At 58.7% G+C, this 115,343-nt stretch carries 99 protein-coding genes and 1 tRNA gene (2 of these 100 running past the window's edge); 65 read left to right on the top strand and 35 right to left on the bottom strand.

Translation table 11 applies throughout. The features are described from left to right. Together RVM27_RS05025 and RVM27_RS05020 are read left to right on the top strand one after the other, a co-directional pair. On the top strand, positions 1–1,317 hold the 3' portion of the coding sequence (locus RVM27_RS05025) for a TonB-dependent receptor (RefSeq protein ID WP_498957516.1). Its footprint begins 1,029 nt before the window's first position; the window shows 1,317 of its 2,346 coding nt (coding positions 1,030–2,346); its start codon lies off the left edge, out of view; the stop codon is at positions 1,315–1,317. 11 nt (positions 1,318–1,328) lie between these two features. After that, the gene (locus RVM27_RS05020; RefSeq protein WP_498957515.1) at positions 1,329–2,009 is read left to right on the top strand and encodes a PKHD-type hydroxylase; all 681 of its coding nucleotides are present in this window, start codon (positions 1,329–1,331) and stop codon (positions 2,007–2,009) included. 108 nt (positions 2,010–2,117) lie between these two features. On the opposite strand, the gene RVM27_RS05015 is transcribed toward RVM27_RS05020, so the two are convergent. Next, a complete protein-coding gene (locus tag RVM27_RS05015) occupies positions 2,118–2,771 on the bottom strand; it encodes a DUF1826 domain-containing protein (protein ID WP_016916278.1) in 654 nt (217 codons plus the stop codon). A 123-nt stretch (positions 2,772–2,894) separates the two neighbouring features. Between RVM27_RS05015 and RVM27_RS05010 the strand changes: the two genes are divergently transcribed. Beyond that, positions 2,895–3,992, top strand: a complete 1,098-nt coding sequence (locus RVM27_RS05010; RefSeq protein WP_498957514.1) for a CobW family GTP-binding protein — start codon at positions 2,895–2,897, stop codon at positions 3,990–3,992. Between the two features lie 77 nt (positions 3,993–4,069). Further along, entirely contained in the window at positions 4,070–4,720 is a 651-nt protein-coding gene (locus tag RVM27_RS05005; RefSeq protein WP_081136178.1) for a peroxiredoxin, read from the top strand. Positions 4,721–4,907: 187 nt separating this feature from the next. Here RVM27_RS05005 and RVM27_RS05000 read toward each other — a convergent pair whose 3' ends face one another. Further along, positions 4,908–5,921, bottom strand: a complete 1,014-nt coding sequence (locus RVM27_RS05000; protein WP_498940356.1) for an isocitrate dehydrogenase — start codon at positions 5,919–5,921, stop codon at positions 4,908–4,910. A 495-nt stretch (positions 5,922–6,416) separates the two neighbouring features. Between RVM27_RS05000 and RVM27_RS04995 the strand changes: the two genes are divergently transcribed. Beyond that, the gene (locus tag RVM27_RS04995) at positions 6,417–7,907 is read left to right on the top strand and encodes a SulP family inorganic anion transporter (RefSeq protein WP_498957513.1); all 1,491 of its coding nucleotides are present in this window, start codon (positions 6,417–6,419) and stop codon (positions 7,905–7,907) included. 19 nt (positions 7,908–7,926) lie between these two features. After that, positions 7,927–8,784 (top strand): universal stress protein, encoded by an 858-nt coding sequence (locus tag RVM27_RS04990; RefSeq protein ID WP_498957512.1) that lies wholly within the window; start codon positions 7,927–7,929, stop codon positions 8,782–8,784. Positions 8,785–9,126: 342 nt separating this feature from the next. Here RVM27_RS04990 and RVM27_RS04985 read toward each other — a convergent pair whose 3' ends face one another. Continuing rightward, positions 9,127–10,071 (bottom strand): acetamidase/formamidase family protein, encoded by a 945-nt coding sequence (locus RVM27_RS04985; RefSeq protein WP_498957511.1) that lies wholly within the window; start codon positions 10,069–10,071, stop codon positions 9,127–9,129. 385 nt (positions 10,072–10,456) lie between these two features. Then, positions 10,457–11,905, bottom strand: coding sequence for an IS66 family transposase (gene tnpC / locus RVM27_RS04980; protein ID WP_154487592.1), 1,449 nt, complete (start codon positions 11,903–11,905; stop codon positions 10,457–10,459). A gap of 400 nt (positions 11,906–12,305) precedes the next feature. On the opposite strand from tnpC, the gene RVM27_RS04975 reads away from it, so the two are divergent. The 9 genes from RVM27_RS04975 (at position 12,306) to cfa (ending at position 23,719) form a co-directional block, all read left to right on the top strand. Then, a complete protein-coding gene (locus RVM27_RS04975; protein ID WP_498957510.1) occupies positions 12,306–13,814 on the top strand; it encodes an ABC transporter substrate-binding protein in 1,509 nt (502 codons plus the stop codon). Positions 13,815–14,073: 259 nt separating this feature from the next. After that, positions 14,074–15,096 (top strand): ABC transporter ATP-binding protein, encoded by a 1,023-nt coding sequence (locus tag RVM27_RS04970; protein WP_498957509.1) that lies wholly within the window; start codon positions 14,074–14,076, stop codon positions 15,094–15,096. Continuing rightward, positions 15,093–16,232: an ABC transporter ATP-binding protein gene (locus RVM27_RS04965; protein ID WP_498957508.1), complete on the top strand. Its 1,140-nt coding sequence runs from the start codon at positions 15,093–15,095 to the stop codon at positions 16,230–16,232. The genes RVM27_RS04970 and RVM27_RS04965 overlap by 4 nt, the downstream gene beginning before the upstream one ends. A 59-nt stretch (positions 16,233–16,291) precedes the next feature. Beyond that, the gene (locus tag RVM27_RS04960; RefSeq protein WP_498957507.1) at positions 16,292–17,806 is read left to right on the top strand and encodes an ABC transporter substrate-binding protein; all 1,515 of its coding nucleotides are present in this window, start codon (positions 16,292–16,294) and stop codon (positions 17,804–17,806) included. 57 nt (positions 17,807–17,863) lie between these two features. Continuing rightward, a complete protein-coding gene (locus tag RVM27_RS04955) occupies positions 17,864–18,808 on the top strand; it encodes an ABC transporter permease (RefSeq protein WP_491383625.1) in 945 nt (314 codons plus the stop codon). Further along, positions 18,808–19,707: an ABC transporter permease gene (locus RVM27_RS04950; RefSeq protein ID WP_498957506.1), complete on the top strand. Its 900-nt coding sequence runs from the start codon at positions 18,808–18,810 to the stop codon at positions 19,705–19,707. The genes RVM27_RS04955 and RVM27_RS04950 overlap by 1 nt, the downstream gene beginning before the upstream one ends. A 13-nt stretch (positions 19,708–19,720) precedes the next feature. Beyond that, complete coding sequence (locus RVM27_RS04945; protein ID WP_498957505.1) at positions 19,721–21,508, top strand: gamma-glutamyltransferase family protein; 1,788 nt, start codon at positions 19,721–19,723, stop codon at positions 21,506–21,508. A gap of 1 nt (position 21,509) precedes the next feature. Then, entirely contained in the window at positions 21,510–22,262 is a 753-nt protein-coding gene (locus RVM27_RS04940) for a DUF1028 domain-containing protein (RefSeq protein WP_498957504.1), read from the top strand. Positions 22,263–22,558: 296 nt separating this feature from the next. After that, positions 22,559–23,719, top strand: a complete 1,161-nt coding sequence (gene cfa, locus RVM27_RS04935; protein ID WP_498957503.1) for a cyclopropane fatty acyl phospholipid synthase — start codon at positions 22,559–22,561, stop codon at positions 23,717–23,719. Here the strand turns inward: cfa and RVM27_RS04930 are convergent. The 3 genes from RVM27_RS04930 to crcB (RVM27_RS04920) are packed head-to-tail and all read right to left on the bottom strand — an operon-like array spanning position 23,712 to position 25,471. Further along, positions 23,712–24,677 (bottom strand): arsenic resistance protein, encoded by a 966-nt coding sequence (locus RVM27_RS04930; protein ID WP_498957752.1) that lies wholly within the window; start codon positions 24,675–24,677, stop codon positions 23,712–23,714. The genes cfa and RVM27_RS04930 overlap by 8 nt on opposite strands. 7 nt (positions 24,678–24,684) lie before the next feature. Next, complete coding sequence (gene crcB / locus RVM27_RS04925) at positions 24,685–25,080, bottom strand: fluoride efflux transporter FluC (protein WP_498957502.1); 396 nt, start codon at positions 25,078–25,080, stop codon at positions 24,685–24,687. A 13-nt stretch (positions 25,081–25,093) separates the two neighbouring features. Continuing rightward, the gene (gene crcB, locus RVM27_RS04920; RefSeq protein ID WP_498957501.1) at positions 25,094–25,471 is read right to left on the bottom strand and encodes a fluoride efflux transporter FluC; all 378 of its coding nucleotides are present in this window, start codon (positions 25,469–25,471) and stop codon (positions 25,094–25,096) included. A gap of 176 nt (positions 25,472–25,647) precedes the next feature. On the opposite strand from crcB (RVM27_RS04920), the gene RVM27_RS04915 reads away from it, so the two are divergent. Beyond that, positions 25,648–26,502, top strand: coding sequence for a universal stress protein (locus tag RVM27_RS04915; protein WP_498957500.1), 855 nt, complete (start codon positions 25,648–25,650; stop codon positions 26,500–26,502). Between the two features lie 49 nt (positions 26,503–26,551). Here RVM27_RS04915 and RVM27_RS04910 read toward each other — a convergent pair whose 3' ends face one another. Beyond that, positions 26,552–28,237, bottom strand: coding sequence for a 2-isopropylmalate synthase (locus RVM27_RS04910; RefSeq protein WP_498957499.1), 1,686 nt, complete (start codon positions 28,235–28,237; stop codon positions 26,552–26,554). Between the two features lie 219 nt (positions 28,238–28,456). On the opposite strand from RVM27_RS04910, the gene RVM27_RS04905 reads away from it, so the two are divergent. Together RVM27_RS04905 and RVM27_RS04900 are read left to right on the top strand one after the other, a co-directional pair. Beyond that, positions 28,457–28,933 carry an Lrp/AsnC family transcriptional regulator gene (locus RVM27_RS04905; protein ID WP_039175572.1) on the top strand — a complete coding sequence of 159 codons (477 nt, stop codon included), beginning with the start codon at positions 28,457–28,459 and terminating at the stop codon, positions 28,931–28,933. A 99-nt stretch (positions 28,934–29,032) separates the two neighbouring features. Continuing rightward, entirely contained in the window at positions 29,033–29,392 is a 360-nt protein-coding gene (locus RVM27_RS04900; RefSeq protein ID WP_039175573.1) for a RidA family protein, read from the top strand. Between the two features lie 8 nt (positions 29,393–29,400). Here RVM27_RS04900 and RVM27_RS04895 read toward each other — a convergent pair whose 3' ends face one another. The 4 genes from RVM27_RS04895 to RVM27_RS04880 form a co-directional block, all read right to left on the bottom strand. Continuing rightward, complete coding sequence (locus RVM27_RS04895; protein ID WP_039175574.1) at positions 29,401–30,264, bottom strand: MurR/RpiR family transcriptional regulator; 864 nt, start codon at positions 30,262–30,264, stop codon at positions 29,401–29,403. Further along, entirely contained in the window at positions 30,254–32,023 is a 1,770-nt protein-coding gene (locus RVM27_RS04890; RefSeq protein WP_498957498.1) for an EAL domain-containing response regulator, read from the bottom strand. The genes RVM27_RS04895 and RVM27_RS04890 overlap by 11 nt, the downstream gene beginning before the upstream one ends. Continuing rightward, the gene (locus tag RVM27_RS04885) at positions 32,020–34,641 is read right to left on the bottom strand and encodes a GAF domain-containing protein (RefSeq protein WP_498957497.1); all 2,622 of its coding nucleotides are present in this window, start codon (positions 34,639–34,641) and stop codon (positions 32,020–32,022) included. Before RVM27_RS04885 ends, RVM27_RS04890 begins: the two co-directional genes overlap by 4 nt. Before the next feature lie 72 nt (positions 34,642–34,713). Then, a complete protein-coding gene (locus RVM27_RS04880) occupies positions 34,714–36,069 on the bottom strand; it encodes an aldehyde dehydrogenase family protein (RefSeq protein ID WP_498957496.1) in 1,356 nt (451 codons plus the stop codon). A 144-nt stretch (positions 36,070–36,213) separates the two neighbouring features. On the opposite strand from RVM27_RS04880, the gene RVM27_RS04875 reads away from it, so the two are divergent. The 12 genes from RVM27_RS04875 (at position 36,214) to lpxL (ending at position 46,867) form a co-directional block, all read left to right on the top strand. Further along, positions 36,214–37,386: a GNAT family N-acetyltransferase gene (locus tag RVM27_RS04875; protein WP_498957495.1), complete on the top strand. Its 1,173-nt coding sequence runs from the start codon at positions 36,214–36,216 to the stop codon at positions 37,384–37,386. Between the two features lie 44 nt (positions 37,387–37,430). Next, positions 37,431–37,796: an FtsB/FtsL family cell division protein gene (gene ftsB / locus RVM27_RS04870; RefSeq protein WP_498957494.1), complete on the top strand. Its 366-nt coding sequence runs from the start codon at positions 37,431–37,433 to the stop codon at positions 37,794–37,796. Continuing rightward, positions 37,793–38,518: an IspD/TarI family cytidylyltransferase gene (ispD, locus tag RVM27_RS04865; RefSeq protein WP_498957493.1), complete on the top strand. Its 726-nt coding sequence runs from the start codon at positions 37,793–37,795 to the stop codon at positions 38,516–38,518. Before ftsB ends, ispD begins: the two co-directional genes overlap by 4 nt. Then, complete coding sequence (ispF, locus tag RVM27_RS04860) at positions 38,518–39,006, top strand: 2-C-methyl-D-erythritol 2,4-cyclodiphosphate synthase (RefSeq protein WP_016916295.1); 489 nt, start codon at positions 38,518–38,520, stop codon at positions 39,004–39,006. The genes ispD and ispF overlap by 1 nt, the downstream gene beginning before the upstream one ends. After that, entirely contained in the window at positions 38,999–40,039 is a 1,041-nt protein-coding gene (gene truD, locus RVM27_RS04855) for a tRNA pseudouridine(13) synthase TruD (RefSeq protein WP_498957492.1), read from the top strand. The genes ispF and truD overlap by 8 nt, the downstream gene beginning before the upstream one ends. Positions 40,040–40,060: 21 nt before the next feature. After that, positions 40,061–40,807, top strand: coding sequence for a 5'/3'-nucleotidase SurE (gene surE, locus RVM27_RS04850; RefSeq protein ID WP_498957491.1), 747 nt, complete (start codon positions 40,061–40,063; stop codon positions 40,805–40,807). After that, the gene (locus tag RVM27_RS04845; RefSeq protein ID WP_287805609.1) at positions 40,794–41,468 is read left to right on the top strand and encodes a protein-L-isoaspartate(D-aspartate) O-methyltransferase; all 675 of its coding nucleotides are present in this window, start codon (positions 40,794–40,796) and stop codon (positions 41,466–41,468) included. The genes surE and RVM27_RS04845 overlap by 14 nt, the downstream gene beginning before the upstream one ends. A gap of 38 nt (positions 41,469–41,506) precedes the next feature. Next, positions 41,507–42,418: a DUF368 domain-containing protein gene (locus tag RVM27_RS04840; RefSeq protein WP_422822508.1), complete on the top strand. Its 912-nt coding sequence runs from the start codon at positions 41,507–41,509 to the stop codon at positions 42,416–42,418. A 56-nt stretch (positions 42,419–42,474) separates the two neighbouring features. Next, the gene (locus tag RVM27_RS04835) at positions 42,475–43,515 is read left to right on the top strand and encodes a M23 peptidase family protein (protein ID WP_498957490.1); all 1,041 of its coding nucleotides are present in this window, start codon (positions 42,475–42,477) and stop codon (positions 43,513–43,515) included. Positions 43,516–43,667: 152 nt separating this feature from the next. Next, entirely contained in the window at positions 43,668–44,642 is a 975-nt protein-coding gene (gene rpoS, locus RVM27_RS04830) for an RNA polymerase sigma factor RpoS (RefSeq protein WP_287805615.1), read from the top strand. 200 nt (positions 44,643–44,842) lie between these two features. Beyond that, positions 44,843–45,943, top strand: coding sequence for an alanine racemase (gene alr / locus RVM27_RS04825; RefSeq protein ID WP_498957489.1), 1,101 nt, complete (start codon positions 44,843–44,845; stop codon positions 45,941–45,943). Positions 45,944–45,955: 12 nt separating this feature from the next. Continuing rightward, positions 45,956–46,867, top strand: a complete 912-nt coding sequence (lpxL, locus tag RVM27_RS04820; protein ID WP_498957488.1) for a lysophospholipid acyltransferase family protein — start codon at positions 45,956–45,958, stop codon at positions 46,865–46,867. Positions 46,868–46,975: 108 nt separating this feature from the next. Here the strand turns inward: lpxL and speD are convergent, their stop codons facing one another. The 4 genes from speD to RVM27_RS04800 form a co-directional block, all read right to left on the bottom strand. Continuing rightward, positions 46,976–47,770 carry an adenosylmethionine decarboxylase gene (gene speD, locus RVM27_RS04815; RefSeq protein ID WP_016916304.1) on the bottom strand — a complete coding sequence of 265 codons (795 nt, stop codon included), beginning with the start codon at positions 47,768–47,770 and terminating at the stop codon, positions 46,976–46,978. Between the two features lie 228 nt (positions 47,771–47,998). Then, positions 47,999–48,418, bottom strand: a complete 420-nt coding sequence (locus RVM27_RS04810; protein ID WP_039175595.1) for an OsmC family protein — start codon at positions 48,416–48,418, stop codon at positions 47,999–48,001. 110 nt (positions 48,419–48,528) lie between these two features. Beyond that, positions 48,529–49,185 (bottom strand): nucleotidyltransferase family protein, encoded by a 657-nt coding sequence (gene murU / locus RVM27_RS04805; protein WP_498957487.1) that lies wholly within the window; start codon positions 49,183–49,185, stop codon positions 48,529–48,531. Beyond that, on the bottom strand, positions 49,182–50,192 hold the full coding sequence (locus RVM27_RS04800) for an aminoglycoside phosphotransferase family protein (RefSeq protein WP_498957486.1): 1,011 nt from the start codon (positions 50,190–50,192) through the stop codon (positions 49,182–49,184). Before RVM27_RS04800 ends, murU begins: the two co-directional genes overlap by 4 nt. 70 nt (positions 50,193–50,262) lie before the next feature. On the opposite strand from RVM27_RS04800, the gene RVM27_RS04795 reads away from it, so the two are divergent. From RVM27_RS04795 to RVM27_RS04765, 7 genes are all read left to right on the top strand, one after another. Next, complete coding sequence (locus RVM27_RS04795; RefSeq protein ID WP_498957485.1) at positions 50,263–52,710, top strand: LPS-assembly protein LptD; 2,448 nt, start codon at positions 50,263–50,265, stop codon at positions 52,708–52,710. A gap of 35 nt (positions 52,711–52,745) precedes the next feature. Beyond that, positions 52,746–53,783, top strand: a complete 1,038-nt coding sequence (locus RVM27_RS04790; protein ID WP_498957484.1) for a peptidylprolyl isomerase family protein — start codon at positions 52,746–52,748, stop codon at positions 53,781–53,783. Next, the gene (gene pdxA / locus RVM27_RS04785; RefSeq protein ID WP_498957483.1) at positions 53,783–54,826 is read left to right on the top strand and encodes a PdxA family dehydrogenase; all 1,044 of its coding nucleotides are present in this window, start codon (positions 53,783–53,785) and stop codon (positions 54,824–54,826) included. Before RVM27_RS04790 ends, pdxA begins: the two co-directional genes overlap by 1 nt. 26 nt (positions 54,827–54,852) lie before the next feature. Further along, the gene (rsmA, locus tag RVM27_RS04780; RefSeq protein WP_498957482.1) at positions 54,853–55,680 is read left to right on the top strand and encodes a ribosomal RNA small subunit methyltransferase A; all 828 of its coding nucleotides are present in this window, start codon (positions 54,853–54,855) and stop codon (positions 55,678–55,680) included. Then, positions 55,677–56,054, top strand: coding sequence for a Co2+/Mg2+ efflux facilitator ApaG/CorD (gene apaG, locus RVM27_RS04775; protein WP_144979781.1), 378 nt, complete (start codon positions 55,677–55,679; stop codon positions 56,052–56,054). Before rsmA ends, apaG begins: the two co-directional genes overlap by 4 nt. Positions 56,055–56,140: 86 nt before the next feature. Beyond that, positions 56,141–56,956, top strand: coding sequence for a diadenosine tetraphosphatase (locus RVM27_RS04770; RefSeq protein WP_498957481.1), 816 nt, complete (start codon positions 56,141–56,143; stop codon positions 56,954–56,956). After that, a complete protein-coding gene (locus RVM27_RS04765) occupies positions 56,956–58,074 on the top strand; it encodes a tRNA nucleotidyltransferase/poly(A) polymerase-related protein (RefSeq protein ID WP_498957480.1) in 1,119 nt (372 codons plus the stop codon). Before RVM27_RS04770 ends, RVM27_RS04765 begins: the two co-directional genes overlap by 1 nt. Here the strand turns inward: RVM27_RS04765 and folK are convergent. Next, positions 58,071–58,616, bottom strand: coding sequence for a 2-amino-4-hydroxy-6-hydroxymethyldihydropteridine diphosphokinase (gene folK / locus RVM27_RS04760; RefSeq protein WP_498957479.1), 546 nt, complete (start codon positions 58,614–58,616; stop codon positions 58,071–58,073). The genes RVM27_RS04765 and folK overlap by 4 nt on opposite strands. Next, entirely contained in the window at positions 58,613–58,993 is a 381-nt protein-coding gene (folB, locus tag RVM27_RS04755; protein WP_498957478.1) for a dihydroneopterin aldolase, read from the bottom strand. The genes folK and folB overlap by 4 nt, the downstream gene beginning before the upstream one ends. Before the next feature lie 104 nt (positions 58,994–59,097). Here folB and RVM27_RS04750 point away from each other — a divergent pair, with 104 nt between their 5' ends. Next, a complete protein-coding gene (locus tag RVM27_RS04750; protein WP_498957477.1) occupies positions 59,098–59,667 on the top strand; it encodes a glycerol-3-phosphate acyltransferase in 570 nt (189 codons plus the stop codon). Positions 59,668–59,676: 9 nt separating this feature from the next. On the opposite strand, the gene tsaD is transcribed toward RVM27_RS04750, so the two are convergent. Beyond that, a complete protein-coding gene (gene tsaD / locus RVM27_RS04745; RefSeq protein ID WP_498957476.1) occupies positions 59,677–60,732 on the bottom strand; it encodes a tRNA (adenosine(37)-N6)-threonylcarbamoyltransferase complex transferase subunit TsaD in 1,056 nt (351 codons plus the stop codon). Positions 60,733–60,932: 200 nt separating this feature from the next. Between tsaD and rpsU the strand changes: the two genes are divergently transcribed. From rpsU to rpoD, 3 genes are all read left to right on the top strand, one after another. Beyond that, on the top strand, positions 60,933–61,148 hold the full coding sequence (gene rpsU / locus RVM27_RS04740; protein ID WP_081192464.1) for a 30S ribosomal protein S21: 216 nt from the start codon (positions 60,933–60,935) through the stop codon (positions 61,146–61,148). A gap of 188 nt (positions 61,149–61,336) precedes the next feature. Further along, entirely contained in the window at positions 61,337–63,184 is a 1,848-nt protein-coding gene (gene dnaG, locus RVM27_RS04735) for a DNA primase (protein WP_498957475.1), read from the top strand. 230 nt (positions 63,185–63,414) lie between these two features. Then, positions 63,415–65,265 (top strand): RNA polymerase sigma factor RpoD, encoded by a 1,851-nt coding sequence (gene rpoD, locus RVM27_RS04730; protein ID WP_498957474.1) that lies wholly within the window; start codon positions 63,415–63,417, stop codon positions 65,263–65,265. A 104-nt stretch (positions 65,266–65,369) separates the two neighbouring features. On the opposite strand, the gene RVM27_RS04725 is transcribed toward rpoD, so the two are convergent. Then, entirely contained in the window at positions 65,370–66,941 is a 1,572-nt protein-coding gene (locus RVM27_RS04725; protein ID WP_498957473.1) for an AbgT family transporter, read from the bottom strand. A 344-nt stretch (positions 66,942–67,285) separates the two neighbouring features. Here RVM27_RS04725 and RVM27_RS04720 point away from each other — a divergent pair, with 344 nt between their 5' ends. Further along, positions 67,286–68,653 (top strand): serine dehydratase alpha family protein, encoded by a 1,368-nt coding sequence (locus tag RVM27_RS04720; RefSeq protein WP_498957472.1) that lies wholly within the window; start codon positions 67,286–67,288, stop codon positions 68,651–68,653. Between the two features lie 14 nt (positions 68,654–68,667). Here RVM27_RS04720 and RVM27_RS04715 read toward each other — a convergent pair whose 3' ends face one another. Further along, on the bottom strand, positions 68,668–69,555 hold the full coding sequence (locus tag RVM27_RS04715; RefSeq protein ID WP_498957471.1) for a LysR family transcriptional regulator: 888 nt from the start codon (positions 69,553–69,555) through the stop codon (positions 68,668–68,670). A gap of 177 nt (positions 69,556–69,732) precedes the next feature. On the opposite strand from RVM27_RS04715, the gene RVM27_RS04710 reads away from it, so the two are divergent. The 3 genes from RVM27_RS04710 to mtgA all read left to right on the top strand — a co-directional run bounded on the left by RVM27_RS04710 (position 69,733) and on the right by mtgA (position 72,506). Then, positions 69,733–70,842 (top strand): S-(hydroxymethyl)glutathione dehydrogenase/class III alcohol dehydrogenase, encoded by a 1,110-nt coding sequence (locus RVM27_RS04710; RefSeq protein ID WP_058577505.1) that lies wholly within the window; start codon positions 69,733–69,735, stop codon positions 70,840–70,842. An 80-nt stretch (positions 70,843–70,922) separates the two neighbouring features. Then, positions 70,923–71,777 carry an alpha/beta hydrolase family protein gene (gene fghA, locus RVM27_RS04705; RefSeq protein WP_498957470.1) on the top strand — a complete coding sequence of 285 codons (855 nt, stop codon included), beginning with the start codon at positions 70,923–70,925 and terminating at the stop codon, positions 71,775–71,777. A 12-nt stretch (positions 71,778–71,789) separates the two neighbouring features. Continuing rightward, the gene (mtgA, locus tag RVM27_RS04700; RefSeq protein ID WP_016916327.1) at positions 71,790–72,506 is read left to right on the top strand and encodes a monofunctional biosynthetic peptidoglycan transglycosylase; all 717 of its coding nucleotides are present in this window, start codon (positions 71,790–71,792) and stop codon (positions 72,504–72,506) included. A gap of 7 nt (positions 72,507–72,513) precedes the next feature. On the opposite strand, the gene RVM27_RS04695 is transcribed toward mtgA, so the two are convergent. Continuing rightward, the gene (locus tag RVM27_RS04695; RefSeq protein WP_498957469.1) at positions 72,514–73,281 is read right to left on the bottom strand and encodes an EAL domain-containing protein; all 768 of its coding nucleotides are present in this window, start codon (positions 73,279–73,281) and stop codon (positions 72,514–72,516) included. A gap of 36 nt (positions 73,282–73,317) precedes the next feature. Next, positions 73,318–74,241, bottom strand: a complete 924-nt coding sequence (locus tag RVM27_RS04690; RefSeq protein ID WP_498957468.1) for a DMT family transporter — start codon at positions 74,239–74,241, stop codon at positions 73,318–73,320. A 143-nt stretch (positions 74,242–74,384) separates the two neighbouring features. Here RVM27_RS04690 and RVM27_RS04685 point away from each other — a divergent pair, with 143 nt between their 5' ends. From RVM27_RS04685 to RVM27_RS04675, 3 genes are all read left to right on the top strand, one after another. Then, complete coding sequence (locus RVM27_RS04685) at positions 74,385–74,774, top strand: DUF4168 domain-containing protein (protein WP_039175645.1); 390 nt, start codon at positions 74,385–74,387, stop codon at positions 74,772–74,774. A 228-nt stretch (positions 74,775–75,002) separates the two neighbouring features. Next, a complete protein-coding gene (locus tag RVM27_RS04680; protein ID WP_287805660.1) occupies positions 75,003–76,913 on the top strand; it encodes a DUF294 nucleotidyltransferase-like domain-containing protein in 1,911 nt (636 codons plus the stop codon). A gap of 1 nt (position 76,914) precedes the next feature. Next, positions 76,915–77,640: a 3'-5' exonuclease gene (locus RVM27_RS04675; protein WP_498940429.1), complete on the top strand. Its 726-nt coding sequence runs from the start codon at positions 76,915–76,917 to the stop codon at positions 77,638–77,640. A 96-nt stretch (positions 77,641–77,736) separates the two neighbouring features. Here RVM27_RS04675 and RVM27_RS04670 read toward each other — a convergent pair whose 3' ends face one another. The 4 genes from RVM27_RS04670 to RVM27_RS04655 form a co-directional block, all read right to left on the bottom strand. Then, positions 77,737–79,377 (bottom strand): BCCT family transporter, encoded by a 1,641-nt coding sequence (locus RVM27_RS04670; protein ID WP_498957467.1) that lies wholly within the window; start codon positions 79,375–79,377, stop codon positions 77,737–77,739. A 231-nt stretch (positions 79,378–79,608) separates the two neighbouring features. Then, positions 79,609–80,481, bottom strand: a complete 873-nt coding sequence (locus tag RVM27_RS04665) for a glycine betaine ABC transporter substrate-binding protein (protein ID WP_287805666.1) — start codon at positions 80,479–80,481, stop codon at positions 79,609–79,611. Between the two features lie 150 nt (positions 80,482–80,631). Beyond that, a complete protein-coding gene (locus tag RVM27_RS04660; RefSeq protein WP_287805667.1) occupies positions 80,632–81,465 on the bottom strand; it encodes an ABC transporter permease in 834 nt (277 codons plus the stop codon). Continuing rightward, positions 81,465–82,667, bottom strand: a complete 1,203-nt coding sequence (locus RVM27_RS04655; RefSeq protein WP_287805669.1) for a quaternary amine ABC transporter ATP-binding protein — start codon at positions 82,665–82,667, stop codon at positions 81,465–81,467. The genes RVM27_RS04660 and RVM27_RS04655 overlap by 1 nt, the downstream gene beginning before the upstream one ends. A 404-nt stretch (positions 82,668–83,071) precedes the next feature. On the opposite strand from RVM27_RS04655, the gene RVM27_RS04650 reads away from it, so the two are divergent. Next, on the top strand, positions 83,072–83,500 hold the full coding sequence (locus tag RVM27_RS04650) for a hypothetical protein (RefSeq protein WP_498940435.1): 429 nt from the start codon (positions 83,072–83,074) through the stop codon (positions 83,498–83,500). A 244-nt stretch (positions 83,501–83,744) separates the two neighbouring features. After that, positions 83,745–83,939: a hypothetical protein gene (locus RVM27_RS04645; protein WP_039175655.1), complete on the top strand. Its 195-nt coding sequence runs from the start codon at positions 83,745–83,747 to the stop codon at positions 83,937–83,939. Between the two features lie 49 nt (positions 83,940–83,988). Here RVM27_RS04645 and RVM27_RS04640 read toward each other — a convergent pair whose 3' ends face one another. The 5 genes from RVM27_RS04640 to RVM27_RS04620 form a co-directional block, all read right to left on the bottom strand. After that, entirely contained in the window at positions 83,989–85,389 is a 1,401-nt protein-coding gene (locus RVM27_RS04640) for a sigma-54-dependent transcriptional regulator (RefSeq protein ID WP_498940438.1), read from the bottom strand. Between the two features lie 11 nt (positions 85,390–85,400). After that, a complete protein-coding gene (locus RVM27_RS04635) occupies positions 85,401–86,846 on the bottom strand; it encodes a sensor histidine kinase (RefSeq protein ID WP_498957466.1) in 1,446 nt (481 codons plus the stop codon). Positions 86,847–86,882: 36 nt separating this feature from the next. Then, positions 86,883–88,043, bottom strand: coding sequence for a PQQ-dependent sugar dehydrogenase (locus tag RVM27_RS04630; protein ID WP_284453652.1), 1,161 nt, complete (start codon positions 88,041–88,043; stop codon positions 86,883–86,885). Positions 88,044–88,147: 104 nt separating this feature from the next. Continuing rightward, positions 88,148–89,023 (bottom strand): AEC family transporter, encoded by an 876-nt coding sequence (locus RVM27_RS04625; protein ID WP_284453647.1) that lies wholly within the window; start codon positions 89,021–89,023, stop codon positions 88,148–88,150. A gap of 68 nt (positions 89,024–89,091) precedes the next feature. Then, positions 89,092–90,015 carry a LysR family transcriptional regulator gene (locus tag RVM27_RS04620; protein ID WP_498957751.1) on the bottom strand — a complete coding sequence of 308 codons (924 nt, stop codon included), beginning with the start codon at positions 90,013–90,015 and terminating at the stop codon, positions 89,092–89,094. Between the two features lie 191 nt (positions 90,016–90,206). Here RVM27_RS04620 and RVM27_RS04615 point away from each other — a divergent pair, with 191 nt between their 5' ends. Next, entirely contained in the window at positions 90,207–92,165 is a 1,959-nt protein-coding gene (locus tag RVM27_RS04615) for a ligand-gated channel protein (RefSeq protein WP_284453648.1), read from the top strand. On the opposite strand, the gene RVM27_RS04610 is transcribed toward RVM27_RS04615, so the two are convergent. Beyond that, positions 92,162–92,449, bottom strand: coding sequence for a hypothetical protein (locus tag RVM27_RS04610; protein ID WP_284453649.1), 288 nt, complete (start codon positions 92,447–92,449; stop codon positions 92,162–92,164). The genes RVM27_RS04615 and RVM27_RS04610 overlap by 4 nt on opposite strands. Positions 92,450–92,635: 186 nt before the next feature. Between RVM27_RS04610 and RVM27_RS04605 the strand changes: the two genes are divergently transcribed. Then, positions 92,636–93,997 carry an IS1380 family transposase gene (locus RVM27_RS04605; protein ID WP_498957465.1) on the top strand — a complete coding sequence of 454 codons (1,362 nt, stop codon included), beginning with the start codon at positions 92,636–92,638 and terminating at the stop codon, positions 93,995–93,997. A gap of 371 nt (positions 93,998–94,368) precedes the next feature. Here RVM27_RS04605 and RVM27_RS04600 read toward each other — a convergent pair whose 3' ends face one another. Continuing rightward, positions 94,369–96,501, bottom strand: coding sequence for a TonB-dependent receptor domain-containing protein (locus RVM27_RS04600; RefSeq protein WP_498957464.1), 2,133 nt, complete (start codon positions 96,499–96,501; stop codon positions 94,369–94,371). Positions 96,502–96,803: 302 nt separating this feature from the next. Here RVM27_RS04600 and RVM27_RS04595 point away from each other — a divergent pair, with 302 nt between their 5' ends. The 5 genes from RVM27_RS04595 to RVM27_RS04575 all read left to right on the top strand — a co-directional run bounded on the left by RVM27_RS04595 (position 96,804) and on the right by RVM27_RS04575 (position 102,610). Continuing rightward, positions 96,804–97,739, top strand: coding sequence for an ABC transporter substrate-binding protein (locus RVM27_RS04595; protein WP_498940446.1), 936 nt, complete (start codon positions 96,804–96,806; stop codon positions 97,737–97,739). Between the two features lie 56 nt (positions 97,740–97,795). Further along, positions 97,796–98,764, top strand: a complete 969-nt coding sequence (locus RVM27_RS04590; RefSeq protein WP_498940448.1) for a FecCD family ABC transporter permease — start codon at positions 97,796–97,798, stop codon at positions 98,762–98,764. A 65-nt stretch (positions 98,765–98,829) separates the two neighbouring features. Continuing rightward, positions 98,830–99,921, top strand: a complete 1,092-nt coding sequence (locus tag RVM27_RS04585) for a FecCD family ABC transporter permease (protein WP_287808751.1) — start codon at positions 98,830–98,832, stop codon at positions 99,919–99,921. Beyond that, on the top strand, positions 99,918–100,727 hold the full coding sequence (locus RVM27_RS04580) for an ABC transporter ATP-binding protein (protein WP_498957463.1): 810 nt from the start codon (positions 99,918–99,920) through the stop codon (positions 100,725–100,727). Before RVM27_RS04585 ends, RVM27_RS04580 begins: the two co-directional genes overlap by 4 nt. Positions 100,728–100,834: 107 nt before the next feature. Next, positions 100,835–102,610, top strand: a complete 1,776-nt coding sequence (locus tag RVM27_RS04575) for an ABC transporter ATP-binding protein (protein ID WP_498957750.1) — start codon at positions 100,835–100,837, stop codon at positions 102,608–102,610. Between the two features lie 50 nt (positions 102,611–102,660). Here the strand turns inward: RVM27_RS04575 and RVM27_RS04570 are convergent, their stop codons facing one another. Continuing rightward, entirely contained in the window at positions 102,661–103,236 is a 576-nt protein-coding gene (locus tag RVM27_RS04570; RefSeq protein ID WP_039175667.1) for a hypothetical protein, read from the bottom strand. 184 nt (positions 103,237–103,420) lie between these two features. On the opposite strand from RVM27_RS04570, the gene RVM27_RS04565 reads away from it, so the two are divergent. The 8 genes from RVM27_RS04565 to RVM27_RS04530 all read left to right on the top strand — a co-directional run. Then, positions 103,421–103,497, top strand: a tRNA-Ile gene (locus RVM27_RS04565). A 198-nt stretch (positions 103,498–103,695) separates the two neighbouring features. Further along, a complete protein-coding gene (locus RVM27_RS04560) occupies positions 103,696–106,962 on the top strand; it encodes a helicase-related protein (protein WP_498957462.1) in 3,267 nt (1,088 codons plus the stop codon). After that, positions 106,959–107,624 carry a DUF4391 domain-containing protein gene (locus tag RVM27_RS04555; protein WP_172416413.1) on the top strand — a complete coding sequence of 222 codons (666 nt, stop codon included), beginning with the start codon at positions 106,959–106,961 and terminating at the stop codon, positions 107,622–107,624. Before RVM27_RS04560 ends, RVM27_RS04555 begins: the two co-directional genes overlap by 4 nt. 46 nt (positions 107,625–107,670) lie before the next feature. Further along, on the top strand, positions 107,671–108,666 hold the full coding sequence (locus RVM27_RS04550; protein WP_044629534.1) for an AAA family ATPase: 996 nt from the start codon (positions 107,671–107,673) through the stop codon (positions 108,664–108,666). 6 nt (positions 108,667–108,672) lie between these two features. Further along, complete coding sequence (locus RVM27_RS04545) at positions 108,673–111,024, top strand: S8 family peptidase (RefSeq protein WP_052509940.1); 2,352 nt, start codon at positions 108,673–108,675, stop codon at positions 111,022–111,024. A 42-nt stretch (positions 111,025–111,066) separates the two neighbouring features. Then, on the top strand, positions 111,067–113,004 hold the full coding sequence (locus RVM27_RS04540) for a site-specific DNA-methyltransferase (protein ID WP_498940454.1): 1,938 nt from the start codon (positions 111,067–111,069) through the stop codon (positions 113,002–113,004). After that, positions 113,001–114,053, top strand: coding sequence for a virulence RhuM family protein (locus RVM27_RS04535; protein WP_498940456.1), 1,053 nt, complete (start codon positions 113,001–113,003; stop codon positions 114,051–114,053). Before RVM27_RS04540 ends, RVM27_RS04535 begins: the two co-directional genes overlap by 4 nt. A 72-nt stretch (positions 114,054–114,125) precedes the next feature. Further along, positions 114,126–115,343: the start of a type III restriction-modification system endonuclease gene (locus tag RVM27_RS04530; protein ID WP_498957461.1), read on the top strand. It continues 1,878 nt past the right edge of the window; 1,218 of the gene's 3,096 nt are visible here — the first part of the coding sequence; its start codon is at positions 114,126–114,128; its stop codon lies off the right edge, out of view.

Here is a 115,343-nt window from a genome sequence, read left to right as displayed (position 1 = left end):
GTCAGCGACCGTTTGAGTCTGCGTAACCAGTTTCGTGCCAGTCGAGTCGAAAACGACTCCATTACCTCGTCGCCACGTATCAAGGTGCCAGCCACTGCCTGGGGAAGCGGCGATTTTTCACAGGCCCAGGTGCAGGGTGACCTGAAGCCGCGCGATCAGACGGATACGTCGTTTTTCAATCAAACCGATGTACTACTCTCGTTTGATACGGGCCAGATAGGCCACGATCTTGTGTTGGGAGCAGAGGTTGGCTACGTCGATATCAAGAATGACCGCCGTCCTGATCAAAGTGGCCCGCGTACATCGCTCTTCGATCCAGAACCTCGTGTCCGCCCCGTGGCTTACTATGATGGCACTCGGCATCGGCTGGAGTCGGAGCAGGTAGGGCTCTATGCGCTGAATGTGGCGGCCTTGTCGCCCCAGTGGGACCTGCACACGGGGATTCGCTGGGATCATGTCAAATCGACGGCCACGGACACGGGGTACGATGACCCCATTGGCCCCGTTTCACGCTCGGATAGTGAGTGGAGCGGTAATTTGGGGCTGGTGTTCAAACCCACTGAAAATGGTACCGTTTACGCCTCGGTGGGCACGTCGTTCGACGTGACGGGCACTTTCGACCGTGGCCTGGTACAGCTGGCCGGTGGCGGAGATGCCACCCAGGGCGGCCGCGAAGACATCATCGATGCGTCTGCTTTCGATACGGATCCCGAGCGTACGATTGCCTACGAACTGGGCACCAAGTGGACTGTCGCCGATAACCTGTTACTCAGTGCTGCACTGTTTCGCACTGACAAGACCAGCGCCCGCACACCGGCTCAAGGAGGGGGCGACCTGTTGCAGGTACTGGATGGTGAACAGCGCGTGGATGGCTTCGAGATAGGGGCCATGGGCAGCCTGACGCCTGACTGGGATTTGTATACCAGCTACACCTACATGGACTCTGAAGTACGTCGCTCCAATAACCCCTGGGAAGTGGGCTCCAGCCTGGGCGGCACCCCGCGTCACTCTTTCAATGTCTGGTCCGACTATGACGTCACCTCGCGTTGGAGCATTGGTGGAGGGATGGAGCACGTGGCTAGCCAGACCAGCAGCGTGGCGTCGGAACCCGGCGCACGTCGGCGTCAGGTCGAGATCGATGGCTACACCCTGTTCCATGCGTCGACGGCCTACCGCTTTACCGAGGAGCTGCAGCTGCGCATCAATGCGTTTAACTTGGCCGACAAGGCGTATATTTCCCAGCTGGCCGAGGGAGGCGCGCAAGGTATTCCGGGACCAGGCCGACATGCCATTGCGACCCTACGCTACGATTTTTAAGAGCGAGCATCATGATTGTCAGTTTCCACGATATTCTGACACCTGATGAGCTGGCGGCAGTGCGCCGCCAGCTACAGCTGGCAGAGTGGGCCCGCGGCATCAGTGCAGGCCCCCAGGCCAAACAGGTGAAGAAGAATATGCAAATCCCGGAAGGATCCGAGGTCTTGCGAGACCTGCGTGTCCTCATCATGCGCGCGCTCAATCGGACGCCAGAGCTCATGAGCGCGGTCATGCCTTTCAAGATCATTCCGCCCAACTTCAATCGCTATACGGTCGACGATAGCCACTATGGAAAGCATGTCGACAGTACGTTGCGCTCGCTGCCCGACGGTAGCTACCTGCGTACGGACGTGTCAGCGACCTTGTTCTTGTCCGACCCTGACGAGTACGAAGGCGGGGAGCTCAGGATCATCGACACTTTTGGCGAACAGTCCATAAAGCTGCCTGCGGGGAGTTTGGTCACTTACCCCTCGGGGTCGCTGCATGAGGTCACCCCGGTGACCCGGGGTGAGCGGTTGGGGTGCTACATGTTCATGCAAAGCCTGATTCGGGACACGGAGCAACGCCGCCTGCTCTATGAAATGGACAACGCACTGCGCGTCATGCGGGCAGAACAGGGCGAGCAGCACGCGCAGCTGGTAGCCCTGACGGGAACCTACAACAACCTGGTCAGAATGTGGTCCGAATGTTGACGCCCGGGCCCGAGACCATCTCCTGAGTGACAAGCCGTGCAGAGGGGCTCGCGACTGTTTCGATGAATTGCCGACCTGTCAGGGTCGGCTTTTTTAGTTGGGCCTCTATCAGGCAGGGTCGATGGTCAGCAGTAACCGTTTTTGACCCTCTTGGAGGGCGGGGCTTCGATGCACCAGGCCATGCTGTTCTGAACCTTCCCAGGCGCTGCCCTTGATCAAGGCAATATCGCCGGGTTCCAGCCGCTGTATGGCGTTCTCATCCAGCACGATCTCGGGGCGGTCGGGGTGCGGGGCGCCCAGTCCTTGTCGGTTGACCGCGTCATTGGGCAGCCACTCGCTGCCCGGTCCTGAGTAGGTGCACACCAGTCGTACCCCCAGGTTATCGCAGTGAAAGCGGGGGCACATGGCCGCCGTGAGCAGGCGCAGGCGAATACCGACGCTGTCGGTATCGAACAGGTAGGCAATGGCCTGGGCAATGGTCGCCACATCTTCCACCAGCGCATCGCCTGCCTCAGGGGAGGGCAGCTTGCGTTTTAGGTCGGCCATGAAGGCTTCTTCCGGCGCTCCCAGCCAGGCATAGTGCCAATCGCGGGTGGTCTGAGACTGTGCATTGGCGCTTACTGCCAGCTCGGCGGGTAGCTTGCGCTGAAAAATGGCAATATTGATAGGTGCTTCAAAAATCTGTGGCAGGACGCTGATGTCATGCCCTTGGGCGGCATGAGAGGGTAGAGGCTGGGTCGGCGTTGAGAGCAACGGCGTCATGATGGGCTCCTCGGTAAAATCTGTTTGTGCTCATGTTGATATGTTATAACATATTTCTAATGAGTGGCCACAGAGGGCAAGGGGCTTCCCTTCGGTGCCCGCCAAGACACGCAAGAGGTTGCCATGCATGATACGACGCTGATCCCCGTCAACGTCCTGACGGGCTTTTTGGGCAGTGGCAAGACCACGCTGCTCAATCGCTGGGTTCGTCAGGCCTCCATGCGCAATACGCTGGTGGTGATCAATGAGTTTGGAGAAATAGGGCTCGACCACCAGTTGCTGACCCATAGTGATGAGCAGGCGGTCGTCGAGATGAGCAGCGGCTGCCTGTGCTGTACGCTGCGGGGCGACTTGAGCCGAACCTTGCAACAGGCCCTCGACGCTCAGGCCGCGAAAGGCAAGCCTGCCCCTGAGCGTGTCGTGATCGAAACCACTGGGCTTGCGGATCCTGCCCCGTTATTGCAGCTCATGATGACGGACCATTGGCTGGCGCACCGCTTTCAGCTCGATAGCGTGATCTGCTGTATCGATGCCGCCAACGGTGATGCCACGCTGCGCACCCATCGCGAATCCCAGCGCCAGGTGGCCGTGGCTGATCGGCTATTGATCACCAAAACCGATCTGGTCGATGAACATCATCTCTCGGCACTGGCCAATCAATTGGCCACGCTGAATCCGGCGGCTGAGCAGTGGCAGGTGCTATCCGGCAACCTGAACCCTGAACTGCTGGTAGGCGCCGGGCTTTATCAAGCGGGTACAGGTCGATATCGCGTGGAAAGCTGGCTCAAGTCGGCGAGCTATCACACCACCTTGCTGGCCAGTGGGCAGCCGGAGGATTCTGGTAAGCAGCAGAGCCTCGCTCCCCTGGCGCCGCCCGCTGCGTCGGCGCATCACGACGATCAAATCAAGGCCTTCTGCTTCAGCGTAGAGGAGCGCATCAGCCCGGAAGCATTGGAGAGCTGGCTGGATCTGCTGATGGCCATGATGGGCGACAGAATGCTGCGCATGAAAGCCATCGTGCATCTGCAAGATCGAGACACACCGCTGGCGCTGCATGGCGTGCAGCATATCTTCCACCCACCGGCGTCGTTACCTGCCCACAGCGTCAGCGATCAGGTCTCCCGGTTCGTGTTCATTACCCATAACGTTTCCCCGGACACGGTGCGTCAGCTATATATGTTTTTCAACGCGAAAGCGGACAGTGTGGCTGTATTGTCTTAGCTCAAAAAGTTCTATAGTGAAGGGCGATAAAGTCATATAAGGTATGAAAACCGGATACCCTTACTTGAGGAGCCACCATGTCACTACGTATCAATGCCGTTGTACCTGACTTCGAAGCGGAAACCAGCCAGGGACCGATTCGCTTTCATGAATGGATAGGCGATAGCTGGGCGATTCTGTTTTCCCACCCCAAGGATTTCACTCCTGTCTGCACCACTGAGTTTGGCGCGGTGGCTACCCTGAGCGCTGAATGGGAAAAGCGTGGCACCAAGGTGATCGGGGTGTCTGTGGACGGTGTCGAGGATCACAAGCGCTGGGCGGGCGATATCGAGACCGTCAGCGGCAGTGCTGTGAGCTTCCCTATCATCGCCGATGAAGGGCTCAAGGTCTCCAAGCTGTTCGACATGCTGCCGGAAGACGCCTACTTGCCCGATGGCCGCACGCCTGCCGATAGCGCGACGGTGCGCTCGGTTTTCATCATTGGCCCGGACAAGCAGCTGAAGCTCTCGATGACCTACCCGATGACCGTCGGACGCAATTTTGCCGAGATCCTGCGCGCGCTGGATGCTCTTCAAACCACCGCCAAGCACGGCGTGGCCACGCCTGCGGATTGGAGTGTAGGGCAGGATGTCATCATTCCTCCCAGCGTTTCCAATGAAGATGCTCAGCAGAAATTTGGTGAATTCGACGCGGTACTGCCGTACCTGCGTAAAACCAAACTGCGCTAAACCGTAGCACGCCCCGCCAGCCTGAGCTGGCGGGGTAGCTCAGCTCGCTTCGAGCGCGAGTCGCTCGATCGAGTGAGATACGCTTTGCGCTCCCTGCAATATCTCGTTAACGATCGCCTCGATCTCCTTCACGCTGTTCTGGCTATTCTGGCCCTGTTCCACCACCTGCTGCATATTTTAATAATTATCAATGATTGATCTGCTCCACCAGGGCTTGAGCAAAGGTCGACGTCGTGCCAGTGCCGCCCATGTCGGGGGTGATCATGTCTCGGCGGGTTTCGAGTACCGCACGGATGCCGTTGCGAATGGCGTCTCCTTTTTGCTGCATGCCCAGGTGGTCCAGCATTTGTGCTGCTGCCAGTAGCAGCGCACAGGGGTTGGCCATGTTCTTGCCCGCAATGTCGGGCGCAGAGCCGTGTACGGCTTCGAAGATAGCGGCTTTTTCACCGATGTTGGCGCCTGGGGCGAGCCCAAGCCCACCCACGAGCCCGGCGCACAGGTCCGAGAGAATGTCGCCAAACAGGTTGGTGGTTACCACTACATCGAACTGGTGCGGGTTCATGACCAGTTGCATGCAGGCGTTATCCACGATCATTTCCTGAAACTCGATCTCGGGATACTCACTGGCGACTTCCCGGGCTACGTCCAGAAACAGGCCGGAGCTGGTCTTGATGATGTTGGCCTTGTGGACAGCCGTCACCTTTTTACGCCCGTTCTGTTTCGCTAGCTCAAAGGCGTAACGCACGATTCGTTCGGAGCCCTGGCGGGTCACCTTGATCACGGAAAGCCCGGTATTGCCGTCGTCCACCATTTCCTGGCCATCGGAGAGGTAGGCACCTTCGGTATTTTCCCGCACGGTGATCATGTCGATGCCATCGTAGCGTGAGCGCGTGCCGGGAAAACTGATGGCCGGGCGAACGTTGGCATAAAGGTCAAAATGACGGCGCAACTGAACGTTGATGGAGGAGAAGCCCTTGCCAATCGGCGTTGTCAGCGGCCCTTTCAGGGCGATACCGTGTTTCTCGATGGCATCCAGCGATGTTTGAGGCACCAGCGTGCCGTGCTTCTCGAGCGCGACCAGTCCCGCATCGATAAATTCATAGGTCAGCCCGCACTCCAGGGCCTCCAGCACCTTCAGGGTGGCGTCCATGATTTCGGGGCCGATGCCGTCGCCTTTGATCACTGCTACTGTCTGGCTCATGTGCGGATCCTCTCGTGAAGTGGTTGAAAAAGGATGAAGAACAGGCGGCAGGCCTGCCGATTGAGTGCCATGGTAAGCGATACTTAGGGAACGGGTCATCGTCTAAACGTCTAGGGTGGGTGGGTGCGAAAGCCCCTGTTTGCTGATAAAATGCTGCGCTCAAAGCGAGCCGGGCCCTCGGCGGTCTCTGCCTCGTCTGAAGCGACAAAAGGCCAACAAGGTTTATCTTGCAATGAACGACACCATGGCAGCCATCCTTCTGCCGATATCAGGGCTGATGACTCCGCCCTAGGGTTCCCCTCCTTATCAGCGCCATAACGCTCTGCGCGTTATATCAGCGCTATGGCACCCCGTTCCGCTATTTGGCTATCGGCGCGTTAGCGCCTTCGGTTGGTAGCATTCATCCGACAATCTATGACTTATGTGTGTTTATTTGCTGCCCCTGGGCGGCCGTGGCGCGCAATGTATTTAAACCTCTAACCATGGACTCCCTGAATGGCACTTTTCAGCAAGCATGAGTGGTTCTCTAACATCAAGGGCGACACGCTCTCAGGTATTGTCGTCGCGCTGGCGCTAATTCCTGAAGCGATCGCCTTTTCAATTATCGCGGGCGTGGATCCAAAAGTGGGGCTTTACGCCTCGTTCTGTATCGCGGTGATTATCGCCTTTACCGGTGGCCGCCCAGGTATGATCTCTGGGGCCACAGGGGCGATGGCGCTGCTGATGGTAACGCTAGTGCGTGAGCATGGTTTGGAGTATCTGCTGGCCGCCACGCTATTGACGGGCGTATTGCAAATCATCGCGGGCTACCTGAAGCTGGCGGAACTGATGCGCTTTGTTTCTCGCTCGGTGGTCACCGGGTTTGTGAATGCGCTGGCGATCCTGATTTTCATGGCGCAACTGCCGGAGCTCACCAATGTGACGTGGCACGTGTATGCCATGACGCTGGCCGGCCTGGGGATTATCTACTTGTTCCCTTATTTGCCGGTGATTGGCAAGTCGATTCCTTCCCCCCTGGTGTGCATCGTGGTGCTGACCGCCGTGTATATGATCAGCGGCATGGATATTCGCAGCGTCGGCGATATGGGAGAGCTGCCGGATACGCTGCCTGTTTTCTTATGGCCGAGTGTGCCGTTAAATCTTGAAACGCTGATGATTATCTTCCCTACCGCCATCATGCTTACCGTTGTAGGTCTGCTTGAGTCGATGATGACTGCCACCATTGTGGATGACCTCACCGACACGCCCAGCGATAAAAATCGCGAGTGTAAAGGTCAGGGTATTGCCAATATTGGCGCTGGTTTAATGGGCGGTATGGCTGGTTGCGCGATGATCGGGCAATCGGTGATCAACATCAAATCAGGCGGCCGGACGCGCTTATCATCCCTGATTGCGGGTGTGGTGCTGCTGCTGATGGTGGTATTCCTAGCAGACTGGGTGTCGCAAATTCCCATGGCGGCGCTGGTAGCAGTGATGATCATGGTCTCGATTGGCACCTTTAGCTGGGAGTCCATTCGCGACCTGAAGAAGCACCCGTTGAGCACCAATATTGTCATGCTGGCGACCGTGGCGGTCACGGTAGGCACCCATAACCTAGCCATCGGTGTTTTTGTGGGCGTGCTATTGGCGGCGTTGTTCTTCGCCAACAAGGTCGGCAACATCATGTACGTGGGCTCTCAAGAAGTAGAGTCCGGTAAAGAGCGCGAATACCAAGTGGTTGGGCAGGTGTTTTTTGCCTCGTCTGAGCGCTTTATGGCCGCGTTTGATTTCAAAGAGAGCATCGATAAGGTGACCATTAACCTATCGAAAGCGCACTTCTGGGATGTGACCGCCGTTCAAGCGCTTGACCGCGTGGTGATTAAATTCCGCCGCGAAGGCACCGAGGTTGAACTGGTAGGCCTAAACGAAGCAAGCGCCACCGTGGTGGACCGCTACGCCGTTCATAACGACCCGGAAGCCGTTGAAAAACTGATGGGCGGCCACTAAACCAGGCAAGGAGAGCAGCATGACTGAACACGTACTCGCCGCCATTGACGGCTCCCAATTTGCCGAAGGTGTTTGCGACTATGCCGCCTGGGCAAGCCTGGCTCTTGATGCACCTTTGAGCTTTGTGCACGTAGTGGATAACCACTCCGGGGCACCCGAAGAGCAAAATTTATCCGGCAGCCTGCGCTTTGGCGCTCGCGAAAAGCTGATGGAAGAACTCTCAGCGCTTGATGAGCAGCGTGCCAGGGTAAATCGTGAGCAAGGCAAGCTGATGCTCGAAGCGGCCAAGGCCAGGGCGGTGGAAGATGGGGTAAGTAGCCCCACGACCCGTCAGTTAAACGGCACGCTAGTGGAAACACTGGTAGAGCTGGAAAAAGACGTGCGCCTGCTAGTGGTAGGCAAGCGCGGCGAAACCGCCCACCAGGCAAGTGGGCACTTGGGCGCTAACCTAGAGCGGGTGGTGCGCGAAATGCACCGCCCGATTTTGATGGTGCCGAAAGCCTTTCAGCGGCCGGAAAAGGTGCTGATTGCCTTTGATGGCAGCCAAACCGCCCGCAAAGGGGTGGAGATGCTGGCCCGCTCGCCGCTATTTGCGGGAGCAACCTGCCATGTGCTGATTGTAGGAGCAGAGACAGCCGAGCACCGCAGTGAGCTGGCGTGGGCGCTAAACACCCTGCGTGAAGCAGGGCATCACGCGGAAGGCGCCATTCGTGCGGGTGAAGTGGATGATGCGTTGCAAGCCTATGAGCAAGAAAACGGCATTGATCTACTGGTGATGGGGGCCTACGGGCACTCGCGCATTCGTCATTTGCTAGTAGGCAGTACCACCACGGCCATGCTGCGAAGCAGCCGGATACCTGTGCTCATTTTGCGCTAAGAAGTACTAAATGGTGGCTCATAACTGCTTAGTCCGTATTGCATAGCTTACTCGTAGTCGGCCACTCACTTCTTGAGTGAGCCGACTTTTTATCTCTAAAGAAAGGCTAATTACGAATTTTTTGTTCAGTAATTCGGACAGTTGGAATAAGTTTGAAGAGTTAATGAAGTCTTTATGAAAAGCTATTGCTGGATCATATGGTTTTTCCTTTTAAGTTGTTTTTCCTGGTTTGATAAGTGGGTCCGGCACTATGACGTGATTAAATAGGTTTAGAAATGAACCTGGATAATAGTACGATTAATAATGGAGTTTTATATTTAGTTTTCTTTTAGCTATCTTTTGCTAATTATTATTGGGATCGATATGTGTCTTTTCAAGCATCATGTGGACCCCCTTGCAACCGTTGACAGTCTGTGTGACGCGTAAGTCGCCAGCAATGCTGCAGAGCATGTAGGCATCGGCACGGCTCAACCCCGCGATTTGCTCAATAAGATCTAACATCCCATGCAACGCTATTTCCACGCATCGATCCAAGTCCGGATCCATGCCCATGGTAATATAATGTGAGGGAGTCTCTGCGCGTGGATAGTCTAGATTCATATCTTTTCGTGCGATTAATCTGAAAGTCCCGCAAAGAGCTGTTTCGATAGCAGTGACACAAACTTCGCCATCACCCTGTGCCGCATGACCGTCGCCGCAGGAGAATAAACCTCCTTCATTGAATACTGGTAGATAAAGAGTTGTGCCAGCAACTAGTTCCTTATTGTCGATGTTGCCTGCATGCATACGAGGCTGGATTGATGAGATTCTTCCCCAATGTCGAGGCGGTGCTACACCCATGACCCCAAAAAAGGGGGCAAGAGAAATGTCTCGTCCCCAAGGCAGCTGGGCAGTCATTGTAGTGTGGTTGAGTGGCAACGTAACAATCCGGGCCTGCTCAATCTCGTAAGGTAACGCTCCGGCAAGCGGTCGCATTGCATTGTAGCCCCAGTCCTGACGCAGAGTGACCTCTTCTATCTGCACTTCAAGAACTGATCCTGGCATTAAGCCTTCTACAGCTACAGGACCTGTTAGGATATGTCCTGGCATAGGACGTTCACTACGGGCATGGATGTCAAGAAGTTCAGAGGGAACATTGAAACCATTGCCTGGGAGGGCCTCGGGGCCACCAGAAACAGTGTCAATAGTTACCGTATCGCCGCTTTTAATCGTTAGAACAGGTGCCCGTTCGGCGTCAAAAAAGCCCCAAGCGCAGTTCTCGACCGAGGCTGAGATGTGATGGTGCATCATTTTCCCTTTCTGTATTAGATTGGTTTGTCCAAATTCTCAGAGCGCATGATTTTCATTGATACACATTTTTAACTAGTCCTGTGTCAGTTGGTTTTTTGTCATAGCAACCTCATTTTATATGGGTTTTTAGCCAGTTGTTAACTTAATCTTATTGAAAATTATATTTTTAATAAGATTAATAAAGGGCTGCTTTGATATTTTTAGTGAAATCTTTATAAGAAAAATGCTTTTTTCCTATAAAAAATTCTCTATCACTAATTTAAAGTAAGTAGTTTTAATGTGGCAGTGAATAAAAGAATTTTCTATAAAAAATTTATTTTTTGGTCAGTCCAATGGCTGTCTCGTCTTTGTTTGTCAGTTTAATAATAAATAGTCGATGTAACTATTCAGCACCGGTTGGCTGAGTCGGGGCTTCTTGCTGCATGAAGGCTGGCACCTCCCCCGCAAACAGTTGCTCCAGTGCGGTATGCGCCGCTACCCCTTGCTTGACGGCGGTCGAGAGAAAGCTACGCATGCGGCAGAAGATCTCAGCACCCTCCCAGGAGCGGAAACAGCCCGAGATTTTCTGCTGGACCTTGGTCATTCGCAGATCGCGCTCCCCCTGGTTGTTGGTGAAGGGAGCGGCAGGGTCGTCGAGGAAGCGCAACACGTCGTCCTCGTACGCCTGGAGGCGTTCCAGGAGGTTGCGCGGCTTGGTGCGCTTGGCCCGGCCTCGCGTTCCAGGTGGCGGTTTCACCGGCGGGGGGCACTCGGCGTCCCCTTTCGCCAGGCAATCTCGATAGCGCTGCCGCCAGGCTCGGGTCTCATCGGCCGAGAGGCAGCCGTCGGCCACCTCCACGGCGCGATGCATCTCCAACAACAGGTCATGCAAGGCCTTGGCCCATGCCTGGCCATCGTTCTCCCAGGCCGCTGTCAGCTCCCGAAGGTGGTGCGCATTACAGAGCGCGTGCCGGCAATCCGGATAGCGGTAGTAGGGCTTCCAGTGATCATGCACCAGCACGCCACGCACGAAGGGCAATACGCCGATGGCGTCCATCGCTTCCTGGCCGCGCTTGGGGTGCGGGGCCAACCAGGTCAGGGCCTCGTTGGAGGCGCTGTGTAGCCAGTAGCGTTTGCCACCGACCTGCATTCCGGTTTCATCGGCATGGACGGTGGCTGCTTCACGTAGCGCCGGGATCACCCACTCGGCGAACGCCTCGGCCCGCTGGTAGGCCTCCTGGTTGAAGGCGAACAGGGTGCCGGTGCTCAGCGACAGGCCGCACTGCGAGGTGAGCAACTCGCGGATACGCGCATAGGGCAACAGCTGATACTGGGAGAGATAGACGACATGCGCCTTGAGGCGAGGGCCATACTGGATGGGGCGAGTCACGCCCTCGGGGAATGGCGCCACGTAGCGTTGCCCCTGATCATCTTCGAGGACCTCAGCCTGATATTCGGTGACCACGGCCTGGATTACGATGTCCTGCACTTGGCGCGTTTCGACGCCGACCGGGCGGTAAGAACGCCCCTTGGGGAGTTGCCGACGATCGACACGGAGCTTGACCACCTCGTCGGGGTCCGTCACCGGCGCCAACGTCTTACCCTCATGCCCTGGCTGTCCGCCGGGGCGCCGCTCGCCTTTGGCGCGCGAGCGGCGCTGGCGATTGGGATCCTGGGACGGTGGCTTGCTGCTGTTGCGGCTACTGGTGGCCAGGCGATCGGCCATGAGCTTGACCAGCAACATCAGCACATCGATGGCCGCACGCAGCGACGGAGAGACCGTCTGGTCTTCCTTGAGCTGCTGTCGGACCCGCTCCAGAGCCTCGTCGACGTTGATATCGCTGATGGTCATGTCACCGCATAGATATGCCGAAGGATTAGGCACACTATGCCAGAAAAATCAGCTGGTTGGCGATATCCCATCCGCAGCCACCTGAATAGTTACTAGTCGATAAGCAAATATTATGCAACCCTCTTGCTGTGCATGAATGATCATGAGTGTGATTTTAAATGCTGCTTTATGGTGCATGAGAGAGAGGCTAAGCATCATTTTGAATAAAAATACTTAAATTTCTGTAGGGGAATCAATGTTTCAATTTTTTATTTTTATTTAAGCTTTTGTTATTTATGATTTTTTTATAAATGGCACGATTTTTCCTTATGATTTGTTACAAAGCTAATCAAGCACGCTTAATAACTTGGTTAGATTCAAGCGACATAGGCAACGAAGCCTAAGATGGAGATGCCAGTATATGCTTTTTCTTCGATTTGTCGCCGTCTCTGTGCTAGCCACTGCAATAGCTAGTGGCGCTACGGCTCAGGAGCTGCGTATTGGATTACAATCGGATAGTGATGTGCTCGACCCTGATCAGTCACGAACATTCGTCGGCGAAATCGTTTTTACTGCTCTATGCGACAAGCTTGTAGATATCACGCCGGATCTTGAACTAACTCCTCAACTGGCTACAGGTTGGAAGTGGTCGGAAGATGGCACATCGCTGACCTTTAATCTGCGCGATGACGTAACCTTTCATGATGGAACGCCATTTGACGCGGAAGCAGTTGCCTACAATATTAATCGCTCGTTGACGTTGGAGGAGAGCAGGCGCAAATCGGATTTGGCTTCTGTTACAGGAACTGAGGTGCTAGGACCCTATGAAATTCGCATAAACATGGATCATCCTGACGCGGCACTGTTAGCCGAGATGGCTAACCGACCAGGAATGATGGTGTCGCCTAAAGCTGCTCGTGCGACCGGAGCAGATTTCGGCAACAATCCGATATGTTCTGGGCCTTTCCGTTTTGTTGACCGGGTCGCGCAGGATCGTATTGTACTCGAGCGGTTCGAAGATTATTGGAATGCCGACGAGATTCATCTGGATCGAGTGGTGTACCTGCCAATCCCTGATACCACCGTGCGGTTAGCTAACCTGCAATCGGGTGATCTAGATCTAATCGAGAGACTGGCGACGTCTGATCTAGAGCAGACGCAGGAAGATGAAGGGATTGAGGTTGAGAGTGTCACGTCGCTGGGATATCAGGGGCTGACCTTCAACATAAACAACGGCTCCCGGGGTGATACTCCATGGGGCAATGAGCCGCTACTGCGGCAGGCGCTAAGTTATGCAATCGATCGCGAAGTGCTTAATCAAGTAGTGTTCGAGGGAGCTTTCACCCCGGCTAATCAGCCCTATTCGCCAGAGTCACCTTGGTTTGACATGGAGCACCCCATCCCACCACGCGATTTGGAGCGCGCTCGCGCGCTTTTAGCTGAGGCAGGATATCCCGACGGGCTGTCATTAGACATACAGGTGCCCAATACCAGTGAGCCAATGCAGTTGATGCAGGTCGTACAGGCGATGGCCTCGGAGGTCGGTATTGATATAAAGATCACCACGAAGGAATTCGCGACCATGTTGTCTGACCAAACTGCAGGCAATTTTACCGCAAGCCAAGTCGGCTGGTCAGGCTATGTTGATCCCAGCGCTAACCTACACCAGTTTGTCACTACAGGTGGCGGGATAAATGACGCCCACTATTCCAACGCAGATGTCGACAGGCTTCTAAATGCGGCCCGCGAGACAACTGATACGGACGAGCGTAAAGAGTATTACGATCAGGCGCGTGACATTCTCGTTCAGGACGCACCCCTGGTATATCTCTACCATCCTACCTGGCTTTGGGCGATGCGCAATGAGGTAACGGGATTTAAGCCTTGGCCTGACGGACGCATCCGCCTTGAGGGCGTTAAGCTCCAATAATTAGACTCCCCCTGTCATAGCATTGTTGGGCCTTTCTCTGCACCGATCTTGGCGATTCAGGCCAAGATCGTGTTGATCGCTAGCCCAAGCGCGGAGTTTGGTCGACGCGACACGATGCCCGGCAGCACGACTTATGGTCGAATGGCGCGATATCAAATTCTACATCGTTCATTCAGCCCAAACTTTGTTCACCTTGTCGGGACTCTCGGTATTGTTTAGTCCGGCTTCAAATTAAGGAACAGTTGAATTGGTTGCTTTCATGACTGATCAAGAAAATTCCGCAAAAGCTCAGGCGTCCGAGGTGCCCTTGCTTGAGGTGCGATCTCTCAGTATGCGTTTTCGTGGCGAGCAAAGTGATCTGTTGAAATCGATCCATTATACGGTGCGCGCTGGTGAGACGCTCTGTATCGTCGGTGAATCTGGTTGTGGCAAGAGCGTTAGTTCTCTGGCGTTAATGGGACTTTTGCCATCGAATATCGCGGAAATGAGTGATGTGGATGTTCGCTTTTGCGGAGCACCGCTGGATCTTTCGAACCGCGAGGCCCTTCGACAGCTGCGGGGCCGGTCGATGGCAATGATCTTTCAAGAACCGATGACGTCGCTGAATCCTGCTTTTCGTATCGGCTACCAGATCGTCGAGGCGGTGCTTGCCCATAATGAAGTATCTAAGGACCAAGCGCGGGATCGGGCGATAGAGATGCTTCGCAAGGTAGGCATCCCCGCCCCCGAAGCGCGGCTTGATGAGTATCCGCATCAGTTGTCGGGTGGCATGCGTCAGCGAGTAATGATCGCCATGGCTCTAGCTAACGATCCGGCGCTGTTGATCGCCGACGAGCCGACTACGGCGCTTGATGTGACTATCCAAGCGCAGATTCTCGATCTGATCCTCGAATTGCAGCGCGACGCAAATATGGGCACGATCATGATCACTCACGATCTTGGCGTTGTCGCTCAGATCGCGACGAACGTAGCTGTTATGTATGCTGGCACTGTCGTCGAATCTGGACCGGCAGAACGGATTTTCAACGATCCGCAGCATCCCTACACTATTGGACTTATGTCCTCTATTCCAAGGCTAACGGGCCCACGGTCACGGCTAACCACAGTGCCCGGATCGGTGCCGACAGCTGCGACGATGCCCGAGGGTTGCCGGTTCTCTACCCGCTGTCCTTTCGCTCAGCCAATCTGTGCGGAACCTCCCCCTGAGCGCAACTTCGGAGCGGGACACTTCGCTGCCTGCCATTTCGCGCCTCTGGAACGGATGTTGGAGAGATCGGCATGACGCAACCAATTCTCGAAGCGCATCATCTGGTCTGCCATTTCGATGTCGGGGGTTCGCTATTTCGACGACCCGATAAAGTGTATGCGGTAGATGACGTCTCGTTAGCTGTAGCGCCGGGTGAAACTTATGCAATTGTCGGTGAATCGGGCTGTGGGAAATCCACCTTAGCGAGGATGTTGACACGGTTGATCGAGCCGACAAAGGGCGAAATGCTTTTCGACGGGCGGCAGATCGACAAGCTGACCGGCACGGAGCTGAGGACACTGCACCGTGATATGCAGTTCATCTTTCAAGACCCATTCTCTTCGCTAAACCCGCGCATGACAGTGGGTAAGCTTGTGGCTGAGCCGATCGAAACACATTTCCCGACCGTGTCGGCGAAAGACCGCCGTACACGGGTATCAGATTTGCTGTGCCAGGTTGGTCTGCGACCCGAGCATGCCGATCGGTACCCACATGAATTTTCCGGTGGTCAACGCCAGCGAATCGGTATAGCGCGCGCGCTCGCGTCTGGCCCGAAGCTGATCGTCGGTGACGAACCCGTTTCGGCACTTGATGTCAGTGTGCAGGCGCAAATTATCAACCTACTTTCGGATCTGCGTGACGCGTTGGGTTTAACGCTGGTGGTAATTGCCCACGACCTCGCAGTGATCCGGCACATGAGTGATCGCGTGGCGGTTATGTATCTGGGGCGAATCGTTGAAGAGGGCCCTTGTGACCGTATTTTTGAGGCGCCGCGTCATCCTTACACGATGGCTCTGCTATCGGCGATACCGGTGGCTGAGTATGGGCGTACCCGTCACCAGATCCCCTTGACCGGCGATATTCCAAGTCCGATCGATCCGCCAGCCGGTTGCCGGTTCCACACTCGCTGCCCCTTCGTCCGCGACACCTGCCGCCAAGAGGTGCCGGAGCTACGGCAGGTTGACACCTCAACGGGCCAGCGTGCCGCCTGCCACTTCTTTGAAGAAATTGCTGCATCGACCAATGATGTCCAGTTAATTCCTGAGGCGCCGCGCTCGTCAGCGGCCGAAATGCGTTTTGCTTTTTATGCGCAGGCAAGTGGTGGGGAAAAGTTCGTCCCAATTGCCTCCACCTCTGATGATGCTATGACGGGCCGGGCTGACGGTGTGTGACAAGGCGAAAGACGAATAAACATGATTAATCAGCTACTGCCACAACAAGGAAATGACCTATGAAGTTTCGATATATGACACTTGCCACCGCATTGCTAGGAGCGACGGCTTTCGGGGCTCAAGCTCAGGATCTCAGGATTGGTTTGCAGGAAGATCCCGATGTGCTTGATCCCGATCAGTCTCGCACTTTTGTGGGCCGTATCGTCTATACATCGCTCTGCGACAAATTAGTAGACATCACGCCTGAGCTAGACATCATCCCTCAGCTTGCCACCGAATGGACATGGAGCGAGGATGGTACCGAGCTGACCATGAGCCTGCGTGATGATGTGATCTTCCACGATGGTACTGCTTTCGATGCTGAAGCCGTGGTGGCTAATGTCAAGCGTTCTCAGACCCTTGATGAATCTCGCCGTAAATCTGAACTGGCTTCGATAGAAAAGGCAGAAGCGATTGGAGATTATACCGTGCGCTTCACGCTCTCTCAGCCGGATGCTACGGTTCTGGCGCAGTTCGCTGATCGCTCGGGAATGATGATGTCACCCACCGCCTTTGAAAAGGCAGGGGCCGGTTTTGGGGCTAATCCTGTCTGTTCGGGGCCATTCGCCTTTGAAGAACGGGTGCAGCAGGATCGAATCGTGCTGAACAAGTTCGACGAGTACTGGAATGCCGACGAGATCAATTTTGAGAGTGTGATTTATTTACCGATCCCAGACACCACCGTGCGTTTGGCGAACCTGCAATCAGGCGATCTCGACATGATCGAACGTTTGGCGGCGCCTGACCTGACGGCCGTAGAGGAAGACTCTGACATTGAGGTGGCACGGGCAACGGGTATTGGCTATCAGGCTGTTACCATCAATGTGAATAATGGTGCGCAAGCCGACAATCCACTGGGTGAAAGCGCGCTGGTGCGGCAGGCTTTCAGCCTAGCCATTGACCGACAGGCGTTGAACCAGGTGGTCTTTAACGGCGCATTCGAACCCGGCAATCAGCCGTTCCCCCCGGAGAGTCCCTGGTATGACAAAGAACATCCGGTGCCGGAGCGGGACGTCGAACAGGCTCGCGCACTTCTTGAAGAGGCAGGCTATGGTGATGGCATCACCGTTGATATGCAGGTAGCCAACAATCCCGTCGGGTTGCAGGTAGGGCAGGTTATGCAATCCATGGTCAGTGATGTTGGCATAACACTCAACCTTGAGTCTAAAGAATTCGCTACGCTTCTATCAGACCAGACGGCGGGTGACTATCAAGCAAGCCTTATCGGCTGGTCTGGACGAGTCGACCCTGACGGCAATTTGCATCAGTTCGTCACCACCGGCGGGGGCATCAACGATTCCGGCTATTCAAACGACGATGTGGATCGATTACTGAATGGAGCCCGCCGCTCAATCGATGTAGAAACACGTAAAGAAAGTTATCACGCAGCGGGAGATATCCTAAATGAGGATCTGCCATTGGTATATCTTTACCACGAGGTTTGGCTGTGGGCTTATGATTCCTCAATCGAGGGTTTCACTCCCTACCCTGACGGGATGATTCGCCTTGAAGGCGTATCCATGTCTGAGGACTAATCTAGAAACCTCTGCCGCACCCCGATAGGGGCGTGCGGCCTCATATCTGGAGCCGAGATGCTGTCCTTCATCCTGCGTCGTGTTCTTATCGCGATTCCGACAATCATCCTAATATCAATCTTCGTATTCACCCTTCAGCATCTTTTGCCAGGCGACCCAGTGCTGGCCATGGCGGGTGAGGATAGAGATCCTGAGACGCTAAACTTTCTGCGCGAAAAATATGGCTTCAACGATCCCGTTCCAGTGCAATACCTAAAATGGTTAGGCAATGCTATGACCGGCGATCTGGGCATATCGCTGCGCACGAATCAGCCGGTTACCACACTGATAGGCGAAAAGCTTCCGGTGACTATCCAACTTGCCACAATGGCGATGATTTTTGCTCTTGTCATCGGCATACCGGCCGGTATCGTCTCTGCCATTTACAAGGGCACATTTACTGATTACTTGGCTAACTTTGTGGCTCTTTCCGGGCTGTCGATACCAAATTTTTGGCTGGGAATCATGCTGATCTTGCTAGTCTCAGTGAAATGGGGGCTACTGCCGGCAAGCGGGTATGTACCGTTTAGCGAGGACCCTGTGCGATCATTGCAAGTGATGGTCATGCCGGCTTTTGTGCTTGGTACCGCCCTAGCAGCGGCGCTGATGCGTCATACACGCTCGGCTATGCTGACTGTATTGACCTCCGACTATGTGCGCACCGCCCGTGCGAAAGGATTGAAAGAGCGCAGGGTAATTCTGCTACACGCCTTCCGCAACGCTCTAACGCCGATCGTGACACTGACCGCGCTGCTGTTCGGAGAACTGATCGCAGGAGCCGTACTGACAGAACAAATATTTACTATTCCAGGTTTCGGTAAGCTGGTCGTCGATGCCGTGTTCTCACGCGATTACGCCGTAGTGCAAGGTATTATTCTGGTGACTGCCGTTGGCTTTATTTTTATGAACCTCTTGGCCGATGTCGCTTATGTCCTGCTGAACCCGCGTCTGAGGAAACAGTGATGTCTCAAGTTATAACACCGACTACTCTCGACCCTAACAGCGCAAATGACCCAGTTCTCGATCGCAAACCCGAAAACCGGGTCTGGAAGAAGTTCCGAACTCATCGTAGTGCCATGCTTGGAGGTATCATAGTAGTTTTTTTCATCGTCATCGCGTTGCTAGCACCGATTTTGCCTGTGGCTGATCCCACTGCAACTGATTGGGGAGCGGTACGAGAGGCGCCCTCCGCCGCGCATCTCATGGGCACTGATGAGATCGGACGGGATGTTTTGTCGAGGATGATTTGGGGGGCACGTGCTTCATTTCTGGCAGGTGTTGTCTCGGTTCTGATTGCCGTGGCGCTCGGCGTGCCTTTAGGTATTGCCGCAGGCTATTTTCGTGGTTGGACAGATGCAGCGGTTTCGCGTTGCACTGAAGCGCTGTTTGCCGCGCCATTTCTAATTCTAGCCATCGCCTTGGCGGCCTTTCTTGGACCCTCGTTGACTAATGCGATGATTGCGATCGGAATAGCTGCAACTCCCCTGTTCATTCGCCTGACGCGGGGTCAGGTGTTGATGGTCGTGTCTGAGGATTACGTTGACAGTGCTCGCGCCATTGGTCTTCCAGCCTCCAAAATACTGAGACGCTACATCTTGCCGAACGTACTGCCGCCGATCTTGGTACAGGCAACATTGACCATAGCCACTGCGATTATCGCTGAGGCTTCGCTGTCATTCCTCGGCCTCGGCCAGCAGCCACCTGCGCCTTCCTGGGGGGCAATGCTCAACACCGCCAAGAATTTCCTTAGTCAAGCACCTTGGATGGCGCTCTGGCCCGGCATTGCGATCTTCCTTGTTGTACTCGGATTCAACCTGCTGGGAGACGGGCTGCGCGATGCCCTTGATCCACGTGAGCAGTAAGAAGGGAGACTTAATGAGCAATTTCACGACTCGTCCCGAAATTCGTGGCACCTTTGGTGTTGTCACTTCGACACACTGGATTGCTTCAACCGTTGGAATGGGGGTTCTCGAAAAGGGCGGCAACGCTTTTGATGCTGCTGTAGCGACTGGCCTGACGCTTCAGGTCGTTGAGCCGCACCTCAACGGACCAGCAGGCGATCTGCCTGCAATATTTCACGATATCAAGAGCGGGAACGGCGTTCTTTGTGCGCAAGGAATAGCACCCGAGGGTGCAACAATCAGGCATTATCGTAGTGAAGGGTTGGAGCTGATTCCTGGCTCTGGTTTGCTCTCCACTGTAGTGCCTGGTGCTTTCGATGGCTGGATGCTGCTGCTGCGTGATCACGGCACGATGTCGCTACATGAAGTAATGGCGCCCGCCATTGGTTATGCTAGAAATGGGCACCCAATACTGCCGCGCGTCGCGGCCACGATTGAGAATCTTTCATGCTATTTTGCCCAAAATTGGCCCAGCTCTGCTTCTGTCTGGACACCTGGAGGCAAAGTACCTCAGGCCCACAGACTTTTTCGCAACCCAGACTTGGCTGCGACCTACCAACGCCTCGTTGAAACCGGAGAGGCAGCAAGTGATGAGCGTGTGGCTCAAATTGAAGCTGCACGCGAGGCCTGGGCCGAGGGTTTTGTTGCTGAAGCAATCTTCGATTATCTCAAGGACGCAAAAGTGCATGACGTGTCCGGCACCGAACATGCCGCCGTGTTAGCTCCCAAGGACATGGCCGGTTGGCGTGCAAGCTTTGAGGTGCCGCTTAGCTATTCCTATCAAGGCTGGACGGTGTACAAAACCGCACCTTGGAGCCAGGGGCCGGTTCTTCTGCAGACGCTCGCGATACTCAAGCATTTCGATCTTGCAGCGATGGACCCGATGGGTGAGGAGTTCATACATACGGTCATCGAAGCGATCAAGCTGTCCTATGCTGATCGCGAAGCCTATTACGGCGACCCAGCGCATAGCGACGTACCAATGGCGTACTTGCTATCCGATGCCTACAACTCAGAGCGCGCAAAGCTGATTGCGCAGCAGGCTTCGATGGAGCAACGGCCGGGCCGGGTACCTGGTTTCGAACATCTCGCTGACGCCTATATTGCCCGTGCCGCAAGAGGTTTCGGGGTAGCCGAGATCGATGCGCAAGAGCCAACGATGGCACATCTGACCGAAAAGCGTGGCGACACGGTTCACCTTGACGTGATTGACAGGTGGGGTAATTGCGTGGCGGCGACGCCGTCGGGTGGCTGGTTACAGTCGAACCCAATCATTCCCGGGCTTGGTTTTGCGCTCAATAGCCGCGCGCAAATGTTCTGGCTCGAAGAAGGACTGCCAACGTCGCTCGCGCCTGGCCGCCGACCGCGCACTACGTTGACCCCCTCGCTGGCTGAGAAGGGCGGGGCGCGTCTTGTCTTTGGCTCGCCTGGTGGAGATCAGCAGGATCAGTGGCAACTGATCTGGTTCCTGCGCTTCGTACATCATGGCTTTAGCCTACAAGAGGGAATGGACGCGCCGCTTTTCCACTCGATGCATTTTCAGGGCTCATTCTTCCCTCGTGCTGCTTATGTCGGAGAGATCATGATAGAACCTAATGTAAGCAACGGAGCTATAAAGCGCCTTCGTGCGAAGGGCCACAAGGTCACTGTCGCGGAACCTTGGAGCATCGGCCGACTGACAGCGGCTTTGCGTGAACCGGACGGCACTCTGCGAGCGGCGGCGACACCACGCCTGATGCAGGCCTATGCGGTGGGCCGCTAAGATGACTTATTCGCTCATAGCAAAAGACGTAGTAACCGGAGAAATCGGCATCATCGTCGCCTCGCGCTTTTTCGCTTGTGGTGCGGCGGTACCTTATATTGGTCGTGTGAGTGCGGTGGCCACCCAGGCCTTCGTCAATCCGCTCTGGGGCACCGAGGGGCTGCGCCGTCTGGAAGAAGGAGCCCTGGCCGCAGAGGTAATGGAGGATTTCATCGCCCGAGATAGAGGCTCGGCAATTCGCCAATGCCACATGATCGACAGTACAGGCGACTTTGCCACCCATACCGGTGTTGATTGTATTGAATGGGCTGGTCATCGGGTCGGCGCCAGCCACTCGGTCGCGGGGAATATGCTGGCTGGTTCTGAGGTGGTCGATGCTACCTTCGAAACCTATGCCTCCAGGACAGACTTGCCTATGGCCGAGCGTCTGCTAATGGCGATGCGCGCCGGTGAAGAGGCTGGGGGCGACAAACGGGGTCGACAGGCTGCGGGACTGCTCATCCATCGCGGCGAGTCGCATTCCTATCTTAACCTTCGCGTAGACGATCATGCCGATCCGCTTAGTGAGCTTGAGCGGCTTCTGGATGTGGCAAAAGAGCGCTATCTGCATGTCGCTGATGTGATGCCGACGGAAGCTAATTTTTCTGGGACTGTGGACCGCGGTCCCATTGATAGAGCGATAGCTGCCGAAGAGGAGCGTCGCAATAGAGAGAGTCGGCTGAGCCGGTCACATGCTACGGATCATTTCCACTGATGACGGCATTGTCTCTATAGATGCTTAAGTAGGTCCTAGACGAAATGTCTTGGCCGGTTTACTAAATATTGATGATGAGAACCGGTGTTTTAGTCTCTATTTTGTAAACCGGAATAGAGACCTATTAGCAGGCTATAGCCTTCATGAAGCTGATCCTCAATTGTTAATCGGGTCGGCTTTTTAAAGTATACAGCGTGCAAATTGTCTCTATCTAACAATGCTAATGTTGCAATGCAGTTCTATGCTGTTAGGCAGGTTGTTACCTATCCACTCTCTGGAATAGCGAGGAGCCTGCCGTGAACATGCCAACGTTGGAAAAATCGCCTATTGGCTTTGATGCAACCTCACCCTCTCACCGTTTTATTGCCGAGCTATTGCGCGAGGCTGACATCCAACTGGATGGGAGCCGCCCTTGGGATATACAGCTGTACGCACCCGGCGTTATCGATAGTGCTCTTTCGCGAGGTAATCTGGGACTTGGCGAAAGCTACATGCGAGGGGAGTGGGATGCCATACGGCTAGATGAGCTGTTTTACCGCATCATGCGTGCCCAGCTTGGCCAACGCATTAAGCCCACCCAGCTGATTTACCACTCGCTACGTTCACGCCTGCTCAACCGCCAAACAGCGAAGCGGGCGTGGGAAGTAGGGGAGAAGCACTACAATCTCGGCAACGACTTTTATGCCGCGATGCTCGACCAGCGGATGACCTACACCTGTGGCTACTGGAAACATGCCCAAACGCTGGATGAAGCCCAGGAAGCCAAGCTTGACCTTATTTGTCGTAAGCTCCAGCTAAAACCAGGGATGCGTGTTCTGGATATCGGCTGCGGCTGGGGCAGTTTTATGGGCTACGCTGCCGAGCATTATGGGGTGGAGTGTGTGGGCCTGACCATTTCTAAGGAGCAGGCTGAATTTGGGCAGCGGCTGCTAAGAAAAGGCTTACCGGTAGAGTTTCGCCTGCAGGATTACCGTGAAGAGAGCGAGACGTTTGACCGCGTGGTGAGCATTGGCATGTTTGAACACGTAGGTCATAAAAACTATCGCGAGTATATGAGCGTTGTTCACCGCTGCTTAAAAGATAATGGGCTGTTTTTGCTGCATACCATCGGTAAAAACTTAAGCAATACCGTGACCGACCCCTGGATTGATAAGTATATTTTTCCCAACGGCGAACTGCCTACCCTGGGGCAGGTTGCAGATGCTGCCGAGGCGCTGTTCGTTATTGAAGATATACATAACTTCGGGGCTGATTATGACCGCACATTAATGGCTTGGCACCATAACTTCGAAACCCACTGGCCGCGATTTAAAGAGCAGTATGGCGAGCGCTTTTACCGCATGTGGCGCTATTACCTGCTGGTGTGTGCAGGGGCTTTTCGCGCCCGGCAAATTCAGCTCTGGCAGCTAGTGATGAGCAAGCAAGGGATACTTGGTGGATACTCCCGTGTTAGCTAACCACTCGCTCCGGCAGCAGTTTGCCTGGCACCCAGCGGATAAAGGCCACCATGCCAAATAGCTCGACTAGCGATTGGCAAACAATCACGACTACGGCAGCCTGCCACCCGCTGGGCAGCGTTAGGGCAATGGGCAGCATGACAAAGGAGTTACGCGTACCAAAGCTAAATGCCAGCGTCCGGGCACTAGCGGGCGGTAATTTAAACAGCCCGCCGAGCACCCTGCCCAACAGCCCTGCGACGATGAGAAAGCCCACAAAAATGAGCACTGCCTGCCATAGCAGCTGGCGTAGCGCTAGCACCTGCGTGACCTGAGTCGCCGCGATAATCAACACGACGACAGCCAGTAGCGGTACCGGCATCAGGCTAAGTGCGTGGGTGGTACGTTCCACCGCCACATACCTGTGTGCCGCATGTTCTGTGAGCCAAGCGAGTAGCAGAGGCAGGGCGATAATCCCCAAAAAGGCGCTCAATAGCGCGGGCGATAGCGTTAAGTGAAGCCACTCGCTGCCTAAAAACAGCCACAGGTAGACCGGTAATGCGATCATCTGCACCAACAGCAAAAGTGGCGTGGCGGCAATGGCACGGGCCGCATCGCCTTTGCCTAAGTGGGTAAAGGTAATAAACCAATCGGTGCAGGGCACCAGCAGCACCAGTAATACGCCCGCCAGCACTGGTGGCGGCAGGGGTAGCCACACTACCAACAATCCCAGCAGCGCAGGAATAACAATAAAGTTACCCATTAATAACGCCGCCATAAAGCGTATATCTTGGAGACTTTGCTTTATCTGCAGTAGCGGGATTTGGGTGAAAGTGGCGTAGAGCAGTAAACCGAGCAGCGGCCATAGCGCCTGCTCAAGCGCTGCCACTTGTTCCGGGGCCAGTAGGCCCAGGCAAAGCCCGAGCACGATAAAAGCCAGATAAATCCAGGACTGCTGCTGTTCAAGCTGTTCGCGTATCAAGAGATTAGGCCGCTGGTTGGTTGAAAAGGGCCAAATGCTCGCCCATCCAGGCGGCGAATACACAGAGGGGCAGGCTGCCTATACCGTACAGCAGCGCCAGCCCCATACTGCCCTGCTGTGCCAAGTGCAGCGTTTCCAGGCTGAAGAGCGAAAAGGTAGTGAAGCCGCCGCAAAACCCGGCCACTAACAGCGGCTGCTGGCGCGCCAGTTTGCCATGTGACGCGCGTGAAGCTGTCGCGGCTAACCAGCCGATGAGGCAGGAGCCCAGCACGTTTACCAATAGCGTTCCCCAGGGGAAGTGGCTACCCAGCACGGCCATAGAAGACAGCGAAACGCTATAGCGAAGAACGCTTCCTATAGCGCTGCCAAGGCCGACGGCTAGATAGGCGTTGATACTCATCAAGGACTCCTTGCTAACCCTGGGCCAACCACCAGCCTAGCGCTGCCATGGCGATGCCTAATAGTAACGTAGCGACCATATTGAGCGCGGCGCGATTTGCCTGGCCGCGCTGCCACAGCTCAAGGGTCTGCAAGCTAAACGACGACACCGTGGTATAGCCGCCTAACAGGCCCGCTACCGCAAATAGCCAAAGCGACTGTGTATTAGCCACGCCGTAAACGCCTAGTAGCCAACCTGCTAATAGCGCTCCGCTAGCGTTGACGCAGAGTGTTCCCCAGGGGAAGGCTTTACCCAGCGCATGAGCCATCGCGTTGGAAATGGCAAAGCGCCCGATACCCCCCAGTGCGCCGCCCAGCGCCACGAGCAATACGCTGGTGATGCCATGTCCCATGCTGCTCCTCGCCCTATGATGAATCTATTGATAGGCGGCTAATTGTAGCATCTGTATCCATCAAGGTCGGAGCGCCTAAAAACGTGCCGCTGACGGTGTTGCTGTCCAACGTCTTCGTGTACAACAGAGTCAGAATAACGACAACGTTTGGTGCACCCTCTCAAGGAGAAGCCAGTATGTCTGATTACGTGTTAGCAGCCATTGATGGGTCCCACTATTCAGAAAGTGTGTGTGACTATGCGGTTTGGGCAGCCACGGCGCTTTCGGCACCGCTGCGTTTTCTTCACACCGTTGATAACCACACGCAGGTGGCGGAGCCTGACTTAACCGGCCATCTAGGCCTGGGCACGCGGGAACATCTTCTGAAACAGCTCTCGGATATTGAAGAGCAGCGCGGCAAGCTTGCTCGCCAGCAGGGGCGCTTGATGTTGGATGCCGCAAAAGCGCGGGTAGAAGCGGCTGGGTTTGCAGAGCCGCCCTGTATGCAGCGCAATGGCACCCTGGTGGATACCTTGGCCGAGCATGAAAAAGAGATCCGCTTGCTGGTGCTAGGAAAGCGAGGGGAAACGGCCCACCAAGCCAGCGGCCACTTGGGCTCTAACCTTGAGCGCGTGGTACGTGAGCTTCACCGTCCCATCTTGATGGTGCCGAAGGCGTTTACGCTGCCCAAACGCGTGCTGATGGCCTTCGATGGCAGCAAAACAGCGCGAAAAGGCGTTGAAATGCTGGCGAAAAGCCCCTTGTTTGATGACGCATCATGCCATGTGGTGATTGTAGGCGCAGAGACTGCAGAGAATCACTCGCAGCTGCAGTGGGCTATGGAGACCCTCCGGGCCGCAGGCCACCAAACCGAAGGCGTTATTCGCGCCGGTGAGGTGGAAGAGACGCTGCGCGCTTATAAGCAAGAAAAGGACATTGACCTGCTCGTTATGGGGGCTTACGGCCACTCGCGCATTCGTCATCTGCTGGTGGGCAGCACCACCACGGCAATGCTGCGTAATGCGCATTTACCGGTGTTGATACTGCGCTGAATAGCTAAACCCTGGCCGCCGCTATACCCCTTAGTGGCGGCCAGGCGGCTTACGCGAGGCTGGTGGCGGCCTCTGGCTGAGTGGTGCGGGTTGGTTGCGCTGCGTTAATCCCCGATAGCACCGCTTTAAGCGAGGCGCTGACCGTGTCGCTATCTTCCGCCACGGCACAGATGCGCTGCCCATCAATATTCAGCTGCACGAAGGCAATGGCATTGGCCTCGCTGCTGCCCCCCAGTGAGTGCTCGCTGTAGTCCAGAATGGCCACGTGGCTGCCGGTATGCTGTTTCCAGGCGTCGGTGAACGATGACATGGCCCCGTTACCCGTGCCGGACAGGCGTAGTGTTTCAGTGCCATGCCACAGGGTAATGTCGATGCCTTCCTGGTGGCCTTTGGAAAGCCGATAATCCGCCAGGGAGAGCGGGGCATCCAGGGCAAACTGATCGAACATCACTTGGCGGACCATGGCGCTGGAGAGCTCGCTGTTGCGCCGCTCGCTCTCTTTCTGCACGTGGGGGGCCAGTGCCAGCATCATCCAGCGGGGCAGGTGAATGCCGTAGTCGCGCTCCAGCAAAAAGGCCATGCCGCCTTTGCCTGACTGGCTGTTGACCCGGATCACTGCCTGGTAGTCGCGGCCGATGTCATGGGGGTCGATGGGCAGATAGGCCACTTGCCACGGCTCATCGGGCTTCTGATGCTTGAGCGATTTACGAATGGCATCCTGGTGGCTGCCGGAAAACGCGGTGTAGACCATCTCGCCCACCCAGGGGTGGCGGGGGTGAATGGCAATGCCGGTGCACTCATGCACGACCTGGATGATCTCGTCGGGGTTGGAGAGATCCAGCGCCGGGTCGATGCCCTGGCTGTACAGGTTCATGGCCAGCGTCACGATATCCATGTTGCCGGTACGCTCGCCGTTGCCCAGCAGCGTGCCCTCGACGCGATCGGCACCCGCCAGCAGGGCCAGCTCGGCAGAAGCCACTGCGCCGCCCCGGTCGTTATGGGTGTGTACCGAAATGATCACGCTATCCCGACGGCTGATATGCTGGCAAAAGTACTCGATCTGGTCGGCGTGGTGGTGTGGGCCGGCCACTTCCACGGTGGTGGGCAGGTTGAGAATGCACGGGTTGTCTGGCGTGGGCTGCCACACATCCATGACCGCTTCGCAGATGGCCAGTGAAAAATCGATCTCCGTGCTGGAGAAGCTTTCAGGGGAGTACTGGAAGCGCCAATCGACGTCGGGGTACTGCGCGGCATGGGTCTTGACCCAGGTGGCGCCCTGAACGGCGATGTCGGTAATGCCCTCGCGGTCCATCTCGAAGACCCGTTCGCGCTGAATGGTCGACGTGGAGTTGTACAGGTGGATGATGGCGCGCTTGACGCCCACCAGCGAGGCAAACGTTTTCTCGATCAAATGCTCTCGGCACTGCACCAGCACCGCAATGGTGACGTCATCGGGAATCTGGTCCTCTTCGATCAACCAGCGCACGAAGTCGTAATCCGGCTGGCTGGCAGAGGGAAAGCCGACCATCACTTCCTTGATACCGACCTTGATGATCTGGTGCCAAAAGCGCTGCTTCTGCTCGACGGTCATTGGCTCCAGTAGCGCCTGGTTGCCATCGCGCAGGTCCTCGCTCACCCAGATGGGAGCGTGGGTCAGTTCCCGGTCGGGCCACTGGCGATTGAACGCGGGTACCCGCGGGGCAGGGCGATACTTGCGATGATCGAAGGCAGACATGGTGAGTTTCCTGAAAGCATGAGGTTGTTTGAGGCGGCCGCTTGTGGCGTGAGCCGCGTGCCAGGCCTCCGGGTAAGAGGCCCTGGGAGCAGCTGCTTTTGGCAGCCATGCTAGTGTAACCAGAATGCCGCGAAAGGTTATTGCGAAAATAGGCCAGTGGGCAGAAAAAGTGGCAGAATATGGCGGGTTTATGGATTTCATTAGTAGAGGCTGTCGAGCATGTCGGTGACTCCCCTGACGCTGGATCGTTATGACCGTCGTATCCTGGATATCCTTCAGCAGGAAGGGCGCATCAGTAACCAGGAACTGGCCGAACGCATAGGCCTCTCGCCATCCCCCTGCCTGCGCCGGGTTCGGGCGCTGGAAACCCATGGGCTGATTACTCAGTACCGGGCCGTGGTGGACGCTCGGCCGCTGGGCTATCAGCTGATGGCGCTGCTGCATATTTCCATGGATCAACACACCCCCGAGCGCTTCGATAACTTCGAGCGCCACGTGCGTGACATCCCCAACGTGGTGGAGTGCTTGATCATCACGGGTCAAGCCGCCGACTTTCAGCTCAAGATTCTGGTCAAGGACATGGATGACTATCAGCATCTGCTGCTGCATGTCATCAATCGGATCGAAGGGGTCACGGGGGCGCATACCAGCTTTGTGTTGCGCCGCGTCTTCGAGCACCGCCCGGTACCTACCTGAGACGGGCTGTTCGATATGACCGGTCAGTTCGATATGACATAGGCAGTGGCTTGCTGGCGGTTTACACTGCTTTTTTTAATCGATACAGGAGATTGAACCATGAGTATTCAGCGTCATGATACAAAAGCCCGCATGAGCCGTGCCGTGATTCATGGCGGCGTGGCGTATCTGTGTGGCCAGGTGGCGGGGCCAGAGGCGCGCCATGGCGATATCAAGGAGCAGACCGAGAGCATGCTGGCGCGGGTGGATGCGCTATTGAAGGAGATCGGCTCCAGCCGCGAGCAGTTGCTCAGTGCGACGATCTACCTCAAGGAGGGCAGCGATTTTGCGGCCATGAACGAGGTTTGGGATGCCTGGGTACCGGAAGGCCATGCACCGGCACGCACCTGCGTGTGTGCACCGATGCCTGCCGATGAGTTGAAAGTCGAGATTACCGTGACCACGGCGGTAGATGCGTAGTCGCCACGTTACTTGATGGGCTTTTCGGCCGGAAAGCGGGTATCGCGCAGGCTGTCCTTGATCTTCTTCAGGTGCGGCAAGAAATCTTCGCCGCGCCTGAGGGTGACCCCCGTGGCCAGCGCATCGATCAAGGTGAGCTGAATCATGCGCGAGGTCATGGGCATGTAGTGGTCGGTATCTTCGGGGGTGGCGACTTCCAGGGTCGCGGTGCACTCCCGTGAGAGCGGAGAGTCGGGGGCGGTAATCCCCAGCACCACGGCGCCTGCTTCGCGGGCTACCTTGGCGATATCGACCAGTTCCCGCGTGCGGCCCGTGTAGGAAATGATCACCACCACATCGCCCGTATGGCAGGCGGCAGCCACCATGCGTTGCATCAGCACATCCACATATGCCATGACCGGCAAGTTGAAGCGGAAGAACTTGTGCTGCGCATCCTGGGCCACGGCGCCGGAGGCACCCAACCCGAAAAAGTGAATCTGCTTGGCCTGGGTCAGGTAATCCACCATGCGCTCGACGGCGGCCATGTCCACCTCGCGCTGGGCTTCGTCCAGGGCGGCAATGGTGGCTCCGAAAATCTTGTGCGTGTACTGAGTGGCCGTATCGCCGGGCTCGACGGCACGGGTCACGTAAGGCGTTCCGCCGGCCAGGCTCTGCGCCAGCTTGATCTTGAAATCGGGATAACCCTTGGCGCCGAAGTTGCGGCAAAACCGGTTCACGGTAGGCTCGCTGACGCTGGCCGCCTGAGCGAGGCTGGCAATGCTCAGGCTGGTGGCGGCTGCCGGGTCGTCGAGGATCACGTTCGCCACCTTGCGCTCCGAACGATTCAGCTCTTCGAGACGTTCCCTTAGGCGGTCTAGCAGGTCATGCGCCATTGACTGACTCCGTGGCAGGCGTTGAGGGTAAACGAGGCGTCCACTGGCTGCACCAGTGATAAAACTCATCTGCAGGCAGTGGACGAGCATAGTAATACCCTTGCGCCGCTTCGCAACCTATCGAACGCAAATAGTCGGCCTGGGCAGCCGTTTCGATGCCCTCGGCGACGACGTCACAGCCCACCGCATGGGCCAGTTGGGTGATGGTCAAGGCCAGGTGACGATCCACGGCGTCCTTTTCCAGATCCATGACGAAGGCCCGGTCGATTTTCAGCGTCGAGAAAGGCAGGGTCTTCACATAAGCGAGGGATGAGTGGCCGGTGCCAAAATCATCGATGGCCACGGCAATATTCACATCCGCCAACTGGGCCAACTGGATACGTGCATTATCCAGGTCGCTGAGCAGGCCAGACTCGGTCACTTCGAGCGCAAAAAAGCGCGCCGGAATCCCGTGCCGGGCGAGTCGCGCCAGCAGCGCTTCGGCAAAGTCCTTGCGTGCCAATTGGCGCGCAGCCACGTTGACGGCGATATGGAAGTCATCGTCCAGCAGGCTCTGCTGCCGCCACTGGGCAATATGGCGCATGGCCTCTTCCAGCACCCACTCGCCAATCGACAGAATATCGCCACTGGCCTCGGCCAAGGGGATGAAATCCCCAGGCGAGACATGCCCCAGCTCGGGATGGTGCCAGCGCAGCAGCGCTTCGGCGCCCAGCACCCGCTGAGTGGCCAGCGACAGCTTGGGTTGAAAAGCCAACGACATCTCGCCACGCTGGGTCGCCCCACGAATGGCCTGCTGCAGGTGCAGGCGGTGGCGCTGCTGGGTTTCCAGCGTTTCGTTGTAGCTTTGAATGCGCAGCGAGCCTGACTGGGGTAGTGCCAGAGCAGCCTTGTGCACCAGCCGTTCGCTGTCGAACGGGCCCTGTGCCCAACTGATGCCAATGCGTGCATTGAGCGGCAACAGCAGGTCGCCCACTGCCTGATCCTGATCGAAACAGCTCAGTAGCTTGGATGCCAGCTGGCGCAGGGCCTTGAGGTCGTTGCTATCGGCAATGACCAGCAGTTCGCTGCCGCCCCATACGCCCAGGGTGCAGCGTTCACATAGCTGGGCGTGGAGCCGATGGCTGATATGCACCATGAGCTGATCGGCAACGCCGTAGCCGTGCAGGCGTACCACATCGTCGAGATGATCCAGGGCGATGAACAGCAGGCCCGTGTCGTCACCTGCCTGGGCGGCCTCTTGCAGCGTTTGGGTCAGCGCCCGTCGATTGGGTAGCTGGGTGATGTGGTCGGTGCGCGACTGGCGGTCCAGCTCTTCGGTGCGTTTGGCCACTATCTGTTCGAGGGTCTCGGCCTGTTTGTCGCGTACCTGATAACGGTGTTCCACATCCAGCGTGTTGCGAATGCGCTGGAGTACCTCGTCATGCTTGAAAGGCTTGGTGAGAAAATCACGTACCCCCATGCTCAGCGCTTTATGGCGTGTTTCGTCATCGATCTGGGCGGTCAGTACGATGACTGGCGGCATCTGAGCCCCGAAGTGCGCCTGCAGCTGTGACATGACCCCATAGCCATCCAGGTAGGGCATCCGGATATCCAGCAGGATCAGGTCGGGCAACTGTTGTTGGCACAGGCCCAGCACCTGGCGAGGGTCGCTGATTCCCTGCACGTGGTCGAAACCGTGATCGTCCAGCAGGTCCAGCAGCAGCTCGACGTTGATGCTGTTGTCGTCGACGATGAGTAAGCGCTTGCTCATCAGGGTCATGTGGCCATCCTTGGAGAGTGAGCGGGGGCGACAGCCAGATAGTGGCTCAGGGTCGCGGAGAGCTTGTCGAGGTCGATAGGCTTGGTCAGGTAGTCGGCAAAGCCAGCCTCGAGGCCTCGGGCAATGTCCCGTTCCATGGCGTTGGCCGACAGGGCAATGACGGGAAGGTGCTTGAGCTGCTCATCGTGGCGAATGATCTCCAGCGCTCGATAACCGCTCATACCCGGCAGGTTGATGTCGAGCAACACCAGGTCGGGCGGTGAGTAACGCATGATTTCAAGCCCCAGCTCGGCGCTGGACACGGTTTGCAGCTGGACGTGTGGGTAGTCGTCCGCGATATCTTCCATGAGCTTCTGGTTGGTGGGGTTATCCTCGATATAGAGCAGGCGGTAGCTGCTCTGTGAGGCAGTGTCTCCCAACGTTGCCGACACCGCCGAGGAAGGCTCGGCGGTGTTTTTTTCTGCCATGGGCAAGGTAAACCAGAAGGTGGAGCCACGTTCGGGTTGGCTGTCCACGCCAATGGCCCCCCCCATTCGCTCCACCAGCTCACGGGTAATGGCCAGGCCGATGCCCGTCCCTTCGATGACGCCGTGCTCCTCATCCAGCCGATTGAAGGGTTCGAACAACTCTTCCAAACGTTCGGCAGGGATGCCTTTGCCAGTATCGGTCACGCTGACGCGCAGCATCGGTGCCTGGGGCACCACCTCCAGGGTGATACTGCCCTGAGGGCGATTGTATTTGATGGCATTGGAGAGCAGGTTCAGCAGGACCTGTTTGGTGCGGGTGTAATCTGCCTGCACGACCCAGCTCGAGTCGAGGGTCGGGCGCTGAAAGTGAATGCCTGCGGCTTCGATGCTGGCTTCCAGTGTACTGGCAGCATCTTCCAGCAAGCGATCGAGGGCAATGGTCTCGATGGACAGGCTCATGTGCCCAGATTCGATCTTGGCCAGGTCCAGCACCTCATTGATCAGGCTCAGCAGGTGCTGGCCACTCTTCTCGATTTGGCCTACCTGCCGCTGCTGCTTTTCGCTCAGCGGGTCTCGTCGACCTTTGGCCAGCAACTGGGCAAAGCCGATGATGGCATTCAGTGGCGTGCGCAGCTCATGGCTCATCGAAGAGAGGAAGTCGCTCTTGGCTCGGTTGGCTTTTTCAGCCTGGTCACGGGCCGTGGCCAGATCCAGAGCGACCTGTTCGCGTTCGGCCATTTGCCGATAAAGATTGATCAGCAGGGCACAGGTATCCGTGAAGGGCTGCAGCCAGTTGAGTAGCGACTGGTCCAGCGGTTGTCTGCTGTTGGCGATGGCGAACATGCCAATCAACTGGTCGCCACTGAAAATGGGCGCACCCAGGTAGTTGTCCAGCCGCGGGTGACCGGGAGGGAAGCCGCCCCGCTTGCTGTGCCCATAGACGTCATCGGTGATGACCGTTTCGCCATGGGCGTACACCCGCCCAAGCAGCGAGTCCGGATTGGTCAGGGTCATGTCGCCACTGCGCAGCATTTCCATCAGGTGGCGCGACTCGTCGTTCCAGGACAGATCGGTGATGGCGTGGATCTTCAAGGCACTGGTGGTGTCCGTGGGGAGCACTTCGCCGATCAGGGCGTAGTCACTGTCGGTCAGCTCGCGCAGTGCCTCCATCAGGAACGTCCACAGCTGCTCGCCGGACATCAGCGCCTGATAGTCGGTGATACCCTGATGCAACACCTTGAGCAGGCTCTGCTCCTTGTGCATGCGCTTGGTGGCGGCATGCACATCCGTCAAGTTGGTCAGGATGCCCAGGAACTCGACGATTTCCCCCTTTTCATCGGCAATGGCATTGACCGCGAGATGCACCGGTACGGTGTGGCCCTGCTGGTGCAGTGCGTCGACTTCCCGGCCACGGCCAATCACCCTGGGGTCGCCTCCGGCCAGAAAGTGGGCCAGGAAACCGTCATGTTGGTCACGGATGGACGCGGGTGTCAGCATGGAAACGTTGCGCCCTACCACTTCATGATGGGCATAGCCCAGCATGCTGAGCGCATAGGGGTTGATGCTCAGCACCTTGCCTGTGCGGTCGATTCGGACGATGCCCGTGGCGCTACCATTGAACAGTGTCTGGTAGCGCAGATTCGTCTGGGAGAGGTGGTAGCGCATCTGATGCTGACGCAGCAGCTCATCGACCTGGCCTGCCAGCTGTTCGAGTAGCCGGCGGTCACGGTCGGAAAATGGGCGTGGCTCGGGGCCGATCAGGCACAGCGTGCCCACGACCATCCCTTGAGCAGGCCGGAGAGGGTGGCCCGCATAAAAGCGTATGTGGGGAGCCCCGGTGACCAGCGGATTATCGAAAAAGCGTTCGTCCTCGTGAGTATCTTCCACCACCAACGGTGCATCTGCCGCCACGGCGTGGGCGCAGAACGACACTTCACGGTTGGTTTCACAGGCATCGAGCCCTTGACGCGCCTTGAACCACTGCCGGTCACGGTCCACCAGCGACACCAGCGACGTGGGTACGTCGAACAGCTCGCAGGCCAGCTGCGTCAGGCGTGCAAAGCCTTCGTCGTCTGCAGTGTCGAGAACGTGTAACCCATGCAGGGCAGCCAGGCGCTGAGATTCATTGTCTGGTAAGTCGGCCGCGTGCATGGCATTTCCTGAGTGTGTGAGCGTATGCAATCAAAGCATATTAGATAAATATCGGGCGTTGGCCTGTAATCTTTAACCGAGCCTGAGCAATTTCAGCAGCCAGCGGCGATAAGGCGGTCGCAGCCAGCGGCTGTTGGCGCGTTTGGCTTGATAAAACACTCCCCGCATATGGCTGAAACGCTCGAAGCCGTGGCGGCCATGATAAGCCCCCATGCCGCTTTCACCTACCCCCCCGAAGGGAAGCGAAGGCACGGCGTGGTGCAGCAATGTTTCGTTGAACACCAGCGCGCCCGAGCGAGTGCCCTCACGCAGTAGCTGCTGCAATCCTTTGTCATGGGTAAAAGCATAGAGCACCAGCGGCGCTGGGCGAGCGTTGATGAAGCGCAGCGCGTCCTTCTGGTGCTGTACGCTGATGATAGGCAAGGCACGGCCAAAGATCTCCTCTTGCATCAGAGGAAGCCCCTGATGGGGGTCGATCACCAGCGCGGGAGCATGCGAGCCGTGATCGATCACGCGGCAGCCTTGATCACGCGCTTGCTCGATCAGGCGCTCACTGCGTGTGGCGAAGTGTTCACTGACATGGCCGGTGGCTTCCCTGGCATTGGGGCGCTGCTGGCGTATGGCCTGCTCCAGTGCCTTGATCAGCGCTTCCAGGCGGCTGGCTTCTACAAGAACATAATCGGGAGCCAGGCAGGTTTGGCCGTTGTTGAATCCTTTGCCGAACACGATGGCTTCGGCGGCGCTCCCCATCTCCGCATCGCTGGCAACCAGCGCAGGCGACTTGCCGCCCAGCTCCAGCGTCACCGGGGTCAAGTTGGTCGCAGCGGCGGCTGCGACCAGACGGCCCACGCGGCTCGAGCCGGTAAAGACCAGGTGATCGAACGGCAGTGCGCTGAAGGCGGCGGCAACGTCCTCGCCTCCCTCGATCACCACGAACTCGTCATCGGAAAAGTATTGCGGCACCAGCTGGGCCAGCAGCGCGCTGGTATGCGGCGCCTGCTCGCTGGGCTTGAGGAACACGGTATTACCCGCGGCCAGCGCGTCCACGATGGGCATCAGCGCCAGGCACCAGGGGTAGTTCCAGGTGGCCATGACACCCACCACGCCCAGCGGCTGGGGCGAGATGCGTGCACGGGCTGGCCACAGCCGCCAAGGCATGGTGGCGGCTTGCGGGCGCATCCAGTGCCACAAGTGCAGGCGGGCGTGGCGAATGGCGTGCAGCACCGAGCTGATCTCGGCCAGGCGAATTTCCACTTCACTGCGCTGACCAAAATCCGCTTGAATCGCTTGGATGATCGCCCGTTGATGGCGCCGTGTCATGAGTGCCAAGCGTGCCAGACGCTCACGCCGAATGGCGAGGGTCGGGTAGGGCGCAGTGGCGGCGGTTTCCCGCTGCGCAGTCAGTAGGGTCTTGAGATCACGCTTCATGGCCACTCCTTGGAATCGTTCGACATTGACCATACTGGCAGGTTATAGAGGGGAAAACCCTCGGCGCCAGACATTGACAATTGTTCACATCGTTAATGGTAAAGTAAGCCATCCACGGCGTCTGCCCGTGCCCTGGGAGTTGTCATGCCTTCTCTGTCGTTGACCATTCTACCTGCCATCGAGGCCGTTTCGGCAAGCCAGTGGGATGCATTGGCGGCACCGGGCCAGCCGTTTCTGCGTCATGCGTTTCTCCAGGCGCTGGAGCAAAGTGGCTCGGTCAGTGCTGCCACGGGATGGCAGCCAAGTCATCTGTGCGTCTGGCAAGGGCAGCAGCTCGTCGGGGCGCTGCCGCTGTATCGCAAATACCACTCCTACGGTGAGTACGTGTTCGACTGGGGCTGGGCCGACGCGCTGGAACGGGCAGGAGGGCAGTATTACCCCAAGGCGCTGAGTGCGGTGCCGTTTACCCCCGTGCCTGGGCCACGCACTCTGATCGCCGTGGAGGCACCTGCTGCTGAGGTATACGCCTGTCTGGCCCAGGGCATCGAGCAGCTGTGTGAAGCCCGGGAGCTCTCCAGCTGGCATCTGCTGTTTGCCCATGAGCAGGAGGTGGGTGCCTGGCAACGCCAGTGGCCGCAACTTATCACTCGTGAAGGCGTACAGTTTCAGTGGCGTGACCAGGGGTTTGGGGATTTCGAAGGCTTTCTGGCCTCGCTGGCCTCCAAGCGCCGCAAGACGATCAAACGTGAGCGCCGATTGGTGGCCGAGCAGGGGATTACCCTGACGCGTTTGGTGGGCAGTGAGATCAGTGACGCAGACATGGCACACTTCTACCGCTGCTACACCATTACCTACCATGAGCGTGGTCGCCCACCGTATTTGAATCACGCCTTTTTCGAGCGCCTGCGTCATACCATGAGCGAGTCGCTGGTGCTGATCCAGGCCCAGTTGGAAGACCGCCCGGTGGCAGCGGCGCTCTGTTTTCAGGATGCCACGACCCTCTATGGCCGTTACTGGGGAAGCGAAGTGGTCGCCGACTGCCTGCACTTCGAAGCTTGCTACTATCAAGGTATCGAGTACTGCCTGGAAGCCGGGTTGACGCTGTTCGACCCCGGCACTCAGGGAGAGCACAAACTGGTGCGCGGCTTTGCCCCGCAGCGCGTGCGTTCGCTGCACTACATCGTTCACCCCGGGTTGGCTGCCGGAGTAGGGCAGTTTTGCCAGCAGGAAGCCGAGCATGTTCAGGCGTATCGGCAGGCGGCCAGCCAGTCTTTACCCTATAAGTCGCCTCTGGCGTCGCAGGACCCTGCGGCTTGATGGCATAATGCGCGCCGCTCTGGCTTTTATACAGGAACACTCTCATGCACAGATGGCTCTTGGTGATACTGCTGGCAGTGCTTGGCCTGATGCAGTACCAGTTGTGGCTGGGCAACGGCGGCTGGCGCGACCTTCAGCGGGTCGAAGAGCGTGTGGCTGAACAGGAAGCGGCTAATCAGCCCCTGCGCGAGCGTAACGCCCGACTGGCGGCCGAGGTCACGGATTTGAAAACCGGGCTGGCCGCCATCGAAGAGCGTGCACGCAGCGATATGGGCATGGTGCGTTCCGACGAGCAATTTTTCTGGGTGCCTGGTGTCGCCATCGAAAACGAGCTGCTGGGGATTCATGCGGGGTTGATCGTCCAGCCTGGGGTTATTCCACCGCGTGAGCGCGAAGGCGGTGAGCCATGAGTGAAACGCTCTGGTTGGTGGTGCCCGCCGCAGGGCAGGGCAAGCGCATGGAGGCTGATCGGCCCAAGCAGTATTTGTCGCTTGATGGGCAGCCGATCCTGGCCCATACCCTGGCCAGGCTAGCCCAGGCTTTTCCCGAGGCCCATCTGGTACTCTGCCTGGATCGCGACGACGGCTGGTTCGACCCGCATAGCGTACCGTTCAAGCGCTGGCAGCGGGTCGATGGCGGCCAGGAGCGCATGCATAGTGTGCTCAACGCGCTGCGTGCCATTCCCGCGCGTGCGGATGACATCGTCATGGTGCATGACGTGGCGCGCCCCTGTATCACCCAGCAGGATTTGCTGGCGCTGCATGCGGCCATCCAGCGCCACTCGGCCGGTGCGCTGTTGGCCATGCCGGTGGCCGACACCATGAAGCGTGACCGAGGTGATCAGTGCAGCCTGTGCACCGAACCCCGCGACGGGCTGTGGCATGCGCTGACTCCGCAAGGCTTTCGTTACGCGCTGCTGCTGCGCGCCCTGGAGCAGGCTGTAGAGCACGGTACGCTGGTCACCGACGAAGCCTCTGCCGTCGAAGCATTGGGAGAAGCGCCGCGGCTGGTCAGCGGTCGTCGCGACAACCTGAAAGTGACCCATCCCGGCGATCTGGCGCTGGCGGGTGCCATCTTACACACTCAACAAGCCGCCGCGTCGATGGCGGATAACGGCAACAGGAGCGCCTAATGCGAATTGGCCATGGATTTGACGTGCATCGCTTTGGTCCCGGCGACCATCTCATGATTGGAGGCGTCGTGCTGCCCTTCGAGCAGGGGTTTGTGGCGCACTCCGATGGGGATGTGCTGCTGCATGCCATCAGCGATGCGCTGCTGGGTGCCTGTGCGCTGGGCGATATCGGCCATCATTTCCCGGATACCGACCCCGCCTGGAAAGGCGCCGATAGCCGTGGACTGCTGCGTCACGTCATGTCGCTGGTGCGCCATGCCGGCTATGAGGTGGGCAATCTCGATGCCACATTAATGGCGCAGGCCCCTAAAATGGCGCCTCATATCCAGGCCATGCGAACCGTCATTGCCCAGGATCTGGAGATCGCCCTGGGTCAGGTGAATGTCAAGGCCACCACCACCGAACGGCTGGGCTTTACCGGGCGGGGTGAAGGTATCGCTGCCGAGGCCGTGGTGCTGTTGACTCCGCGAGCGTCAGCGGATGCTTGAACTTCCTGATTGGCAGCGCAGCCTGACGGCCGATTTCGGCCCGCCCGCCCCAGGCCACTACCGCACCGCGCCGGAAGATTTTCGGGTCGACGAGCAGCTCGACTTCATCCCCGAAGGGCAGGGCGAGCACCTTTGGCTGCGGGTGGAGAAGCGCAACCTGACCACGCTGGATGTGGTCAGGCAGCTCAGCCGACTATGCAGCGTGGGGCAACGCGACATCGGCTACTCAGGAATGAAAGACCGGGTCGCCGTCACGCGGCAGTGGCTCAGCGTGCATCTGCCGGGGCGCCAAGCGCCTGAAGGGCTGGCAGGTGCCCTGGCCGAGCAGGGCATTCAGGTGCTGGAGCAGGCGCGCCACCCGCGCAAGCTGAAGCGCGGCGTGCACCGCACCAACCATTTTCAACTGCGGCTCAGTGGCGACGCCGTGCAGCGGGAAGACTTTACTGCGCGTTGGGAAGCACTGTGCCGTCACGGCGTACCCAACTATTTTGGCCATCAGCGCTTTGGCGCGGGTGCCCGCAACTTGCAGCGAGCCCAGGCGGTGCTGGCCAAGGGCTGGCGCAAACGCGATGACCGCCAGGGCATGATGCTCTCCACCGCCCGCAGCTTTCTGTTCAACGAACTGCTCAGCGTGCGCTTGCAGGAGGGCAGTTGGTGCTGCCCGTTGGCAGGCGACACGCTGATGCTGGAAGGCACCCAGAGCGTGTTTGCCGTCGATTCAGTGGATGAGGCGCTGATCGAGCGGGCCGCCGCGATGGACCTTCACCCCACCGGGGTGTTGTGGGGCGTTGGTGAATTGGCGCAGGGGGCGGCGGCGAAGTATGAAACTCTGCTTCGACAGCGGCATCCAGCGCTGTGTGAAGGGCTTGAAAAAAGTGGCGTCAAGCGAGCCCAGCGGGCCCTGCGCGCCTGCCTGATATCACCCTGCATCACCCATGAAGACAACGCTGTGCTACTCTCGTTTGCCCTGCCGCGAGGCAGCTTTGCCACGGCGGTGATCGGCGAGTTGATCGACCACCCCGACACCGCCTGATGCACGTGTAAGGAGACCGACATGCGGCGACTGCTGCTTTCCAATGACGATGGCGTTCACGCCCCCGGCCTGAAGGCGCTGCATGATGCGCTCACGGCCCATGCGCACCTGCGCGTGGTTGCCCCTGACCGCGATCATAGCGGGGCCAGCAATTCGCTGACACTGTCTCGGCCGCTGTCGCTGACCGCACTGGACAGCGGTTTCTATAGCGTCGATGGCACCCCGGCCGACTGCGTCTATCTGGGCGTGAACGGGCTGTGGGACGAACGGCCAGACCTGGTCATCTCCGGCATCAATCATGGCAGCAACCTGGGCGATGACGTGCTCTACTCCGGGACGGTAGCCGCCGCCATGGAGGGCCGTAACCTGGGCATGACGGCCATCGCCATGTCGCTGTGCGGCACCCAGCACTTCGCTACGGCCGCGCACGTGGCGGCCAGCCTGGTGGGGGCCGCCGACCGCCTTTCGTTGCCGCCGCGTACGCTGCTCAACGTCAACGTACCTGATCTGCCCTGGGAAGCCATCAAAGGCTTCAAGGTGACCCGCTTGGGGTATCGTGGTCCTGCCGAGAAGCCCGTTCCGGTACAAGACCCCCGTGGTCGCACGCGCTACTGGATTGCCCCCGTGGCGGCCAACGCCGATGATGGCGAGGATACCGATTTTGCGGCGGTCGAGGCGGGCTATGTCTCGATCACCCCGTTGCAAACTGACCTGACGCGCCATCCGGCGCGCCGCGATGTACAGGACTGGTTGGATGCCTTTGCCTGATCTATCCCCCGGCGAGTTGAGAGGTCGTGGCATGACCTCTCAGCGCACCCGAGATCGCATGATCGAACGCCTGCAGCAGGGTGTGCATGATGCGCGGGTGCTGGAGGTGATGGCCCGTGAGCCACGTCATTTGTTCGTGGACGAAGCGCTGGCACACCGCGCCTATGAAGACACCGCACTGCCGATTGGTTTTGGGCAGACCCTGTCGCAACCCTTGACCGTGGCGCGCATGACCGAGCTGGTCTTGAAGGCATCGCCTCGGCGTGTTCTGGAAGTCGGGACGGGCTCCGGCTATCAAACGTTGATTCTGTCTCGCCTGGTCGACACCCTTTACTCCGTCGAGCGCATCCACGCGCTGCACGAGCGTGCCGCCGAACGACTATGGCGGCTGGATGCCCCGGCGACGCTGGCCGTGGCCGATGGGGGCGAAGGGTGGCCGGAAGCCGCCCCATTCGATGTGATTTTGCTCACTGCCTGTGCGCAAACGCTGCCTCAGGTACTGCTCGAGCAGTTGACGCCAGACGGCGTATTGATTGCGCCGCTGGAAGAGTCCGACGGCAGCCAGTGGCTGACTCAGGTCAAGCGCATTGGCTGTGCATTTGAAAAGCGCCGGCTCGAACCCGTGCGCTTTGTTCCCCTGTTGCAAGGAGTCGTGGATTGAAGCGTCGAACGATAGGACTGTTTTTCAAAGGCGCTGGCATGGGAGCCGCCGATGCCGTTCCCGGGGTGTCCGGTGGCACCATTGCGTTCATTACCGGTATTTATGAAGAACTGATCAACACCATCAAGCAATTTGGCCCCAGCGCCCTGGGGGCCTGGCGGCACGGCGGGCTGCGTGGGCTTTATGTCCATCTCAACCTGGCCTTCCTGATGCCTTTGCTGGCCGGTGTCGCCATCAGCCTGTTCAGTGTCGCACACTTGGCGCTGTGGCTCATGGAGGCCCATCCACTGCTGCTGCAAGGCTTCTTTTTCGGGCTGGTGGCGGCCTCGGGGCTGGTCGTCGGGCAGGCGGGGGAGCGCTGGAAAATAGCCTACCTGCTGCCGCTCACCCTGGGGTTGCTGCTGGCTCAACTGCTGCCGGGCATGATGCCCCTGGTGTTGATGATCGGTAATGAAGCGATGGTCGTGGTGGTCGCAGGCGCCATCGCCATCAGCGCCATGCTGCTGCCGGGCGTGTCGGGGAGTTTTCTATTGCTCACCATGGGCCTCTACGGCACCATCATGGGCGCGATTCGCAGTTTCGATCTGGGTATCATCATCCTGTTCGGCATGGGTTGCCTGCTGGGACTCGCCCTGTCCTCACGGCTACTGTCATGGCTATTGAAACGCTATCATGGGGCAACCTTGCAGCTGTTGCTGGGGTTCATCGTCGGTTCGTTGCCGGTTCTTTGGCCCTGGCGCGAGCTGTTACGCTACCAGCTGGGCTCGGATGGACAAATGATACCGCTGGCCTATCGCTATCTGTTACCCAGCGACTACGCCGTGCTGACCGGCGAGTCCGCGCAGGTCGCTGGTGTCGTATCGTTGATGGTCTTTGGAGCACTGCTGGTCGTATTATTGAATCGTCGCGCAGTGACGCACTCCTCACGCTCAACAACCCCGAGCCATTGAGCGGGAATCGAATCATCGAGTGTGAGCGCACGGCATTGAAAAGGAGTAGGGATTGCATGCGTAAGGTTTTTATCGTGTCGGTGTTGGCGCTGGCGATCAGCGGCTGTGCCAACCAACAGCAGGGTGCGCCACAGGTACGCGATTTGAGTGAAGCCCGTCGCGTGGTTGAAAATACCCCTCAGTACACCGTCAAGGCAGGCGATACCCTGTACGGTATTGCTTGGCAGCACAACCTGGATTACCGCCAGTTGGCGGCCTTGAACAACATCAGCCCGCCTTATCAGATTCACCCGGGGCAGACCATCGCCCTGCGCGAAGGCGCGGGTGCCAGCACGGCACCCAGCCAGGTGCCTGCCACGGCTTCCCGTGGCGTAGTGGCCACCGGGCTGCAGCCCCAGGCCACGGCCGTTGCCAGTAATGAGCAGGAGCTGGACTGGCTGCTGCCCGATGAGAGCGCCATCGAGCGTAACCAGCGCTTGACGGCCGAACCCCGCGCCGTGGAAGCCGCGCAGCAGGTGGCTGCCAATACGCCCCCGCCTGCCTCGCCAGAGCCGCCCGAGTCGGTCGCTGCTGAGCCGCCCTCGGCACCTGCCGTCGAGCCCGAGCCCGAGCCCGAACCGGCTCCAGAGCCTGCGCCCGCAGCGACGCCAGAGCCAACGCCTGCGGCACAACCCGCCCAGGCCGCTCGCCAGGATCGTTCGTCGCGCACCTTCACGCCTGTCGATAACGTCGACTGGCGCTGGCCCACCGATGGTCGAGTGATCGGCGAGTTTGGCCAAGGCGGCAGTATCACCGCCGGGATTGATATCGCGGGGCAAAAGGGGCAACCTGTGCGAGCAGCAGGACCTGGCATCGTGGTGTACGCGGGCAGCGGTGTGCGCGGCTACGGTAACCTGATATTGTTGAAGCACAACGATCAATATCTCAGCGCCTATGCACACAACGACAGTTTGAGTGTCAAAGAGAATGATGTCGTCGAGGCGGGTGAGGTCATTGCCACCATGGGCGATAGCGACGCAGATAGCGTCAAGCTGCATTTTGAGGTGCGCCGCGATGGCCAGCCACAGAATCCGCTCGACTATTTGCCAGCTCGCTAGGCATCACGCTTCAGAGGTAATGTAATAGCTCTGTCAAGATAACCCGGACAGCTGACTAAAGCGTCATATAACAATAAGGTGCACGCGCACAGGAAGTGCGACCATCCTGACTTTTTCGAATGGCGGATAGGCGAGACAACGGGGGTATGACCATGAGTATACTGGAGAAGGACCTACAGGAGATCGACCTCGACGAGGTTGAGGAGGCGCTGGACGAGGCTGATGGCGATGCCACGGCTGAGGAGGAAGAGTTCGAGAAAGCGCTTGGTCGAGACGATCGCCAATCCACTCAGAGTCTGGATGCTACCCAGATCTACCTCAATGAAATCGGCTTTTCGCCGCTATTGACGCCGGAAGAAGAGGTCTATTACGGACGTCTGGCGCGCAAGGGCGATGCCCTTGGGCGCTCGCGGATGATCGAGTCCAACCTGCGGTTGGTGGTCAAGATTGCCCGACGCTATTTGAATCGAGGTTTGACGCTGCTGGATTTGATAGAAGAGGGCAACCTCGGGCTGATCCGCGCGGTGGAAAAGTTCGACCCCGAGCGGGGTTTTCGCTTCTCCACTTATGCCACCTGGTGGATTCGGCAAACCATCGAACGCGCTTTGATGAATCAGACGCGCACCATTCGTCTGCCGATTCATGTGGTCAAGGAGCTGAACATCTATCTGCGTGCCGCCCGTGAGTTGACCCAGAAGCTCGACCACGAAGCCACCGCAGAAGAGATTGCCGAGCATCTCGACAAGCCGGTCGAGACCGTCAAGAAGATGCTGGGGCTCAACGAACGTGTTTCCTCGGTGGATTACCCAATGGGCGGCGAGAGCGACAAGCCACTCATCGATACCCTGACCGATGATGATGTGCTGGGTCCGGAAGCATGTCTGGTGGATGGAGACGTGCGCGAGCATGTCGACCACTGGTTGGACGAGCTCAGCGAGAAACAGCGCGAGGTGGTGGTGCGTCGCTTTGGCCTGCGTGGGCATGAAGCCGCCACGCTGGAGGAAGTGGGTGCCGAAATCGGTCTGACCCGCGAGCGTGTTCGTCAGATCCAGGTAGAAGCGTTAAAGAAGTTGCGACGCTCACTGGAAAAACAGGGGCTTTCTCTGGATTCGATTTTCGAGGCGTAGCCTCGTCGAAGCCACTTGGCCCGGCCAGCACGTTCGACATGCTAGTCTACAGCGCACCGAGCATTTCACTCGGTGCGCTGTTTTTGATAGCCAGTTTGTCTGGCAACCGGGTAACACCCGCTAAACCCATATTCGTTCGCTAGCCGTGCGGATTATCAGCACCGCGCTGTCGTACGAGCGCTCTGATAAGTGAGATAGCCATGCGCCCGTTAGTGGCCCATATTGACCTGGACGCGCTGCGTCACAATTACCAGCTGGCCTGCCGCTGCGCGCCTCAGAGCCGCTCGGTCGCCGTCATCAAGGCCGATGCCTATGGCCACGGTGCGCTGGCCTGTGCCAACGCCCTGGAAGCCGAGGTGCCTGCGTTTGCGGTGGCCTGTATCGAAGAAGCACTGAGCCTGCGTGAAGGCGGCATCAAGGCCCCCATCATCCTGTTGGAAGGTATCTTTACCGCTGACGAGCTGGCGCTGGTCGACCATCATGGCCTGTGGATCAGCGTGCACAGCCATTGGCAGGTAGAGGCGCTTTTGGCCTATGCCCCGCAGCGGCCGATTCCCGTCTGGTTGAAGGTCGATTCCGGCATGCACCGGCTGGGATTCTCTCCTCAGGAGGCGCCTGCGGTATGGCAGCGTCTGCACAGTGCCCCACAGGTCACGGCGCTGCACCTGATGAGCCACTTCGCCAACGCCGATGCCCAGGATGCCAGCTACTTCGAACACCAGATGGGCGTCTTGCAGGCCCTGGCGGCAACGCTGAAAGCACCGCTTTGCCTGGCCAATTCACCTGCCACTCTGGCTCGGCCAGTCGCCCATGGCGACTGGAATCGGCCGGGTATCATGCTGTATGGCAGTGACCCCCTGGAAGTGGCCAGCGAGCTGACCCGCCAGCTGCGCCCGGTGATGACGCTGCGCTCGGAAATCATCGCCCTGCGTGAGCTGGCCGTCGGCGAACCAGTGGGCTACAGCGGACGTTGGAAGGCCCCACGCCCCTCGAAAATTGCCGTCGTCGCCGCAGGCTATGGGGATGGCTATGATCGCCATGCCGTGGATGGCACGCCGGTACTGGTCAACGGCCAGCGCTGTCCCATCGCCGGTAAAGTCTCCATGGACATGCTCACGGTGGATGTCACCGAGGTGCCCGACGCCGCCATCGGTAGCGAAGTCGTGCTGTGGGGGCGCGCTTCCCAGGGCAGCGTGCTGTCGGTGGACGAAGTGGCCCGCCACTGCGATACCATCAGCTATACCTTGCTGACCGGCGTGCTGCCCAGAGCGCCTCGGCAGTACCATGGTGCCAACGTCTAAACGGTTATTCGTATGTCGAAATCTTATCCGCGCTCCTTTGCGCACCCCCGCTACTGGCCTACCTGGCTGGCCATTGGTGCCATGTACGTGGCGGCCTGGTTACCCTGGCGGGTCAAGCTTTGGGTAGGCAAGATGATAGGCCTGCTGGCGTGGCGGCTTGCCAAGCGTCGGCGGCACATCACGGCCACCAATCTGGCGCTCTGCTTTCCCGAGAAAAGCGCCGAGCAGCAGCGCCAGCTGGTCAAGGAAACCTTCATTGCCAACGGTATCGGGCTGGTGGAAACCGCTACCGGCTGGTGTCGCGATGCCGAAGGCCTGCGTCATCGCGTGGCCTATCATGGCCAGGAGCATCTGGCCCATGCCAAAGCTCAGGGCAAGGGCGTGCTGGTGGTCGGTATTCACTTCTCGACGCTGGATCTGGGTGGCGCGCTGCACTCGCTGTTTTTCCCGGCGGACGTGGTCTATCGCCCCCATAACAACCCGCTGTTCGAACGCTTCATGACCCGGGCACGCTCGCGCATTTTTGGCCAGGCTATCGACCGTCACGACCTGCGTGGCGTGGTGCGGCGGATCAAGGCGGGGCATATCGTATGGTACTCCCCGGACCAGGATTTCGGTCGCGATGTCAGCGTCTTCGCTCCGCTGTTTGGTCAGCAGGCAGCCACCATTCGCCTGACGGCCAAGATCGCCCGCATGACCGGAGCGCCGGTGGTGCCGCTGATGTTTCACCGCAACCCGGACAACCGTACCTACACCATCGAATGCCTGCCCGCCTTCGAAGGCTTCCCCAGCGGCGATGAAGTGGTCGATGCCACCCGAGTGAACGAATTCATCGAGCGGGCCATTCGCAAGCACCCCGAGCAGTACCTGTGGTTGCACCGGCGATTCAAGACGCGTCCTGAAGGCGACGCCGGGTTTTATTAGCGCGACCTGGGTGTCGAGCACTGATGTCGAGCACTGAACACGAGCATGAAAAGCCGCCCGGAAGAGGACGGCTTTGCGTTGTTCTGAAGGAATCTTTTGCCCGCAACCTCAGTCGAGGTTGCGCGAGTAGAAGATTTCCAGCATCTCTTTGCGCAGACGGCCTTCGATATCGCGGGCTTCTTCGAAGGTGATGTCGCGGCGCGACGTGCCGAACAGGTAGTTGTCCAGCTCGAAGTCCTTGAGCAGCATCTTGGTGTGGAACATGTTTTCCTGATACACGTTCACATCGATCATCTGGTAGGCCTGCTTGGTATCTTCTGCCAGATAGTCCTGAATCGAGGTGATGTCGTGATCGATGAACAGCTTCTTGCCATCGACGTCACGGGTGAAACCGCGCACGCGATAGTCCATGGTGACGATGTCGGAGTCGAAGCTGTGGATCAGGTAGTTCAATGCTTTCAATGGGCTGATATGCCCACAGGTGGATACATCGATATCCAGCCGGAAGGTGCTGATGCCGTTGTCGGGGTGCGACTCGGGGTAGCTGTGTACCGTCACATGGCTTTTGTCCAGGTGGGCCACGACCGTTTCCGGCAGCGGGCCAGGTCCTGGCTCGGTTTGCCCTGGCGTCGGGTCATCCAGCTCGTGCTCGGCAATCAGAATGGTCACACTCGCGCCATGGGGCTCATAATCCTGACGCGAGATGTTCAGTACATGAGCGCCAATGATGTTGGTGACGTCTTTCAGGATCTGCGTCAAACGTTCGGCGTTGTAAAGCTCATCGATATAGTCGATATAAGCCGCACGCTGCTCTTCGGTTTTGGCGTAACAGATGTCGTAAATATTGAAGCTCAAAGAGCTGGTCAGGTTGTTGAACCCGTGGAGTCGGAGATTATCTGACACTTCCGAACCTCCCTATGGCAGATGAGGACACCCCGACGAGCCAGCGCCGGAACCGATAAACACTTGTCACCGTGCTAACGCAGCCGCTGTGAAGACGACCCCGCACTACGCAGTAAAGGGAAAAACAAGCGGGCGTATTATGCCCGCCCAGGGCGTGGCTTGCATCCAGCCACGCCATTTTTTTTGATGCTGCAGCGTCACCCGCGTGGCCAGCCGACCCATGACGGCTCAAGCTTCGCGGATCTCATAGGAGTGAGTGATGTCGACACCGCCTTTGACCAGCATGATCGACGCGCTGCAATACTTCTCGGCGGACAGCTCCACGGCACGCTGGACCTGCTTCTCTTTCAGGCCGCGACCGGTGACCACGAAGTGGACGTGGATCTTGGTGAAGACGGCGGGGACTTCATCGGCGCGCTCGGCATCCAGCTCGGCCACGCAGTCGGTGACCTCTGCCCGTGCCTTGTCGAGAATGTTGAGAATATCAAAAGCGGTACAGCTGCCCATGCCCATCAGCAGCATTTCCATTGGTCGAGGCCCCGTATTACGGCCACCGTGGTCAGGCGGGCCGTCGATCACAACGCTGTGCCCGCTGCCAGATTCCGCCACGAACTGGCGTCCATCGGTCCATGTTACCCGTGCTTTCACGTTGCTCTCCTCATGCTGGCGACGAAAGGTAGGTCGCGCAGCATAACATTTCCAGGCGCAGACGCACGGCTTCTCTCCATGTCGCCTGCATGTCCTCTATCGCAAACCCGTCAGGCAAGGTGTCGTTCCAGCGCCGCCAGACGCTCTGGCGTACCCACGTCTACCCAGTGGCCAGCGAAATGCTCGCCCGAGACACGCCCTTCGGCCATGGCCTGACGCAGCAGCGGCGCCAGGGCAAACGCCCCTGGCGGCTCGCTGGCCACCAGAGCGGGGCGCAGCAGGCTGATGCCCGCAAAGGTCAGGCGTGGCGCTCCAGCGCTTGCCACCCGGCCCTGATGCAGCGCGAAGTCGCCGTCAGGGTGTTGCACCGGGTTGTCCACCAGCACCAGATGCGCCAGATCCTCGGCGGCCAGCGCGGCAGCATCCGGCAGGTAGTCGCACCACACATCCCCATTGATCAACAGAAAAGGGGATTCTCCCAACAGCGGCAGCGCCTGGCGAATACCGCCGCCGGTTTCCAGCGGAGATGGCTCGTGGCTCCACTGGATGGATACCTGATGGGCGCTGCCGTCGCCCAGGGCGGCCATGATCTGCTCGGCACGATAGCTGACATTGATGACCAACTCATGAATGCCTGCCTGCCGCAGGCGCTCGATGTGATGCACGATCAGCGGCTTGCCCGCGACGGGCAGCAGCGGCTTGGGGCAGTGGTCGGTAAGCGGGCGCATGCGCTTGCCAAGGCCTGCAGCCAGGATCATGGCCTTCATGTGCTCTGCTCCGCCAGGCGCTGCATGATGGCGGGGCGCAGCTCGCTGCTGACCCACTCGGCAAACCCCTGATGGGCAGGCAGGGCTGCCAGGCTGTCTTCCAGGTGAGCGAGGAAGTGGGGCAGGCGGGCCAGGTAGCCCTGCTTGGCGTCGCGTAGCGTCAATCGGCAGAAGATGCCCAGTACCTTGAGCGAACGCTGGGCCGCCATGGCATGGCACTGGGCCAGAAAGTCCGCTTCCGAGGTGGTGCGGAGCAGTCGTCCCTCCTGGCGAGCCTGCTGGTAGAATAGCGATACCAGCTCGGCAAACTGGCTGGCGCTGAAGCGGCAGTAACGCCCCCGCAGCAGCGAGATCAGGTCGTAGCTGAGCGGACCAGCCACGGCATCCTGAAAGTCGATCATCGTCAGCTGCTGAGCCTGGCACATGAGGTTCATGGCATCGAAGTCCCGATGCACGCTGACCACGGGCTGTGCCAGCGCGCTATGGATCAACGCCTGACGCAGCGCGGGCCACAATTCGGGAGCGGCCAGCCCTAGCCAGCGTTCCAGGCACCATTCGGGGAACAGGTCGAGTTCACGCCCCAGCAGCGCCTCATCGTAGGCGGGAAGGGCTGTAGGGTCGGCACGATTCTGCAGCTGAGCGATCAACGCCATCGCTTCCAGGTGGCGTTGATAGGTGCTGTCAGGGTCCGTGAAGGTGTCCTGAAGCGGGGTGTCGCCCAGATCCTCCAGCAGCAGGAAGCCCGCGTCCAGGTCGCTGGCATAGATGCAGGGGACCGCTAGCCCGGCGGCATGCCAGCGTTTGCCGATGGCCACGAACGGCGCCGAGTCCTCCTGGGCGGGCGGCGCGTCCATGACGATGCGTGTGCTGCCATCGGGGAGCGTGAGGCGAAAATAGCGCCGAAAACTGGCGTCGCCGCCCGCCGGTGCCAATTGAATATGCGCGGGCGCGAGGCCATGATGCTGCGCTGCCCACTGGGTGAGGGCGTCGATCCTGGAAGAGGACATGCAAGCTCCTTGCTGGTCGGGCATGATGCGGGCTGTATAATACCGATTCTGGATGCCAAGGATAACGAACATGGGCAAGCGAATCTCGCGCACCACTCCGGTTGCGCAAACGCTGTTGGGCAGTGTGCTCGCCGGTGCCTCGCTGTCAGCGGTGGCTCAGGGCCAGCCGCTGCCTGCTGACGCGCTGGACTGGCAGCCCTGGGGGCAGGACGAAGCACGCCAACAGCTGTGCCGTGGGCGCTATGTGATGCCCGACTATCGTTTGTCCGCGCAAGAGAACCTGGAAACGCTCTCGGTGGAAACCGATGAAGCGGATTATGCCGCGGATGGCGAAGCGTTGCTGCGCGGCGATGTGGTCTTGCGTCGCGGCAATACCGAACTGCAGGCCGATCAGGTATTTCTCCCGGCGGACCGCCAACGCGTCGATGCCGAAGGTGATCTGGTCATCCGCGACGGTCAGGCCATGGTGCGTGGTGAACAGGCCACGCTGATGCTCAACGAAGATCGCGCCTCGCTGCGCAATAGCCATTACGTGCTCTATGACCAGCACCTGCGCGGTCAGGCCAGTCAACTGGAGCAAACCGGAGAAGAGCAGTATCGCCTGCGCGATGCCACCTTCACTACCTGTGATCCGGGTGCCAACAGCTGGCAACTGGTGGGTAGCGATATCCAATTGAACCAGGCCACCGGATTCGGCACGGCACGCCACGCGCGCCTGCAGGTCAAGGACGTGCCGATTTTCTACTGGCCCTGGCTGCGTTTTCCCATCGATGACCGCCGCCACACGGGGCTGCTGTCGCCCACGCTGAGCTTCTCCAGTGACGGCTTTGACTATGCTCAGCCGTTCTACTGGAACATTGCGCCTAACCATGACGCCACCATAACACCGCGCTGGATGTCGGACCGTGGGCTGCTGCTCAATGGCGAGTATCGCTACCTGTTCGAGCAAAGCCAGGGGATCGTGGAGGGTGGTTTCCTGGGCAGCGATGGTGGCAGCAGCACCGGGGACAATCGCTTCGAAGGCGAAGAACGCTGGTACATCGATGCGCAGCACGCCGGGGCCTTGGCCCCACGCAGTAACTATCAACTGCGCTACGGAGCGGCCAGCGATGGGCGCTATTTCGACGACTTTGGTGGTGAGTTCGGCAGCGGCGACCGGGTCAGCATGGAGCGCCTGGCGCAGGTGGACTACCGCGGCGAGCGCTGGCAGCTGGACGCCAGGGCCCAAGGGTTTCAGCGCCTGGAAGACCCGCTCAGCGATACCGATCGCCCTTTCTACCGCCTGCCCAGCCTGACCGCCAACTCGGACTGGCAGCTGGGCAGCGGGTTTTATACCCAGTGGCGCTCCAACGCGACCTATTTCTGGCGTGACGTGGACGAACGGCGGGTCCCCGAGCGGGAAGCCGCCATTGGTACCCGCCTGCACCTGACCCCCAGCGTGGGCTGGCGCTATGAGCAGCCCTGGGGCTATATCGAACCGCGCAGCGAGCTGTGGCATACCGCCTACGAACTGGATTACGGCGACCGTATCACGGACCGCGATACGTCGCCCTCGCGTAGCGTCGCCATCACCTCCATCGACGGTGGGCTGGTCTTCGAGCGTGAGCTTGAGCTGGGCGGGCGTGACTATCGCCAGACTCTCGAGCCCCGTATCAACTACGCCTACGTGCCGCGTACCAACCAGACCCAGCTGCCGGACTTCGATAGCCGTGAACGGGCGTTCTCCTGGGATCAGCTCTGGTCCCCGCACCGCTTCTCGGGGACTGACCGGGTCGGTGATCTGAATCGCGTCTCGTTGGGCGTGCAGTCCCGGTTGATCGAAGACAGCGCCGGACGTGATCGTTTGACGCTGGGCGTTGGCCAGAGCCTCTATTTTGCCGAGCGGCGTATCGACAGTGACGGTGACCCGAGCACGCTGCCGCCGCGTCCGGAGGATGCTCCCAATGCCAATCCGCTGAGCCGCTATCAGGCCACGCGAGACCGCTCGCCGCTGGTGACCCGTCTGGACTGGCAGGTCAACGACCGCTGGAGCACGGGCTATGAATGGCTCTACGACGACGAGCGTGAGCAGACCGAACGCTCCAGTGTCGATGTACGTTATCGCCATCCGGACGGCCACGTAGTGAACCTTGGCTACCGCTGGGAGATCGAAGGGTTCGATCCTTCCGTGGTGCCCGGCGACGACGGCTTCCGCGACTACAGTCGTGAAGAGTGGGACCTGTCGCTGGCCTGGAAAGCCAGCCCAAGGATTGATTTGATTGGCCGCTACCTGCACGATCAAACCAACGATCGTCCTCTGGAGCAGTTGGCGGGCTTGCAGTGGAACGACTGCTGCTACGGCGTACAGCTTGTCTGGCGGGAGTGGATAGACGACAACGATACCGCCAGAGTGGAAGACGACTTTAGTGACCGTGGGCTGTTCTTGCGCTTTGTCTTCCGTGGTCTTGGCGGTGTTGGTCAACAGGCCGACAGCTACTTTGAGCAGGCGATCCCTGGCTACCGCCCCACACCCCTTTAACGATCACCTTGAATGGCGACTGAAAGAGACTTTTTATGACGATCAGAAAGATCCTGCGGACCCGCAAGCTCTCCCAGCGGGCAAGACTGCTTTCGGCGGGCACCATGATGACCCTGTGCCTGGGTGCCGGTGCTGCCCTGGTACCGTTGAGCGTTCAGGCCCAGAGCTTCGAATCCGCGCAGCGTCAGCCGCTGGATAGCGTCGTGGCCGTTGTCAACGATGGTGTCATCATGCGCAGCGAGCTGAACGACCGCATCGCGCAAATCGAACAGCAGGCGGCCGCTCAAGGCGGGCAACTGCCGCCCCGCAGCCAGTTGGCCCAGCAGGTGCTGGAGCGCATGGTGATGGACGAAATTCAGCTGCAGATGGCCAGCCGCGCCAACCTGAGCGTGGACGACACCGAGCTTAACCGTCAGCTGCGTACCATTGCCGAGTCCAATGGCATGAGCCTGGATCAGTTTGCCGATGCCGTGGAAGCCGATGGCATGAGTCTGGCCAGCGTGCGTGAGGAAATACGGCGCGAAATGCTGATGCGCCAGGTGCAGCAGCGTCAGATCAGCCAGCGGGTTTCCGTGTCGGACCGGGAAGTGGAGCGCTTTCTCGAGCAGCAGCCCTCTCAGCAGGGCCAGTCGTTCATCGAAGAGACCCGCGCGCGCCACGTGCTGGTCGAGCTGACGCCCACCCGAGACGAAGCGCAAGCGCGTAGCCGTGCAGAGCAGGCTCGCCAGCGCCTGCAGCAGGGCGAAGACTTTGCCACCGTTGCCCGTGAACTCAGTGATGACCGGGGAAGCGGCATGAACGGCGGCGACCTGGGCTGGGTGCGCCCCGGCCAGACGGTGCCTGCCTTCGAAGAGGCCATGAACTCGCTCGGCCCCAACCAGCTGTCCGAGCCGGTGCGCTCGCAGTTTGGCTACCACGTGATCGAAGTGCTGGAGCGTCGCCGTCAGGACGTGACCGAAGAGAGCCGTCGCGAGCAGGTGCGCCAGGCCATCTTCCAGCGTCGTGCCAATGAAGAGCTGGAAGTATGGCAGCGTGAAATTCGCGAACAGGCCTTCGTGGACATTCGCCTGTAATGTCGCTGCCGCTGCTGATCACCACCGGGGAGCCCGCCGGTATCGGCCCCGAGCTGACGCTGATGCTGGCGGCACAGGGGCGTCTGAACAACACCGTGGCGGTAGGTGACCCGACGCTGCTCGCCCAGCGGGCGGCGTTGCTCGCGCTCACGGTGGAGATCGTGGTCGCCGAGCCGGGCAGCCAGCAGGTCTCCTCGCCAGGGCGCCTGGTGGTGTGGCCTGTCGCCTTGCGCGCACCGGCCACGCCCGGCGTGCTGGACCCTGCCAATGCAGGCTATGTGCTGGACACCCTGCAGACGGCAGTGAATGCCTGCCTGGCCGGACACGCGGCGGCCATGGTGACTGCCCCGCTGCACAAGGGCGTGATCATCGAAGGTGGCTACCCGCACTTCACGGGCCACACCGAGTGGCTGCGGGACGCCTGCGGCGTGGATGAGGTGGTCATGCTGTTGGCCACGGACGCTGCGCTGCACGCCACGTCGCCACAGTGGCAGGGCGAAAGCGACCTGCGAGTTGCACTGGTGACCACCCATCTGCCGCTGCGCGATGTGGCGGATGCCATCACCGGCGAGCGCATTGCGCGCATCAGCCGTCTGCTGGTGGCGGACCTGCAGCGTCAATTTGGTATCGCCCAGCCCAGGGTGGCGGTGTGTGGGCTCAACCCCCATGCGGGTGAAGATGGTCACCTGGGCCGCGAAGAGCTGGAAATCATCACGCCCACCCTGCAGGCGCTGCGTGCCGAGGGCCTGAACGTGGAAGGCCCGTTTCCGGCCGATACCCTGTTTACCCCACGCCATCTGGCGGGGGTCGATGCGGTACTGGCGATGTATCACGACCAGGGCCTGGCAGTGCTAAAATACGCAGGCTTTGGTCAGGCTGCCAACATCACCCTGGGGCTGCCGCTGGTACGCACCTCGGTGGACCATGGCACGGCGCTGGACCTGGCAGGCCGCGGTATTGCCAACCCCTCCAGCCTGGGCGTGGCGGTGGCACTCGCCCAGCGGCTGGCCACCCAGCGTGCCTCCTCTCAGGCCGCCCCATGAATCAACCCTCCAAGGAACACTGTTAGATGTCTCAAGTGCCCCAGCAGCACCGTGCTCGTAAACGCTTCGGTCAAAACTTTCTTCGTGATCTCGGAATCATTTCACGGATTGTCCGTGCCATCGGGCCGCGTGAAGGCGATCGGCTGGTCGAAATCGGTCCCGGCCAGGGCGCGCTCACTGCTCCCTTGCTGGAAGCGACCGGCAAGCTGGAAGTCATCGAGCTGGATAGAGATCTGATTCCGGGGTTGCGGGTGCAGTTTTTCAACTACCCCGAATTCGTGATTCACGAAGGCGACGCACTGAAGTTCGATTTTGCCGCCCTCAAGGGCGACGGCCAGCCGCTGCGCGTGGTGGGGAATCTGCCTTACAACATTTCGACGCCGCTGATCGTGCACCTGCTGACCATGGGGTCAGCCATCGCCGATATGCACTTCATGCTGCAAAAAGAGGTGGTGGAGCGCCTGGCGGCCGAGCCCGGCAGTACCGATTGGGGGCGGCTCTCGGTGATGGCGCAGTATTACTGTCAGGTGGACCAGCTGTTCATCGTGCCACCGGAAGCCTTCGTGCCCCGCCCCAAGGTCGATTCCGCCATCGTGCGGCTGACGCCCCATGCATCGCTACCCCAGGTGGCCGATGATCCGGCCCTGCTTTTCGAGCTGGTCAAGCTGGCCTTTGGGCAGCGCCGCAAGACGCTGCGCAACAACCTGAAGGGGCGGGTCAGTGCAGAGGCCCTGGAAGCGTTGGGCATCGACCCTGCCCGGCGCCCGCAAACCCTGACCGTGGCGGAATACGTGACCATCGCCAATCATGTGGCCGCCCATGAGGACGTGGAACAGCGGAGTGGTGACGCGTGAGCGGGCTGGAGATCGAGGTCAGCGTCACGCCAGAGTTTCAGGACGCCGAGTCGAGTGCCAGCGAGGCCCGCTACGTGTTCAGCTACACCGTGACGGTGCACAACCAAAGCCCCCATAGCGTGCAGCTGATGGCACGCTACTGGAAAATCACCCAGGGCAATGGCGAGAGCCAGGAAGTGCGCGGCAAGGGCGTGGTGGGTCAGCAGCCGCTGATTGGCCCGGGGCAACGGTTCCGCTATACCAGCCGAGCGATACTGCAAACCCCGGTAGGTGTCATGGAGGGTGCTTACACCTTGTTGAACACCTACACCCAGCGGGCGTTCGATGTGCCCGTCTCGCCCTTTCGGTTAGCGGTGCCCCGCCAGCTGCATTGAGGCGGGAGCCTTCGTCGGCGGTTTTCCATGCGCGACAAGCCGCCCACGCCAGCCAACTCCGTCAATGCGTTAACAGGCCTTTACCCATGAGCACTTATGTCATTGGCGACCTGCATGGATGTCATGCCGAGTTTGTCGCCTTACTGGATAAAATCAGCTTTGATCCCGCCCGCGATACGCTCTGGCTGGTGGGCGATTTGATCAACCGGGGGCCTGGCTCCCTGGCCTGCCTGCAGGAAGTGAAAGCGCTGGGCAGCGCCGCACGCAGCGTGCTGGGGAACCACGACTTCCACCTGCTGGTGGTGGCACGGGGGGGCGGCAAGCTCAAGCGCCACGACACGCTGGACGACATTCTGTCTTCGCCGCACCGTGACGGTTTGCTGGACTGGCTGCAAAGCCTTCCCCTGGCGGTACAGGCCGATAACACGCTGATGACCCACGCCGGGCTGCTGCCCAGTTGGAGTGCCGAACAGGCGCTGGCACTGAGCGGAGAAGTACAAGCAGCGCTGGGCAGCGAGCAGGCGGGAGCTTTTCTGAGCCAACTGTTCGGCAATCAGCCTGACCGCTTCCACGACCAGCTCGAAGGCATGGACAGGCTGCGCTGCATCGTCAATGTGTTCACTCGGATGCGCTTCATCGATGCCCAGGAGCGGCTCGATTTTGCTGCCAAGGAGGGGGTGGAGAGTGCGCCTGCGGGCTTTGCGCCCTGGTTCCAGTTTCCCCGTGCCGACGATCTGCGCCTGCTGTTTGGCCACTGGGCGGCGCTGGAGGGGCGCACCCCCGGCGCGAAGGTGGATGTGCACGGGATCGATACCGGGTGCGTGTGGGGTGGCTCGCTGAGCGCGCTGGTGCTGGAGAGCGGCCAGCGTGTCAGTGTGCCCAGCCAGCAGGGAGGTCGCTGATGTTTCAGCTGGATGCATACACCCAAGGGCTGGAGGTCTACCGCGTAGGTGGGGCCGTGCGGGACGAGCTGTTGGGATGGCCCGTGGTGGATCACGACTGGGTGGTGGTGGGGGCAACCCCCGAAATGATGCAACAGCGTGGATTCAAACCCGTCGGGCGCGATTTTCCGGTATTCCTGCACCCGGCTACCCAGGAGGAGTATGCGCTGGCGCGTACCGAGCGCAAGTCGGGCCACGGGTATGGCGGGTTCGAGGTGCACGCCAGCCCCGACGTGACGCTGGAAGAGGATCTCTCCCGTCGGGATCTGACTATCAATGCCATCGCCCAGGCGGCGGATGGGCATTTGATCGACCCTTATCACGGCCAGCGGGACATCGAGCAGCGCTGGCTTCGCCATGTCTCCCCTGCCTTCAGTGAAGACCCCTTGCGCGTACTGCGTACTGCGCGTTTTTTAGCCCGCTATGCCGCCATGGGGTTTGCCGTGGCGCCGGATACTCTGGACTTGATGCGCGCGGTCAGCCGCAGCGGAGAGCTGGCGCATCTGGCAGCCGAGCGCGTGTGGGTCGAGACCGAGAAGGCGCTGGCCGAACCCAGCCCCGAGTGCTATTTCACGACCCTGGCCGCGTGTGATGCGTTGGCGGCGTGGTGGCCTGAGCTGGCAGCGAAAGCGTGTCTGGCTCAGGCCCTGAAGGCCATGCAGGCAGCTCCCGAACAGCGCGAGCCGCCGCTGGCGCACTGGCGCTATGCGCTGCTGGTGTCGGTGCTGAGCGAGTCACAGCGCGAGGCCCTGACCGTGCGTTTGAAGCTGCCCAATAGCGTTGCGCAGCTGGCACGCCATGCCGCCTCGACCAAGGCGCTGCTGGCAGCCCCGCTGGAAGCCGAGAAAGTGCTGTGCTGGCTGGAGCGCCTGGATGGCTGGCGCAAGCCTGCCCAGGTCAGCGCGCAACTGCAGTTGCTGGAGCAGCTTGCGCCTGGCTTGCGCCCCGTGCTGGAGGCGGCCTGGCAAGCTGCCTGCGCGGTCAGTCCTCAGGTATTGATGGGCGAAGGTTACCGAGGGGCCGCCTTGGGGGAGGCGCTGCGTCAACGGCGGCGCGGGGCCGTGGCGGCAGCGCTTTAGCGCGCTTGGACCTGGCGCGGCAAGGGGTCGGCCTGGGAAACGAAGCGCCCCTGCCACTGAAAGTCGATGGCCCACAGCCGCTGACGACCCAAGGTGAAACGCTGCCACAGCGTGGCATAAGGCGTATGACAGCGGGGGTGCCGTTCGTCGGGCAGCAGCTCGGCCAAGGGTTGCAGTACGAAAGCGCTCTGGGTGATTTCAGCCCGCGGCAGGGCCACATCATCTATCACGCCGCAGGCGTCCCCCACGGTCAGCAGGTCGATATCCAGGGCGCGCGGGCTACACTTGACCATGTCGGGCGTCCGCCCATGGGCCATTTCCAATGCCTTGGCCCAAGCCTGCAGTCTGGCCACGGACCAGTCGCTATGGAACGCCACCACCAGATTGTAGAAATTGCGGCTATCCTTGAAGCCGACCGGCTCGCTCTCGAAAATGCGCGATATCTGCAGTTCGCCAAACGTCTCTGCCAGGGCGTCCAGGCACAGGCGGATGTGTTTTTCCGGGTCGATATTGCTGCCCAGGCTAAGCGTGACCAGGTTCATGGGTCGCTATCCTTGCTAGCCTTTGGCAGGCTGCCGCGGGTGATTTCCAGGCCGACACTGGCCGCCTGGGGCACCGCGCCGGGCTTGCGCACACGCAGGTGCAGCCAGCTGATCGGGAACTCGTGCTGCAAACTGACGGCCAGCCGCTCGGCAAAGGTTTCGACCAGTGCAAACTGATGCTCGTCGGCGAACTGCTGGATTCGCTGGCAGATCGCGGCATAATCGAGAGTCAGGCGCAAATCATCGGTGGCGGCGGCAGGCCGGATGTCCGTGGCCAGGGAGAGATCCAGGCTCAGCGATTGCGTGATAGTGCGCTCCCAATCGTATACGCCAATCACGGTTTCTACGGTGAGTGCTTCAATCAATATGCGGTCCACAGGTCATTCCCCAGCGTCGACAAGCGGGCGATTGTACTTGAGGACGACCATAAACGACAGTTCAGGCGGCGGCGCTGGCTGATGAGGGGCAGGGTAAGCAGGGGATGCTGTGGATCGTCTTGGGGTACTTGAGCGGCAGCTGGCTGGCGGCGGTGAGCGTATGCCGTTGGGCAGGCGTGGCCGACCCGCGCTTTTGCGGTTCCTGTAACCCCGGGTTTTCCAACGTGTTACGGCTGTATGGCCCCCGGCTGGCGGCGGCCACCCTGGCGTTGGATGCCTTGAAGGCGGTGCCGGTGGTCTTGGCGGCCAAGTGGCTGGCCTTGCCGATTATGTGGCAAGGGCTGGTAGGGCTGGCGGTACTGCTGGGCCACAGTTTCCCGCTCTGGTATGGGTTTCGAGGTGGCAAGGCCGTCGCCAGCGCCTTCGGGGTGTTGCTGGTGCTGGTGCCCAGCGTTGCGCTGCTCGGCGCCCTTGCCTGGGCGCTGATGGCGTGGCGGTTGGGTACCGCCGCGCTGGCGTCGGTTGCGAGCGCGCTGTTGGTGCCCCTGCTGTGCGCCTGGCTGGCGCCTGACTATATGATCGTGGTGGGCGGGTTCAGCCTGCTGGTACTGACCCGTCATGTGCTCAATATTCGTCGTTGGCGGCAGGGGGAAGAGCCCCCGCTGCGCAAATAGGCCAACGGGTTATCGGGTGGTGCTGAGGGGCGCTGTCAGCGTGTCCAGTGGCCAGCGTGGTGTAGCCTGCATGATACCGCTGTCGTCGCGTTCTCCTGCCGCCAGACGCTGGGCGCCCACATAGGCAATCATGGCGCCATTGTCGGTGCAGAAGCGCCCACGGGGGTAATAGGCACGGGCCTGGCGCTTTTGGGTCTCCAGGGCCAGGCGCTCGCGCAGCCGCGTATTGGCACTCACACCACCTGCCATCACGATGCGTTTCAGGCCGGTCTCGTCCAGGGCTCGGCGGCATTTGATGACCAGCGTATCCACGACGGCCTCTTCGAAGGCGCGTGCCACGTCGGCTTTGGCCTGTTCGTCCAGCTCGCCTGCGGCTTCCAGCTGGCGAATCGTCGTCAAGGTGTGGGTCTTCAGGCCTGAAAAGCTGAAGTCGAGCCCGGGGCGGTCGGTCATGGGGCGCGGGAAGCGAAAGCGCTTAGGGTCGCCCTGTTCGGCCAGTTTGGCCACCAGCGGGCCGCCTGGGTACGCCAGGCCCAGCATCTTGGCGGCCTTGTCGAAGGCCTCACCGGCCGCATCGTCTACCGATTCGCCCAGGAGTCGATAGCAACCCAGCCCCTGTACTTCCACCAGCTGGGTGTGGCCGCCGGAGACCAGCAGGGCCACGAAGGGAAAGGCAGGAGCCTGCTCCTCCAGCATGGGCGCCAGCAGGTGGCCTTCCATGTGATGCACCCCCAGTACGGGAATGTTCAGCGCCCTGGCCATACCATGGGCGGTGCTGGCACCGACCATCAGCGCACCCACCAATCCCGGGCCCGCCGTATAGGCGATGCCATCCAGGTCGTGGCGGGAAAGATGGGCCTCTTTCAATACCTGTTCGATGAGCGGCAGCAGCTTGCGTGTGTGATCCCGAGAGGCCAGTTCGGGCACCACGCCGCCATATTCGGCGTGCATGGCGATCTGGCTGTACAGGGCATCGGCCAGCAGACCCTGGCCGCCGGTGTAGGCCGTGTCGTAAATGGCGACGCCGGTTTCGTCGCAGGATGTCTCGATGCCCAGTACACGCATGGCAAAAGCACTCATCTGATTGAAAAGGCAGGTACTCGAAATCGGCTAGTCTAGCATTGTCGTGCCCGCTGGGCGTAAGCATTTGCAAAGATGGCCAACCACGACTAGACTACTGTGCGCTGTAAAACTGGGTCGTACACCGTCTTGTTCGGTGTGCGTACTATCCGAACTCAAGACTCCTTAAGGTAGGTGAGTGCTTAATGCCTTCTGTAAAAGTACGTGATAACGAGCCGTTTGACGTCGCCCTGCGTCGCTTCAAGCGTTCTTGCGAAAAAGCTGGCGTTCTGTCTGAAGTACGTCGTCGCGAGTACTACGAGAAGCCGACTGCTGAGCGCAAGCGCAAAGCGGCAGCTGCCGTAAAACGTCACGCCAAGAAGTTGCAGCGTGAGCGTAAGCGTTTCGAACGGCTCTATTGATCCGTACCTGGAGAGAGCCAGAGCAGTTGGCTGGTTGTCTCAAGAGGGATGCCAAGCGGCCGCCACCAGGTGGCCGTTTGTTTTTCGTTTTCGTGTTGTCTGTTTTACGCGGTTTAAGGTGATCAGGCGCGTGGCCTGATGACGTTAGACCCGCCCACAAGCGTGTTGCGCGAGGATGCCCTCAGCCCATGGCAGGTCAAATTCCACAGCGATTTATTGACGATCTGCTTGGCCGCGTCGACGTGGTCGAAGTGGTGGGGGAGCGCGTACAGCTCAAGAAAGCGGGCCGTAATTTTTCCGGCCTGTGTCCTTTCCATCAGGAAAAAACACCTTCGTTTACCGTCAGTGCCGACAAGCAGTTCTATCACTGCTTTGGCTGTGGTGCCCACGGTAATGCGCTACGCTTTTTGATGGAATACGACAAGCTGCCCTTTCCCGAGGCGGTCGAGCAACTGGCCGGGCGGCTGGGGCTGGACGTGCCCAGGGAAGGGACGGACGACCCGCGTGCCCAGCAGCGGGAGAAAAAACGCAAGGAAGGTGTCAATCTTCTCGAGGTGGCGGCCAGCTTCTATCGCGAACGATTGAAAATGCAGGAGGGGTGGGCGGCCCAGCGCTACTTGCAGGGGCGTGGCCTTTCGCCAGACGTAATGACCACCTACGGGATTGGCTATGCCCCCGGCGGTTGGGAGGCGCTGAAGCAGCATCTGAGCGCCAAGGGCATCGGTGAGTCGGTGCAGATCGAGTACGGTCTGCTGATTCACCGTGAGGACACTGGGCGCACTTATGATCGCTTCCGCGACCGGGTGATGTTTCCGATACGCGATTTGCGCGGTCGGACCATCGCCTTTGGCGGTCGGGTCATGGGGGATGAGCAGCCCAAATACCTCAACTCGCCGGAGACGCCCGTCTTCCACAAGGGGCGCGAGCTGTACGGCTTGTACGAGGCGCGTCAGGCGACCAGCAAGCTGGAACAGCTGGTGATGGTCGAAGGTTACATGGACGTGGTGGCGCTGGCGCAGTACGGCATTCATAACGCCGTGGCCACGCTGGGCACCGCCACCACCGAAGACCACCTGACGCGCCTGTTCCGCCTGGTCAGTCGCGTGGTGTTCTGTTTCGACGGTGACCGCGCCGGGCGTCAGGCAGCCAGCCGTGCGCTGGAAACCGCGCTGCCGCAGATGATCGATGGCCGCGAGGCACGGTTTCTGTTCTTGCCGGAAGGGGATGACCCGGATTCGCTGGTGCGCCGCGAGGGTCGCGAGGCCTTCGAAGACCGCGTGACCTGTGCCATGCCGCTGTCGGAGTTTCTGTTCGAGCAGGCTGCCCAAGGGCGCGACTTGCAGACCGTGGAAGGGCGCGAGCGCTTCGCCAGTCACGTGCTGGAGGCGCTGCAGAAGGTCCCGGAAGGCATGCTGAAGTCGCTGCTGCTGGAGACGCTCGCCAAGCGCAGTGGGTTGTCCCGGGCGCAGTTGCAGGGGTTGCTGGACAAACGCGTGGCAGCAGCCTCCAGGGTGTCGCCGCAGTGGGAGCCGGTCGATGCGCAGGCGCCGCCGGAAGAGCAGGTTCGCCCGCGCGGTGGTCGGTCGTCGCGTCAGGCGAACACCTCGCGGGCGCTCTCCACCGTAGGGCGTATCGTGCAGCTGTTGCTGCATGAGCCGACGCTGGTGGCCGTTCTGCCGGAAACGCAGGATTGGCTGCCTGGCCAGGATCCTCAGGCATCGCTGTGCCGTGACCTGATTGCCCTGCTGCGCGCCGGACGCTACCGCAGCCCGCAAGTGGTGCTGGCGCACTTTCAGGGCAGTGATGAGGGGCGTGTGCTGGCAGAGTTGGCCGCGCGTGAGCTGCTGATTCCCAGGGCGACCCGTGAGGACGAGCTGACCGGGTTGGTCGAACACCTGATCGAGAAGCAGCGCAAGCGTTCGCCGCAGGAAGAGTACGATGCCTTGCTGGCGCTGGAGCGCTCAGGGCAAAAGCTGGATAAGGAGCAGCGGCAGCGGTTGGCCGGGTTGGTGATGGAGTTGACCCAGGGCCGCTAATGCACAAGGTGGTTGCAAGAGGTGAGGGGTTGAAATCTCGCACTTCAGGGCCACATAGAGGTTATGCCGCCAAGTATTGGCTAACCGAACAACCTAACACACCTGAATGATCGCGGAAATACGTTTCGCTGGAAAAAATCCAGCTATTTACGCTATACTGCTCGGCTTGTTGAGTTTAATCGATTCAGCGGCCCAGGTGTTTCATTCTTCTTCGTCGAGATAGGGTTTCTATGGCTGGAAATGCGCAGCAGCAGTCACGTCTGAAGGAGTTGATCGCGCGCGGCAAGGAACAGGGCTACCTGACCTATGCCGAGGTCAACGACCATCTACCCGAGGATATCGCCGACCCGGATCAAGTGGAAGACATCATTGGCATGATCAACGACATGGGTATCAGTGTCGTTGAAGAAGCGCCAGATGAAGACACTTTGATGATGTCGGATCACTCCGCGGACGAATCCGCTGCGGAAGAGGCCGTTGCGGCACTCGCCGCCGTGGAAAGCGACGTCGGTCGCACCACTGACCCTGTCCGCATGTACATGCGTGAGATGGGCACGGTGGAGCTGCTGACCCGTGAAGGCGAAATCGAAATCGCCAAGCGGATCGAAGAGGGCACGCGGGAAGTCATGTCGGCGCTTGCGTACCTGCCCGGTGCCGTTGCCTCCATCCTCGAAGCCTACGACGCGACCCAGGACGAGGAGGCGCCGGGGCGCCTTTCCGACCTGTTCTCCGGTTTCATCGACCCCGATGAAGGCATTCCCGGGGTGGCCGAAGCGGAAGCCCCCGAGCCGGAAGTCGATGCCGAGCTGAGCGATGACGAGGATATCGACAGCGACGATGATGACGAGGACACCACCGCCAGCGAAGGTGGCCCGGACCCGGAAGAAGCCAAGGCGCGTTTCGAGCAGATCCGTGAGCAAAATGCTGCCGTCGAAGCGGCGCTGGCCAAGTTTGGCCGTGGCAGTAGCGAGCTGAAGGCCGAGCAGGCGCGTCTGGCCGAGCTGTTCTCGCCCATCAAACTGGTGCCCAAGCACTTCGAGCGTCTGGTGGGGCAGATCCGCATCAGCGTGGAGCAGGTGCGTGCCCAGGAAAAGGCGGTCATGCAGCTGTGCGTCAAGAAAGCCAAGGTGCCGCGCAAGATCTTCATCAAGTCCTTCCCGGGGCATGAGTCGGATTCGTCGTGGCTGGACGCTTTCCAGGAAGCGCAGCCCAAGTATGCCGACCGTCTTGAGCCACTGCGTGCCGACATCGCACGTTCTCAGCGCAAGATTGCGTTCGAGGAAGACATGGTGCAGCTGACGGTGGCGGACCTGAAGGAAGTCAACCGCAAGCTCTCCATCGGTGAAGCGAAGGCGCGCCGGGCCAAGAAAGAGATGGTCGAGGCCAACCTGCGCCTGGTGATCTCGATCGCCAAGAAGTACACCAACCGTGGCCTGCAGTTCCTGGATCTGATTCAGGAAGGCAATATCGGTCTGATGAAGGCGGTGGACAAGTTCGAGTATCGCCGTGGCTACAAGTTCTCCACCTACGCGACATGGTGGATTCGTCAGGCCATTACGCGCTCCATCGCGGATCAGGCGCGGACCATTCGTATTCCGGTCCACATGATCGAGACCATCAACAAGCTCAATCGTGTCTCTCGTCAGATGCTGCAGGAAATGGGCCGTGAGCCGACGCCTGAAGAGCTGGGCGAGCGTCTTGAAATGCCGGAAGACAAGGTGCGCAAGGTGCTCAAGATCGCCAAGGAGCCGATCTCCATGGAGACGCCGATTGGTGATGACGACGACTCTCATCTGGGCGACTTCATCGAGGACAGCACCATGCTGCTGCCCATCGATATGGCGACCGGCGAAGGCCTGATCGAAGCGACCCGTAACGTCCTCGGTGGTTTGACCGCTCGCGAAGCGAAGGTGCTGCGCATGCGTTTCGGTATCGACATGAATACCGATCACACCCTGGAAGAAGTCGGCAAGCAGTTCGACGTGACCCGAGAGCGGATCCGCCAGATCGAAGCCAAGGCGCTTCGCAAGCTGCGTCATCCCAGCCGTTCCGAGCCGCTGCGTTCCTTCCTGGACGAGTAAAGCCGCGAGTAGTGAAGAGTGAGTGGTGAAATAGAGTAGCCACGAAGACCAAAAAGCCCGCCGTTCAGAGAACGGCGGGCTTTTTATGTTATGCCGTTTAAAGCTTAGAGCGTGTAGTAAGTGGCAGAGCCTGGACCAACCGGCAAGCCAAGAATAAACACCCAGATAAAGAACAGCGCGCTCCAACCGATCAGCATGAACAGCGTGTAAGGCAGCATGAGAGCGACCAGCGTGCCGATGCCCATGTCGTTACGATAACGGGTCGCCACCGCGAGAATCAGCCCGAAATAGCTCATCATCGGGGTGATCAGGTTGGTGACCGAGTCGCCGATCCGGTAGGCGGCCTGAATCACTTCCGGGGCGTAGCCCATCAGCATCAGCATGGGTACGAAGATGGGGGCCGTCACGGCCCACTGCGCCGATGCGCTGCCCAGCGACAGGTTGATGAAGGCGCACATGATGATGAACAGCGCAAATAGTCCAGGCCCGCGCAGCCCCAGGGACTCCAGCAGGTCGGCCCCGGCAATGGCGGTCACCGTGCCAAAGTTGCTCCAGTTGAACAGCGCCACGAACTGAGCGGCAAAAAAGACCAGCACGATATAGAGGCCCAGGCTGCTCATGCTCTTGGCCATGGCGTCCACCACATCGCGGTCATTGTGCATGGTGCCTGCCAAGCGACCATAGATGAAGCCCAGCACGCTGAACGAAACGGCCACGATCACCACGATGCCGCGCAGGAAGGGGGAGCCGCTGATCAGCCCGGTCTCGGGGTCGCGCAGAATGCCGCCTTCAGGCACCACCATGATGGCCACCAGGGTGATGAGTGCCAGAGTGGCCAGGCCGGTGCCCTTCAGCGCCCGCTTTTCGGTGTCGGACAGGCCCTCCATGCGCTGCTGATCGATACCGCTGTCGGCATAGGCCGTATCGAACTTGCCCAGCTTCGGCTCGACGATGCGTTCCGTGACCAGGCCGCCAATCAGGGTGACGAAAAAGGTGCTGGCAAACATGAAGAACCAGTTGGCTTCGGCCCCGACGATATACGCCGGGTCCAGCAGACGAGCGGCTTCCTGAGTGATGCCCGAGAGCAGCGGGTCGACGGTACCGATCAAGAGGTTGGCGCTGTAGCCGCCGGAGACGCCACAAAACGCGGCTGCCAAACCGGCCAGCGGATGTCTGCCCAGCGAATGAAAGATCATCGCCGCCAGCGGAATCAGCACCACATAGCCAAGCTCGGCTGCCATGTTCGACATGATGCCCGCAAATACCACGGCATAGGTGACGATGGGCGGTGAGCGGTTGAGTACCAGCGCGCGCATGCTGGCCGACAGCAGGCCCGAGTGCTCGGCCACACCCACCCCCAGCATGGCCACCAGCACGGTACCCAAGGGCGCAAAACTGGTGAAGTTGGTCACCATTTCGGTGACCAGGCGGCGCAGGCCCTCGGCGTTGAGCAATGAATTGACGGCAATCCACTCGCCTTCATTGGCTGGGCGTGGGTCGGCTACCGATACCCCTAGCGCCCCCGCAATGCCGCTGCCGACCACCACCAGCACACACAGGATGGCGAACAGTGTCACCGGGTGAGGCAGCAAGTTGCCCAGCCATTCGACGCTATCCAGGAAGCGAGTGAACGCCCCGCGTTTTAGCGTATTTTCACGATTGTTTGGTGTATTCATAACGTTTGTGTCGTCAGTTGGTTGTTTTTTAGCAAAATTGCCCAAAGCAGTGTGGGGGACGACACTACGTGGATGGTCAAGGGGGCGCAAATGGCTTTACGTATAGCGGGATGTAAAAAATGAAATGCCGCTGGATAGCGGGGCGGGTGATGGCGCAAAACCACTGGGACAGCAGGCGGTTAATTCGCCCGCCGCTGAGTGGCCCCGTCGTGTACTGTCTCAACAGAAAGAGCTTTTGACAGAGCGCCGGGCGGAATATGCTGTGAATGTCTCGACGAATGGCGAGCAACACTGCAAAGTAACCACATGCAAGCAATAACGACCGTTGAGGGGCGGGTGTCACCATGGCAATTAGCGTCTTTGATCTGTTTCGGATAGGCATTGGCCCGTCCAGCTCGCATACCGTGGGGCCCATGCGCGCGGCGCGGGATTTCGTGATGGCGTTGCCGGAAGCGCCAGTGTCACGGCTGGTGGTGCGGCTGCACGGGTCGTTGGCCGCGACTGGGGTAGGCCACGGCACCGACAATGCGGTGGTGATGGGCCTGATGGGTGAAATGCCCGAGTCCATCGAGCCCGACAGCATTGCCGGACGCCTGGCGGCGCTGGACGACGGGACGCCACTGACGCTGCCCAATGGGCATTCGCTGCCCTTCGACCGTGCGCGAGACATCGAGTGGGACGAGACCTGTCTGGCCTTTCATCCCAATGCCATGGTGATCACGGCCTACCAGCAAGAGCGGGTCATCGCGACCAACACTTACTACTCGCTAGGCGGCGGCTTCTATGTGGACCAGGCCTGTGCCGATCAGGGCGGGCTGGATGAGGACAAGACGGCGCTGCCTTATCCGTTCGAATCGGGTAACGAGCTATTGGCACTGTGCCAGGCGAATGATTTGCGTATCAGCCAGCTGATGCTGGAAAACGAGAAAGCCTGGCGCAGCGAAGACACCATCCGTACCGAACTGCTGAAGATCTGGCACGCCATGCGTGACAGTATCGAGAACGGATTGAAAGCCACCGGTCGGTTGCCCGGCGGGCTGAACGTGCGCCGTCGCGCCAACGCCCTGCATCAGCAACTGCTTTCGCCGCCCGCCCAGCAGCGCCTGATCGTCAGCAGTTTCAGCGTGATGGATTGGGTCAACCTGTTTGCGCTGGCCGTCAATGAAGAGAACGCGGCCGGCAAGCGGATGGTCACGGCGCCCACCAATGGGGCTGCCGGTATCGTTCCGGCGGTGCTGGCCTATTACCTGAAGTTCGAACCCGACGCCTGCGATGCCGACGTGGTCGATTTTCTGTTGGCGGCGGGCGCCATGGGCATACTGTGCAAGAAGAATGCCTCGATCTCCGGGGCGGAGGTGGGCTGCCAGGGGGAGGTCGGCTCGGCGTGCGCCATGGCGGCGGCCGGGCTGGCCGAAGTGCTGGGCGGTACGCCGCGGCAGATAGAAAACGCTGCGGAAATTGGCCTGGAGCATAACCTGGGGCTGACCTGTGACCCGGTGGCGGGGCTGGTGCAGGTCCCCTGTATCGAGCGCAATGCCATTGCGTCGGTCAAGGCCATCAATGCCGCCCGTATGGCGCTGCATGGTGATGGCGACCACTTCGTCTCGCTGGATAAAGTGATCAAGACCATGCGCGATACCGGACGCGACATGCAGGACAAATACAAGGAGACCTCCAAGGGAGGGCTCGCGGTCAACGCCATCGAGTGTTAGTCCGGCTGCGCGTGTCAGGCCTGGGGCAGGGTGCGGCCGATATTGGCCACCAGATAGTCCACCAGTTGACGAATCTTGGGTGACAAGTGGCGGTGGCGCGGGTAGACCGCCCACACCGCCGTACGGTGGTGCTGGAAGGGTTCCAGCACCGAGATCAGTTCACCACTGGCCAGATGCGGAGCGACGTAGTAATCCGGCAACTGAGCCAGGCCCAGCCCTTTCAGGGCTGCATCCAGCAGGGCAGGCCCCGAGTTGCTGCTCCAGCACCCCTCTACCTTGACCTCTCGCCGCTGACCGTGCACTTCGAACAGCCAGTTGGGGCGCGACCCCAGCAGGCAGCGGTGTTGGCTCAGCTCGCCCAGCGTGTGGGGACGGGGCGCCTGACGAAAATAGGCGCTTGAGCCCACTACGTACTCCCGCCGCTCACACAACCGTCGGGCAATCAGGCTAGAGTCTTTTAGCACGCCCATTCGGATGGCAATGTCGTACCCCTCTTCGATCAGCTCGACCGGGCGATTGGTAAAGTGCATGTGTACTTCCAACTGGGGGTGCAGACGCTGGAAGTCGTTGACCAGCGGCGCGATATAGCGCTCGCCAAAGGTGGTGGCCGAGGTGAGCTTCAACAGCCCTTGCGGGCTGGCTTGAAGTTCGCTGATGGCCTGCTCGGCGTTGCGCAGTCCCTCGAAGAGATAACGGCAGTGCTCCACGTAAAGCGCCCCCGCATCGGTCAGCCGAATCTGCCGCGTGGTGCGGTAGAGTAGCTGCACGCCTAGCTGGTTCTCTAGCTGACTGACCAAACGGCTGATATGCGAGGTAGAGACTTTGAGGTGTCGAGCGGCGGCGGAAAAGGTGCCCAGCCTGACTACCTCGACGAAGGCTTCGATACGATCCCAGCGCTGCATGGCGAACCCTTAATTAAAGAGATTGTTGCTCAGGAGCAATAATCTTGTGAGTGTATCCCGCTTTATCTTTCTCGCCTAGCTGACCTACACTTCAACCACGTTTATCCATCCACTTTATTGAGCGCTGTTGCGCCCAGGCAGTGGAACGTCGCTGCGCAACACCTCGGGGAGATTTGCATGAAATCACGTGCTGCGGTTGCATTAGAAGCGGGTAAGCCGCTTGAGCTGGTTGAGATTGATGTTGAAGGCCCGAAGGCGGGAGAAGTGCTGGTGAAAATGGCCGCCACCAGCGTGTGTCACACAGACGCCTTTACGCTGTCCGGTGCCGACCCTGAGGGCAACTTCCCAGCCGTACTGGGCCACGAGGGCGCGGGCGTTGTTCAAGAAGTGGGCGAAGGTGTTACCAGCGTGAAACCTGGCGACCACGTTATTCCGCTCTACACCGCCGAGTGCGGCAAGTGTAAATTCTGCCTCTCAGGTAAAACCAACCTCTGTGGTAGCGTACGTGCGACCCAAGGTAAAGGTGTCATGCCAGACGGCACATCACGCTTCTCGCTAGACGGCAAAATGCTGCACCACTACATGGGCACCTCCACGTTTAGTGAGTACACCGTGTTGCCGGAAGTATCGCTGGCGGTGGTCTCCAAAGAAGCGCCGATGGATAAAATCTGCCTGCTGGGCTGTGGTGTTACCACGGGTATTGGTGCCGTTATGAATACCGCGAAAGTAGAGCCCGGCTCTACCGTTGCCGTGTTCGGCTTGGGTGCCATTGGCTTGGCGGTGATTCAGGGGGCGGTGATGGCGAAAGCTTCTAAAATCATCGCGATTGATGTCAATCCAGACAAATTTGTGCTGGCCAAGCAGTTCGGCGCGACTGATTTCGTCAACCCCAAAGATTACAGTGACCCGATCCAACAGGTCATCGTTGATATGACCGATGGCGGCGTCGACTACTCGTTTGAGTGTATCGGCAACGTCAACGTGATGCGTTCAGCGCTTGAGTGCTGCCACAAAGGCTGGGGTGAATCGATCATTGTCGGCGTGGCAGGCGCAGGCGAAGAGATCTCAACCCGTCCCTTCCAGCTGGTGACAGGCCGCGTTTGGAAAGGCTCGGCATTCGGTGGTGTGAAAGGCCGTAGCGAGCTGCCGGGCTACGTGGATCGCTATATGAATGGCGAGCTTAACATCGACGACTTTATCACCCACGATATGCCGTTTGAGAAGATCAACGAAGCTTTCGATCTGCTCCATGAAGGCAAGAGCATTCGTACCGTCCTGCATTACTGAGTATCACCTAGCGAAAGAAACCGGATAAACGAACGCGGTAGGGGCAACCCGCCGCGTTTCACTGTTTAAGGAGCCTGCCTATGAGCATGAGTGAAACGTTGGAGCTGGTGTCGGCAAACCGCAGTTTTGGCGGTTGGCACAAGCGCTACCGCCACTACTCCCGAGCCCTGGACTGCGACATGGTCTTTGCGGTGTACCTGCCGCCACAAGCCGAAAACGAGCGGGTGCCCCTGCTGTGGTGGCTGTCGGGGTTGACCTGCAATGACGAAAACTTCATGCAGAAAGCCGGCGCGCACCGCATTGCGGCAGAGCTGGGCGTGGCGATCGTATGTCCGGATACCAGCCCGCGCGGCACGGAGTTGCCCGGCGAGCATGAAAGCTACGATCTGGGGTCTGGCGCAGGTTTCTACGTGAACGCCACCCAGGCGCCCTGGAAGCCTCACTACCGCATGTACGATTACGTGGTCGAAGAGCTGCCGTCCGTGGTGCGTCAGCATTTGCCGGTCAATGGCCGCGAGTCGATCAGTGGGCACTCCATGGGAGGGCACGGTGCATTGATCCTGGCGCTGCGTCATCCGGGGCGCTTCCGTTCGGTATCGGCCTTTGCGCCGATCGTGAACCCGATGAACTGCCCTTGGGGGCAAAAAGCCTTCACCAGCTACCTTGGGGAAGATCAGACCCGCTGGCGCCAGTACGATGCCTGCGAGCTGGTAGCCAATGGCGCTTCCCGGCAGCGGTTGTTCATCGATCAAGGGGAAGCCGATCAGTTCCTGGAAGAGCAGCTGATGCCCGAGCGTCTGGAAGCGGTATGCGCCGAGCATGATCACCCGCTAACGCTGCGCCGTCAGCCAGGCTACGATCATAGTTACTTCTTCATCGCCTCGTTCATCGAGGACCATTTGCGCTATCATGCGGAGCACCTCATGAAACGTTAAGGGTACCGAGACATGGTCAATCGCGCGCTGCGCCGAGTTCTTCGTCTGCTTTGGCGTCTTGTTTGGCGTGGCGCGCTGGCCTTTGTGCTGCTCTCGGTGGCGCTGGTGTGGCTGTTTCGCTTCGTGCCGCCGCCGGGTTCCATGGTGATGGTGGAACGCAAGGTACAAAGCTGGGTCCATCGCGAACCCATCACCATCCAGCACCAGTGGCGTAGTTGGGACAATCTCTCGAATAACGCCAAGCTGGCGGTGATTGCCGCCGAGGACCAACGCTTCCCGATTCATCGTGGTTTCGATGTGGTGGAGCTGCGTCGTGCCTGGGAGGCCAGCCGCGATGGCTCGAGGCTGCGGGGGGCCAGTACGCTCAGCCAGCAAACGGCCAAGAACGTTTTCCTATGGAGTGGGCGCAGCTGGCTGCGCAAAGGGCTGGAAGCGTGGTTCACCCTGCTGATCGAAACCTTCTGGAGCAAGCAGCGGATTCTGGAGGTGTACCTGAACGTGGCCGAGTGGGATACCGGGGTGTTTGGGCTGGAAGCTGCCGCCGACCACTACTTTGGTGCTTCCGGAAGTGCCTTGACCGAGCGCCAGGCCAGTTTGCTGGCGGCCATCCTGCCTAGCCCGCGCACTCGCAGCGCATCGCGACCCGACGCCCAGGTCGAGCGCCGCGGCCAGTGGATCCGCCAACAGATGCGTAATCTGGGCGGCACGGCTTACCTCGAACGGCTTTGAACCTTCTTCAATCGTATTGCTCGTCAGCCACGCTGGCCAGCACACCTACCTGTGGCCTGGCGAAATAGTACCCCTGCTGTACCGAAATGCCCAAGTCCAGCAGGCAGCGTGACTCTGCCCGTGTCTCGACCCCTTCGGCCACCAGTTGGGTGCCCAGCGTGCGCGCCAGGGCGACCAGGCTTTTGAGAATGGCCTGCCGCCGTGGATTGCCGTCGCAGCCCATGACCAGCTCTCGGTCTACCTTCAGCGTATCCGGTCGCAAATCGGTCAACAGGTTCAGGTTGGCATAGCCGTTGCCAAAATCATCCAACGACGTGGTGAACCCCATGCGGCGATAGCTATCGATGATGTTGCGCAGGTGTGTTCGGTCGACCACCCGTTCGGTTTCGGTGATTTCGAAGTTCAGCCGTTCGGTGGGCCAGCCCACCCGGCGTGATGTTTCCAGGGTAGATTGAATACAGGCTTCGGGTTCGTAGACGGCATTGGGAAGAAAGTTGATCGAGAGACGCGCCTCCATCCCCAGCGCACTGGCCAACTCGATGGCTTTGACCCGACATGCCTGGTCAAAGCGATACAGCAGGTCGTCGGTCACCTGCTCAAGAATGGAAAAAGCGGACTCACCGTTGACGCCTCGTACCAACGCCTCGTAATAGATCACTTTACGACGTGCTACGTCCACGATGGGCTGAAAGGCCATGGTAAACGCGAACGGTACCGGTGTGTCGCAGCAGTTGCAGATGCCGTTTACCCTGGCGCAATGAGGTTGTGCTGTCATGTTCTTCCAAGCCCTGGAACGATCAAAATTATTAGGTTATTTGCTGGCGGATTTGACGACCATCACCACCCCGGCGATGGCAATGAGCATGCCGATGAGCCCCATCAGCGGCAGCCGCTCATCAAATAGCCACCACGCCTGTAGCGCGGTCACGGGAGGCACTAGATAAAAGAGGCTTGCCACGCGGGAAGCCTCCCCCTTCTTTATCAAGGCCATCAGTAACAGGATAGCGGCAATTGACAGAATCAGCACGAGCCAGCCCAGGGTCAGCAGGAAGGTTGTGCTCCACATTATGGAGCGGGTCTCGAACAACAGCGCCCCCAGGCCCAGCAGGGTGCCTGCTGCCAGGTACTGAATCACTGCACCCGACAGCAGCGGCATGCTGGTGCAGTAGCGTTTCTGGTACAGCGTGCCCAATGAAATACCCAGCAATGCGGCCAGTACACTGACCAGTGCCCCCATGCCAAAGCCGCTGAACAGCGAACTGCCAAACTCCAGTTTGCTACCCAGTACCAGGCAGATGCCTACCAGCCCCAGCGCCAGGCCTAGCCACTGCCGCGTGCCCAGGCGTTCGCCCAGCAGTGGGCCTGCACAGGCGGCGGTCAACAGCGGCTGCAAGCCCACCAGCAAGGCCGTCAAGCCTGCTGGCATTCCCAGGTAAATGCCATAGAATACGCCGCCAAGATAGGTGGCATGCACGAGCAGGCCCGAGACCCCGATATGCATCCATAGCCTTGGTGAACTCGGCCATGGAATGCGCATCAGCAAGGTCAGCGGTACGAGCAGCAGCAGCGTCAACACGAAGCGGATAAACAAAAACGTGAAGGGTTCGGCGTAGGGCAGGCCAAACTTGGCACCAATGAACCCCGTGCTCCATAACAGCACGAAGAGCCCAGGCATGGCAGCCAGCGCGAGCGAATGGCTGTGCATGTTTTGCAAGGCCTTGAAGTGGCTAGACATAAAGCTCCTATTGCCAGCGTGTTGTTTATCTGTTGTTGCGTTCCGTTCTTCTTGTAACGTGTTTTTACATAAAAGATTGAACCTGTGCCTGAACCACGCGTCCCACTGTGCACATTCATAACGCGCCAATGAGGTTTCTTACCATGCAACGTATGACTGCTTTGTTCTCTGCTGCTCTCCTTGCCACTGGCCTGATGGCGGGCACTGCCCACGCCCAGCAAGCCCAGGACCCGGCACAAGATCCGATGGCGACCCAGCAGGCGCCTGCACAGGATTTTTCTGATCAGCAGCTACAGCAGTTCGCCGATGCTTCTCAAGAAATTGCCGTGATCTCTCAGGAGTACACACAGCGTCTGCAGGAAGCAGAAGACGAAGCTGCCCAACAGGAAGTTCGCGCTGAAGCCAATGACCGCATGATCGAAGTGGTCGAAGACAGCGGTCTGGACGTCGACACGTTCAATGCTATCGGTCAATCCATCCAGCAGGATCCGGAAATGATGCAGCGCGTTCAGGAAATGGCTAGCCAGTCATAAGCCTGTTGCCACCGCCTCTGGCGGTGGTGAACCATCGAGACAGGCAGGATAGTGCCAGATTTTCCTTAACGTGCGAAGTACCTGCCTGTTCTGTGGTCTAAAAGCCCAGCGCCAACGCGCTGGGCTTTTTTTGCGTGGTTCACGCAGGCTGAAAGGTTGTCCTCTACCGACGCACACGCCACACTAAATGGCTGATCATTAACCCTTTGAGCCTCTGCAGGAGAGCGTATGGACGTGGAACTTCTGGAAATCCGCCAGCACATGGGACAGTTCCCGCCATTCGATGGGCTGTCCGACGAGCTACTGGACGCCATTGCCGCCCGGGTGGAGGTGAGTTACTTCAAGACGGGTAGCGACATTCTCGAGCTGGACGCCACCCTCGATGAGCTGTGCTATATCCGCAGTGGGGCAGTAGAAGTGTATCGGCGGCAGGGCGAACTCTACAATCGCCTGTCAGAAGGAGACATCTTCGGTCATTTCAGCCTGCTGCGTAACCACAAGGTGCGCTTTCCTGCCAAGGCCATCGAAGATACGTTGATCTATTTCATACCCAACGACGTTTTCCAGCGGCTCTGTGAGGAAGACGATGAGTTTGCCGACTTCGTGGAGTTGGAGCGGCCTCGGTTGGAGACCGCTGCCGAGCAGCAGAAAAAGTCCAACGACATGATGGTCACGCGCATACGCAAGCTGGTGACACGCTATCCGGTGATGGTGGAGTCCACCACCAGCGTTCAGCAGGCGGCACAGCAGATCAGCGCTGCCCAGGCATCGGCCGTACTGGTGATCGATGAGGGGAGCAATCATCCTCGCTACAGCTTTCAGGACAGCGAAGGCAAGACCTGGCAGATGTGCGGCATTCTCACCGACAGCGATTTCCGCACGCGGGTCGTGGCCGAGGGGCTGGCGCCCTCCACGCCTGTGGGTGATGTGGTATCAGAGCGGTTGATTACCGTCCAGTCGGATGCCACGGTCTACGAGGCCATGCTGGTGATGCTGCGCAGTAACGTGCATCACTTGCCGGTGCTGTATCGCCAGCGCCCGGTAGGTGTGGTGCATCTTTCCGATATCATTCGCTACGAGACCCATAGCGGTCTTTATCTGGTCAGCAATATTTTCAACCAGTCCAGCGCCCAAGGGTTGGCCAAGCTGTTGCCCGATGTTCGCGCTGCCTTTGCACGGATGGTGCAGGAGGGGGCCAATTCACAGATGGTGGGCAGCGCGCTATCGACCATCGGGCGCAGTTTTACCCGCCGTTTGCTGGAGTTGGCCGAAGAGTCGCTGGGGCCACCCCCGGTGCCTTACTGCTTCATGGTCAATGGGTCCATGGCGCGTAACGAGCAGAGCATCGTGACGGACCAGGACAATGCGCTGATCTTGTCCGATGATTTCGTCCCGGACGAGCACGACGCGTATTTCCAGGCGCTGGCAGCCTTTGTCAGCGATGGATTGGCCGCCTGTGGCTACACCTATTGCAAAGGCGATGTCATGGCCACCAACCGCCAGTGGCGCCAGCCGCTGAGCGTGTGGAAACGCTACTTCCAGGACTGGATGGCCAACCCCACCCCGGAGAGGTTGCTGCACAGCTCGATCTTTTTCGACCTGGACAGTGTCTATGGCGAAGAACACTACGTGGAAGCGCTTCAGGACCTGATCGCCCAGACGGCACCCCAGTCGCCTCTGTTTCTGGCCGCCATGGCGCGTAATGCCTTGAACCGTACGCCCCCGCTGGGCTTTTTCCGCACGTTCGTGATGGAAAAGGATGGCAAGCACAACAACTCCATCAACCTCAAACGGCGTGGTACGGCGCCCATGGTAGACCTGATTCGTGTGCATGCGCTGGCCTGTGGCTCCAAAGCGCAGAACTCCTTTCAGCGGCTGAACGACATCAGCCAGACCCAGCTGTTGGCCACCGGGGTCAGCGACAAGCTGAGCTATGCCCTGGAGTTCCTGTGCATGTCGCGTATTCGCCATCAGGTCATCGACCTGCAGGAAGAGCGCGAGCCGGATAACAACATCGAACCCGAAAACGTCGAAGACAGCGAGCGGCATACGCTCAAGGATGCGTTTCAGGTGTTGAGCCATGCGCAGAAATTCCTGAAATTCCGCTACCCGATTCCCACGCAACGGCAGGGGCGTTGATATGCACGGTATTCGCCCACGTCAGAAAGTGACCCAGGCCGACTGGGCTGGCTACATGGCTGCTCGCGCCCAGCGCGCTGATAATGAGGCGTTGCAGCGTTTCTTCAGCACGCCCTTGCCAGACCCCGACACCCCTCTGGGCGAGGTGCCCATGGTGGCGCTGGACCTGGAAACCACCGGGCTGGACGAGCGTCGCCACGGTATCGTCAGCGTGGGGGCCGTGCCCTTTACGCTGAGGCGGATACCGCTTGCCCAGCGACGTTATTGGGTGGTGAAGCCTGCGCGGCCGCTGGACGAAGCCTCCATCGCCTACCACCATATCACCCACTCGGAGGTGGCTGACGCCCCTGATCTGGACGAGGTGCTGGATGAGCTGCTGGAGGTGCTGGCGGGCCGAGTGGTGGTGGTCCATTTTCGCAACATCGAGCGCCCTTTTCTGGATGCCGCCGTGAAAGAGCGGCGCGGCGAGGGCGTGCTGTTTCCCATGATCGACACGATGTCGCTGGAAGCCAGACTGCATCGGCAGACCCTGTGGGCGCGCTTTCGCCGCTGGCTGGGCAGGCCGCCGGTGTCGATTCGGCTCAATGCCAGCCGTGAACGCTATGGCTTGCCGCCCTACCAGGGGCACCACGCCCTGGTGGATGCGCTGGCCACCGCCGAGCTGCTGCAGGCGCAAATCGCCAACCGCTACTCAGCGGATACGCCGCTCAAGGCACTCTGGTGCTGACGGACTAGCGTGTGGGTAGCGTGCAAACACAAAACGGGCAGCCCATGGGCTGCCCGTTTTGCGTAAGGCCAGCAAGAAACGCTGGCCAAGGAGGGGTCAAACGGCTTTGGGTTCGCTCATCAGCCCTTTGATGATGGCGTAGCAGGCCACCAGCAGGATGATGGTGAACGGGAAGCCCGTCGATACGGCCATGGTTTGCAGGGCCGTCAGGCCGCCACCCAACAGCAGGGCGATGGCAATGGCCCCTTCGATGATCGCCCAGAACACGCGCTGCGGCTTGGGAGCATCCACCTTGCCACCGGCCGTGATGGAGTCGATGACCAGCGAGCCCGAGTCAGACGAGGTCACGAAGAAGATGATGACCAGCAGAATCGCAATGAACGAGGTGATCTGCGACAGCGGCAACTGCTCCAGCATCATGAACAGCTGCAGGTCCACACCGGCGTCACGCACGGCTTCGATACCCTGGCTCACGTACTGGTCGATGGCAGTGCCACCGAACGTGGTCATCCACAGCACCGAGACGATCGAAGGCACCAGCAGCACCGAGATCAGGAATTCACGAACGGTACGGCCACGGGAAACCCGCGCGATGAACATGCCGACGTAGGGTGACCAGGAGATCCACCAGGCCCAGTAGAAGGCCGTCCAGCCTTGGCTGAAGTTGGCATCTTCACGGCCAAAGGGGTTGGAGAGGGCCGGTAGATGCACCACGTAGTTGATCAGGTTTTCGAAAAAGCCCGTGGCAATCAGCAGGGTGGGGCCTACCGCGATGACGAAGAACAGCAGTGCCGCCGCCATGGCGATGTTGATTTTCGACAGCAGCTGTACGCCTTTGTCGACCCCGGCAATGATGGAGCCGATGGCAATGATGGTGATGCCGATGATCAACAGGATCATGGTGACATCGCTTTCCGGTGCGCCGAACAGGTAGCTCAAGCCCGCAGCGGCCTGGGTAGCACCCAGCCCCAGCGAGGTCGCCAGACCGAACAGCGTGGCAAACACCGCCAGAATATCGATCAGGTGCCCTGGCCAGCCCCATACGCGCTCACCCAGCAGCGGGTAGAACACGGAGCGCATGGAGAGCGGCAAGCCTTTGTTGAACGAGAATAGCGCCAATGACAGAGCCACCACGGCATAAATCGCCCACGGATGCAGACCCCAGTGGAAAATGGTCGCGGCCATGCCCAACGCAGCGGCGGCAGCCGTGTCACCTTCGGCTCCCGCCAACGGTGCCCAGTCTCCGCCGTCCAGCGAGGTGCCAAAATGGGTCAGCGGTTCGTTGACCCCGAAGAACATCAGCCCGATGCCCATACCCGCCGCAAACAGCATGGAAAACCAGCCGGTATAAGTGAAATCAGGCTTGGCGTCCGCTCCGCCGATGCGAATCTTGCCCAACGGCGATACGATCAGGCCCAGACAAAGCAGGACGAAGATATTGGCGGCCAAAATGAAGAACCAAGCCAGATTGCCGGTCAGGAAGCCAAAAACGGCGTCGTAGATCGGCGAAATCGTATCTTGCAGTGCCAAGGTGAGTATGACGAACAGCAGTACCACGAGTGACGAAATGGTGAATACCTTGCCGTGTAGGTCAAGGTTGAAGCCCATTGCACTCGTCGTAATGTTGTCTTGGCCGATCACATAATCGGTATCGATCAGGTTAGCCGGACCATCAGGGGCGGGGATGCCTTCTGATACCGGCTCATCAGCGGGATGCTTAGAATCAGGATTATCCACGGGAGCCTCTCCATGTCGGACAGAAACCGCCAAACGCACCTGGATGGGCCAGCAGTTACCTTCTGGCCAATCACCAATGCGTTAGCAGGCGTGTATTACATCAGTAACAGTAGCAAACGTTGCTTAATCTTTGTTCAACGCGCGGGCACATTAGCACGAAAAAACGTCACATTTACAACGACGACAGAGGGCCGAAGCCCTCTGTCATTTAACGCTCGGGGCAGAGTATGACTAGCCGTTGAGCCACTGCTCGACCACGTCTTGGTTCTCTTCTACCCACTGCTTGGCATTTTCGTAGGGGTCGCTGCCATCTTCTTGGTTCATCAGCATCACCTCACCCATCTGCTCGGGCGTCCACTCGAAGGCATCCAGAATGGCGTAGGCTTCTGGCATGTCTTCTTCCAGACCGCTACGTACGACGGTATGGATCTGCTCGGCACCGCCGTAGACGTTTTCTGGGTCTTCGAGGTACTTCAGATCGAACCGAGCAAACATCCAATGCGGCGTCCAGCCAGTGACGACCACATCCTCTTCGTTTTGGATGGCACTGGCCAAAGCAGCCGTCATGGTGGCACCGCTGCCGCTGCGCAGGTTCAGCCCGAGGTCATAGGTATCCACGACCTCTTCGGTGAGTGCCATCAGGCCGGCACCGGGGTCAATACCGATGATCTCGCCGTTGAAGCTGTCGGCGTTGTCGTTCAGATCGGCGATGGAGTCCACGTCGGTGTACTCAGGTACGACCAAGCCGAGCTTGGTGCCATCCAGATTGGGGCCTAAGTCTTCGGTATTGTCACCGACACGCTCCATGTAGTCTGCGTGAGTGGTGGGCAGCCAGGCGGCGACGATGGCATCGGCATCACCCGTGGAGAGGGCTTGGAACATGGCCGCTGCGGACAGCGAGGTCAGTTCCACCTCGAACCCTGCCTGCTCGAGAACCGCAGCAATGACGTTAGTGGAAGCGACTTCAGAGGACCACTCGACATAGGCCAAGTTGACCGTGCCTTGATCTTGGGCGTGGGCCATGCTACCGGCAGCGAGACCTGTGCCAGCGAAGAGGGCTAATGAGGCGAGACGGATGCGGTGATTCAACGTACGAGTTTTCATTCACTTGCTCCCTGTTGATGGGCAGTGGCGAGCGCCACTGCAGTATAAATAGTGTGTTGTGGTTTAACGTAAATTACCTTTTGGCGCTTTCAGCATGGTCAATCATCACGGAGGGATCAAATGCCATGGTCAACGCAGCGCCAAGATCGGCTATGAGCGGCGCGATTTGCGCAGCGACTGCGTCAGACGATCCAGCAGCATGGCTAGAATGACCACGGCAATCCCGGCTTCGAAGCCATCCCCTGGACGCAAACGCTGAATGGCTCGCCAGACTTCGCTACCCAAACCATCGGCGCCGATCATGGCGGCAATGACCACCATCGACAGTGCCAGCATGATGGTTTGGTTGATGCCCGCCATCACCGTGGGCAGCGACAGCGGCAACTGCACTTTGAACAGTTTTTGGCCTCGCGTGGCACCGTAGGCGTCGGCAGCTTCGATGAGTTCGGTCGGCACTTGGCGGATGCCCAGTGTGGTAAAGCGAATGGCGGGCGGCATGGAGAAGATGACCGTGGCAAAAATCGCCGACACCGAGCCAATGCCGAAAAACGGGATGGCAGGGATCAGGTACACGAACGCGGGCATGGTCTGCATGAAGTCCAGCACGGGCATGATCAGCCGGTAGAGTCGCTCGGAAAGCGCTGCGGCGATGCCTACGGGCAGCGCGATGACCACCGCCACCAGTGTGGCAATCACCACCAGCGTCAGCGTCTCGATCATGGGGTTCCAAAGCCCTAGGTTCCAGATCAAAGCCAGCCCGGCAACCGCACCAATGGCCAGGCGAGTGCTGGCGAGTTTCCAGCACAGCAGTGCAATAATCGCCAGTAGCGCCCACTCGGGCAGCCACATTAGGCCATCGTTGAGGCTGTTGATCCCTGTCTGTGTCACGCGGGAAATGCTGCGGGTAACCACCGAATATTCACTTGTCAGCCACGTCAGGCCGCTTTCGATCCAGCTACCTAAAGGAATGCGTGTTATCTCCATTACTGTTCTCCTGCTCGTGCCAGTTCATCCAGGACTGCGCCTTTCACTACAACGCCCAGCAGGCGCTGCTGCTCATCCACCACGGCAATCGGGTAACTCTTTTCGCTAAACATGGCGAAGAGGTTTTGCAGCGGCTCGTCTGGCGGCACTTTGCGGAAATCTTGAGTCAGATGCTCGGTAATGGTCTCGGCTTTTGCCTCAATGGCGCGGCTGGCAGCGTCCGCTTCCAGCAGGCCTAACAACTGACGGTCACGGTCAGTGACGTAGATGGAGTCAATGCTGTGGTCGCGCATCCGATGCAGCGCTGTACGTGGGCCATCGCTGTCGCGTGCGGTGGTGCGTACCGGGCGCATGGCGCTCTCGGCGGTCAGAATGCGCGAGCGGTCCACCCCTTCAATAAAGCGGCGGACGTAGTCATCGGCAGGCTTGGTCAGAATCTCTTCTGGCGTGCCAATTTGTACGACTTCACCATCTTTCAGCAGCACGATGCGGTCGCCGATATTGAGCGCTTCATCGAGGTCGTGGGTGATGAAGACAGTGGTCTTCTGCATTTTGCTTTGCAGCTGCAGTAGCTCTTGCTGCATATCCTTACGGATCAGCGGGTCGAGGGCCGAGAACGCCTCGTCCATCAAGAGCACACTGGCATCGTTCGCCAGGGCGCGAGCAAGCCCAACGCGTTGCTGCATACCACCTGATAGTTGATTGGGGTAGGCGTCTTCCCAGCCCTCTAAGCCCACCTGCTTCAGCGCGTTATGAGCAATCGACTGGCGCTCCGATTTTTCGACGCCGCGAATTTCCAGGCCGAACTCGGCATTCTGTTGAACCGTGCGATGGGGGAAAAGCGCGAAGTTTTGAAAGACCATCGAGAAATGACGGCGGCGGCACTCCAGCAGCGCTTTTTCACCCAACGTGGGGATGTTCTCTCCGTCGATGATGATCTCGCCTTCGGTCGTATCGATCAGGCGATTCAAACAGCGAATCAGCGTGGATTTACCCGAGCCAGACAGGCCCATGATGACCAGTAGTTCACCTTCGTAGACGTCGAAGGAGATATCGGAAAGGCCGAGGGTTTGGCCGGTTTTTTCGAGAATCTCAGGGCGTTTGAGGCCCTGGTCGCGTAACTCGAGGGCTTTTTTGGGCTGTTTGCCAAAGACCTTGCTCAAGCCGCGTACCTGAATTTTGACAGGGCGTGTCTCGTCCATCAGCGGTGCCTTTTGATTGAATGAGCAGCCTTGTGTCGTTACTCAATGCGCTTACCTGCGGCATTTACGTGCTCCCTGCAAGCAGCGACACAAAACGGTTCATAAGTAGAAGGTTAGGTTATGTTTAATAAATTATTAAAAATTATTATACATAAATGGGCGGGGTGTGTCACAACGCGCCCGCCAGCCAGGCCATATTACGCCACATGTGCCATTTTGAACCCACGCCCATGACCCTGTCGTGACAGCGAACGGTGGCTGCGATTTTTTAATAAGCTATTGTTTTTTTTAAATATAAATGTATTTTTTCAATGTTGGCATGAAGTGTGAATGTACCTTTTTAGAAAAGCTTGGCAAGTGACGCAAGCACGTTACACGTTAGTCGAAATAAGGAGGCAATCTTTATGGATAAACAAGTGAGCCAATCGCGCAAGCGTCCACGCGTACTGACACTATGCATGCTCGCCGCCACGGTCAGCACACTGGCACTGGCAGGTTGTGGAAATGGTGAAGACGAGATGCCCCCGGCTCAGCAGCCTGAGACCATGGAACAGGGTGCGACCTCCGGCCAAGTGCCCAGCACTACCGAAGGCGATAGCATGATGGGCGAAGAGCCCGCTGCTCCAGCAGATCCCATGGCAGACGATCCCATGGCGGCTGACCCAGGCCTCGAGGGTGATGCGGCATCCACGCAGGAGCCCATGCCCGGCGAGACCACTGATATGACCGACCCGCAGGAAGAGCCTGGCTTTGGTGAAGGCACCGACCCGATGCCCGGCGCCAATGACGAAGCACCTGCAGACGACGAAGACGAGATGACCACGACCCAGTAACGTTTACCGCTCCCTACGATGCCAGGTCGCCCAGCTGTCTGTTCCCTGCGGCTGCTCCACACGGCCTGTCATCCTTTCACCCCCGCGCCCGCGGGGGTTTTTTTGCATCCTGGCCAGTAGCCGCTAAAGTTAAACAGGCAGGAGGCGAACAAGCAGGTGTTTGGCCTGCCAAACGCATTCGACGATCTCGCTTTCCATGGGGGGCGTTTTTCACAAGAGATTTTCAAAAGGGAAGGAGCACGACATGAAGTCACCAAAGCACCAGCGTGTATATGCAATGTTGTTCAGTGCGCTCTTGATGACCGGGGTATTGGCGGGGTGTGGCGACAGCTCGCCGCCTAACGGAGAGCCCGAACCGGAAGAGCCCATGGGCAGTGGCCCCATGGCCAATGATGGCACCACCCCTGAAGAGACCCCGGGGGAAGGCGTGGATAATTAAGAGGCTTCAACGAGACCGCCCCCTGACATGGGGGCGGTTTCGTTATGGGTCACTCGTCGCTGTCTTCCAGGCGACGGTAGAGCGTTCGCCGCGCGATGCCCAGAACTTCCGCCGTACGGCGCTTGTTGCCGCCGGTGGCTTCCAGCACTTTGCGGATGTAGCGTTTCTCCACCTCTTCCAGACTGGGCCAGCGGGCCGGCGCAGGGGCCGGTGCCGAGGTGCCGGGCAATACTTCGCCACTCAAGGTCGGCGTGGGGTCGGCACTGTTTTGCTGATGAGCCTGGTCGCGTAGACGCTCGGGCAGGTCCTGATGCTTCAACAGGCCCTCCTCACTCAAGGTCACGGCCCGCATGATGGCGTTTTCCAGCTCGCGCACGTTGCCGGGGTAAGTGTAGTTGAGCAGGCTGTTGAGTGCTTCAGGCTCGATATGCTCCACCTGCTTGTGCTGAGACTCGGCGTGTTTGTCGATCAGCGCAAAGATCAGGTGTTCCACATCGGTGCCGCGCTCGCGCAGGGGAGGAATACGCAGCGAGAACGTTTCCAGACGATAAAACAGGTCGCTACGGAAGTTCTCCTGCTCGATCTCCTTTTCCAGGTTGCGGTGGGTGGCCGCAATGATGCGCACGTCCACCGGTTCCTCGCGCTCCCCGCCCACCGGGCGAACGGTCTTCTCTTGCAGAGCACGCAGCAGTTTGGCCTGCAGGTTGATCGGCATTTCACCAATTTCATCCAGGAACAGGCTGCCCCCCTGGGCGCTCTGGAACAGGCCCTTGCGGGCTTCGTTGGCGCCGGTGAAGGCGCCTTTGACATGGCCGAAAAACTCGCTTTCCATCAGGTCGGCGGGAATGCTGGCGCAGTTGACGGGCACAAAAGGCGCGTCGTGGCGGCTGCTCTCCTGATGAATGGCCCGCGCCAGCAGTTCCTTGCCGGTACCGCTTTCACCCAGAATGAGAATGGGGGCGTCGCTTTTGGCCAGCCGTGAGGCATCGTGGAACAGCGACTGCATCGCCGGGCTTTTGCCCACGATGCCATGGAATTGGCTCAACTCGGTATCGTGGGATAGCGAGAGGCGCTGGCGCTCCAGCACACGAAACACCGCTTCGCGAATCGCATCCAGATCCAGCGGCTTGGTCAGAAAATCGTCGGCCCCCAGCTTCAGGGCTTCCACGGCCTGGTCGATGGTGCCAAACGCGGTAATCACGATGATGCCCAGCTCGCTGCCGCTCTGGCGAAGCTGCTGCAAGAGCTGAATGCCGGTCATGCCTGGCAGCCGTACATCGGTGATCATCATCGCCACTGGGGTATGGCTAAGTAGCGCAATGGCTTCTTCGGCGCTGGCGACGCCTACGGTTTCATAGCCCGCATCGTGAAGCTCCTCTTCCAATAACTCACGTATAGCGGCGTCATCTTCCACCACCAAAAGCGGTAACAGGTGTTCCTGATGGGTCACAAGCGTTGTCCTCAAGCGGATGCGGTGTCACAAAGGGGCAGCGTGATCTCGAAGCCAGCACCACCCAGGGTGCTGTCAAAAACGCCAATCGTCCCGCCGTGGTCGTTGATAATGCGGTGTACCATGGACAGCCCCAGGCCACTGCCTTGCCCCACCGGCTTGGTGGTGAAAAAGGGGTCGAACACTTGATGATGATGCGAAGTCGGTATGCCTGACCCGTTATCTTCGACCCATACCGTAAGCTCGTCGCTGTGCGACTGGGCGCGAACACGAATATGGCTAACGTCCGGGGCTTGGGCGGCGTTGCGTAATAAGTTGGTCAGCACCTGCACAATTTGTTGACCGTTAACTAATAAATGGGGGGGAGGGGACGGAAGATCAATATCCAGGCGAATATTTCTTGGCTCCAGCTCTTCCTCGACCAGCTCGCTGGCACTCAGGATAAGCTGGTAGAGCGCCTGATTTCCTTTCTCTACGTTATGTTGTCGGCCCAATTCCATCAATTGGCGCACGATTTCGACGATACGCTCCACTTCGCCGCGTATTCTGCCCAGTCGGGCGCGCTCATCGTCGCCGATGGTGTCCCGGCGTGCCAGGCGCTGGGCCTGGCCGTTGATGACGGTGAGCGGGGCACCGATTTCATGGGCGACACCCGCTGCCAGTACGCCCAGCTCGGCCAGCTTCTTGGATTTGCGCAGGCGCTTTTCCAGCTCGATCTCGCGGCGCTGACGATCCTCGATATCGCGGTCCTTCTCGGCCATGGCGTCCAGCATGCCGTTCAGGCCTGAGGCCAGCCGACGGTATTCGGTAGGGCCATCAGCCGTGGCCCGTTGGCTGCGGTCGCCATCTTCTACCAGCAGCATGACGTGCAGCAGTCGGTTCAGGGGGCGCTCGATGTAGCGACGGAAGCCCCACCAGATACTGAACACGATGCCCGCCGCACCGATCACGAAGACCAGCACGGCCACAATGCTGATGAACCCGGTGTAGTTTTCGATGCCGGTATTCAGGCGGTTGACCTGCAGCACGCCCTGTACGCTGCCATCCTGGGTACGCAGCGGGATCAGTGCCGAGTAGTAGGTCCAGCCCTCCTGCTGGCGATAGTTGCTGAAGAGGTCGTCGCGTTCGATGACTGTCCGGATCTCTTCAGGGGTGAACAGGTCCTTGCCCAGCCCCAGGCCGTAGACCTCGCGCCCATGGGTGTCGAACACATAGGCACCATAGATACGGTGAAACGAGAAGGCCGACTGCAGGGCCTCCTCCAGGGGGGTGGCGCTGTCGGGGGCCACCGCGTAACTCAGCGACGTGCTCAGCGCCCGGGTGATGATTTCCACCTCGGTTTGCAGCTTGGAGCGTACGTTGTCTTCCAGCGATTTGATCGCCACCAGACTAAACACCACCAGGATCACGAAGAGCGGCACGATGACCGTTAAGATGATGAGGTTACGTAATCGCATCGTGCTTCCTGGTGGTGTCTCGGGAGTCGAACAAGGTTAGCGCTGTGTGGGCGTCAAGCGATAAAGGCTGCCTTGGCCGCCATCGGTTAGCAAATAAATCGCTTCATCTGGCCCTTGGCGCACATCGCGAATACGGCCGATCTCACCTTCTAAAATCAGCTCTTCACCGGCCACTTGACCCTCTTCAAGGGTAAGGCGCAGCAGCTTTTGGCTGCCCAGACCACCCGCCAGCAGGCTTCCTTGCCAGGGCTCAAAGGCATCGCTAGTCACCTCGGCAAGACCTGAGGGGGCAAAGCGCCCATCAAAGCGATACACCGGGTCAACCATGCCAGGCTTAGATTCAACGCCTATCGGTTCGTTGGTGCTGTAGTCATTGCCTAAACTCACCTCCGGCCAGCCGTAGTTATTGCCAGGCACAATCTGATTCAGCTCATCACCCGTTCGCGGGCCATGCTCGGTGGCCCAAGGTTCACCATTGCTGAGAACGGTCATGCCCTGAATGTTGCGATTGCCCATGGTGTAAATTTCATCCAGTGTATCGTCGTCATCCACAAAGGGATTATCGCCAGGGGCCTCTCCGGTCTCGGTGAGCCGAATGGTAGAGCCTGCGTGGTCATCGCTGGCCTGAGCGCGAGAAGGGTCTACGCCGCGGTCTCCGATGCTCATCAGCAGCGTGCCATCTTTAAGCCATGCCAAACGGGAGCCGTAGTGTCGGCCGGGAGAGGAGGCGCGATCCTGCTCGAAAAGATGCTCAACGTCGCCTAACGAATCCCCTTTCCACTTAACGCGGGAGAGCGCTGAACGGCTGTTATCGCCCTCAGGCTTGCTCCAAGTAAAGTAGATCCAATCGTGCTCGCCATCGCCAAACTCAGGGTGCAGCGCCACATCCAGCAGGCCACCTTGGTTGTTCTGGCTCACTTGGGGCATGCCTTCAAGCACTTGCGTTTGCCCGTCAGAGTCAGCGAGATTTAACTCACCGCTGCGCTCGCTCACCAAGTAGCGACCATCGGGAAGAAACGCCACCGCCCACGGGTTCGCAAAGCCATTGGCCACGCGCTCAATGGTAATAGCGAAGTGGTCGGTTTCCAGGGCATCATGAACCACCTCTGCCTGGGCAGTGCTGGCAAGCATCAGCCCCACCAGGGAAGGAGCCACCCAGCGTTTAGCCTGTAAACGTAGCGAGCGGTGTGGGGTCATCAACGGCGTAGCGTATCGAGTTGGCATCGAGTGTCCTCTGTTAGCGCTGGATCAGAGTCTAAGTCTAGCAGTGACTGCCGTAAGCGGCCGGGGGTTCCCCGGCGCTACATCAACAGTGCCAACAGTATCGGTAAATATATTAGCGCCATGAGCGTTGAGCAGAAGACTAAACTGGCCACATAAGCGGGTTCGCGCCGGGCGCGCTGGGCAAACAGATAGTTGAATACCGCCACGGGCATGCACATTTGCACCACCAAAATGCTCTGCGCCAGCGGCGGTAAGCCAAGCCAACCAGAAATAAACCAAGCGGCAGCGGCGGCCAGAGGGATACGGATCAAGCTAAAGCCAACCCCTGAGCGTAAGCTTTCCACCTGAATACTAGCGAGCGATACACCGAGGGTGATGAGCATCAGCGGTACTGTGAACCCAGACATTAAATCAACGGTGTTGGCCATCCATAGCGGGAGCGGCGTGTCGGTCAACAGCAGGGTCATGGAAATTAAGATGGCATAAACCGTGGGGGTTTTAATCAGCGTTTTAATCGGGTTTCCGCTACTGCTGAGCACGGCTCCTAAGGTGAACTGAAACAGCGATACCGTCACCATCACCGTAATACCGTAAGCAAAACCTGCGCTGCCGAAAGCGTAAAGCACGACAGGCAGCCCCATATTACCCGTGTTGGGATACATCATCGGCGCGATCAGTACCCGCCAATCTCGACGCAGCAGTTTGGCCACGGCAAAGCTGGCTGCCCCCATGCTGATAATGACCAGCGCGGTGGCCAGCATCATCTGCCCAAAGGTGCCGGCATCAATGTTGGCACCAGAGAGCGACGCCAGTACCAACGCAGGGGTACCAATGTTGAATACCAAACGCGTAATAAAATCGACGGGGTAGGGTTGCCCTAAGCGTACCCATAAAAAACCCAGCCCGGCACCGGCCAGCACTGGCGCCATGACGGCGAAGAGTTCAGCGAGCATTAACGTTCCTTGACGATCATCGGCCGCCTATTGTGGGTAATTAGGCGGCTAACTGGCAAGGCGAATTGCTAATGGGCGTAAACGGCGTTTGCGTGGGTTTGCCACTCGTTAGGCACCTGGTCACGCAGAAAGTCCAGCAGCGCGTTGACCCGGCGTGAGTGATGCCCATAGGCATACAGCAGCGTCACGGGTAAGGGGGCGGGCTCCCAGCCGGGCAGGCAGTTGACCAAATCGCCAGGGTGGTGGCGTTCGCGTTTCTCGACCACCCAGTGGGGCAGCAGGCCGATCCCTTGGCCATAGGCAATGGCATCGATGTGCAACGCCGTGAGATCTACCCGGAGCCGCGAGCGGGGCGCATCGAACAGGTAGTCGGGATGCTCTGAATGATGCAGCAGCAACCCGTTGGAAGCCGTATCCAGCAGGTCGATCCAGGCGTGCTCGCCAAGTTCGCTGGGGTGCTGCGGGCGGCCTGCCTGTTTCAGATAGCTTGGGTTGGCATACAGCCCCCGCGAAAGATACCCCAGCCGCTCCTGATTGAGCCCGCACTCATGATTGGCGCCTAGCCAGATATGCACGCTGTTGCTGTGCATCTTGCTGGGCGGCGTTTCGCGGGTGTGCAGGGTCAGCTCCACTTTGGGGTAACGCGTCAGGAAGGCATCCACGACTCCCGCCATCCAGCCCCGGGCCAGGGCGCCATGCACTTCCAGGGTGACCTTGCCGCTGATCTCTTCACGCAGCTCGGCCAGCGCCTCTTGGCTATGGGCCGCCATGGCCAGCAGCTCGTTACAGTAGCTCTGGAACAGCAGCCCCGCTTCGGTCGGGATCAAGCGATTGGCTTGGCGCCGCAGCAGCGGCTGGTTCAGGCGGGCTTCCAGTTGGCTGATGCGACGGCTCAGGGTGGACTTGGCCAGCCCCAGCTTCTGGGCGCTGCGGGTCAGGCTACCCGTCGACATCACATCGGCAAATGCGGCAAGTTCATCGAAATCGTACATGGCACGGCCACCGAGCTGAGTCATGGAGCGAATAGTGTGCCATTTATTTTGATGAATGAAAATAATTTATATTTGTGTTCCGGTTGGTTGAACGCACCGTCCCGCCTCTTTGTGCAAAGAGTATACAAAAATACAAATGCTAATAATTCATATTTAAGTATGAGTGCTCTTTCAATTCAAAGGAACCCGCTATGTCTTTACGTTTGCGCCGTACGCTGCTGGCCAGCGCTATCTCATCTCTCGCCTGCGGGGCAGTTGCGGCTCAAGAAACGCCTCAGCTCAACGATATCGTGGTCACCGCTTCTGGCTTTGAGCAGCAAATTAGCAGTGCGCCCGCCTCAATCAGCGTCATCTCCCGTGAAGAGCTGGAGCGTGGTCACTATCAAAACGTCACCGATGCGCTGCGGGATGTCCCCGGCGTGGTAGTGACTGGAGGCGGGGCAGGCGATAACGGCAATGACATCTCCATTCGCGGTATGCCTTCCCAATACACGCTGATTCTGGTGGATGGCCGCCCACAAAACTCCCGCGAATCACGCCCCAACGGCAGCGCAGGCTTCGAACAGGATTGGCTGCCGCCGCTGCAAGCCATCGAGCGTATCGAGGTGGTGCGCGGGCCGATGTCAACGCTATACGGCTCCGATGCCATCGGCGGGGTGATCAACGTGATTACCCGCAAGGTAGCGGATACCTGGCACGGCAATATCCAGCTCGATACCGTGCTGCAGGAAGACAGCGCCTCCGGCGACAGCCGCCAAGCCAACTTCTACCTAAGCGGGCCGCTGGTGGCGGATCGTTTAGGCCTGCAGCTGTATGGCCGCACCTCAGAACGCGACGAAGACGATATTGAAAACGGCTACGAAGAGAAGAGCTTGCAAAGCCTGACCGCACGGCTAAGCCTGGCCGCCAGCGATAACCACGACTTTACTGCAGAGGCGGGGATCACCGAGCAGGATCGCCGCTCGCTGGTTGGGCGCTCGGCGCCTGCGGAAGGGTGCCGTGGCGGCTGCACCGACAGTATCGGTGAATACACCAATAGCCATGTAGCGCTGACCCATAGCGGCCGCTTCGAGTGGGGCACCAGCGAAACCTTCGTACAGCGTGAGCGCAGCGAAAACCAATCGCGGGATATCGAGATTACCAACACCACCGCGAAAACCAGCGCAGTGATTCCCTTGGGTATGCACATGCTCACCGTCGGCGCGAGCTGGGAAGAGGAGTCGCTGGAGGATGGCACCACCAACCAAATCTCCGACCGTACGGCGGTTGAAAACAGCCAGTGGGCGCTGTTTATGGAAGATGAGTGGATGCTGACAGACGCCTGGGCACTGACCGGCGGGTTGCGCTTGGACGATGACGACAACTACGGCAGCCATCTGAGCCCGCGCCTTTACAGCGTATGGAACATGACGCCGGAATGGACGCTGAAAGGCGGCGTATCCACCGGCTACCGTTCCCCCAACCTGCGGGAAATTACCCCGGACTGGGGGCAGATCAGCCGTGGCGGTAATGTTTATGGCAACCCTGACCTTGAGCCGGAAACCTCGCTCAATAAAGAGATTGCCCTGCTGTACGGCAACGACGCAGGCCTGAACGGCAGCCTGACGCTGTTCCATAACGATTTCGAGGACAAAATCACCCGTATCGCCTGCCCGATCGATATTTGCAATGCAGGCCCGAACCAGTTCGGCAGTGACCCCACGTACCGGGTCAATATCGACGATGCAGTGACCCAAGGGGTCGAGGCCAGTCTGAGCGCACCGTTGAGCGATACGCTGGCGCTGACCGCCAGCTACACCTTCACCGATTCCGAACAGAAAAGCGGTGAGTACGCCGGCGAGCCACTGACCCAGCTGCCCCGTCACCAAGTGTCGGCCACGTTAGATTGGGATGTGAACGCACGGCTTAGCCAGTGGACCAAAGTGAGCTACCGGGGCGAGGAGAGCCAGCCCACCACCGGGCCGTCGCAAAGCTCGATTGTCGCACCGTCTTACACCTTTGTGGATGCGGGTATTGGCTATCAGCTCAACGATAGCACCACGGTGAATGCCGGTATCTACAACCTGTTTGATGAGCGCATCACCTACGACGAATACGGCTATGTGGATGACGGCCGCCGGTTGTGGCTTGGCCTGAACGTCGCTTTCTAAAAACGTTGCTTTCTAAACATACTGTTAGTAGGCAATAGACGCGGCCACCGATGGGTGGCCGCGCTTTTTATGCCCGCGACCAGCCCGGCCACTGATGAGGAGAGCAGCGCATCCTCCAGGGAGTTCACCGTGCCGACCAGGTTAAGCTCTTGATAGATCGGCTCCCCGTTGACGCTGGCCAGTTCCACCCGTGGGGCCGATTGTGCCTGCGCGGTGCTGGCGAAGAGTGAGAAGGCCAGTAGCAGTACAAAGGGGAGTGGGCGGGCAAGTGAAGGCACCGTCATAACAGGCTGTTTCCTAACATGAGTGAAAGGTGGTAAATGCGAAGGCGAGTAAAAGGCGCTGCTCATACTACCCAAGCGAGTGCGTTGACATATACCTGAATCCGTGAGACCGGCCCCCGGAAGCACTTCTAACCCACTGACCTGCATGGCAATATAGCCATTATCGCCATTCACCCAGACAGTGCCATGCCCAACATAAAGTTCCGCGCCAGTCGCCGCACCCTCACCAGCCACGCCGGGCTGTCCATCATCGGGCAATGCTTCGAGATCGCTGGCGTCGACAGCATCGACAGCCGCTTCCCCACCACGCTGGGCATGCGCACCAGTGACGTGATCAAGAGCTACCTGGGCCTGCTGTGTCTGGGCATGAGCGACTATGACGCTGTCGAGAACTTCCGCCGCGACAAGCCCTTCCAACAACTGCTGACCCTGCAGAAGGTGCCGAGCGCGGCGACGCTGCGACAGCGGCTGGAGAAACTTGCCGCCAACGACCTGCAGGCGCGCACCGCCACCTGGTCCACGACCCTGCTGTCACTGATCGAAGCACCGATCACCGCCGAGACGACGCACGTCTGCCTGGACATCGACACCTTCGTCATGGACAACAGCAACTCGAAGAAGGAAGGCGTCTCGCGGACCTACCAGAAGGTCGATGGCTACACCCCGATGGCCGCCTATCTGGGCAACGAAGGGTGGTGCCTGGGTCTGGAACTGCGGCCTGGCAAGCAGCACACCATGAAGGAGAGCAACGCCTTCCTGGAGCGGGTACTGCCTCGCGCCCAATGCCTGACCAGGCAACCGATCCTGTTACGCGAGGACAGCGGCTTCGACAGCCAGGCGCACCTGGCGCTTCTCGAACAGCAACGCCAGGTCTTTGCCGACGAGGGGCGCCGGCTCGACTATGTCGTCAAATGGAACCCGCGCGGCTCGGCCACGGCTGATCGAGATACCTGGCTGGCGGTGGCGGCGGACTACTGGGAAGAGCTGCGTCCTGGCAAGCGCCAGGCGCTGTGGTCGCAGACCGTCTCGATCCACGACGACAACAAGACCGAATACGTCGTCCAACGCGTGATGCGCCTGGTAGAGCGCACCGCCGATCGCGATGGCCAGTTGCTGCTCGAACCGGACTATGAGTTGGAAGGCTGGTGGACCAGCCTGGACGAGGCGCCGGAGGCGGTGATCAAGCGCTACCAGGCGCATGCCACCCATGAGCAGTTTCACAGCGAGATCAAGACCGATCTCGACCTGGAGCGCTTGCCGTCCGGCAAGTTCGCCACCAACGATCTGATCCTGCATCTCGCCCAGTTGGCCTACAACATCCTGCGCCTGATGGGACAGCTGGGCATGACCGGCGAGCTGAGCCCGGTTCGCCACCCGGCCAAGCGGCGCCGGCTGCGCACCGTGCTACAAGAGCTGGTGCACCGTGCGGCTCTCGTGATTCACAAGGCACGGCAGATCATCCTCGACTTCGGGCAGGATATCGGGCGCATGACGGTGCTCAAGACGCTGCGGAGCCGAGTGCGTTATCCACGAGGAACGCCATGCTGACCGTCAATCGGCGACACTCTATCCACAAGCAGTTCCAAGCGACACGCGATCGCCAGATATGTCGTGCCTGGCGGGTGGAAAGGCATGACAAAACGGGCCGTCAGCACCGATCAGCACGGTGGGTTTTGGCAATAAAGGGCTTGCGAAAGCCAACTTGCACGGGGCGAATGATCAAAAAGTGCTCGCTGGCGGTGATAGGGAAAGTGTCGGCGCCGGCTTCACGGATTCAGGATATAGTAAAACCATGAATTGTCGCCATAGAGGGAAGCTACTGCTGAGGTGATCCACAAAAAGCATAAAAAAGCCCCGGTGCGAAGCCGGGGCAGCAAGTGAGCATTGAAACAGTAAGCAGAAACTACATGGGCGTCTGTTTAGAACTCATAGCGAGCAGAGAGCCACAAGCGGCGACCCTCTTCGCTGTTGGCGTAAACGTTGCCAAAGCTAGTGCCATCGCCGTAGGCGCGGTAGTCGACAAAGTCTTTATCAAATAAGTTGTAGAGGGTGGCGCTGACGTTAAATTGGTCAGTAAACGCATAGCTGCCGCCTAGGTGAAACAGCGAGTAGGCTTTGAAATCCCCCAGGTCAGCGAAGGAGGGCGCGCCCCTAACACGTTCACGGTTGCGATAACGCTCGCTGCGGTACTCGGCAGAGAACCAAGTATCTAGCTTCGGTGTCGCCTGCCAACGCAGCGTGGCGTTCAGCGCGTGTTCGGGCGTATCAGTTAGCGGTTCGCCACGGTTATTGCCGCTTTTCTGCTCGCTATCGGTGTAGGTGTAATTAGCGGATAAGCGCCAATCGGGGGTGAATTGATAGCTGGTGGAGAGCTCAACCCCCTGGGTCACCGCTTCATCGATATTCACGTCCTGGCTATACATGCCATCCGGGATAAGCGGGTCGTTTTCAATCAGGATATCGTTGCCGCTGGCAATTTTATCGTCGAACTGGTTGTAGAACAGCGTCGCGCTGGCGGTAAAGCCTGTTTGGCTATCGTAGTGCGCGCCGATTTCGCTGCTGGTGCTGGTTTCCGGCTCAAGGTCCGGGTTGCCGATCGTCAGGATCGTGCCCTGGCCGGTCACCCCGTTAATACCCGAGTGAAGGTCATTCAGGGTCGGGGTCTTGTAGCCACGGCTCACGCCGCCTTTTAGCGTCCAGTTCGGCGTGGTGTTCCAGACTAAATAGCTACGGGGGCTGAACTGGCTGCCAAACGCATCGTGATGGTCGTAGCGGCCGCCCAGCGTCAGCGCGAGATCATCACGCAGCATCCACTCGTCTTCCGCAAAGAGCGACCAGGTGGTTTGCTCGAAAGTCTCATTGGCCAAGCCATCATCCAACTCAGCATCCCACCACTGTAGGCCAACAGTGGTCATGTGGTTACCCAGCGGCATAATAAACTTGCTATCCAGTACCGTATTGGTGGTTTCCAGCTTACGCGGGGCACCGCCAATAATGCTGGGGAAGCCCTCATAAGCAACACCCTCTTCTCCGGGAATGGTGCGTCCGGTAGTTTCCGTGGTGTTACGCATCAGGCTCGATTCCAGCGTGCCAGAGGCGAAACGCCCAGTATGGCCGATAGCCACCTGTTCCCGCTCAAAACGCAGCTCGTCGGCATAGCCGTTTGCCGCGCCAGGGTTGGGCGCACAGCTGCGGGTACGGCCGTCCAACGTGCCGAGTTGGCACTCGTCGTTGTTGTAGCGCTGGCGGTTCACTTCCCCATCCAGCCAAAGGTCGTGGCTGTCGTTAGGCGTCCAGGTTAGTTTGCCGCCCAGGTTGTACACATCGCCCTCTACCGGGCTAGGGCCGCGCTGGCTTACCTCAACCGGGTTGCCGTTAGCGTCGGTGTAGACAAGCTCTGATGCGTCACGCTCATAAAAACGCCCGCGCAGTTGAACGCCCAGCGTGTCCTCTACCAGCGGGCCGCTGGTGTAGAGGTTAATTTCACGGCGGTCGCCAAAGTCACGATCTTCATTAAAGGTACTCTCGACGCCGACCGAGCCAACCCATTCGCGGTCTACTCGGCGGGTAATAATGTTGATCACGCCGCCCATGGCATCTGAACCGTATAGGGTGGACATCGGCCCGCGAATTACCTCAATACGTTCAATGCTGGAGACCGGCGGGAAGAAGCTGGTCGAGGTTTCACCAAAACCGTTAGGCGTGACGCTTCCAGCCGCATTTTGGCGGCGGCCATCAATCAGGATTAGCGTGTAGTCGCTGGGCATACCGCGAATGCTGATATTGCTGCCACCGGTTTTGCCCACTTGTCCGCCAACATCGACTCCTTCTACATTACGCAGTGCATCAGCCACGCTGGTAATGCGTTCGCGCTGAAGCTCTTCTCTGGAAATAACCGAGATACTCGCCGGAGCATCCACCATTGCCTGCTCAAACCCACTGGCAGAGACAACAATGTTATCCAGTTGCGCTGATTCTTGCGCATTAGCCACCGAGGCAGTAACGCTGAGCGCGATGGCGCTCGCGAGGGCGGTGCGAGTAAAGCGTGGCATGGCGATCCCCTGATATGAGTCTTGTTTGCTAATGAAACTGATTATCAAATGAGCGGCAGGTTCTAAGAAGAAAAGTTCCCACTTGCGAGATGGTTTTATCGAACAATGCGTTGCTAGTAGTGGAACGGTCGCTGGCAGAGATTCTGACCTGCCCATGGCGTTAGAAGCGCCATGTGCCGTTCCACCCAGCGTTGCAGGACATGCAACGGGAGATTCGTTGGAATATAGGTGCAAGTGTTTTTGAGAATCGTTATTATCAGTGACGAGGATTATTTAGGCATAGCGTTTCACCGGAGAGTCATATGCGACACACGTTACTGCAGCGCGGTTTACTGGGAATGTTGATGGGCGGTTTGCTGGTGGGTACTGCCCAAGCGCGCACCTTGGAGACGGCCTACGGCGACGTGGAGGTTACTGATAACCCGGTGCGTGTCGTCACGCTGTATGAAGGCGCGCTGGATGCCGCGCTGGCGGCGGGCGTGACGCCGATAGGGGCCGTCACCACCCGTGGCGGTGATAACGTGGCGCAATACGTTACTGACTACCTGAATGCCCACGAGCTTGCGCACCCCGAGATTGTGGGCGTCGTGCGGGAAATCAATATCGAAGCCGTGTTGGCCCAGCAGCCGGATCTGATTCTGGCCGCGGCCCAACTGCCGGAGGAGCAGTACCAGCTTTTGTCACAAATCGCCCCCACCGTGGTACCTCCCACACAGCCACTGGCAGCCGATAACTGGGAAGCCGAAGCGCGCCTATTCGGCCAGGCTTTGAACCAGGAAGAGGCCATTGACGAAGCGATCAGCGCCGTCGATCAGCGGGTCGACGCGATGGCAGAGGCGGTGGCTGACGCCGACGTAGGCGACAACGCCTACCTAGTGCGCTGGATGCCCGGTGGCCCTATGGTGATGTCGGAAAACCTGATTGCCACCGGCCTGTTAGAGCGCGTCGGCCTGGATGTTCAAGGCGGCGAGCTGATCGGTGAACGGGGCGTGCACAGCGACGTATTAAGCCTAGAAAACCTCTCTCAAGTAGACGGCGACTGGCTGTTTTTAGCCACGCTAAATGATGACGGCCAAGCCGCGTTAGATAGCGCCAAACAGAGCCCCGCCTTCAACCGCTTGAACGTGGTACAGAACGAACGAGTGGTGCCGGTAAATGGCCAGCTCTGGAGCAGCGCCAACGGCCCGCTGGCGGCCCAGGCGATTCTGGATGACATCGAGAATGCCTTGTTGCCGTGATGCTACTTACCAAGGCAGGGAGTAGCGCCAGGTGGCGCTGTTCATCTCGACACTGGATGCTGATTCTGCTCACCGCCCTTGTGGCGGTGAGCGTCGTTAGTTTGTTGATAGGCGCAGGCAGCGTTGGCCCCCGCCAAGTGCTGGGGCTGCTAAGCGGTAGTGATCACGCGGAAGCGCGTTTTATCGTCTGGGAGCTGCGCGCCCCTCGCACTCTAATTGGTATTGCCGTTGGCGTTGCGCTGGGCGTAGCGGGGGCGCTGCTGCAAGCGGTTTCACGCAACCCGCTGGCCGAGCCGGGCTTGTTGGGCGTGAGCGCTGGCGCTGCGTTTGCTGTTTCCCTGGCGCTGGTATTAGGGGCCAGCGCGTCCACTTTACGCATTCCCGTGGCCCAGTTAGGGGCGCTGATCGGCTGCGTGTGCGTGCTCGGCGTGGCGCGGCTGCGCGGTGTGGGGAGCGACCCGGTGCGCTTGGTGCTGGCCGGTGCCGCGTTTTCGGGGCTGCTTGGTTCGCTTAGTGCACTGATGTTGCTCTACGACCAGCGTGCCGCCGATGAGATTCGCTTTTGGGTGGTGGGCAGCTTGGCCGGTAGGCGGCTAGACGATTTATGGGCCGTACTGCCCAGCCTGCTGGTCGCAGGGGTGGGCGTTGTATTGATTGCCCGGCCGCTGGCCGCGCTGGCGCTAGGGGAGCGGGCCGCCAGCGGTTTAGGGCACCACCCTGGGCTGATTCGCTGGCTGGCGGTGGGCTGCGTGGCGCTATTAGTCGGCGCGGCCACCGCTATTGCCGGGCCGATTGCGTTTGTGGGGCTGGTGGTGCCTTTTGTGGCGCGGGCCATCGCCGGGCCGGATATTCGCCGCACGCTCTGGTTCTGTCTGCCCATTGGCCCACTGATCGTGCTTACCGCCGATATTATCTCCCGTGTCGTCGTTGCTCCCTCCGAGCTGCCCTTGGGCGTACTCACCGCGCTATGCGGTGCGCCGGTGCTGATTGCGGTGGTGCGGGCCAAGCGCCTGCCGATGCTCTAACGCACTCTCTTTGGTTATCTGATGCTATGAAAATGACGGCAAAACAGTCGATGAGCGGTGTGGCAATGCCCCGCACATCCACCGCTTATCAAGAAGAGGTGAGTGCCCAGGCGGTGGCTGCCCCGCAGGGCTACTGGCGCGCCGCGCTGCCTCGTTATGGGGTGAGCGTGCTGTTGGAAAAACGCGCCGTGGCAGTAAATATAGGGCTTAGCGCCGCGCTGCTGGCCGCCTGCGTGCTCTATTTAAGCCTGGGCAGCGTGACGCTTTCCCCCAATGTGGTGGTGGCTTCCTTAATAGGGCAGGGCGATAGCATGACCGCGTTTATGGTGCAGCAGCTGCGCTTGCCGCGCCTGATCGCCGCCTGCTTCACCGGGGCTGCGTTTGCGCTGGCCGGGGTATTAATGCAAACCCTGGCCCGTAACCGCTTGGCGACCCCCGGCATCATCGGTATCGATAACGGTGCCACCGCCTTTGCGGTGGCCTCGATTGTTGGCTTGGGGGTAGGCATCGCCCCGCCCGCCATGGCGCTGGCGGGGGCGACCACCGCCGCCGTACTCACCTTTGGCTTGGCCGCAGGCAGCGGCACCCAGGGCTACCGCTTTATCGTCGCGGGCATTGGCGTGGGTGCGGTGTTCGGTGCGGTCACGCAGCTGATGCTGGCGCGGGTAGCGATTGATACCGCCAACGCCGCCTACCCCTGGACCGTCGGTTCCCTCAATGCCCGCCCGGCAAGCGCGGTACAGCTGCTGGGCATTGGCCTGGCGCTTGGGCTGGTGGCCGCGCTGGCGCTGGCCCGCTCGCTCACGCTGCTGCGCTTTAAGGATGCCATCGCCAGTGGCTTAGGCACCGCGGTGAAAGCGCGGCGGCTGCAGGTGCTGTTACTGTCAGTGGTGCTCACTGCGCTAGCGGTTGCCGTGGCGGGGCCGGTGGGCTTGGTGGCGCTGATTGGCCCTGAAATCGCCCGTTCGCTCTCCAGCGCCCGCCATGTGCCCATTTTAGCCGCTACGCTGGCGGGGGCGCTGGTGATGGTGCTGGCCGATTTAGCGGGCCGCACGCTGTTTGCCCCCATCGAGATCCCCGTGGGGATTGTTACCGCCGTAGTGGGTGGCCCCTGGCTACTCTGGATACTAATGCGCCCGCAACGGAGTCGCCCATGAGCACTGCCCCCGGTTTACCCACCCTGGCCACCGACGCGCTCAGCATGAGTTATGGCCAACGCCAGGTGATCAAGGAGCTGGGCGTCGAGCTGCCCAGCGGCAAGGTGACGGCCATCGTTGGCCCCAACGGCTGTGGTAAATCCACGCTGCTCTCGGGGCTTGCCCGGCTGCATAAGCCTGATGGTGGCGCCATACTGCTCGATGGCCACGACATTCAGCGCCTGCCCACGCGCCAGCTCGCCACCCAACTGGCGCTGCTGCCTCAGGAAGCCGTGGCCCCCGAGGGGCTCACCGTCACCGAGCTGATTCGCTTTGGCCGCCAGCCCCACCAGGGGTGGCTACGTCAATGGTCGGCGGAAGACCAGCAGGTCGTGCAGCACGCGCTGACCGCCGCAGGCCTGGAAGCGCTGGCCAACCGGCCGCTGGAAGCTCTCTCGGGCGGGCAGCGCCAGCGCGCCTGGATCGCCATGACCATTGCCCAGCAAACGCCGCTGCTGCTGCTGGACGAGCCCACCTCTGCGTTAGACCTGGGCCACCAGATCGAAGTCTTCGAGCTGGTGCGCACGCTGGCCTGCCATGGCCGCACCGTGGTGATGGTGCTGCACGACCTGGCCAGCGCCTGCCGCTACGCCGACCACCTGATTGCCATGCGCGACGGGCAGATTGTTGCCCAGGGTGCGCCCGCTGAGGTGGTGACGCCTGCGCTGGTGCGGGAGCTGTATCAGGTAGAGTGCACGCTGCTGCTCGACCCCGATACCGGCAGCCCTTTGCTTGCCAACGTGCGGCGGGCGAGCCAACCCGCGTAACGTGTCGACGGATAACCACCCTAGATAACAACGTAAAAGGAATTGATGTGGCTTCTTCCCCGACCCCCGCTGACAAAGCGTCCGTCAATCAAAGCTTTCACGCCTTAATGCGCCTGCTGCGCTATGCCAAAGGCTATCGGCGGCAGATTATCACCGCCACGATCTGCTCCATCATCAACAAGCTGTTCGATATTGCCCCGGAAATTCTCATCGGTGTCGCCATCGATGTGGTGGTCAACCAGGAGAACAGCTTCGTGGCCCGTCTGGGGTTCGAAACCCCGCACGAGCAGATCGCCATCCTCGCGGTGCTGACCTTCTTTATCTGGGCGGGGGAGTCGCTATTCGAGTACCTGTACCAGGTGCTGTGGCGCAACCTGGCCCAGCGGCTGCAAGCGGATATGCGCCAAGATACCTATGAGCACGCCCAGCGGCTTGATATGGCGTTTTTCGAATCGAAAAGCTCCGGCCAACTGGTGGCCACCATGAACGATGACGTCAACCAGCTGGAGCGCTTTCTGGACGGCGGCGCCAACGCGCTGATTCAGGTGGGAGTGACCGTGGTGGCGGTGGGGGCCGTGTTCTTCGTGCTTTCCCCGCTGATTGCGCTGCTGGCCTTCACGCCTATCCCGCTGATCATCTGGGGAGCGTTCTTTTTCCAGCGCAAGGCGGGGCCGCTCTACAGCGAGGTGCGTGAAAAAGTGGGCGACCTTTCCAGCCGGCTCTCCAACAACCTGAGCGGCATTGCCACCATCAAGAGCTTCACCAGCGAAGCCCGTGAGGCCGAACGCCTGCGCAGCGCCAGTGAAGCCTATGTAGATGCCAACCGTCAGGCGATCAGGGTCAGTTCGGCGTTTATTCCGGTCATCCGCATGGCCATTCTGGCGGGCTTTTTGGCCACCTTCACCGTGGGCGGCATGATGGCGCTCAACGGCAGCCTCAACGTAGGCGCCTACGGCGTGCTGGTGTTCCTGACCCAGCGCCTGCTCTGGCCACTGACCGGGCTGGCCCAGGTCATCGACCTGTTCGAACGCGCCATGGCCAGCACCAAGCGTATCCTGGACTTGTTGGAAGTCCCCATCACGGTGAAAGACGACAGCACTCAGGCATTGGCCGCACCGGTGAAAGGCGAGGTGCGTTTCGAAGCGGTAAGCTTCCAGTACGAGGCCAGCCAGGTAGGCGTGAACGGGGTAGACCTGCACGTTCCGGCGGGCACCACGCTGGCCCTGGTGGGGGCCACGGGGTCGGGTAAGTCGACGTTGATCAAGCTGCTGCTGCGCTTCTACGACCCTGCCAGTGGCCGCGTGCTGGTCGATGGCCAGCCCATCACCGAGGTCAGCATGCATTCGCTGCGGCAGGCCATCGGCCTGGTCAGCCAGGACGTGTACCTGTTCGAGGGCAGTATTCGCGACAACATCGCCTACGGCATGCCCGATGCCGACGAAGCCGCCATCATCGAGGCCGCCAAAACCGCAGAAGCCTGGAGCTTTATCGAGACGCTGCCCCAGGGGCTGGACACCCCGGTGGGGGAGCGGGGCGTGCGCCTTTCCGGCGGCCAACGCCAGCGCCTTTCCCTGGCCCGGGCGCTGCTCAAGGACCCGCCCATTCTGGTGCTGGACGAAGCCACCAGCGCCGTGGACAACGAAACCGAAGCGGCAATCCAGCGCTCGCTGAAGCGCATTGCCCACGGGCGTACGGTCATCATGATTGCCCACCGGCTGTCCACCATCGTGCATGCCGATGAAATCGTCGTGATCGAAAAAGGCCAAGTGGCCGAGCGCGGCACCCATGCCAGCCTGCTAGACGCTGACGGCCACTACGCTGCCCAGTGGCGGGTACAAACCGGGGCCGCCCAGGCGGGCGATGTGGAAGTGCTGGGCCGTTAGGCCGTCACTTGCCACTTACTCAAGCGCCGCCCTATGGGCGGCGCTTGCGTTTAGCGGTTCACCAACAGCGCGTTCAGGGTCACCGGCACATGCTCATCGATTTGCTGATAGCCCAGCAGGGAAAGCACCGTGCGTAGCGTGCTGTTGGCCATCAGGGCATTGCCATCCAGCGCCATCGGTTCGGCATGGGTGACCCTTACTTCGTTCAGCCCGACGCGGGTAAAGCGCAGCGGCACCGCTTCCTCCTGGGTCAGCCGGTCGGTCTGGACTCGAAAGGTCAGGGTTTCCACCAGTTCCTCGCCCATGTCCAGGCGGTCCAGGCGCTCGGGCGGCATCTGCGCCACCAGCGTCACCAGCGGTGTATTGGCCAGCAGGCCCACCCACGGCGGCAGGTCACCCAGGCGTTGCAGCAGGTCGGTCTGGCTCAGCCGGAGCGGCAGGCGCAGCGTGCCATCGGGGGAGATATCGCCCTGCAAATTGCTCACGTGATGATGATGAGTTTGCGGCGCGCTACCGTCCAACTGGGTAATGGACGCCCGCACCTGCGATTGGGCAGGGTCCAACTGCCAGTCGGCCTGAACGGGCAGCGCCAGCAGCAGCGGAAAAAGAGCAATCAAGGCTTTCACAGCGTGTCTCCATAGAAGCAGTCATCAGCAGACCCCGGCCGCGCCGATTAGTGCCCGAAGGCCCGCAGGCAACCGCATCATGTCAGGTATCGCAGCCTGCCCGAAAAAGTGCCGCCCCACCACAAGATAGCGCCCCAAGGGGTAGCCGTGCCCCCACACATTCGCTATGATATGCACGCTTTTCGGGCCTATAGCTCAGTTGGTTAGAGCAGGGGACTCATAATCCCTTGGTCGTAGGTTCAAGTCCTACTGGGCCCACCATTTCTAAAGGTTCTGCTTTTCCTCGATAGCGATTTATTGATTTCTGGCTCCTTTTGCCATGTTTTAGCTCCCTTCTATTTATATCTTCACTCATTTTTATTACTGTCTAACGGCAATGAATATTTAGTGCGTTAGTGATGGGCGTGACGAATAGTCGCCAATGTCTCGAAATCGACCCATACGGTGAAGACAGTGGAAATGCTCGATAACATCAACCGTCTTTTGGGCGATGACCTGAAAACAAGCGTTACGCGTGGCGCCCGTTTGAAAATTGCCGCTTCCTGTTTCTCCATCTATGCCTTCGAAGCGCTGAAGAAAGAGCTGACGGGAGTGGAAAGTCTGCAGTTCATCTTCACCGCGCCCACCTTTGTACCCAACGACGTCACGGATCGGCAGAAGAAGGAACGTCGGGAATTCTTTATTCCCAAGTCTCAGCGTGAAAATGGCCTATATGGCACCGAATTTGAAATTCAGTTGCGTAACAAGCTCACCCAGCGGGCAGTCGCTCGAGAGTGTGCCCAATGGATTCGTCAAAAAGCCACTTTCCGATCCAATAAAACCAAATCTCCGATGCAACCCTTTATACACGTCGCAGGAGAAGGCAAAGCGACGGCCTACATGCCTGTCAACGGTTTTACGGCTGTCGATCTGGGGTATCAGCAGGGCGATGCCGTGTCCAATTTCGTCAATTGCATGGACGAGCCTGCCCACACACAGATGTATCTGCACCTCTTCGAGCAGATATGGAATGACAAAAGCAAGGTAGAAGATGTTACCTCGGCGATTTGCGACCATATCGAATCGGTCTACCAGGAGAACTCCCCCGAGCGCATCTACTTCATCATGCTCTACAACATCTTCCGGGATTTTTTGGAAGATGTTGACGAAGACGTGCTGCCGAATGAGCTGACTGGCTATCGCGATACCCTGGTGTGGAACAAGTTGTTCAACTACCAGAAGGACGCAGCCACCGGCATCATCAACAAGCTGGAAACCTATAACGGCTGCATCCTGGCCGATAGCGTAGGCCTCGGCAAAACCTTCACTGCCCTGGCCGTGGTCAAGTATTACGAGCTGCGCAACAAAAAGGTCCTGGTGCTATGCCCGAAGAAGCTGGCGGACAACTGGCGCAACTACAACAGCAACCTGACCACCAATATTTTCGCCAGAGACCGCTTCAACTATGACGTGCTCTGCCACACGGATCTGTCCCGCACCTCGGGCGAGTCCTTTGGCATGCCCTTGAACCGGGTCAATTGGGGCAACTATGACCTGGTGGTAATCGACGAGTCCCACAACTTTCGCAATAACGATGTCTACAAGGACCGTGAAACCCGTTACCAGAAGCTGATGAACAAGGTTATCCGCGCCGGGGTGAAAACCAAGGTGCTGATGCTGTCTGCCACGCCGGTCAATAACCGCTTTATCGATCTACGCAACCAGTTGGCGCTGGCCTATGAGGGTGAGTCCGATGCCCTGGGCAAGCATCTGAAAACCAACACCAGCGTAGAAGAGATTTTCCGCCGGGCACAGAAGGCCTTCAACGCCTGGTCGGACTTGCCCCCGGAGCAGCGCACAGCGGCGTCCATCCTCAAAGCCCTGGACTTCGACTTCTTCGAGCTGCTGGACTCGGTCACCATTGCCCGCTCGCGCAAGCATATCCAGACCTTTTACGACACCACAGACATTGGTCACTTCCCCGAGCGCCGCAAGCCGCTGTCGTTCCACTGCCCGATTACTGAACGTCAGGATGTGGCTGACCTCAACGAGATTTTCAGCCAGTTATCGGTGCTCAAGCTCTCGGTCTACGCCCCCATCAGTTACATCCTGCCCAGCCGGTTGCGCAAGTACGAAGAGCTGTACGATACCCAGGTAGAAGGTGGCAAAGGCAAGCTGCGCCAGGCCGACCGTGAACGCAGCCTGCAGGCCCTGATGACCACCAACCTGCTCAAACGCCTGGAAAGCTCAGTAGCCGCTTTCCGCCTGACACTGGCGTCGCTCAGCGGCAACATTACTCGCACGCTGGAAGCCATCGACGCCTTCGAGTCCAGCGGCAAAGCCGATCAGGTAGGTGATTATCTGGATGATCTCGGTGTCTTTGATAGAGATGATGAAGAGTTCTCGGGCCTGGACGAGTTTACCGTAGGCAAAAAAGTCCAGATCAGTCTGGCGGATATGGACCTGCCTTCCTGGCGTCACGACCTGGCAGCAGACCTGGCCTTGATCGACAACCTGTTGGAGTCCATGCGCAAGGTAGCCCCAGCGGATGACACCAAGCTGCAACACCTGCTCACACTGATCAACGACAAGATCGACCGGCCGCTGAACCCCGGCAATCGCAAGGTGCTGATCTTCACAGCCTTTGCCGATACCGCCAATTACTTGTATGACAACCTTGCGCCGATGGCCTTGAAGCGCGGATTGCATGTTGGCAAGGTGACAGGATCTGATGCCCCCAAGTCGACCCTGCGAAAAGGCTACGACTTTCAGAGTCTGTTGACCCTGTTCTCGCCACGCTCCAAGGAAAAGGACGTCGTATTGCCGGATGAGCCCGGCGAGCTGGATATTCTGATTGGTACCGACTGCATTTCAGAAGGCCAGAACCTGCAGGACTGCGATTTTCTGATCAACTACGATATTCACTGGAACCCGGTGCGCATCATCCAGCGTTTCGGCCGCATCGACCGTATCGGTTCACCCAACCAGCAAATCCAGCTGGTCAACTACTGGCCGGATATCAGCCTGGATGAATACATCAACCTCAAGGAGCGGGTAGAAAATCGCATGGTGATCGCCGATGTCACTGCCACCGGTGATGACAACGTGCTCACCGCCAAATCCAGTGATATTGCCTATCGCAAGGAGCAGCTCAAGCGCCTGCAAAATGAAGTCATCGAGCTGGAAGACGTCAAGGCCGGCATCTCGATCACCGATCTGGGCCTGAACGACTTTCGCATGGACCTGCTGAATTATGTGAAAGCCAACGGCGAGCTGGATAACGTGCCTTTCGGCATGCACGCCATCGTTCCGGCGCAACCGGGCGTCGGCTTACTGCCTGGTGTTATGTTCGCCCTGAGGAACATCCACGAAAGCGTCAACGTCAATCAGCAGAACCGTCTGCACCCCTATTACCTGGTGTATATCGGGAACGACGGTGAAGTGATTGCCGACCATACCGAAGTCAAGCGCCTGCTCGACCTGATCCGCAGTAGTTGCAAGGGCAAGGATGAACCCATCCGCGCCCTGTGCCAGCTGTTCAACGAGCGCACCCAGGACGGGCGCAATATGCAGCCCTACTCCGACCTGCTCAGCCAGGCCATTCGCAGCATGATCGAGGTGAAGGAAGAAAAGGACATCGACAGCCTGTTTGGCGGCGGCCGCACCACGGCACTGACCACCACCATCCAGGGACTGGATGATTTTGAACTGATTGCGTTTCTGGTCATCGAGGGCAGCACCGCATGACCCTCTTTGCCTGGCCGAAACAGGCGGCCTTCGGCCGCGTGGTGCCCAAGAGCAAGATCTACGAGCACGCCACCGTCAGTACCGCTCTTAAGGAACGCTTTGTCCAGCAGGTGGAGCAGATCAACTGGGCCTACAAACTGGCCCCGGAAACGGTCAATCTGCCAGCCACGCCTGCGGTGGCAGAAATCCAGGTGTTTCGTCTCAACCTCAAGGGGGCTAGTCTGGACCAGGACGTACTCAAGGCCATCGACCGTGCCATTCCATTTCCGCTGATCTTTGAGCTGGTACAGGGTGGCCGCATCAAGCTAGCAGCAGCTTACAAGCGGCCCGCGCAGAAACCCAAAAGTGATGCGGACATTTCGATAGTGGGTAATTACCTTGAGACAAACTGGTGTCCGCGCGACACTCCACGTCAGTCCTTGCCGGTGGCACTGGATATGAACGGGCTTTACGAACAACTGTTGCTTCACATGATGCCCATACCTGCACGGTCAGAGGAGTCTTTAGCTGACGCGGTGGGGCGCGTAGAGCAGCTTCGGGCTAGGCAACGGGAAATAGACAAGGTCGCAGCTCGGTTGAAGCGTGAGAAGCAGTTTAATCGCAAGGTTGAAATGAATGCAGAATTGCGGCGAATGAAAGCTGAGCTTGAAAGGCTAAAATAAACGAGTTTGTTGACTATTTTCGAAATTACCCTGTAGGGGAGCAACTATGGCCACCGGCAAACTTCTCCGGCAGCTTGTAAAATCAGGCACAGAGGGCAATCTCGAAGCCTTCAAACGGGCTTCTGAACAACTGATCCAAGAAGAGCGTGCAAGAAAGCATCATCTTCTGGCCAACGACCTTGAAAGAATTCTTTATGGTCGTCGCAATGCCACCGGAGCGGCTAATACGTTCTTAAGTGATCGCGTCCCAAAAGATAAAGAACGCAATATCCCGCTTTTGCAGATCAGTGAACCCGTCCGACGCATCGAAGATGTCGTGTTGTCGGATGAAAACGCTTCTTTGCTAAACGAGCTATTGCAAGAGCATCATCGAGCTGAAGCCCTGCATAGCTATGGCTTGCACCCAGCTGACCGATTACTGTTCTGCGGCCCGCCTGGCTGTGGAAAGACGCTGACAGCAGAGGTTCTGGCCAGCGAACTGGGACTACCTCTAGCAATCGTGCGCATTGATAGCGTGGTGTCTTCGCTGTTGGGTGAAACCGCCTCAAATTTGCGTCAGGTTTTTGACTTCATTGCCATTACACCGATGGTTGTTTTGTTCGATGAGTTCGATGCGTTGGCTAAAGAGCGCGCAGATACTGCTGAGCATGGTGAGCTGAAGCGTGTCGTCAATGCCTTCCTACAGATGCTAGATGCCTACGAGGGAAAGAGCATTCTGGTCGCGGCGACTAACCATGAGCGCATCCTTGATACGGCAATCTGGCGCCGCTTTGACGAAGTGCTGGTCTTCGAGTCTCCAAATCTGGAGCAGTTACGTCGATTATTGTCCATCAAGCTCCGCGGGTTGCGTCGTGAGTTTGATATTGACGATGCACGCATAACGAGTCTTTTCAAGGGCATGAGCCATGCTGATGTGGAACGTGTGTTACGTCGGGCAGCAAAAGACATGGTGCTAACAGGTAAAGAATTTCTCAGCGAAAGGCACCTTCAATCGGCTATTCGTCGCGAAGATGCTCGCAGAGCTCGCATGCAAGGAAACTAAGTCGTCATGGAAGAAACCTTTCCGCATCTGAACATTCAACGAGAAGCACCAGTTAACGAAAAGCGTCCTGGGGGGAACCCGCGCACCGCTCCACCGGACGATGTACCTTCTCATGGAAGAGGGCTACTCGGAAAGCTAGCTAATGCAACGAGAGAAGCTAGCGAAGATATCGGTGGTTTTGATGAACGTAAACTCTTTCGGTTCACAGTTCAGAAAGGGTTTAACCCTGACGACCTAAGAAAAATTTCCACGGAAATAGAAGTTGTCAGCCAGGAAGACGAAACCGTCATCATAGGCTTCGCTACCAATGCGGCGATGGCACAGTTTGAAGCTCGTCTTGCCAGCATGGCATCCGGGGGATATGTCACCAATAAAGAAGTCATTTACGCATTACAAAGTGTGGATGGTTGGAGCCCGGAAGATCGTAAAAGTTGGGCACTGAAGCAGCACGGTTTTCCTGATGATGAAGATTTTCTTTTGGACGTCGAAATCTGGCCTCTAGAAGATAGGCCTGATGCCAGACAACAAGCCTGGGATAAGTTTGATAGCTGGTTATCAGAACAAAGGATTGAGAAGCTTGACCAGGTCAAAAAACCTGAGCTGACTCTTTACCGTTTACGCTGTACAGCCGCTCAGGCTGAGTCATTGCTCCACCATCGCGATATTCGATCAATCGACCTACTGCCAAGCTTTGCGCTGGAGCGCTCGATAGTGTTCCAAGATATTCAGCAATTCCCAGAAGTGCAGGCACCGCCAGCCCAGGCGCCGGGTGTTGTAGTGCTAGATAGCGGCATTGCCGATGGTCACCCTTTATTGAAAGCAGCCGTAGCCAACACAGCAAGCTTTCTACCGGGCGAAGGCCCGCACGACGAGAATGGGCACGGCACCCACGTTGCGGGCTTGGCGCTCTATGGTGATTTTGAAAAGCATCTTCGTGCGGGAGCCTTTACACCGACCTTACGCCTGTACAGTGGTCGGATTCTCGACAGAAGCAATGAGAACACCACAGGCTTTGTAGAAAACCACATAGAAGAAGCCGTTCGACACTTCGTTACCGAGCATGGTTGCAAGGTGTTCAACTTGTCATTTGGTGATTCCAACAAGCCTTACTTTGGAGGGCACCTGAAAGGACTTTCGGTCACGTTGGACACCCTTTCTCGTGAGCTTGGGGTGCTGTTTGTCGTATCATCGGGAAATCATCGGATTGGTGAAGGCTCACCAGATGGCCTGGAATGGCGCGACCAATACCCAGAATATCTGCTAAATGAAAGTTGGCGGGTTATTGAACCAGCCCCTGCATTGAACGCGCTTACCGTAGGTAGCTTGGTTAGACATACTCAAACTTATAACAGTCAACGTTATCCACTCGACCCGGCGGAAATACCAATTGCGCAAGCGGGCCAGCCATCCCCTTTTACTCGCAATGGCCACTCAGTAGATGGTGCTATCAAACCAGAATTGGTAGCACACGGCGGAAACTGGGCGATACACGCGCGAGCTAACTACGCATTACTGGACGGCCTAACTGGCCTTGGGGTTGTATCCACAGGCCTGCAGTTTGCTGATGGAAGACCTTTTCAGGTGGATGCTGGGACCAGCATGGCAGCTCCCCAGGTGGCTCATCTGGCAGCATCCATACTCCACGAACACCCGGATGCCACAGCCAATTTCATCCGCGCGCAACTCTGCCTGAACGCAGCTATACCACAGGCCAGTCAGCACCTCTTTGAAAAGAACAAAGCGCTTAGCCGGGTTTGTGGCTATGGTGAGGTGGATGAAACTGCGCTGAAGCGGTCCAGTGAAAATGCTGTCACCCTCATTACGGAGAGCAGGATCGAAAACAAGCGGCACCATTTTTATGAAATCCCGGTGCCGCCTGACTTCACCAGCGGCGGAAAGAAGCGTCTTCGGGAAATTGCGGTCGCATTGGCCTACGCGCCGCCTGTTCGCTCAACACGAATAAAGTATCGCGCCACACGCATTGATTTTAAATTGGTTGCAGCGCGAGACCTTGAGCATGTCACTACTATGTTTAATAAGGCAACGAAGAAGGATGACTATCAAAGCATCAAGGAACTAGCCGGGGCGACTATTGGGCAGACTGCCCGAAGCAAGGGAACAGTCCAAGCTGATTCCTGGAAATTTTTTCAATTCAATTCCAACTCCGCATTACGCAATAAAAAACTGTTTGTTGTAGTCACTCGTAATGATTTTCCATGGGGCGAAAGTCTATGTGATAGCGAAGAAAGTTACTCACTTCTGGTAAGTCTCCGCGATAAGCAGAATTTATCCGCGCAACTTTATACACAAATCAAGGCTCGCTTGGATGCCAGGGTACCGGTACGTATTCGCGTATAGCCATATCAGAACCTGAGAAAAGAATTCAAGAGGTATATTTCCGTGGACAAACTCAAAATGCACAGTCCTGATCTGAGTCAGGACAATATTGCCAAAATTCGTGAGCTGTTCCCCGGCTGCGTGACCGAGGCACGGGATGAGGCAACAGGGAAATTGCGCCTCGCTGTTGATTTTGATCAGCTGCGCCAGGAGCTAAGTGATTCGATTGTGGATGGGACGCAGGAACGGTATCGGTTGGACTGGCCAGGGAAACGAGAGGCGTTGGCGCTAGCAAATGCGCCTATTGCGAAATCGCTTCGGCCGACGTTAGATGAAAGCTCTCAGTTTGAACAAACAGAAAACATATTCATTGAAGGTGACAATCTAGAGGCTTTGAAGCTGCTTCAAGAGACCTACCTCGGAAAAATTAAGATGATTTACATTGACCCACCTTACAATACGGGCAATGACTTCATATATGACGACGATTTTTCTGAGGATACAGAAGCATTTTTGCAAAGATCTAACCAGATGGACGAATCTCGAAATCGCTTGGTGGCAAATACAAATGCCAACGGAAGGTTTCATTCGGATTGGATCTCTATGATTTACTCAAGAATAAAGCTAGCAAAAAACTTGCTGGCAAATGACGGGGTTATTTTCATCAGCATTGATGATGTAGAGGTCGACAACCTTTGCAAGGTCTGTGACGAGATTTTTGGTGCAGAAAATAGAATTGGGTTAATAACCGCTGTGAGCAATTTGAAAGGGCGTAGTGATGATAAATACTATGCCACGGCCCACAATTATTTGCTCGCTTATCAAAAGAAGAATTTTATATCGCTAGGTGTCCCTCTTCCAGATGAATACTTAAAGGAGTATCAAGAGACTACTCCAGATGGAAGAAGGTACAGATTGCAAGGACTGAGGAAGCGGGGTGATAGTGCTAAAAGGATAGACAGGCCTAAAATGCACTATCCTTTCTATGTGAACCCCTTGGATAACTCTGTTTCGCTTCAGAAGTCTGAACAACACAGCATAGAGGTGCTCCCTCTTCTCTCCGATGGAGAGGATGGTCGGTGGCGCTGGGGAAGAGAGACATCCGCGGAAAGAATATCTGAGCTATGTGCTCGCACCGTGGGTGCAAATAAAAGATACGATATTTTTCAGATTGATTATGCCGAAGGAGAAAATGGGGAAAAAAGAATAAAGCCTAAAACTGTATGGAGCGGCAATGGTTTTGCGAACGAAACTGGGTCGCTGGAGCTTAAAAGTCTTTTCGGAAAGAAATTTTTTGATACTCCAAAACCAATAGGATTGATTAAATATTGCCTTCAGCATGCCACCCATAACAACGATTTGGTTTTGGATTTTTTTGCGGGATCGTCTACCACAGCACATGCGGTCATGCAGCTAAACTCTGAGGATGGTGGAAGACGCAAGTTTATTATGGTGCAACTCCCAGAGCCGTGCGATGAGAAGTCCGATGCATTTAAAGCTGGCTATGGATCAATCGCCGATATTAGCAAAGAACGTATTCGCCGTGCCGGACAAAAGATCCTTGAAAGTGATTGTCACCCCGACTGGAACCGCGATGTGGGCTTCCGCGTGCTCAAGGTCGACACCTCTAACATGAAGGACATCTACTACCGCCCCGATCAGCTGTCCCAAGGCGATTTGTTGGAAGCCGTGGACAACGTCAAACCCGACCGAACGCCGGAAGATCTGCTGTTCCAGGTGCTGGTGGACTGGGGTGTGGATCTGACCCTGCCGATTCGCCGCGAATCCCTGCAAGGCAAAACAGTGTTCTTCGTCGATGACAATGCCCTGGTCGCCTGCTTCGATACTGATATTACCGAAGAGCTGGTCAAGGAGCTGGCCAAGCATGAACCACTGCGGGTGGTGTTCCGTGACAATGGCTTTGTCTCCGATGCGGTGAAGATCAACGTCGAGCAGATCTTCCGTCAGCTGTCGCCCAGCACCGAGGTCCGTGCGCTATGAACCAAGGTGCTGATCAGCCCGGTAGCACAGGGGATGTCCTGCTGTATGAGGCGGCCGAAGGCCGGCTGCGGCTTGAGGTGCGCTTGCAGGATGAAACCCTGTGGCTGACCCAGAACCAGCTAGCCGAGCTGTTTCAGACCACCCAGCAGAATATCAGCGGCCATATTCAGAACGTCTACGCTGAGGGCGAGCTGGAGCGGGAGGCAACTCACAAGAAATTCTTGTCAGTTCAGCTCGAGGGTAGCCGCGAGGTCAGCCGTCAGCGGGATTTCTACAATCTGGACATGATCATTGCCGTTGGCTACCGGGTCAAAAGTGCCATCGCTACCCGCTTCCGGATCTGGGCTACCGAGCGCCTCAAGGAATACATCATCAAAGGCTTTGTCATGGATGATGAGCGCCTCAAGGAGCCGCAGAACGACCGCTATTTTGAAGAGCTGCTGGCGCGTATCCGCGATATCCGCAGCTCTGAAAAGGTATTCTGGCGCAAGGTGTTGGATATCTACGCCACCAGCACGGACTACGACCCCAAGGCGGAGCAAACCCAGCTGTTCTTTAAACAGGTGCAGAACAAGATGCACTGGGCGGCTCATGGGCATACGGCCTCTGAACTGATTTTCCAGCGTGCTGATGCCAGTTCACCCAACATGGGTGTCACCAACTTTCCGGGCAAGAACCTGCTGAAGCGTGATATCGAGGTTGCCAAGAATTACCTGAATGAAGAAGAGCTCAATATCCTGAACCGCATCGTCAATGCCTACCTGGAATTGGCTGAGGTGCAAGCGCTCAACCGCCAGCCCATGACGATGGCCGACTGGCAGCAGCGACTGGATCAATTCCTGACCATGACAGGGCGTGAGCTGCTGACCCATGCAGGTAGCATCAGTAACCAGCAAGCGGTGAACAAGGCGCATCAGGAGTTCGAGAAATTCCGCGAGCAAAGGCTGCAGCAGCCTTCAGAGGTGGAAAAGCACTTCGTCGAGGCAGAAAAGAAGCTGAAGCAACTGAAGTCACCCACACGTAAGGGCGACAAGGGCGGGCAGCGTTGAGCGCCGCCCTCGGTTCTTTCTGCATGACGACGTGCAGAAAGCCTTGCAGAAAGAATGCAGAAAGAGAATGCCATGAAGCTGAAGTTTAAAACCCAGGCCTACCAGACCCACGCCGTGGAGTCCGTGGTCGACTGCTTTGCCGGTCAGCCCCTGCTCGATGGTCTGACCTACCGGATCGATCCGGGTCAGCACTCCCAAGCCAGCGCCTTCGACGAAGATGGCTTCAGAAACGCTGATCTGGTGCTCAGCGAAGCCCAGGTATTGGAAAACGTCCAGACGGTCCAACGCCGCCAGAACCTGCCGGTGGTAACCTCGCTGACCGAGTTCACCACCTTCGACAACAAGGGCAATCGGGTGCCCGTCAAGGCGGCTTACAAAAAGGATGCTCTGGCGGCTACGCGCATCCACCTGGACGTGGAGATGGAGACCGGCACCGGTAAGACCTACTGCTACATCAAGACGATCTTCGAGATGAACAAGCGCTATGGTTGGAGCAAGTTCATCATCATGGTGCCGTCCATTGCCATCCGTGAAGGGGTATACAAGTCACTACAGATCACCGCTGAACACTTCACCGAGAGTTATGGCAAGAAGGCGCGATTCTTCATCTACAACTCCAAGCGACTGCATGAGTTGGAGAGCTTCTCGTCGGATGCCGGCATCAATGTGATGGTGATGAATATTCAGGCTTTCAACGCCCGAGGCGCAGACAACCGACGTATCTACGATGAGCTGGACGATTTTCAGTCGCGCAAGCCGATCGATGTGATCGCCGCCAACCGGCCCATCCTGATTCTGGATGAACCGCAGAAGATGGAGGGCAAAGCCACCATGGAAGCTTTACCCCGGTTCAAGCCGCTGATGATCCTGCGTTATTCGGCCACACACCGAACCCAGCACAACCGTATTCACCGCCTGGATGCGCTGGATGCCTACAACCAGAAACTGGTCAAAAAGATCGCCGTGCGTGGTATTCAGGCGCGGGGGTTGGCTGGCACCAATGCCTACCTGTATCTGGAAGGTATCGACATATCCAGGCAGGCTCCAGTAGCCCGTATTGAATTGGAAGTGAAGCTGAAGTCCGGTGAGATCAAGCGTCAGCTCCGCCGCCTGCAGTTCCGCGATGATCTGTTTGCCGAGTCCGGAGAGCTGGACCAATACCGTGACGGCTTCACCATCAGTCAGATCGACGCCACCACCGACACCGTGGAGTTTACCAATGGGCTCGTATTGAAGGCCGGTGAAGCCAACGGCGATGTGTCCGAGCGAGACATCCGGCGTATTCAGATT

Source organism: Halomonas sp. KM007 (assembly GCF_050709225.1).
Taxonomy (GTDB): Bacteria; Pseudomonadota; Gammaproteobacteria; order Pseudomonadales; family Halomonadaceae; genus Vreelandella; species Vreelandella hamiltonii.
The sequence above is the reverse complement of the archived record's forward strand: the minus strand, read 5'-3'. Positions and strand labels throughout refer to the sequence as shown.

What these genes read in the sequence shown, in the direction of transcription:
- RVM27_RS05020 (WP_498957515.1), top strand. Translation starts at nt 1,329, where the DNA reads ATGATTGTCAGTTTCCACGATATTCTGACACCTGATGAGCTGGCGGCA.
- RVM27_RS05015 (WP_016916278.1), bottom strand. Translation starts at nt 2,771, where the DNA reads ATGACGCCGTTGCTCTCAACGCCGACCCAGCCTCTACCCTCTCATGCC.
- RVM27_RS05010 (WP_498957514.1), top strand. Translation starts at nt 2,895, where the DNA reads ATGCATGATACGACGCTGATCCCCGTCAACGTCCTGACGGGCTTTTTG.
- RVM27_RS05005 (WP_081136178.1), top strand. Translation starts at nt 4,070, where the DNA reads ATGTCACTACGTATCAATGCCGTTGTACCTGACTTCGAAGCGGAAACC.
- RVM27_RS05000 (WP_498940356.1), bottom strand. Translation starts at nt 5,921, where the DNA reads ATGAGCCAGACAGTAGCAGTGATCAAAGGCGACGGCATCGGCCCCGAA.
- RVM27_RS04995 (WP_498957513.1), top strand. Translation starts at nt 6,417, where the DNA reads ATGGCACTTTTCAGCAAGCATGAGTGGTTCTCTAACATCAAGGGCGAC.
- RVM27_RS04990 (WP_498957512.1), top strand. Translation starts at nt 7,927, where the DNA reads ATGACTGAACACGTACTCGCCGCCATTGACGGCTCCCAATTTGCCGAA.
- RVM27_RS04985 (WP_498957511.1), bottom strand. Translation starts at nt 10,071, where the DNA reads ATGCACCATCACATCTCAGCCTCGGTCGAGAACTGCGCTTGGGGCTTT.
- tnpC (WP_154487592.1), bottom strand. Translation starts at nt 11,905, where the DNA reads ATGACCATCAGCGATATCAACGTCGACGAGGCTCTGGAGCGGGTCCGA.
- RVM27_RS04975 (WP_498957510.1), top strand. Translation starts at nt 12,306, where the DNA reads ATGCTTTTTCTTCGATTTGTCGCCGTCTCTGTGCTAGCCACTGCAATA.
- RVM27_RS04970 (WP_498957509.1), top strand. Translation starts at nt 14,074, where the DNA reads ATGACTGATCAAGAAAATTCCGCAAAAGCTCAGGCGTCCGAGGTGCCC.
- RVM27_RS04965 (WP_498957508.1), top strand. Translation starts at nt 15,093, where the DNA reads ATGACGCAACCAATTCTCGAAGCGCATCATCTGGTCTGCCATTTCGAT.
- RVM27_RS04960 (WP_498957507.1), top strand. Translation starts at nt 16,292, where the DNA reads ATGAAGTTTCGATATATGACACTTGCCACCGCATTGCTAGGAGCGACG.
- RVM27_RS04955 (WP_491383625.1), top strand. Translation starts at nt 17,864, where the DNA reads ATGCTGTCCTTCATCCTGCGTCGTGTTCTTATCGCGATTCCGACAATC.
- RVM27_RS04950 (WP_498957506.1), top strand. Translation starts at nt 18,808, where the DNA reads ATGTCTCAAGTTATAACACCGACTACTCTCGACCCTAACAGCGCAAAT.
- RVM27_RS04945 (WP_498957505.1), top strand. Translation starts at nt 19,721, where the DNA reads ATGAGCAATTTCACGACTCGTCCCGAAATTCGTGGCACCTTTGGTGTT.
- RVM27_RS04940 (WP_498957504.1), top strand. Translation starts at nt 21,510, where the DNA reads ATGACTTATTCGCTCATAGCAAAAGACGTAGTAACCGGAGAAATCGGC.
- crcB (WP_498957502.1), bottom strand. Translation starts at nt 25,080, where the DNA reads ATGAGTATCAACGCCTATCTAGCCGTCGGCCTTGGCAGCGCTATAGGA.
- crcB (WP_498957501.1), bottom strand. Translation starts at nt 25,471, where the DNA reads ATGGGACATGGCATCACCAGCGTATTGCTCGTGGCGCTGGGCGGCGCA.
- RVM27_RS04915 (WP_498957500.1), top strand. Translation starts at nt 25,648, where the DNA reads ATGTCTGATTACGTGTTAGCAGCCATTGATGGGTCCCACTATTCAGAA.
- RVM27_RS04910 (WP_498957499.1), bottom strand. Translation starts at nt 28,237, where the DNA reads ATGTCTGCCTTCGATCATCGCAAGTATCGCCCTGCCCCGCGGGTACCC.
- RVM27_RS04905 (WP_039175572.1), top strand. Translation starts at nt 28,457, where the DNA reads ATGTCGGTGACTCCCCTGACGCTGGATCGTTATGACCGTCGTATCCTG.
- RVM27_RS04900 (WP_039175573.1), top strand. Translation starts at nt 29,033, where the DNA reads ATGAGTATTCAGCGTCATGATACAAAAGCCCGCATGAGCCGTGCCGTG.
- RVM27_RS04895 (WP_039175574.1), bottom strand. Translation starts at nt 30,264, where the DNA reads ATGGCGCATGACCTGCTAGACCGCCTAAGGGAACGTCTCGAAGAGCTG.
- RVM27_RS04890 (WP_498957498.1), bottom strand. Translation starts at nt 32,023, where the DNA reads ATGACCCTGATGAGCAAGCGCTTACTCATCGTCGACGACAACAGCATC.
- RVM27_RS04885 (WP_498957497.1), bottom strand. Translation starts at nt 34,641, where the DNA reads ATGCACGCGGCCGACTTACCAGACAATGAATCTCAGCGCCTGGCTGCC.
- RVM27_RS04880 (WP_498957496.1), bottom strand. Translation starts at nt 36,069, where the DNA reads ATGAAGCGTGATCTCAAGACCCTACTGACTGCGCAGCGGGAAACCGCC.
- RVM27_RS04875 (WP_498957495.1), top strand. Translation starts at nt 36,214, where the DNA reads ATGCCTTCTCTGTCGTTGACCATTCTACCTGCCATCGAGGCCGTTTCG.
- ftsB (WP_498957494.1), top strand. Translation starts at nt 37,431, where the DNA reads ATGCACAGATGGCTCTTGGTGATACTGCTGGCAGTGCTTGGCCTGATG.
- ispD (WP_498957493.1), top strand. Translation starts at nt 37,793, where the DNA reads ATGAGTGAAACGCTCTGGTTGGTGGTGCCCGCCGCAGGGCAGGGCAAG.
- ispF (WP_016916295.1), top strand. Translation starts at nt 38,518, where the DNA reads ATGCGAATTGGCCATGGATTTGACGTGCATCGCTTTGGTCCCGGCGAC.
- truD (WP_498957492.1), top strand. Translation starts at nt 38,999, where the DNA reads ATGCTTGAACTTCCTGATTGGCAGCGCAGCCTGACGGCCGATTTCGGC.
- surE (WP_498957491.1), top strand. Translation starts at nt 40,061, where the DNA reads ATGCGGCGACTGCTGCTTTCCAATGACGATGGCGTTCACGCCCCCGGC.
- RVM27_RS04845 (WP_287805609.1), top strand. Translation starts at nt 40,794, where the DNA reads ATGCCTTTGCCTGATCTATCCCCCGGCGAGTTGAGAGGTCGTGGCATG.
- RVM27_RS04840 (WP_422822508.1), top strand. Translation starts at nt 41,507, where the DNA reads ATGGGAGCCGCCGATGCCGTTCCCGGGGTGTCCGGTGGCACCATTGCG.
- RVM27_RS04835 (WP_498957490.1), top strand. Translation starts at nt 42,475, where the DNA reads ATGCGTAAGGTTTTTATCGTGTCGGTGTTGGCGCTGGCGATCAGCGGC.
- rpoS (WP_287805615.1), top strand. Translation starts at nt 43,668, where the DNA reads ATGAGTATACTGGAGAAGGACCTACAGGAGATCGACCTCGACGAGGTT.
- alr (WP_498957489.1), top strand. Translation starts at nt 44,843, where the DNA reads ATGCGCCCGTTAGTGGCCCATATTGACCTGGACGCGCTGCGTCACAAT.
- lpxL (WP_498957488.1), top strand. Translation starts at nt 45,956, where the DNA reads ATGTCGAAATCTTATCCGCGCTCCTTTGCGCACCCCCGCTACTGGCCT.
- murU (WP_498957487.1), bottom strand. Translation starts at nt 49,185, where the DNA reads ATGAAGGCCATGATCCTGGCTGCAGGCCTTGGCAAGCGCATGCGCCCG.
- RVM27_RS04800 (WP_498957486.1), bottom strand. Translation starts at nt 50,192, where the DNA reads ATGTCCTCTTCCAGGATCGACGCCCTCACCCAGTGGGCAGCGCAGCAT.
- RVM27_RS04795 (WP_498957485.1), top strand. Translation starts at nt 50,263, where the DNA reads ATGGGCAAGCGAATCTCGCGCACCACTCCGGTTGCGCAAACGCTGTTG.
- RVM27_RS04790 (WP_498957484.1), top strand. Translation starts at nt 52,746, where the DNA reads ATGACGATCAGAAAGATCCTGCGGACCCGCAAGCTCTCCCAGCGGGCA.
- pdxA (WP_498957483.1), top strand. Translation starts at nt 53,783, where the DNA reads ATGTCGCTGCCGCTGCTGATCACCACCGGGGAGCCCGCCGGTATCGGC.
- rsmA (WP_498957482.1), top strand. Translation starts at nt 54,853, where the DNA reads ATGTCTCAAGTGCCCCAGCAGCACCGTGCTCGTAAACGCTTCGGTCAA.
- RVM27_RS04770 (WP_498957481.1), top strand. Translation starts at nt 56,141, where the DNA reads ATGAGCACTTATGTCATTGGCGACCTGCATGGATGTCATGCCGAGTTT.
- RVM27_RS04765 (WP_498957480.1), top strand. Translation starts at nt 56,956, where the DNA reads ATGTTTCAGCTGGATGCATACACCCAAGGGCTGGAGGTCTACCGCGTA.
- folK (WP_498957479.1), bottom strand. Translation starts at nt 58,616, where the DNA reads ATGAACCTGGTCACGCTTAGCCTGGGCAGCAATATCGACCCGGAAAAA.
- RVM27_RS04750 (WP_498957477.1), top strand. Translation starts at nt 59,098, where the DNA reads ATGCTGTGGATCGTCTTGGGGTACTTGAGCGGCAGCTGGCTGGCGGCG.
- tsaD (WP_498957476.1), bottom strand. Translation starts at nt 60,732, where the DNA reads ATGCGTGTACTGGGCATCGAGACATCCTGCGACGAAACCGGCGTCGCC.
- rpsU (WP_081192464.1), top strand. Translation starts at nt 60,933, where the DNA reads ATGCCTTCTGTAAAAGTACGTGATAACGAGCCGTTTGACGTCGCCCTG.
- dnaG (WP_498957475.1), top strand. Translation starts at nt 61,337, where the DNA reads ATGGCAGGTCAAATTCCACAGCGATTTATTGACGATCTGCTTGGCCGC.
- rpoD (WP_498957474.1), top strand. Translation starts at nt 63,415, where the DNA reads ATGGCTGGAAATGCGCAGCAGCAGTCACGTCTGAAGGAGTTGATCGCG.
- RVM27_RS04725 (WP_498957473.1), bottom strand. Translation starts at nt 66,941, where the DNA reads ATGAATACACCAAACAATCGTGAAAATACGCTAAAACGCGGGGCGTTC.
- RVM27_RS04720 (WP_498957472.1), top strand. Translation starts at nt 67,286, where the DNA reads ATGGCAATTAGCGTCTTTGATCTGTTTCGGATAGGCATTGGCCCGTCC.
- RVM27_RS04715 (WP_498957471.1), bottom strand. Translation starts at nt 69,555, where the DNA reads ATGCAGCGCTGGGATCGTATCGAAGCCTTCGTCGAGGTAGTCAGGCTG.
- RVM27_RS04710 (WP_058577505.1), top strand. Translation starts at nt 69,733, where the DNA reads ATGAAATCACGTGCTGCGGTTGCATTAGAAGCGGGTAAGCCGCTTGAG.
- fghA (WP_498957470.1), top strand. Translation starts at nt 70,923, where the DNA reads ATGAGCATGAGTGAAACGTTGGAGCTGGTGTCGGCAAACCGCAGTTTT.
- mtgA (WP_016916327.1), top strand. Translation starts at nt 71,790, where the DNA reads ATGGTCAATCGCGCGCTGCGCCGAGTTCTTCGTCTGCTTTGGCGTCTT.
- RVM27_RS04695 (WP_498957469.1), bottom strand. Translation starts at nt 73,281, where the DNA reads ATGACAGCACAACCTCATTGCGCCAGGGTAAACGGCATCTGCAACTGC.
- RVM27_RS04690 (WP_498957468.1), bottom strand. Translation starts at nt 74,241, where the DNA reads ATGTCTAGCCACTTCAAGGCCTTGCAAAACATGCACAGCCATTCGCTC.
- RVM27_RS04685 (WP_039175645.1), top strand. Translation starts at nt 74,385, where the DNA reads ATGCAACGTATGACTGCTTTGTTCTCTGCTGCTCTCCTTGCCACTGGC.
- RVM27_RS04680 (WP_287805660.1), top strand. Translation starts at nt 75,003, where the DNA reads ATGGACGTGGAACTTCTGGAAATCCGCCAGCACATGGGACAGTTCCCG.
- RVM27_RS04675 (WP_498940429.1), top strand. Translation starts at nt 76,915, where the DNA reads ATGCACGGTATTCGCCCACGTCAGAAAGTGACCCAGGCCGACTGGGCT.
- RVM27_RS04665 (WP_287805666.1), bottom strand. Translation starts at nt 80,481, where the DNA reads ATGAAAACTCGTACGTTGAATCACCGCATCCGTCTCGCCTCATTAGCC.
- RVM27_RS04660 (WP_287805667.1), bottom strand. Translation starts at nt 81,465, where the DNA reads ATGGAGATAACACGCATTCCTTTAGGTAGCTGGATCGAAAGCGGCCTG.
- RVM27_RS04655 (WP_287805669.1), bottom strand. Translation starts at nt 82,667, where the DNA reads ATGGACGAGACACGCCCTGTCAAAATTCAGGTACGCGGCTTGAGCAAG.
- RVM27_RS04650 (WP_498940435.1), top strand. Translation starts at nt 83,072, where the DNA reads ATGGATAAACAAGTGAGCCAATCGCGCAAGCGTCCACGCGTACTGACA.
- RVM27_RS04645 (WP_039175655.1), top strand. Translation starts at nt 83,745, where the DNA reads ATGAAGTCACCAAAGCACCAGCGTGTATATGCAATGTTGTTCAGTGCG.
- RVM27_RS04635 (WP_498957466.1), bottom strand. Translation starts at nt 86,846, where the DNA reads ATGCGATTACGTAACCTCATCATCTTAACGGTCATCGTGCCGCTCTTC.
- RVM27_RS04630 (WP_284453652.1), bottom strand. Translation starts at nt 88,043, where the DNA reads ATGACCCCACACCGCTCGCTACGTTTACAGGCTAAACGCTGGGTGGCT.
- RVM27_RS04625 (WP_284453647.1), bottom strand. Translation starts at nt 89,023, where the DNA reads ATGCTCGCTGAACTCTTCGCCGTCATGGCGCCAGTGCTGGCCGGTGCC.
- RVM27_RS04620 (WP_498957751.1), bottom strand. Translation starts at nt 90,015, where the DNA reads ATGTACGATTTCGATGAACTTGCCGCATTTGCCGATGTGATGTCGACG.
- RVM27_RS04615 (WP_284453648.1), top strand. Translation starts at nt 90,207, where the DNA reads ATGTCTTTACGTTTGCGCCGTACGCTGCTGGCCAGCGCTATCTCATCT.
- RVM27_RS04610 (WP_284453649.1), bottom strand. Translation starts at nt 92,449, where the DNA reads ATGACGGTGCCTTCACTTGCCCGCCCACTCCCCTTTGTACTGCTACTG.
- RVM27_RS04605 (WP_498957465.1), top strand. Translation starts at nt 92,636, where the DNA reads ATGCCCAACATAAAGTTCCGCGCCAGTCGCCGCACCCTCACCAGCCAC.
- RVM27_RS04600 (WP_498957464.1), bottom strand. Translation starts at nt 96,501, where the DNA reads ATGCCACGCTTTACTCGCACCGCCCTCGCGAGCGCCATCGCGCTCAGC.
- RVM27_RS04595 (WP_498940446.1), top strand. Translation starts at nt 96,804, where the DNA reads ATGCGACACACGTTACTGCAGCGCGGTTTACTGGGAATGTTGATGGGC.
- RVM27_RS04590 (WP_498940448.1), top strand. Translation starts at nt 97,796, where the DNA reads ATGCTGATTCTGCTCACCGCCCTTGTGGCGGTGAGCGTCGTTAGTTTG.
- RVM27_RS04585 (WP_287808751.1), top strand. Translation starts at nt 98,830, where the DNA reads ATGCCCCGCACATCCACCGCTTATCAAGAAGAGGTGAGTGCCCAGGCG.
- RVM27_RS04580 (WP_498957463.1), top strand. Translation starts at nt 99,918, where the DNA reads ATGAGCACTGCCCCCGGTTTACCCACCCTGGCCACCGACGCGCTCAGC.
- RVM27_RS04575 (WP_498957750.1), top strand. Translation starts at nt 100,835, where the DNA reads ATGCGCCTGCTGCGCTATGCCAAAGGCTATCGGCGGCAGATTATCACC.
- RVM27_RS04560 (WP_498957462.1), top strand. Translation starts at nt 103,696, where the DNA reads ATGCTCGATAACATCAACCGTCTTTTGGGCGATGACCTGAAAACAAGC.
- RVM27_RS04555 (WP_172416413.1), top strand. Translation starts at nt 106,959, where the DNA reads ATGACCCTCTTTGCCTGGCCGAAACAGGCGGCCTTCGGCCGCGTGGTG.
- RVM27_RS04550 (WP_044629534.1), top strand. Translation starts at nt 107,671, where the DNA reads ATGGCCACCGGCAAACTTCTCCGGCAGCTTGTAAAATCAGGCACAGAG.
- RVM27_RS04545 (WP_052509940.1), top strand. Translation starts at nt 108,673, where the DNA reads ATGGAAGAAACCTTTCCGCATCTGAACATTCAACGAGAAGCACCAGTT.
- RVM27_RS04535 (WP_498940456.1), top strand. Translation starts at nt 113,001, where the DNA reads ATGAACCAAGGTGCTGATCAGCCCGGTAGCACAGGGGATGTCCTGCTG.